Origin of the sequence: Laceyella putida (assembly GCF_042665195.1) — a bacterium.
Taxonomy (GTDB): Bacteria; Bacillota; Bacilli; order Thermoactinomycetales; family Thermoactinomycetaceae; genus Laceyella; species Laceyella putida.
Genome location: NZ_JBHTBW010000006.1, coordinates 1 through 115,343 on the forward strand (window position 1 = coordinate 1; position 115,343 = coordinate 115,343).

The 115,343-nt window shown below is 51.5% G+C and carries 106 protein-coding genes, 2 tRNA genes, 1 rRNA gene, 1 other RNA gene, 1 pseudogene and 1 riboswitch (1 of these 112 running past the window's edge); of the genes and pseudogenes, 23 read left to right on the forward strand and 88 right to left on the reverse strand.

Annotation, left to right across the window (positions count from 1 at the left end):
- Positions 1-112: 112 nt before the first annotated feature.
- Both ACFQNG_RS01715 and ACFQNG_RS01720 read right to left on the reverse strand, forming a co-directional pair.
- A complete protein-coding gene (locus tag ACFQNG_RS01715; protein WP_379863079.1) occupies positions 113-1,075 on the reverse strand; it encodes a hypothetical protein in 963 nt (320 codons plus the stop codon).
- 143 nt (positions 1,076-1,218) lie between these two features.
- The gene (locus ACFQNG_RS01720; protein WP_379863080.1) at positions 1,219-1,842 is read right to left on the reverse strand and encodes an FMN-binding negative transcriptional regulator; all 624 of its coding nucleotides are present in this window, start codon (positions 1,840-1,842) and stop codon (positions 1,219-1,221) included.
- 168 nt (positions 1,843-2,010) lie between these two features.
- Here ACFQNG_RS01720 and ACFQNG_RS01725 point away from each other — a divergent pair, with 168 nt between their 5' ends.
- From ACFQNG_RS01725 to ACFQNG_RS01755, 7 genes are all read left to right on the forward strand, one after another.
- Positions 2,011-2,199, forward strand: a complete 189-nt coding sequence (locus tag ACFQNG_RS01725) for a hypothetical protein (protein WP_379863081.1) — start codon at positions 2,011-2,013, stop codon at positions 2,197-2,199.
- Positions 2,200-2,211: 12 nt separating this feature from the next.
- Positions 2,212-2,508 carry a PH domain-containing protein gene (locus ACFQNG_RS01730; RefSeq protein WP_379863082.1) on the forward strand — a complete coding sequence of 99 codons (297 nt, stop codon included), beginning with the start codon at positions 2,212-2,214 and terminating at the stop codon, positions 2,506-2,508.
- Positions 2,501-3,631 carry a PH domain-containing protein gene (locus ACFQNG_RS01735; RefSeq protein WP_379863083.1) on the forward strand — a complete coding sequence of 377 codons (1,131 nt, stop codon included), beginning with the start codon at positions 2,501-2,503 and terminating at the stop codon, positions 3,629-3,631. Before ACFQNG_RS01730 ends, ACFQNG_RS01735 begins: the two co-directional genes overlap by 8 nt.
- Positions 3,632-3,978: 347 nt before the next feature.
- Complete coding sequence (locus ACFQNG_RS01740; protein WP_379863084.1) at positions 3,979-4,215, forward strand: hypothetical protein; 237 nt, start codon at positions 3,979-3,981, stop codon at positions 4,213-4,215.
- Between the two features lie 128 nt (positions 4,216-4,343).
- A complete protein-coding gene (locus ACFQNG_RS01745; protein ID WP_379863086.1) occupies positions 4,344-5,006 on the forward strand; it encodes a DUF5819 family protein in 663 nt (220 codons plus the stop codon).
- Between the two features lie 13 nt (positions 5,007-5,019).
- Positions 5,020-6,015, forward strand: coding sequence for a hypothetical protein (locus tag ACFQNG_RS01750; protein WP_379863088.1), 996 nt, complete (start codon positions 5,020-5,022; stop codon positions 6,013-6,015).
- Between the two features lie 296 nt (positions 6,016-6,311).
- The gene (locus ACFQNG_RS01755; RefSeq protein WP_379863089.1) at positions 6,312-7,370 is read left to right on the forward strand and encodes a hypothetical protein; all 1,059 of its coding nucleotides are present in this window, start codon (positions 6,312-6,314) and stop codon (positions 7,368-7,370) included.
- A gap of 54 nt (positions 7,371-7,424) precedes the next feature.
- Here the strand turns inward: ACFQNG_RS01755 and hutI are convergent, their stop codons facing one another.
- The 4 genes from hutI to hutH form a co-directional block, all read right to left on the reverse strand.
- Positions 7,425-8,714, reverse strand: a complete 1,290-nt coding sequence (gene hutI, locus ACFQNG_RS01760; RefSeq protein ID WP_379863090.1) for an imidazolonepropionase — start codon at positions 8,712-8,714, stop codon at positions 7,425-7,427.
- A gap of 26 nt (positions 8,715-8,740) precedes the next feature.
- The gene (hutU, locus tag ACFQNG_RS01765; RefSeq protein ID WP_379863091.1) at positions 8,741-10,399 is read right to left on the reverse strand and encodes a urocanate hydratase; all 1,659 of its coding nucleotides are present in this window, start codon (positions 10,397-10,399) and stop codon (positions 8,741-8,743) included.
- A 78-nt stretch (positions 10,400-10,477) separates the two neighbouring features.
- The gene (locus tag ACFQNG_RS01770; protein ID WP_379863092.1) at positions 10,478-11,488 is read right to left on the reverse strand and encodes an agmatinase family protein; all 1,011 of its coding nucleotides are present in this window, start codon (positions 11,486-11,488) and stop codon (positions 10,478-10,480) included.
- 55 nt (positions 11,489-11,543) lie between these two features.
- The gene (gene hutH / locus ACFQNG_RS01775) at positions 11,544-13,106 is read right to left on the reverse strand and encodes a histidine ammonia-lyase (protein WP_379863094.1); all 1,563 of its coding nucleotides are present in this window, start codon (positions 13,104-13,106) and stop codon (positions 11,544-11,546) included.
- Between the two features lie 285 nt (positions 13,107-13,391).
- On the opposite strand from hutH, the gene ACFQNG_RS01780 reads away from it, so the two are divergent.
- The gene (locus ACFQNG_RS01780; protein ID WP_379863095.1) at positions 13,392-13,514 is read left to right on the forward strand and encodes a hypothetical protein; all 123 of its coding nucleotides are present in this window, start codon (positions 13,392-13,394) and stop codon (positions 13,512-13,514) included.
- Positions 13,492-13,851, forward strand: a complete 360-nt coding sequence (locus ACFQNG_RS01785; protein WP_379863096.1) for a hypothetical protein — start codon at positions 13,492-13,494, stop codon at positions 13,849-13,851. The genes ACFQNG_RS01780 and ACFQNG_RS01785 overlap by 23 nt, the downstream gene beginning before the upstream one ends.
- A 95-nt stretch (positions 13,852-13,946) precedes the next feature.
- Here ACFQNG_RS01785 and ACFQNG_RS01790 read toward each other — a convergent pair whose 3' ends face one another.
- From ACFQNG_RS01790 to ACFQNG_RS01815, 6 genes are all read right to left on the reverse strand, one after another.
- The gene (locus ACFQNG_RS01790) at positions 13,947-14,783 is read right to left on the reverse strand and encodes a phosphoenolpyruvate hydrolase family protein (protein WP_379863097.1); all 837 of its coding nucleotides are present in this window, start codon (positions 14,781-14,783) and stop codon (positions 13,947-13,949) included.
- 15 nt (positions 14,784-14,798) lie between these two features.
- Entirely contained in the window at positions 14,799-16,016 is a 1,218-nt protein-coding gene (locus ACFQNG_RS01795) for a Tm-1-like ATP-binding domain-containing protein (protein WP_379863098.1), read from the reverse strand.
- Between the two features lie 224 nt (positions 16,017-16,240).
- On the reverse strand, positions 16,241-17,146 hold the full coding sequence (locus ACFQNG_RS01800) for an ABC transporter substrate-binding protein (protein ID WP_379863099.1): 906 nt from the start codon (positions 17,144-17,146) through the stop codon (positions 16,241-16,243).
- A 59-nt stretch (positions 17,147-17,205) separates the two neighbouring features.
- Positions 17,206-17,817, reverse strand: a complete 612-nt coding sequence (locus ACFQNG_RS01805; RefSeq protein ID WP_379863464.1) for an ABC transporter permease — start codon at positions 17,815-17,817, stop codon at positions 17,206-17,208.
- A gap of 20 nt (positions 17,818-17,837) precedes the next feature.
- A complete protein-coding gene (locus tag ACFQNG_RS01810) occupies positions 17,838-18,977 on the reverse strand; it encodes an ABC transporter ATP-binding protein (protein WP_379863101.1) in 1,140 nt (379 codons plus the stop codon).
- A gap of 140 nt (positions 18,978-19,117) precedes the next feature.
- Positions 19,118-19,282: riboswitch (cyclic di-AMP (ydaO/yuaA leader) on the reverse strand.
- 128 nt (positions 19,283-19,410) lie between these two features.
- Positions 19,411-19,620 carry a hypothetical protein gene (locus ACFQNG_RS01815; protein WP_379863102.1) on the reverse strand — a complete coding sequence of 70 codons (210 nt, stop codon included), beginning with the start codon at positions 19,618-19,620 and terminating at the stop codon, positions 19,411-19,413.
- A gap of 283 nt (positions 19,621-19,903) precedes the next feature.
- On the opposite strand from ACFQNG_RS01815, the gene ACFQNG_RS01820 reads away from it, so the two are divergent.
- Positions 19,904-20,221, forward strand: coding sequence for a YmaF family protein (locus ACFQNG_RS01820; protein WP_379863103.1), 318 nt, complete (start codon positions 19,904-19,906; stop codon positions 20,219-20,221).
- Positions 20,222-20,447: 226 nt separating this feature from the next.
- Here ACFQNG_RS01820 and ACFQNG_RS01825 read toward each other — a convergent pair whose 3' ends face one another.
- Together ACFQNG_RS01825 and ACFQNG_RS01830 are read right to left on the reverse strand one after the other, a co-directional pair.
- The gene (locus ACFQNG_RS01825; protein WP_379863104.1) at positions 20,448-20,600 is read right to left on the reverse strand and encodes a hypothetical protein; all 153 of its coding nucleotides are present in this window, start codon (positions 20,598-20,600) and stop codon (positions 20,448-20,450) included.
- A gap of 38 nt (positions 20,601-20,638) precedes the next feature.
- Positions 20,639-21,752, reverse strand: a pseudogene (locus ACFQNG_RS01830) (DUF3880 domain-containing protein).
- 483 nt (positions 21,753-22,235) lie between these two features.
- On the opposite strand from ACFQNG_RS01830, the gene ACFQNG_RS01835 reads away from it, so the two are divergent.
- Positions 22,236-23,039: a tetratricopeptide repeat protein gene (locus ACFQNG_RS01835; RefSeq protein WP_379863106.1), complete on the forward strand. Its 804-nt coding sequence runs from the start codon at positions 22,236-22,238 to the stop codon at positions 23,037-23,039.
- Between the two features lie 335 nt (positions 23,040-23,374).
- On the opposite strand, the gene ACFQNG_RS01840 is transcribed toward ACFQNG_RS01835, so the two are convergent.
- The 14 genes from ACFQNG_RS01840 to rpoN all read right to left on the reverse strand — a co-directional run bounded on the left by ACFQNG_RS01840 (position 23,375) and on the right by rpoN (position 37,617).
- Positions 23,375-23,450 (reverse strand) — tRNA-Thr (locus ACFQNG_RS01840).
- A gap of 15 nt (positions 23,451-23,465) precedes the next feature.
- Positions 23,466-23,830: a transfer-messenger RNA gene (gene ssrA, locus ACFQNG_RS01845) on the reverse strand.
- 93 nt (positions 23,831-23,923) lie between these two features.
- A complete protein-coding gene (gene smpB, locus ACFQNG_RS01850; protein ID WP_379863107.1) occupies positions 23,924-24,391 on the reverse strand; it encodes an SsrA-binding protein SmpB in 468 nt (155 codons plus the stop codon).
- Between the two features lie 282 nt (positions 24,392-24,673).
- Positions 24,674-26,995 (reverse strand): ribonuclease R, encoded by a 2,322-nt coding sequence (rnr, locus tag ACFQNG_RS01855; protein ID WP_379863109.1) that lies wholly within the window; start codon positions 26,993-26,995, stop codon positions 24,674-24,676.
- Positions 26,996-27,055: 60 nt separating this feature from the next.
- The gene (locus ACFQNG_RS01860; RefSeq protein WP_379863110.1) at positions 27,056-27,802 is read right to left on the reverse strand and encodes an alpha/beta hydrolase; all 747 of its coding nucleotides are present in this window, start codon (positions 27,800-27,802) and stop codon (positions 27,056-27,058) included.
- 451 nt (positions 27,803-28,253) lie between these two features.
- Positions 28,254-28,368: ribosomal RNA gene (gene rrf, locus ACFQNG_RS01865) — 5S ribosomal RNA — on the reverse strand.
- A 106-nt stretch (positions 28,369-28,474) separates the two neighbouring features.
- Entirely contained in the window at positions 28,475-28,708 is a 234-nt protein-coding gene (gene secG, locus ACFQNG_RS01870; protein WP_379863112.1) for a preprotein translocase subunit SecG, read from the reverse strand.
- 193 nt (positions 28,709-28,901) lie between these two features.
- Positions 28,902-30,188, reverse strand: a complete 1,287-nt coding sequence (gene eno / locus ACFQNG_RS01875) for a phosphopyruvate hydratase (protein ID WP_379863113.1) — start codon at positions 30,186-30,188, stop codon at positions 28,902-28,904.
- 154 nt (positions 30,189-30,342) lie between these two features.
- A complete protein-coding gene (gpmI, locus tag ACFQNG_RS01880; RefSeq protein WP_379863114.1) occupies positions 30,343-31,884 on the reverse strand; it encodes a 2,3-bisphosphoglycerate-independent phosphoglycerate mutase in 1,542 nt (513 codons plus the stop codon).
- Between the two features lie 2 nt (positions 31,885-31,886).
- Complete coding sequence (tpiA, locus tag ACFQNG_RS01885; RefSeq protein ID WP_379863116.1) at positions 31,887-32,648, reverse strand: triose-phosphate isomerase; 762 nt, start codon at positions 32,646-32,648, stop codon at positions 31,887-31,889.
- 16 nt (positions 32,649-32,664) lie between these two features.
- Positions 32,665-33,849, reverse strand: coding sequence for a phosphoglycerate kinase (locus ACFQNG_RS01890; RefSeq protein WP_379863117.1), 1,185 nt, complete (start codon positions 33,847-33,849; stop codon positions 32,665-32,667).
- Between the two features lie 161 nt (positions 33,850-34,010).
- A complete protein-coding gene (gene gap, locus ACFQNG_RS01895) occupies positions 34,011-35,021 on the reverse strand; it encodes a type I glyceraldehyde-3-phosphate dehydrogenase (protein ID WP_379863118.1) in 1,011 nt (336 codons plus the stop codon).
- 60 nt (positions 35,022-35,081) lie between these two features.
- A complete protein-coding gene (locus tag ACFQNG_RS01900; protein ID WP_379863119.1) occupies positions 35,082-36,113 on the reverse strand; it encodes a sugar-binding transcriptional regulator in 1,032 nt (343 codons plus the stop codon).
- 148 nt (positions 36,114-36,261) lie between these two features.
- The gene (gene rpoN / locus ACFQNG_RS01905; RefSeq protein ID WP_379863120.1) at positions 36,262-37,617 is read right to left on the reverse strand and encodes an RNA polymerase factor sigma-54; all 1,356 of its coding nucleotides are present in this window, start codon (positions 37,615-37,617) and stop codon (positions 36,262-36,264) included.
- A 347-nt stretch (positions 37,618-37,964) separates the two neighbouring features.
- Between rpoN and ACFQNG_RS01910 the strand changes: the two genes are divergently transcribed.
- The 3 genes from ACFQNG_RS01910 to clpP all read left to right on the forward strand — a co-directional run bounded on the left by ACFQNG_RS01910 (position 37,965) and on the right by clpP (position 41,034).
- Positions 37,965-38,039, forward strand: a tRNA-Arg gene (locus ACFQNG_RS01910).
- A gap of 230 nt (positions 38,040-38,269) precedes the next feature.
- A complete protein-coding gene (locus ACFQNG_RS01915; RefSeq protein ID WP_379863121.1) occupies positions 38,270-39,481 on the forward strand; it encodes a S8 family peptidase in 1,212 nt (403 codons plus the stop codon).
- A gap of 962 nt (positions 39,482-40,443) precedes the next feature.
- Entirely contained in the window at positions 40,444-41,034 is a 591-nt protein-coding gene (gene clpP, locus ACFQNG_RS01920; RefSeq protein ID WP_379863122.1) for an ATP-dependent Clp endopeptidase proteolytic subunit ClpP, read from the forward strand.
- A gap of 356 nt (positions 41,035-41,390) precedes the next feature.
- Here the strand turns inward: clpP and ACFQNG_RS01925 are convergent, their stop codons facing one another.
- From ACFQNG_RS01925 to ACFQNG_RS02015, 19 genes are all read right to left on the reverse strand, one after another.
- On the reverse strand, positions 41,391-41,747 hold the full coding sequence (locus ACFQNG_RS01925) for a hypothetical protein (RefSeq protein WP_379863123.1): 357 nt from the start codon (positions 41,745-41,747) through the stop codon (positions 41,391-41,393).
- Positions 41,748-41,830: 83 nt separating this feature from the next.
- Positions 41,831-42,499, reverse strand: a complete 669-nt coding sequence (locus ACFQNG_RS01930; protein ID WP_379863124.1) for a hypothetical protein — start codon at positions 42,497-42,499, stop codon at positions 41,831-41,833.
- 323 nt (positions 42,500-42,822) lie between these two features.
- The gene (locus ACFQNG_RS01935; protein WP_379863125.1) at positions 42,823-43,080 is read right to left on the reverse strand and encodes an HPr family phosphocarrier protein; all 258 of its coding nucleotides are present in this window, start codon (positions 43,078-43,080) and stop codon (positions 42,823-42,825) included.
- Between the two features lie 22 nt (positions 43,081-43,102).
- Positions 43,103-44,041, reverse strand: coding sequence for a DNA-binding protein WhiA (gene whiA, locus ACFQNG_RS01940; protein WP_379863126.1), 939 nt, complete (start codon positions 44,039-44,041; stop codon positions 43,103-43,105).
- Positions 44,042-44,055: 14 nt separating this feature from the next.
- Positions 44,056-45,060 carry a gluconeogenesis factor YvcK family protein gene (locus ACFQNG_RS01945; RefSeq protein ID WP_379863127.1) on the reverse strand — a complete coding sequence of 335 codons (1,005 nt, stop codon included), beginning with the start codon at positions 45,058-45,060 and terminating at the stop codon, positions 44,056-44,058.
- Between the two features lie 2 nt (positions 45,061-45,062).
- Positions 45,063-45,938, reverse strand: a complete 876-nt coding sequence (rapZ, locus tag ACFQNG_RS01950) for an RNase adapter RapZ (RefSeq protein ID WP_379863128.1) — start codon at positions 45,936-45,938, stop codon at positions 45,063-45,065.
- A gap of 48 nt (positions 45,939-45,986) precedes the next feature.
- Positions 45,987-46,937 carry an ROK family protein gene (locus ACFQNG_RS01955; protein ID WP_379863129.1) on the reverse strand — a complete coding sequence of 317 codons (951 nt, stop codon included), beginning with the start codon at positions 46,935-46,937 and terminating at the stop codon, positions 45,987-45,989.
- 298 nt (positions 46,938-47,235) lie between these two features.
- Positions 47,236-47,565 (reverse strand): thioredoxin family protein, encoded by a 330-nt coding sequence (locus ACFQNG_RS01960; protein ID WP_379863130.1) that lies wholly within the window; start codon positions 47,563-47,565, stop codon positions 47,236-47,238.
- Positions 47,566-47,578: 13 nt separating this feature from the next.
- A complete protein-coding gene (locus ACFQNG_RS01965; RefSeq protein ID WP_379863131.1) occupies positions 47,579-49,210 on the reverse strand; it encodes a tetratricopeptide repeat protein in 1,632 nt (543 codons plus the stop codon).
- A gap of 198 nt (positions 49,211-49,408) precedes the next feature.
- On the reverse strand, positions 49,409-50,002 hold the full coding sequence (locus tag ACFQNG_RS01970) for a hypothetical protein (RefSeq protein ID WP_379863132.1): 594 nt from the start codon (positions 50,000-50,002) through the stop codon (positions 49,409-49,411).
- A gap of 337 nt (positions 50,003-50,339) precedes the next feature.
- Positions 50,340-50,963: a bifunctional phosphoribosyl-AMP cyclohydrolase/phosphoribosyl-ATP diphosphatase HisIE gene (gene hisIE / locus ACFQNG_RS01975; protein ID WP_379863133.1), complete on the reverse strand. Its 624-nt coding sequence runs from the start codon at positions 50,961-50,963 to the stop codon at positions 50,340-50,342.
- Positions 50,957-51,718, reverse strand: a complete 762-nt coding sequence (gene hisF, locus ACFQNG_RS01980; RefSeq protein ID WP_379863134.1) for an imidazole glycerol phosphate synthase subunit HisF — start codon at positions 51,716-51,718, stop codon at positions 50,957-50,959. The genes hisIE and hisF overlap by 7 nt, the downstream gene beginning before the upstream one ends.
- Positions 51,719-51,724: 6 nt before the next feature.
- Positions 51,725-52,459 (reverse strand): 1-(5-phosphoribosyl)-5-[(5-phosphoribosylamino)methylideneamino]imidazole-4-carboxamide isomerase, encoded by a 735-nt coding sequence (gene hisA / locus ACFQNG_RS01985; RefSeq protein WP_379863135.1) that lies wholly within the window; start codon positions 52,457-52,459, stop codon positions 51,725-51,727.
- A gap of 3 nt (positions 52,460-52,462) precedes the next feature.
- Positions 52,463-53,077, reverse strand: a complete 615-nt coding sequence (gene hisH / locus ACFQNG_RS01990) for an imidazole glycerol phosphate synthase subunit HisH (protein ID WP_379863136.1) — start codon at positions 53,075-53,077, stop codon at positions 52,463-52,465.
- A complete protein-coding gene (gene hisB / locus ACFQNG_RS01995) occupies positions 53,077-53,676 on the reverse strand; it encodes an imidazoleglycerol-phosphate dehydratase HisB (protein WP_379863138.1) in 600 nt (199 codons plus the stop codon). Before hisB ends, hisH begins: the two co-directional genes overlap by 1 nt.
- The gene (gene hisD, locus ACFQNG_RS02000; RefSeq protein ID WP_379863465.1) at positions 53,669-54,955 is read right to left on the reverse strand and encodes a histidinol dehydrogenase; all 1,287 of its coding nucleotides are present in this window, start codon (positions 54,953-54,955) and stop codon (positions 53,669-53,671) included. The genes hisB and hisD overlap by 8 nt, the downstream gene beginning before the upstream one ends.
- Positions 54,955-55,608, reverse strand: coding sequence for an ATP phosphoribosyltransferase (gene hisG / locus ACFQNG_RS02005; protein ID WP_379863139.1), 654 nt, complete (start codon positions 55,606-55,608; stop codon positions 54,955-54,957). Before hisG ends, hisD begins: the two co-directional genes overlap by 1 nt.
- Entirely contained in the window at positions 55,565-56,761 is a 1,197-nt protein-coding gene (gene hisZ / locus ACFQNG_RS02010; RefSeq protein ID WP_379863140.1) for an ATP phosphoribosyltransferase regulatory subunit, read from the reverse strand. Before hisZ ends, hisG begins: the two co-directional genes overlap by 44 nt.
- Positions 56,762-56,858: 97 nt before the next feature.
- Positions 56,859-57,422 (reverse strand): non-canonical purine NTP pyrophosphatase, encoded by a 564-nt coding sequence (locus ACFQNG_RS02015; RefSeq protein ID WP_379863142.1) that lies wholly within the window; start codon positions 57,420-57,422, stop codon positions 56,859-56,861.
- A gap of 479 nt (positions 57,423-57,901) precedes the next feature.
- On the opposite strand from ACFQNG_RS02015, the gene ACFQNG_RS02020 reads away from it, so the two are divergent.
- Positions 57,902-58,246 (forward strand): EthD family reductase, encoded by a 345-nt coding sequence (locus tag ACFQNG_RS02020; RefSeq protein ID WP_379863143.1) that lies wholly within the window; start codon positions 57,902-57,904, stop codon positions 58,244-58,246.
- A 121-nt stretch (positions 58,247-58,367) separates the two neighbouring features.
- Positions 58,368-59,453: a quinone-dependent dihydroorotate dehydrogenase gene (locus tag ACFQNG_RS02025; protein ID WP_379863466.1), complete on the forward strand. Its 1,086-nt coding sequence runs from the start codon at positions 58,368-58,370 to the stop codon at positions 59,451-59,453.
- 87 nt (positions 59,454-59,540) lie between these two features.
- Here the strand turns inward: ACFQNG_RS02025 and hfq are convergent, their stop codons facing one another.
- A complete protein-coding gene (gene hfq / locus ACFQNG_RS02030) occupies positions 59,541-59,753 on the reverse strand; it encodes an RNA chaperone Hfq (protein ID WP_379863144.1) in 213 nt (70 codons plus the stop codon).
- Between the two features lie 216 nt (positions 59,754-59,969).
- Between hfq and ACFQNG_RS02035 the strand changes: the two genes are divergently transcribed.
- Positions 59,970-60,710, forward strand: coding sequence for an N-acetylmuramoyl-L-alanine amidase (locus tag ACFQNG_RS02035; RefSeq protein ID WP_379863145.1), 741 nt, complete (start codon positions 59,970-59,972; stop codon positions 60,708-60,710).
- Between the two features lie 317 nt (positions 60,711-61,027).
- The gene (locus ACFQNG_RS02040; RefSeq protein WP_379863146.1) at positions 61,028-61,357 is read left to right on the forward strand and encodes a YolD-like family protein; all 330 of its coding nucleotides are present in this window, start codon (positions 61,028-61,030) and stop codon (positions 61,355-61,357) included.
- Positions 61,358-61,405: 48 nt separating this feature from the next.
- Here ACFQNG_RS02040 and ACFQNG_RS02045 read toward each other — a convergent pair whose 3' ends face one another.
- The 9 genes from ACFQNG_RS02045 to ACFQNG_RS02085 all read right to left on the reverse strand — a co-directional run bounded on the left by ACFQNG_RS02045 (position 61,406) and on the right by ACFQNG_RS02085 (position 73,571).
- Positions 61,406-64,918, reverse strand: a complete 3,513-nt coding sequence (locus ACFQNG_RS02045; protein WP_379863147.1) for an efflux RND transporter permease subunit — start codon at positions 64,916-64,918, stop codon at positions 61,406-61,408.
- 428 nt (positions 64,919-65,346) lie between these two features.
- Entirely contained in the window at positions 65,347-65,850 is a 504-nt protein-coding gene (locus tag ACFQNG_RS02050; protein WP_379863148.1) for an acyltransferase, read from the reverse strand.
- 6 nt (positions 65,851-65,856) lie between these two features.
- Complete coding sequence (ppaX, locus tag ACFQNG_RS02055) at positions 65,857-66,507, reverse strand: pyrophosphatase PpaX (protein ID WP_379863149.1); 651 nt, start codon at positions 66,505-66,507, stop codon at positions 65,857-65,859.
- A gap of 71 nt (positions 66,508-66,578) precedes the next feature.
- Positions 66,579-67,643 carry a prolipoprotein diacylglyceryl transferase gene (lgt, locus tag ACFQNG_RS02060; RefSeq protein WP_379863151.1) on the reverse strand — a complete coding sequence of 355 codons (1,065 nt, stop codon included), beginning with the start codon at positions 67,641-67,643 and terminating at the stop codon, positions 66,579-66,581.
- Between the two features lie 567 nt (positions 67,644-68,210).
- Positions 68,211-69,143, reverse strand: a complete 933-nt coding sequence (hprK, locus tag ACFQNG_RS02065; protein WP_379863152.1) for an HPr(Ser) kinase/phosphatase — start codon at positions 69,141-69,143, stop codon at positions 68,211-68,213.
- Positions 69,144-69,214: 71 nt separating this feature from the next.
- Positions 69,215-70,324 (reverse strand): ABC transporter ATP-binding protein, encoded by a 1,110-nt coding sequence (locus ACFQNG_RS02070; RefSeq protein WP_379863153.1) that lies wholly within the window; start codon positions 70,322-70,324, stop codon positions 69,215-69,217.
- A 102-nt stretch (positions 70,325-70,426) separates the two neighbouring features.
- Positions 70,427-71,419 carry a PucR family transcriptional regulator gene (locus ACFQNG_RS02075; RefSeq protein ID WP_379863155.1) on the reverse strand — a complete coding sequence of 331 codons (993 nt, stop codon included), beginning with the start codon at positions 71,417-71,419 and terminating at the stop codon, positions 70,427-70,429.
- A gap of 264 nt (positions 71,420-71,683) precedes the next feature.
- A complete protein-coding gene (locus tag ACFQNG_RS02080; protein WP_379863156.1) occupies positions 71,684-73,045 on the reverse strand; it encodes a DUF4179 domain-containing protein in 1,362 nt (453 codons plus the stop codon).
- Complete coding sequence (locus tag ACFQNG_RS02085) at positions 73,038-73,571, reverse strand: sigma-70 family RNA polymerase sigma factor (protein WP_379863157.1); 534 nt, start codon at positions 73,569-73,571, stop codon at positions 73,038-73,040. The genes ACFQNG_RS02080 and ACFQNG_RS02085 overlap by 8 nt, the downstream gene beginning before the upstream one ends.
- A gap of 248 nt (positions 73,572-73,819) precedes the next feature.
- Here ACFQNG_RS02085 and ACFQNG_RS02090 point away from each other — a divergent pair, with 248 nt between their 5' ends.
- Entirely contained in the window at positions 73,820-74,461 is a 642-nt protein-coding gene (locus ACFQNG_RS02090; protein ID WP_379863158.1) for a class D sortase, read from the forward strand.
- A 450-nt stretch (positions 74,462-74,911) separates the two neighbouring features.
- Here ACFQNG_RS02090 and ACFQNG_RS02095 read toward each other — a convergent pair whose 3' ends face one another.
- The gene (locus tag ACFQNG_RS02095; protein ID WP_379863159.1) at positions 74,912-75,247 is read right to left on the reverse strand and encodes a phage holin family protein; all 336 of its coding nucleotides are present in this window, start codon (positions 75,245-75,247) and stop codon (positions 74,912-74,914) included.
- A gap of 227 nt (positions 75,248-75,474) precedes the next feature.
- On the opposite strand from ACFQNG_RS02095, the gene gnd reads away from it, so the two are divergent.
- On the forward strand, positions 75,475-76,374 hold the full coding sequence (gene gnd, locus ACFQNG_RS02100) for a phosphogluconate dehydrogenase (NAD(+)-dependent, decarboxylating) (protein WP_379863160.1): 900 nt from the start codon (positions 75,475-75,477) through the stop codon (positions 76,372-76,374).
- 51 nt (positions 76,375-76,425) lie between these two features.
- Here gnd and ACFQNG_RS02105 read toward each other — a convergent pair whose 3' ends face one another.
- The 7 genes from ACFQNG_RS02105 to ACFQNG_RS02135 form a co-directional block, all read right to left on the reverse strand.
- Positions 76,426-77,226 carry a TIGR03943 family putative permease subunit gene (locus ACFQNG_RS02105; protein WP_379863162.1) on the reverse strand — a complete coding sequence of 267 codons (801 nt, stop codon included), beginning with the start codon at positions 77,224-77,226 and terminating at the stop codon, positions 76,426-76,428.
- Between the two features lie 18 nt (positions 77,227-77,244).
- On the reverse strand, positions 77,245-78,324 hold the full coding sequence (locus ACFQNG_RS02110) for a permease (RefSeq protein WP_379863163.1): 1,080 nt from the start codon (positions 78,322-78,324) through the stop codon (positions 77,245-77,247).
- A gap of 188 nt (positions 78,325-78,512) precedes the next feature.
- Positions 78,513-78,923 (reverse strand): DUF302 domain-containing protein, encoded by a 411-nt coding sequence (locus tag ACFQNG_RS02115; RefSeq protein WP_379863165.1) that lies wholly within the window; start codon positions 78,921-78,923, stop codon positions 78,513-78,515.
- Positions 78,924-78,936: 13 nt separating this feature from the next.
- A complete protein-coding gene (locus ACFQNG_RS02120; RefSeq protein WP_379863166.1) occupies positions 78,937-79,902 on the reverse strand; it encodes an ABC transporter ATP-binding protein in 966 nt (321 codons plus the stop codon).
- Between the two features lie 8 nt (positions 79,903-79,910).
- Complete coding sequence (locus ACFQNG_RS02125) at positions 79,911-80,699, reverse strand: ABC transporter permease (protein WP_379863167.1); 789 nt, start codon at positions 80,697-80,699, stop codon at positions 79,911-79,913.
- Positions 80,700-80,702: 3 nt separating this feature from the next.
- Positions 80,703-81,491 (reverse strand): ABC transporter permease, encoded by a 789-nt coding sequence (locus ACFQNG_RS02130; RefSeq protein WP_379863169.1) that lies wholly within the window; start codon positions 81,489-81,491, stop codon positions 80,703-80,705.
- A 335-nt stretch (positions 81,492-81,826) separates the two neighbouring features.
- Positions 81,827-82,189: a hypothetical protein gene (locus ACFQNG_RS02135; protein WP_379863170.1), complete on the reverse strand. Its 363-nt coding sequence runs from the start codon at positions 82,187-82,189 to the stop codon at positions 81,827-81,829.
- Positions 82,190-82,279: 90 nt separating this feature from the next.
- On the opposite strand from ACFQNG_RS02135, the gene ACFQNG_RS02140 reads away from it, so the two are divergent.
- Complete coding sequence (locus tag ACFQNG_RS02140) at positions 82,280-83,200, forward strand: trypsin-like serine peptidase (RefSeq protein ID WP_379863171.1); 921 nt, start codon at positions 82,280-82,282, stop codon at positions 83,198-83,200.
- A gap of 146 nt (positions 83,201-83,346) precedes the next feature.
- On the opposite strand, the gene ACFQNG_RS02145 is transcribed toward ACFQNG_RS02140, so the two are convergent.
- The 13 genes from ACFQNG_RS02145 to ACFQNG_RS02205 all read right to left on the reverse strand — a co-directional run bounded on the left by ACFQNG_RS02145 (position 83,347) and on the right by ACFQNG_RS02205 (position 100,692).
- Entirely contained in the window at positions 83,347-83,550 is a 204-nt protein-coding gene (locus ACFQNG_RS02145) for a small, acid-soluble spore protein, alpha/beta type (protein ID WP_379863172.1), read from the reverse strand.
- 157 nt (positions 83,551-83,707) lie between these two features.
- Positions 83,708-86,593 carry an excinuclease ABC subunit UvrA gene (gene uvrA, locus ACFQNG_RS02150; protein WP_379863173.1) on the reverse strand — a complete coding sequence of 962 codons (2,886 nt, stop codon included), beginning with the start codon at positions 86,591-86,593 and terminating at the stop codon, positions 83,708-83,710.
- 3 nt (positions 86,594-86,596) lie between these two features.
- Positions 86,597-88,576, reverse strand: a complete 1,980-nt coding sequence (gene uvrB, locus ACFQNG_RS02155) for an excinuclease ABC subunit UvrB (protein ID WP_379863174.1) — start codon at positions 88,574-88,576, stop codon at positions 86,597-86,599.
- Positions 88,577-88,740: 164 nt separating this feature from the next.
- Complete coding sequence (locus ACFQNG_RS02160) at positions 88,741-89,898, reverse strand: PDZ domain-containing protein (protein WP_379863175.1); 1,158 nt, start codon at positions 89,896-89,898, stop codon at positions 88,741-88,743.
- Between the two features lie 76 nt (positions 89,899-89,974).
- Entirely contained in the window at positions 89,975-91,438 is a 1,464-nt protein-coding gene (locus tag ACFQNG_RS02165; RefSeq protein ID WP_379863176.1) for a S41 family peptidase, read from the reverse strand.
- Between the two features lie 96 nt (positions 91,439-91,534).
- Positions 91,535-92,620 (reverse strand): murein hydrolase activator EnvC family protein, encoded by a 1,086-nt coding sequence (locus ACFQNG_RS02170; RefSeq protein ID WP_379863177.1) that lies wholly within the window; start codon positions 92,618-92,620, stop codon positions 91,535-91,537.
- Between the two features lie 89 nt (positions 92,621-92,709).
- The gene (locus ACFQNG_RS02175) at positions 92,710-93,795 is read right to left on the reverse strand and encodes a murein hydrolase activator EnvC family protein (RefSeq protein ID WP_379863178.1); all 1,086 of its coding nucleotides are present in this window, start codon (positions 93,793-93,795) and stop codon (positions 92,710-92,712) included.
- Between the two features lie 177 nt (positions 93,796-93,972).
- Positions 93,973-95,028 (reverse strand): murein hydrolase activator EnvC family protein, encoded by a 1,056-nt coding sequence (locus ACFQNG_RS02180; protein WP_379863179.1) that lies wholly within the window; start codon positions 95,026-95,028, stop codon positions 93,973-93,975.
- Between the two features lie 32 nt (positions 95,029-95,060).
- Positions 95,061-96,215 carry a murein hydrolase activator EnvC family protein gene (locus tag ACFQNG_RS02185; protein WP_379863181.1) on the reverse strand — a complete coding sequence of 385 codons (1,155 nt, stop codon included), beginning with the start codon at positions 96,213-96,215 and terminating at the stop codon, positions 95,061-95,063.
- 28 nt (positions 96,216-96,243) lie between these two features.
- Positions 96,244-97,140, reverse strand: coding sequence for a permease-like cell division protein FtsX (ftsX, locus tag ACFQNG_RS02190; protein ID WP_379863183.1), 897 nt, complete (start codon positions 97,138-97,140; stop codon positions 96,244-96,246).
- Positions 97,130-97,816: a cell division ATP-binding protein FtsE gene (gene ftsE / locus ACFQNG_RS02195; protein WP_379863184.1), complete on the reverse strand. Its 687-nt coding sequence runs from the start codon at positions 97,814-97,816 to the stop codon at positions 97,130-97,132. Before ftsE ends, ftsX begins: the two co-directional genes overlap by 11 nt.
- Before the next feature lie 244 nt (positions 97,817-98,060).
- Positions 98,061-99,491: an argininosuccinate lyase gene (gene argH, locus ACFQNG_RS02200; protein WP_379863185.1), complete on the reverse strand. Its 1,431-nt coding sequence runs from the start codon at positions 99,489-99,491 to the stop codon at positions 98,061-98,063.
- Positions 99,427-100,692 carry an argininosuccinate synthase gene (locus ACFQNG_RS02205; RefSeq protein ID WP_379863186.1) on the reverse strand — a complete coding sequence of 422 codons (1,266 nt, stop codon included), beginning with the start codon at positions 100,690-100,692 and terminating at the stop codon, positions 99,427-99,429. The genes argH and ACFQNG_RS02205 overlap by 65 nt, the downstream gene beginning before the upstream one ends.
- A gap of 388 nt (positions 100,693-101,080) precedes the next feature.
- Between ACFQNG_RS02205 and corA the strand changes: the two genes are divergently transcribed.
- A complete protein-coding gene (corA, locus tag ACFQNG_RS02210) occupies positions 101,081-102,040 on the forward strand; it encodes a magnesium/cobalt transporter CorA (protein WP_379863188.1) in 960 nt (319 codons plus the stop codon).
- Positions 102,041-102,049: 9 nt separating this feature from the next.
- Positions 102,050-102,934, forward strand: a complete 885-nt coding sequence (locus ACFQNG_RS02215) for a polysaccharide deacetylase family protein (protein WP_379863189.1) — start codon at positions 102,050-102,052, stop codon at positions 102,932-102,934.
- Between the two features lie 344 nt (positions 102,935-103,278).
- Here the strand turns inward: ACFQNG_RS02215 and ACFQNG_RS02225 are convergent, their stop codons facing one another.
- The 10 genes from ACFQNG_RS02225 to pilM all read right to left on the reverse strand — a co-directional run.
- Positions 103,279-103,614: a DUF350 domain-containing protein gene (locus ACFQNG_RS02225; protein WP_379863191.1), complete on the reverse strand. Its 336-nt coding sequence runs from the start codon at positions 103,612-103,614 to the stop codon at positions 103,279-103,281.
- Complete coding sequence (locus tag ACFQNG_RS02230; protein WP_379863467.1) at positions 103,611-104,876, reverse strand: glutathionylspermidine synthase family protein; 1,266 nt, start codon at positions 104,874-104,876, stop codon at positions 103,611-103,613. The genes ACFQNG_RS02225 and ACFQNG_RS02230 overlap by 4 nt, the downstream gene beginning before the upstream one ends.
- A gap of 1 nt (position 104,877) precedes the next feature.
- Complete coding sequence (locus ACFQNG_RS02235) at positions 104,878-105,162, reverse strand: hypothetical protein (RefSeq protein WP_379863192.1); 285 nt, start codon at positions 105,160-105,162, stop codon at positions 104,878-104,880.
- A gap of 13 nt (positions 105,163-105,175) precedes the next feature.
- Positions 105,176-105,628 (reverse strand): hypothetical protein, encoded by a 453-nt coding sequence (locus ACFQNG_RS02240; protein ID WP_379863193.1) that lies wholly within the window; start codon positions 105,626-105,628, stop codon positions 105,176-105,178.
- 125 nt (positions 105,629-105,753) lie between these two features.
- Positions 105,754-106,422 (reverse strand): TerC family protein, encoded by a 669-nt coding sequence (locus ACFQNG_RS02245; protein ID WP_379863195.1) that lies wholly within the window; start codon positions 106,420-106,422, stop codon positions 105,754-105,756.
- 389 nt (positions 106,423-106,811) lie between these two features.
- Entirely contained in the window at positions 106,812-108,065 is a 1,254-nt protein-coding gene (locus ACFQNG_RS02250; protein WP_379863196.1) for a YeeE/YedE family protein, read from the reverse strand.
- 373 nt (positions 108,066-108,438) lie between these two features.
- Complete coding sequence (locus ACFQNG_RS02255; protein ID WP_379863197.1) at positions 108,439-111,978, reverse strand: efflux RND transporter permease subunit; 3,540 nt, start codon at positions 111,976-111,978, stop codon at positions 108,439-108,441.
- A gap of 1,160 nt (positions 111,979-113,138) precedes the next feature.
- Complete coding sequence (locus ACFQNG_RS02260) at positions 113,139-113,777, reverse strand: hypothetical protein (protein WP_379863198.1); 639 nt, start codon at positions 113,775-113,777, stop codon at positions 113,139-113,141.
- A gap of 20 nt (positions 113,778-113,797) precedes the next feature.
- Positions 113,798-114,439, reverse strand: coding sequence for a hypothetical protein (locus ACFQNG_RS02265; protein WP_379863199.1), 642 nt, complete (start codon positions 114,437-114,439; stop codon positions 113,798-113,800).
- Positions 114,436-115,343 carry the 3' portion of a type IV pilus biogenesis protein PilM gene (pilM, locus tag ACFQNG_RS02270; protein ID WP_379863200.1) on the reverse strand. It continues 91 nt past the right edge of the window, so the window shows 908 of its 999 coding nt (coding positions 92-999); its start codon lies beyond the right edge, outside the window; it ends in the stop codon at positions 114,436-114,438. The genes ACFQNG_RS02265 and pilM overlap by 4 nt, the downstream gene beginning before the upstream one ends.

A 115,343-nucleotide genomic window follows, 5' to 3' on the forward strand; every position in this document is an offset into this window, starting at 1 on the left:
GGCGACTTGGCTCTTACCTCGGTTGGACTTTCACCAACTAGCAATTAACGGCTTGCTGGGCACGCCAAATACAAAGCCCTTGGTTACCCAAGGGCTTCTCTTCTTCCCGCCGCTATCGATTCCGTCGCACCCGCGCCACATACCATCGTGATCCGTGCAATCCCTCCCCCTCTTCCGGTTCGAACAGGGGCGGATCCAGCTCCCTGCGGATGACGGTATAGCTGTCACCGCTCTCTTCCAGTATGCCTTCAATGAAGGGCAGGCCGGGAGCGTAGATGAAGCAGCCTCCCACTTGGAGTGAACGCAGGATCTCCATATATTTTTGCGCATAGGCGGCGTAGTCCCCGTCTTTCCTGATGTGGTGATGCCAGAAGTGGTTGGAGAAGGCCATGTTGGAGATGATCGTGCCCCACTTGTCCGGAACAAAGTGGAAATCGAGCCAGTTGGCCGCATAGATGAAAGGGCGGTCTATCTGTTCCAATCGTTCCAACCCATACGCCTCAATGCCTTGTTCCCTGAGGGCGCGAACCAACATCGCTTGTGCGCCGCAACCGAGATCGAGCACCGGTTCGCGGAGGTCATCCACCTTGATTCGCAACAAATCGAGTTGGAAAGACGCTTCGTATTCGGCACAGGGGACCCGCCGCAACATGAGTTGATGATCGACCAGTTGGAATACCTGCACGCCATTGGTCTCCAGCAACAACCGACTCACCCTTAGCGCATGCTGGTTGAAGAGCTGTTCCAGATCATGGGGGGTGATCTCCCCTTGTTCGTAGAGCTGGGCCAGTTGCGTGAGCAAAGAACGCATCAACCGCTCCAACTGGCGAATGTCCCGTTGGCGAAAGTTGATGTATTGGTTGGTGGTGATAAACGAATCCGCCGAGGATCGGGCAAGGTCGGCGGCGTGATCTTCCAACCGTTCCTCATCGGCGCACAAGGCCTTCAGCTCGGAGCGCATGCGTTCCCGCTCTTCGATCAAAGATTGGATCAGTTCGGGAGACGGGGCCAGGAGAAGGCCTTTGTCGGGAATGAGCGTAAACAAGCCGTGTTGATTCCATATCGATAATAACATGTTTCTACGTTTCCTTTCTCCGTTGACGCATGGGGCCGCTATTCGATTGCCGGTAAATGGCGCCTTATTGGTACAATTATACAGTTGGCGACATCTTGGTTCAATGACTTGAGGCCAAGGGAACAGCCAACACGAAAACTCCGTTACTCCCTCTCATTCACATGCTGTTCCATCAAGCCGGCAATCTCTTTGGCGTCACCCCTTCCCGCTTCCTTGAGGTGCTTGATCGTCTTTTTTTGCCGCTCAACCGGATGGTGCTGGTTCAACTTCCATTTCCCCTGGATGTCGGTGATGGTGATTTTAAAGCCTTTGACCGCCTTCAACTCGGCTTGGTTATGCTTTTGTTTCAGGTCCGTGCTCCAAGGTTGGGGCATCTCCGCCTCATAAAAGCGGATGCTCTCCATCATCATGTTCTCCAATTCCCGCTCATCCTCAATTAAGGCAAAATCGCCATAGACGTGGACAGCGACATAGTTCCACGTGGGCACCGTTTTCTCTTCTTCATACCAAGTGGGCGAGATGTAAGCATGAGGGCCGGGAAACACCACCAACACTTCCCGCCCGATCTCTTTCCAGTGGGGGTTGGCCAAGGCCATATGCCCGTATAGCACCCCAAGTTCCTCCTCATTCTCTTTCAGCAGAAGCGGAAGGTGACTGGCGGTGGCCACCCCGTTCTCCTTGGAAAACACGATGCCAAAGCTGTGCTGATGGATGAATTGGATCAGGGTGTCCCGGTCATCCACCTTAAACGGTTTGGGAATATACATGTTCTCTCTTCCCCCTCTTCTCATGCTGATTGAAAAAACGCGTCCTTTTCGTTTCTGACTTGATGAACAAAATAACGAAAACCATTAATCTGAATATACCTAAGAAAATTTTTAAAATAAACAATTCCATTCGTTTTTAACCATGACAGAGCGGGAAAGAATAAGCGAATGTCAACGAAGGGTGCGGTGATTCCCATAAGCAAGCAACATGTACATCCCAGGGCCATGCGTGTTTGGGCCATCACGGAGGCGCTTATCTTTCTGCTTTTGATTCTCGCCTATGCAGGGGCGCTTCTGCTCTTTGACCTGTTCACAGCCTATCCCCTGCTCTCTTGGGGCGGCTTCATCGCCTTATGACTGGCGGGGGGATTGAGCGCCTTCCTATATCCCCGACCGCGCTGGCGTTATTTGGTCTACGAAGTGACGGAAAAAGAACTCTTTATCGGCAAAGGATTTTTCTTCACCAAAGAAACCTTCATCCCCATGTCGCGTATCCAACATGTCCAATCCAAACAAGGACCGCTCTTGAGAAGCTGTCAACTGTCCAATGTGGAAGTCTTTACCGCAGGCGGCGATTCCTTTGTGATCCCCGCAATCGATCAGGGGGAAGCCGAACGGCTCAGAAAAAAAATCATCGAATGGGTAAGGGTGGAAGAGCATGAATAACCCCCGACGCCTCCATCCCTTGGCCATATTACGCTTATTGGCCAAAGCGCTTCAATGGGCGGTTCCGGCGGCCATTGCGTTGCTTTGGCAAGGTAGCCTCTCTTGGGCAGCGAAAGGCGGTATCATCGTATTGTTTTTGTTGGGCGCAATGGGAGTTGGAACCTTTCAGTGGTTAAGAAAAGTTTATTATGTCGAAGAGAACGAATTTCACCTTAAACAAGGGGGCTGGTTTAAGAAACATGTTTCGATCCCCTTGGAGCAAATTCAGGCGGTGGAGTCGGAACAACCGCTGCTCCATCGCCTGGTTGGACTGTACATGGTCCGCATTGAAACGGCGAGTGGCAAGCAAACGGAAGCCGTATTGGAAATAGTTACGGAAGAGCAAGCTTCGGCTCTGAAAGAAGCGTTAATGGGCGGCGAGAGCGCGGCGGGGAAGCGCACCGCCGCGCAGGACGAGCCACCCTGCTACCGTTTATCCGGCAAATGGCTTCTCTATGCGGGCATGACGTCAGAAAAGATATGGGTCACCCTCTTTTTTCCGATCATCTTTCTCTTGAAATATCTCGATCAAGTGCGGCTCTTCTTTACTGACGAAGAAATCCGGTCGTTTAGCGAGCACTTTCTGCAACTGGAAATGCTCACCTCCTTGCTCTGGTTCATCCCCGTCATCTTACTCGCCGCTTGGGCCATATCCATCGCCTGGATGGGTGTGCTCTACTATCGCTTTCAGATCAAGCGGGAAGGGGATCACATCTATATTGAATATGGATTGCTTCACACAAGAAAATTCACCGTCCCAGTCAAGCGGATTCAATTATTGCGATTGGAAGAGAATTGGGTGCGGCAATGGTTGGGCTGGTACACCCTGCAGATGGAGGTGGCCGGGCTTGAAGAGAAAGAGAACAAAGGGAAAAAACAACTTATCTTCTTTCCTCTCTTGCCCAAACGGAAGCTTCCGGCAACACTCTTGCCGGAATACACGCCCTACCTTACCGTTTCACTCCAGTCGCCCACCAGAAAGACGCTGTCCTATCATGGAATCCTTCTCTTCCTTGGTGCCGTGATTCCAGGAAGCTGGGATTGGCCTGTTTCACCAGCCGCGTTGCTTCCGGCAGCCGTGTGAAAACGGATTTTATCAGCCATGAACAAGTGAGTGAAATCATCAAGTGGACGGATGCCACACGCAACCCTTCTTCCCAACCAGATGAATAACCCAAGCCCTCGATATCATGCCGAGGGCTTCTTTGCATGTGACACCCCCCCGCATATTGACAAATGCCCACTAGCAACCCTTCCGCATCAATCCATTTCTAACACATTTGAATAAATTTCATAAAAACAGTCATATTTTCCGATTAACAAAATATTTTTGGGTGTGACAAATAAATCAATCACGACCTTCGATGCAAACCTTTTCCCACTGCCAAAACGTTGATTTTTCACATGACCTTAAAGAAAGGGTGTTGTTCAATGAAGAAGTATGCAAAAGCGCTTTTGTTAGCGGTCGGTGTCATGGTGTTGATGATGGGGATGGTATTCATCTCCGCAAGCGCGGAGCCGCTCTACGCGGAGCAATCCCAGCCATTGGCCCCGCAAAAGGCAGGAGCGATGAATCAAGCCGAGCAGATGATCGATTTGGCTGATTTGGGGTTAGACGCCGGATTGGATGCGGACGCGGGCGCCGGCGGGGTTATTTTCAATCAATAACGCTTTTAAATAAAGACGCAAGCCCGGTTTTGCACCCCTTGGGGATTCTCCCTCTTTCGCTTGGTGAACCCCCTTTTTCCCAACTGCCAAGAAGCGAGATTTCACATTATTCTTAAGGAGAAATCAGGATGAACCGATGGTGCAAAAAAATGATTTTCTTCTCTTTGCCTGTCCTGTTGAGTTTCGCTTTGATTGTTCATTTCACCCTGATCATCTTGCAAGTCATGCCGTTAAACCCGCTCAGCCTTTCGCTGGGAAATGCGGTCAAATCCTACACAACCCCTTTGTTCAAACAAAACTGGCACCTTTTCGCGCCCAACCCGATTTCCAGCAACCGCCTCATATACATAAAGTTGCGCACGAAAACAAAGCAAGAGTCGGGTTGGATCGATATCACGACCCCTCTCATCCAAGCCAAGTTCACCCATTACATCACACCAATGAACAAAATCTCCCACATTCCCAGCAAGATCTTTTCCCAGATATACCAGTCGAATGAACGATCGGTCAAATTAAAGCTGAAATCCAGGAATCAGGAGAAAAGTCGGGTCCATATGGCCATTGACCAGGTTCAAGACATTAAAGGGGAACGGACAAAAGAACTCATCTATCGGTTTGCCTTTGCCGCCGCCACCAAGATCCTCCCGCCCCAACAGATCGATGCCATCAACATACGGCTGGTGAACGAAAAGGCCGTTCCCTATGCGGAAAGAAACAATCCCCATGCATCAACAGAACGGAAATACCATGAACTGGGTTGGCGACCTTATGCGGCGGTCAAAGCTTGGTAAGGGAGGAAGGAAAATGCCCGGAAAAATGAATCGATCTGGCTGGTTTTATGATTTTTTCTATAAAGAAAGGTTTCTCATCGGGGCCAGTTTGGCGCGGATCGGCTTTGCTTTGGTGATGCTGTACTATTATCTCATCCATTATCATCAGCGTTATTTTTTGTGGACGAAAGAAGGGATGCTAGGCGATCAGCTGTCGGGGTTTAAATGGTCCCTCTATGCCCTTTCAACCTCCACGCTCTATTTTGACATCATCTATCATCTAAGCATCCTCATCGCTCTCTTCACCTTGATCGGCTATAAAACGCGGACCGTCTCAGTCCTGTTTTATGTCACCACCTTCTCGATTCTGAACCTGAACACGTTCATCGCGGACGGCGGTGACGACCTGTTGGCCGATATTTTGTTTTTCTTGATGTTCGCCAATACTTCCGCCCACTTTTCCGTTGATGCGCTGGACAGAAGGCTCCTGCGCCGGCAACCGGAAGGAGCGTGGCTTCCGCCGGTATCGGCTCTATTCCACAACATGAGCATCCTGGCATGCATCATCCAGTTATGCATCCTGTATTTTACGGCGGGATTCTACCAAGTCATGGGGGAGTTGTGGAACAGCGGAGTCGCCGTCTACTATATCGCGCAAGTGGATATGTTTTCAGCCCCGTTTCAGCAAAAGCTCATTCTTCACAACGACGTCCTGATCGTTCTGTTCACTTACGCTTCGATCATCATCAAGCTGGGTTTCCCTTTCATGCTGTTCAACCGGGGCACCAAGATCATTGCCGTCATCGGCATGATCCTGTTGCATCTGGGCATATTGGCGGGAATGGGACTGGTCAGCTTTTCGCTGATCATGATCATCGCGAATCTTCTGGTCATCGGGGATGAAGGGTACGGTAAACTGTTGCGAACCTTCGCCCACCTCCGCCACATAGCAAGCCAAACATGGCGGAATGGTTGGGCCTGGATCAGCCAAAAGCCCCTTATGCAAAGGCTGCGGCACGTTAACAAATGATTTGTCCGGGATCAGGCATCCTCAAGCGGGGTGCTTTTTTTTACGCTCATTTGTGTTAAAAAAAACGTGACTTTCCCTCATTTTTCATTTCAGATCTATCTTAATTTTATATAAAATGGTATATGACATCATACATATTGATGGATAGGAGAGCAACTGACCAGTATCATGTGAAAAATCGCCGCAAAGCGGAACGGTCCATTCCGCCACTTTCGTTGATTCTTGCGCAAATATGCCAATCAACGGGTGGATTCGGTTCATTGACCGGGGGTTGGACCGTCAAGGAGGCATGAGTGATGAAAGAACAATTCGATCAGTTGATGAGGCAGGCCGCTTCCTTACCCTATGGCGCGACCAAAGTCGCCCTCTTGGAACAAGCCGTCCGCTTGGCGGATACGCACCAGGACGTGAAACGGGGTTTTGAGGGACGCTTGGAGTTGACACGCGCGGCCAATTTTTCGGGTAAAACGGAAAAGGCCATTCTCGCGTTTGGCTGGTGTTTGGCCCAGTATGACAAGCAACCGGAGGCCTATGACAGCCGCACGGTCATGTGGATGTACAAATGGATTGTGGGGAGTTTGGATGACTTTCCCGAAATCAGCCGGGAACAAATCGAAGCGATGCTGGAAGATCTGCGCAAACGCTATGCGGAACTGGGCTACAGCCAACGCGTCTACCATAAAATCAAACATGCCATGGCCCGGGACGAAGGAGACCTTGAGGCGGCCGAACGGGAGTATGAGCTTTGGCAAAACGAAGGGCGGGATGAGATCTCGGATTGTCTCGCATGCGAACGGAATGGCCAAGTTTCCTATTATCTGGACGAAAAAAACGAGTTTGCGGAGGCTTATCGCTTGGCGCGGCCGATCTTGGACGGGCAGATGCGTTGCCGATACGTTCCCCACAACACTTATGCCAGCTTCCTGTTGCCTCTCTTGCGCGAAGGGCGGGCGGCGGAGGCGGCCGAATTCCATGAACGGGGCTATCGGCTTATCCATAATGAAAGCGGCCACCTCTGGTCCAAAGCGAAGCACCTGACCTATTTGGCCGTCGTGAACCCGAAGCGCGCCATGGCCCTGTTGGAAAAGCATTTGCCGGAAGCCTTGGACTCTTATGTGCCCGGAGCCAAATTCAGCCTCTTTTTGGCCGCGTCGGTCCTATTCACCCAACTGAGCGAACAGGAAAAACAGCTCCTTCACCTTCCCGCCCACGTGACGGAAGCATGGATCAACGCGGAGTTGCGGGAGTTGGCCCGGCGGTTTGACTCGCGGAATGGCACGGACAGCTTTTCACGGAGAATCGGGAGGAGACATGCCGAAGTGGCGGAGTTGATCAATCACATGAGGCGAAGTTGATGGAATGAAGCTTGGATGCCGACTCTCCACCCGTCCGAGGCATTTTCTCCATGCTTATCCGCTTTCCGCCAACCGCCCTTCGGAGACGACGACTCTCCCTTTCTTGATCACGGCATTCACATGATTCACCCCAAAATGATAAGGCAGATAAGCCAAGTTGGGAGCGTCAAAAATCACCAGATCGGCTTGCTTGCCCACCTCCAGACTGCCGATCGTGTCCGCTCTGCCAATGGCGTGGGCCGCATTGATGGTCATCGCCGTCATCACTTCTTCCGGAGTCATCCCCAAATTCAAGCAACCCAGGGTCATGACCAATTGCAAGGATTCGGTCGGGGAACTGCCCGGATTATAATCCGTGGACAAAGCGACGGGCACCCCCATCTCGATCATCGTTCGGGCGCGGGCATGCGTTTTCAGGCCTAAGTTAAACGAGGTGGCGGGCAGACATACAGCGACCACCCCCGCCCGCCGCATGGCGGAGAGCCCTTCGTCTGTCGCCGCCAACAAGTGTTCCGCCGAGATGCAGCCCAACTCGCCGGCCAACTGCGCCCCGCCCATTGGTTCAATCTCATCGGCGTGGAGTTTGAGGCCGAATCCCCATTCCCGGGCGGCCGTCAAGATGCTGCGGGATTCCTCCACCGAAAAGACGCCATGTTCGCAAAAGACGTCACAGAATTCGGCCAAGCCTTGCCGCTTCACTTCCGGAAGCATTTCACGAATCACCAGTTCCACATACTCCGCCGAACGCCCTCTGTATTCCTCAGGGACGGCATGGGCCCCCATAAATGTGGGCACAAGATCAACCGGATGGCATTGGTCCAGCTTTTTCACCACCCGCAGTTGCTTCAATTCCTCCTCCACGCTCAGCCCATACCCACTTTTGGCCTCCACCGTCGTGGCACCAAAGAGAAGCATCCGATCCAAGCTTTTTTTCGCTTTTGTGAACAGTTCCTGTTCCGTTGCGGCGCGGGTGGCGCGAACGGTGCTTAAGATCCCGCCCCCTTGGGCCAAAATCTCCAGATACGGCACCCCTTTTAATTTCAAGGACAGTTCATGCTCACGGGAACCGCCGTGGACCAAATGGGTGTGGGGATCGATCAAACCGGGGGTGACCAGTCGGCCGTTGGCATCCCATTCCTGTTTCACCGTCATGCCCGCAATCTGGGCGCGGACATCCCCTTCCCGGCCAACGGCGAAGATGTTTCCGTCCCGGATGGCGACCGCCCCCATTGGAATGGCACCCACCTCGGACATGTCACGCCCCGTGCGCGGTTCCGCCTTCCCCCGCATCGTCACCAACAGGCCGATATGATGGATCAGTAAGTCGATGGTCTTGTTTTCCATACGCTTCCTCCTCCGTTGGAACCACCTTAAATCCCCAGCATGGGTACACGGATTCCGCGTTTTTTGGCTGTTTGAATCGCCAGTTCATAGCCGGCATCGGCATGACGAATCACACCCATCCCCGGGTCTGTATTCAGGACGCGGGAAAGACGTTCTTCCGCTTCGTTGGACCCATCGGCCACGACGACCATCCCCGCGTGCAAAGAATACCCCATGCCCACACCGCCACCATGATGCACAGAGACCCAACTCGCGCCGGAAGCCGTGTTGACGAGGGCGTTCAGGATCGCCCAATCGGCCACCGCATCACTCCCATCTTTCATCCCTTCGGTTTCGCGGTTGGGTGAAGCGACTGAACCGCAATCCAAATGGTCGCGACCGATGACGATCGGCGCCGAAATTTCCCCCTTACGCACCAATTCATTGATGGCCAATCCCATTTTGACTCGTTCCCCGTATCCCAACCAGCAAATGCGCGCCGGCAACCCTTGGAAAGCCACTTTTTCCTTGGCCAGTGAAATCCAGCGGCACAGGTGTTCATTGTCATGGACCAGCTTCAACACCAACTCGTCTGTTTTGTAAATATCCTCCGGATCGCCGGACAACGCGGCCCAGCGAAACGGCCCTTTCCCCTCACAGAAAAGGGGGCGGATATAGGCGGGGACAAAGCCCGGGAAGTTGAAGGCGTCTTTCACCCCTTCATCAAAGGCCACCTGGCGGATGTTGTTGCCGTAATCGAAGACGACCGCCCCCCTGTTTTGCAGGTCAAGCATCGCCTGAACATGAACCGCCATGGACTGTTTGGCCCGTTTCACATAAGCGGCGGGGTCATTTTTGCGCAGATCGGCCGCGGCGTCAAGCGAACAGCCGATGGGGACATAGCCGTTCAATGGGTCATGCGCGGAAGTTTGGTCGGTGACAAAATCAGGAACCACGCCACGCCGCACAAAAGCCGGGAATACCTCCGCCGCATTGCCGACCAGTCCGATGGAAAGGGGTTTGCCTTCTTCTTTGGCCCTTTGCGCCAACGTTAGCGCCTCATCCAGATCATGAACCATCACGTCACAATACCGGGTGTCGATCCGACGCTGGATGCGTTCCGGGTCCACATCCACCCCGATCACAACCCCACCATTCATCGTGACGGCCAAAGGTTGCGCACCACCCATCCCCCCGAGTCCCGCCGTTAAGGTGAGGGTCCCTTTGAGCGTCCCGCCCGCATGCTGTCGTGCGGCTTCGGCAAACGTTTCATACGTTCCCTGCAAAATCCCTTGCGTCCCGATGTAAATCCAGCTTCCGGCCGTCATCTGCCCGTACATCATCAGCCCTTTTTTGTCCAGCTCATGGAACGTGTCCCAATTGGCATAAGCGGGAACCAGCACCGAATTGGAGAGAAGGACGCGCGGCGCCAGTGGATGGGTTCTGAAAATGCCCACCGGTTTGCCCGATTGGATCAGCAAGGTTTCATCCGCTTCCAAGTCCGTCAAACATTCGACGATTTTATCAAAACAGTCCCAGTTTCTCGCCGCTTTGCCGATTCCCCCGTATACGACCAGATCTTCAGGGCGCTCGGCCACTTCCGGGTCCAGGTTGTTCATCAACATCCGCAACGCCGCCTCTTGTTGCCATCCTTTGGCGTTCAACTTCGAACCACGGGGCGCGCGAACGGTCCGTGTGTTGGCCATCTGTCATCTCTCCCATCGTTTTTTTGGGTGTGGGGATCAAACAAACTTACTGCCATCAAGTGTGTTGGTTTACCAGAATTAATAAGTCGTTGATGGAGGCGGATTTTGAGTCTGCGTTCCTTCTCTCCGTTTCATATATCCCGCGAGGAAGGTCAAGATCGCATGCAAGGTCATGCGAACGGTGGTCCGGCGGGGATCCTGCACCGGATCGACGCAAACGATATCAAATCCCTGCACTCGGGGATGTTGCCCCAACAAGAACACCGCCTCCAACAACTGCCAAGAGGTCATGCCCGCCGCCACCATCGCGGGCACCCCCGGGGCAAACGCCTGATCCAGGACGTCCATGTCCACGGTGACATAAATGGCATCCGTGCCGTTGCCCGCCACCGCGAGCGCTTGTTCCACCAGCGGTTTTATGCCTTCCCGGGCCACTTGGCCCGCGGTGAACTGCGTGATTCCTTGAGACAAGGCATACTCCCGATAAGGCTTAGAGTTGGCGAAGCTGTGCAGCCCGATTTGGGCGATATGGCGCCCCTCCACTGTTCCCGATTCAATCAGTCCGCGAATCGGAGTTCCGTTGGATGGGCCCCCGTCTTCCAGATTCCTTACATCCATATGGGAATCAAGCTGGACCATGCCCACTTTGCCGGAAAATTTTTTCTTAAAAGCCTTCACCGACGGGCAGGTGATGGAATGGTCCCCACCCGCGATAATGGGAAACAGATGGGGCATCGCTTCGTAAATCTCGGTCAATCCCTGTTCGATATTGCGATGGCAACGCGGCAAATCGGTCACATGCATCTGGACGTCGCCCAAGTCGCGCGCCTTTAATTCCTGCAAATCCACATCATGATCCATGTCATACGTCGTCATGCCGACAAACCATTCCCTAAGTGCGTTGGGGGTCATGGAAGCCCCGGACACACTGATTGACGTTTTGGACAGGGGAACCCCAATAAAGCCGACTTCCACGTCTTCTTGGCCGTCCCATGGGGTTAACCAGTGGGCAACTTTGGTCTCATAACGGTCACGCCAGTTGGTGCGGCGGACAATTTCCGGCGGGTTCAGCCATGTGAATGGTTTCATTCGACTCCCCCTCTTCCTGTTGTGTTATTGAAATGGCGGCTAGGGCAGACACGCCCTAAAATAGCGGACCCGAAACGGCTTCAACGGCTGCCAACCATTCGCCATCCAAGAGCGCCGACGCCACGCTCTCAATCTCCCGGCTGGTTGAACGATCCGCCACGACAGGCGGCACGATCGCACGCACCTTCTCATACAAGGCGCGGGTGGCCGGGGCGAGACCATCGGCGCCCACAAAATCAGCGGCTTCCGCGGCGCAGATCAACTCAATCGCCAACACTTTGGCCACATTGTCAACCACCTGGGCCGCATGCCGGGCGGCGGTGGTCCCCATCGACACATGATCTTCCTGATTGGCGGAAGAGGGAATCGAATCCACACTGGCGGGATGGGCAAGGACTTTGTTTTCCGACACGAGGGAAGCGCTTACATATTGCAAAATCATCAGGCCCGACGCCATTCCGGGTTGACGGCTTAAAAAGGCGGGCAATCCCCCGGACAGGGTCGGATTGACCAATCGCTCGGTGCGGCGCTCGGAGATATTGGCCAATTCGCTCATGCCCATTTTCAAGAAATCCATCGCCAAGGCGATCGGCTGTCCATGGAAGTTTCCGCCGGAGATCACCTTATCCTCGTCCGCAAACAACAAAGGATTGTCTGTGGCCGCATTGATTTCAACCGCGATCTTTTCTTTCACATAGCCGAGCACTTGCCGCGTCGCCCCGTGCACCTGAGGCAGGCAACGCAATGAGTAAGCGTCTTGCACGCGAATCTCGCCTTGGCGGGTGATCAATTCGCTGCCTTTGAGCAAAGCGCGCAAATTGCCGGCCACCCCAACTTGTTCCGGATAAGGACGCGCGCGTTGCACCTCATCCGCAAACGCCTCAGGGATTCCCCGCAAACACTCCAGCGTAAGCGAAGCGATCACATCGGCGATTTTGGCCAACCTCTCCGCTTTCACCACCGCCAAGGTGCCGGTCGAGGTCATCGCCTGTGTGCCATTGATCAAGGCCAGACCTTCCTTCTCTTTGAGAGAAACCGGCTTCAGCCCCGCCTTGGCGAGCGCTTTCGCTCCAGGCAAACGCTTCCCCTGAAAAAACGCTTCCCCCTCCCCCATCAACACCAAAGCCAGGTGCGACAGCGGCGCCAAGTCGCCACTCGCCCCCAACGACCCCTGTTCAGGAATGACCGGGTGCACGCCATGATTGAGGCAATCGACCAACAATTGCAAGGTCTTCAGCCGAATTCCCGAATGTCCTTTGGCCAGCGCATTGGCCCGCAGCATCATCAAGGCCCTTACCGTCGGCTCCGGAAGCGGTTGACCCACCGCGCAAGCATGGCTGCGAATCAAATTGGCCTGCAATTCCACCGCATCTTCCGATGAGATGTGCACATCGCTGAACTTTCCGAAACCGGTGGTCACCCCATAAACCACTTTTCCGGTTCGGACCAGCTCCTCCACCATCCGTCGGCAAGCAACCACCCGCTTGACCGCCTCATCGCCCAAAAAGACGGAAACGTTGTTGAACGCCACCGCCGCCACATCTTCCGGCGTGATGCGGCTCCCATCCAGCACAATCCTCGACATCCGCCTAACCGGCTCTGTTTGTTTCGCAAACATCATTTCCCACCCCTTTCTCCTTTCTTCGCTTTACCAAACTAAAAGGGACTGCGCAGAAGTGACTCACTTCCACACAGTCCCTTTTTTAAAGAGGGTTATATGCGATTGTTTTGTCGGCGTTTGCCTGGCCTTCATCGCAACCACTCGCTTTGGTTTCAGATTATTTCACAGCTTTATATTATTCTCACATGCGGAGGAATCATTTGTCAAGAACCTGATATCATCCCCATCTGCTCAGGCGTTACTCCACCTGCATTACTTTATGAAAAACAGGATGCGATCATCGTGGATGGTGTTCCATACTCCGCGCACAAAGATCCAGGCAAATTTGTTCAAGTGAAAAAACAGGTGAAATACTTCATCGTCGATACCGATGGAACCGTCTATGGATACAATGAAAGAGTATGAAAATGCGCATGCCCGTCATTTCGCGAAAAAGTGGCAAGCCCAAGCAAAAGAAACAGATCTCCATGCCCAAGCTGAAAATTATGTGAGTGAGTTTTTTTACCATGCCAACTTTGGCGGTTATATGTTTGAACTGGGCGTGAATCGGGCTTGGAATCTCCCCCGCGCATACAACGATCAGATCTCTTCCCTCAAAACCGCCCGATACAGCAGCGGAACCGAAGTTTTTTTTCACGCGAACCGGTGCGAACCCTGCAAAACGTTCCCGCCGGGCCACGATATCGGTTATGTGGGCAATGGTTGGAACGACCAGATCTCCCATGTCACTGTTTTCCGATAAAAAAGCAACTCCGGGGCCTCGATCCTGGAGTTGCTTTACATCCAGCAAAAAGCCCCCGCTCTCTAAAGGTGAGCGGGGCTTTCCATCCCATGGCCTCATTGCGTCTTCATCAAAGATTTGAAGTTTTCCACCTGGGAACGAATCCCGACTTCCGTTGGCAAACGCTCCATGCTGGAAGCCCCGAAAAAGCCGTCAATTCCTTGCGTGAGAGAAAATATCGTTTGCACATCGGCCGGTTCGGCGATGGGACCGCCATGGCACAAGACCAAAATGTCAGGATTCACTTCTTTGGCCACATCATGGATACGCTGGATCCGCTCTGCCGACTCCTCCAGCGTCAGTGCGGTTTCCGCCCCTATCGCCCCTTTGGTGGTCAATCCCATATGGGCGACCAACACATCGGCCCCCGCTTTTGCCATGGCCGCCCCCTCTTTTTCATTGAACACATAAGGGCATGTCAACATATCCAACTCGTGGGCCAAGCGGATCATCTCCACTTCAAGATCGAAGCCCATCCCGGTTTCCTCGAGGTTTTGGCGGAAAGTGCCGTCAATCAAGCCGACAGTGGGGAAATTTTGCACACCGTCAAAGCCCATTTCTTTCAACTGTTTCAGGAACACGGGCATCAGCCGAAACGGATCCGTTCCACAGACACCGGCCAACACGGGGGTGTCTTGCACAATGGGCAGCACCTCGCTGGCCATCTCTACCACAATCCCGTTGGCATCCCCATAAGGCATCAGCCCCGCCAATGAACCGCGTCCCGCCATCCGATAACGGCCGGAATTATAAATAATGATGAGATCGGCTCCACCCCGTTCCGCGAATTTGGCGGAAATGCCCGTTCCCGCCCCACACCCGATGATCGGGGAACCCTTGTCCACAGTCTCACGCAAACGACGCAAAGATTCTGTTCGCGGTATAAATGGCATGACCGTTCAGCCCCTTTATTCGTATTCGTGTTGAAGCATGTCTAGAAGTTTGGACGTGACCGCCTGCGCAAACATGGCATCATTGATGTTGCAATCCAGCTCATAAATGGAGATATCTTTGCGGGCATATTGCCTGATGGCGTCAAACAAGGCCTGGTCCGCTTCCGGCCACCAAAATTCCCTGCCGGGGGCATCCAATTCAGACAAGCCTTGCAGAGGGAGGAAAATCGCCACTTCCCCCTTGGAGCGGTTTGCCTTTTCAGCCAACAAGCGACCCAACTTGGCGTTTTCCTCCGGAGTGGTCCGCATCAGGGTGATGTTATCGTTCCAACAGTACAGCAACCGATCTCGATATTTGTCGGGAACGGTGGACATCCCCCAGAAGTTGACCATATCCAGACAACCGGGAGCGATCACTTGGGGCAACGCCCATTTGGCGGCCGCCTCCATGCGGGTGGGCCCCGCCGACAGTACCCCGCCCACCAGCTCATCGGCCAGCTCTGTCGTCGTCACATCCAACACACCCGTGATATAGCCTTGGTCAATCAACGATTCCATCGTTTTGCCGCCCGTCCCCGTCGCATGGAACACGAGCACTTCATAACCGTTCTCTTCCAATTGGGTTGCGCATTGATTGATCAATTTGGTGGTGTTGCCAAACATGGATGCCGTTATCAGCGGCTTGGTTTCAATCGGGGGGACTTCCGATTCCACCATGCCGACAATGATGCCGACCGCATTGGCGTAAATCTTGGCACTGATGCGATTCAATCCCGCCACATCCAAGATGGACGGAACCATGACGATATCGCTGATGCCCACATACGGCTGCGTATCCCCGGAGGCGACGGTGCTGACCATCACCTTGGGCACCCCCACTGGAAGCGCCCGCAGGCCCGATGTCCCAATCATGGTCCCGTTGGACCCTCCCATCGACAAGCCGCCATCGATCAGCCCTTGGTCAAACAACTCCTTCACGACCTTGGCGATCCCTCTGGTCATGACCGACATGGCCAAGGACTTGTCCTTTTCCCGCCGAAGTTCATCCAAAGTCATCCCTCCCGCAAGGGACACCCGTTCCGCGGGCACATCCGGTTCGAACAGCGGTTCACCCAGCACTCCGGTATTGATGGTGAGTGCATAATGGCCGCGTTTTTCTATCTCGCGCTTCACAAACGCGTAATCCGCCCCTTTGGTGTCCAATGCCCCGATCAGCGCAATGGTTTTACCCATCATAACCCCCCTCACTGAAAATAATTAATGAAAACAATTAATTATGTAATCAAAATATATATTTCTGCAATTACGCATCAATCCCTTTCTAAACAGCGAGCGCTTTTGCATCCTACCCGCTTCATTCCCGCAGAAACAAGCTTCCCCATGGCGATTTCTGAAAAAGAAAAAAACACAACCCCGCTTTTCTGCAAGGGTTGTGTCACACTGTCAAGACACTCTCATCACCGGGTGAGAAGACCTTGGTCTTGCATCCATTTTTTGGCGACATCCAAAGATTTCTTGTGTTCGATGTCCACTTGTTTATTTAATTTCTGCATCTCCTCATCAGTGATTTTGTTCGCCAATTGATTGATCACCTTCTCCAACTCCGGATGCTTCTTCAAGACTTCATTCCGGATGATGGGAACGGCATAATACGGCGGGAACAAATGCTTGTCATCCTCCAGCAACACCAGGTCATTGGCCGGGATTTTGCCATCCGTCGAGAAGGCGTCGATCACATCCACATTCCCGTTGGCCATCGCTTTATATTTCAAGCCAATTTCCATCGATTTCACGCTTTTGAACTTGGTTCCGTACAGCTTGTTCATGGCGGGAAGCGTGTCTTCGCGTATCATGAAGTCTTGCTCGGACCCCAGTATGAGATTGGGTGACTGCTTGGCCAAATCGGAAATCGAAGCGATGTTCAACTTCTTCGCTTCTGACCTGCGCATCGCCATGGCATACGTGTTGTTGAAACCGATCGGTTGCAGCCAAGTGACATCATACTTTCCCTTGAATTCATTTTTCACGAGATCATATGCCTGTTGCGGATCGGAGACGGCCTTCTGTTTCAAGATGTTCACCAAGCCCGTTCCCGTATATTCCACATAAATGTCAATGTTGCCGTTTTTCATTGAATTCCATATCACATTGCTGTTCAGCCACGTTTTCTTCTTCACTTTCAGATCCGTGTCCTGTTCGATCAAGAGCGTGATCATGTCCGCCATGATGTCCTGCTCCGTGAAATCTTTGCCGCCCACGACTACGGTATCGGAAGAGGCATTGACATTGCACCCCAACAGACCCACCGTCAGCGCCAGTGTCACCAATATGACCAACGCCGCTTTAAGTGGACGCTTTGGCATCGAGACAGCTCTTTTTTTGCATATCAATCACATCGACTCCTTTTGGCTATTGATCCGATTCATCTCATCCCTTTGGGCGTGAACAGACGGTCCAACCCATGCAATCCATAATCAAAGAGAATGGCAAGCAGGGCCGCCGGTATGGCTCCCACCAAAATGGTCGGTGCATCGATCATGCTGATTCCGCGCATGATGATATCCCCGAGCCCGCCCGCGCCGATGAAAGTGGCCAAAGTGGCTACGCCAATCGTCAACACCGTGGCCGTGCGAACCCCCGCCATGATGACTTGCCTGGCAAGCGGAAGCTCCACCATCCATAAAATCTGTCGTTTCGTCATCCCCATCCCGATGGCAGATTCAATCAATGCCTGATCCACATTTTTGATGCCCGTATACGTGTTCCGCATGATGGGAAGCAGCGCGTACAGCGTCAGCGCCACAATCGCGGGAACGGTGCCGATCCCAAAAATGGGGATCAAGAAACCGAGCAAAGCCAAACTGGGAATGGTCTGGATGACGGAAGCGATCATCAGGGCGACCTTGGCCAACCGCTCATGTCTCGTAATGACCACGCCGACGGGGATGGCGACCATGCAACCGATGATGATGGCAATCAGCGACAAGTAGATGTGTTCCCCTAATGCGGCAAGAAGGTCCTCCCAATTATTCATCAACGATTCAATGAACAAATTCAAGCCCCCTCAGCCTCCTCCATCAGGGTATCCGCAAGGACATTGAGAACACTCGCCCTCGTGACGACACCCACCAGCTTGCCGGTTTGGTCGGTAACCGGTATGAAGCCCCGCTCCCGTCCGTTCAACAGGGGCAACACGTCCTGCATGGGGGTTTCGGAATGGATGGGTTCCACATCCTTGGACATGACATCTTTCGCTTTCAGCCCTTCATTGTTGTAATGGGCATAAATCTCATTCGCGCCGATCACGCCCAAATAACGCCCTTGCTGATCGGTCACGATCAAGCCATTGACCTGGTGGCGCCTCATGAGTTGAATGCATTCCGCAAGTCCGCGCATCGGCGAGACGGTGATCGCCTTGGTGAGCGCATCCTTTGCCTTGGACAACAGCGAGGAATGAATAAAGCGCTTTTCCCCGACAAACTCCCTGACAAATTCGTTCTTCGGGTGGCGAAGGATTTGGTCCGGCACATCCCGCTGGACAATCACCCCCTCTTTCATCAGCACGATTTCGTCGGCGATCTTTAAGGCTTCATCCATGTCATGCGTGACAAACACAATCGTTTTGTGCAACGTGTTTTGCAACTTGACCAGCTCATCTTGAAGCTGTTCCCGGCTGATGGGGTCCAATGCGCTGAACGGCTCATCCATCAAGATGATGGATGGGTCCGCCGCCAGGGCCCGGGCCACACCGATGCGCTGTTGCTGCCCGCCCGACAGCTCGCGGGGATACCTTGAGCGGAACCGGGCCGGATCCATCCCCACCAAGTCGAGGAGTTCCTCCACCCTCTTTCTGAAAGTGGTAGAGTCCTCTTTTTTGAGCTTTGGCACCAGGGTAATGTTCTCTTCAATCGTCATGTGCGGAAACAAGCCGATTTGTTGAATGACGTAACCGATCTGACGCCGCAATTCCACCGCATTCACCCGGTTGATATCCTCACCGTTTACGGTGATGCGTCCGGTTGTGGGCTCAATGAGCCGATTGATCATCTTCAACGTGGTTGTCTTCCCGCAACCCGACGGCCCGATCAACGTCACCAGCTTGCCTTTGGGAATCTGGAGGTTAAGGTTTCTCACAATCGGATTTTTTTCATATGATTTGGACACTTCAATAAATTGAATCGCTGTATTTGTCATTTGCTCTCCTTTCTATTTTTTCTCGCCCCCGAGACAATCGAAGGTAAAACCGAGCTCAACACTCGGAAATAAGGGAATGATAGCTCCCTCATACTTTGCGATATGATCCACTGCGCTTTGGGGAAAAGGAAAAGTGCATAACAATCATATTGATTCGCCTACGAAGTTAGCTGTCGGATTCGGCGGGTTCCCATTTTCCCCGCCTAAGCCGTGTTGCTGGCACAACACAAGCCATTCACCCCAAACTTTGGTTCCCCCGCTTCCGCAACGCCCCATGGGCTTGCAGAACTCGGCCCTTCCTATGACTGTTATCAAGGGGTAGAGTTGATGAATTTTTAGTATTATAACATAAATCGATGTTATTGCAAAATCGGATAAAGCACTTTCGAAATTGTACATGAACCGAAATCGTTTCATTTATGCGGTGGGAGACTCATGCCCGGTCGGTCTCGGGATTTGGCAAAATGCCGGAAGTGGGCTTCATCCCCCATTGGCTTGTCGCCCGTCCGCATTGGCGATCCACGAAGGTTTCACCCTGCGCTTCCTTTTTCCGGCTTAAGCATGGGAAGCCATAAAAGGAAAGGCATCGGGAGCCTTGGACACAGTTCACCTCCTCGCCAATGTCACCAACCATCGGCCCCATGGATAGCAAGGGGTCATCCAGGAGACAAAGACGGAATCACCGAACCCGGAGAATGCGCATGCGATAGAATTGCCGGCGGCCCCCACCATAGCCCCCCATCCCGTCCCCGCTCCTTCCACCGTCGCTGTCTACTTGTACGTCTTGATTTTTTCTGGTCAAACTTGCCAATGGTCCGATAGGCAGATACACAAAAATCCCACGTACAAGAACAGATATAACGTCGCATCCATATACTGTCATCAATCATGGAACAAATTCAAAAAAAATGATACGGAGGTAAATGATGAGTCGACAACAAAGACATACTCATGAATTTTTAGGCAGCACAAAACTAGCCGAACAAGGTCAAGACAGACACAATCACCGATTTGCCGGAGTTACCAGTGAAGCGATCCCATTAAAAGGGGGAAATCACATTCACACTATAACGGTGAATACGGACTTTCTTGACCATCATCACAAACTCGTTATAAAAACAGGCCCGGCCATACCTGTCGGCAAGGGAAAACACGTACATTTAGTAAGGGGAGTCACTACAGTCGATGACGGTCATGTTCACAGATTCGTGTTTACTACGCTTATTGACCGCCCCCTTGTATAGTTGGAACGATTATGGCGATGAAAGAACACTCTGTGCTTTCAAACATTCTATTTGCATCTCTCTTCCATACCTAATATGAAATTGCCAGATATCCAAAGACCTTGGGGGATCCTCATGGTCTTTAATCTTTTTCTCCTTCTGAGATGCGAATGCATCCACATCACGCTCACCATTGGGATTTACGTTCGGATGATGCCAAGCTGCCGCGTGACGTGGTGCCATCGTTTCAGGACAGCTTCCGAATGGGTGAGCCGGCCAGACGCGCTCCTGCGGCATCGGCCCTCTCTTGGGTCAAATTCGGGCTCCATGCGACGACCTCCATCCCAAACGCGGCCCCAATGCGCGCCATCCGACAACCGGTTGACTTTTTATAGTTCATAAGCAGTGAAAGTATCACAGTCACAATGAATAAATCTGTTATTTTTCTCCAATTTTTATCATTTGTCCCGTATAAATGCGACCTGTTTGCAAGTTGTTGAGTTTCATGATTCGTTTCATTGGAACGTCATATTTTTGAGAAATACTCCATAGTGTATCCCCTTGTTTCACCACGTGGATCGTGAATTTCTCTTTGATAAAATCCGTATAATGGATCATTTTCCCTCTCCGGGGTGATCTGTGCATTTTCACTAAAATGCCTTCCTTTCTCAACACCCTCAACATTTGTTCCGCTCTATGCCGATAGGTGTCGCTTTTTACCGCTTCTTTGCCAAATCTCTTCATTTGCTCTCTCTTATTGGTTGAAATTTATTACGAACAGCGGGGGTGTCTGATGTCAGCAAGAATCCTCCTGAACCGAGAATTTCATAAGTCCGCTGTGTCAATTGATCTGTGCAGTTTTGCAGGCCAATGACGATTTTGGCTGAGCTATAGATTTTGTTTGCTTCTGTATAATCCACATATCCGTGCATCCATTTACGGGGGATTTGTTTCCCAATAAACTCCCTCATATATTCCCAATTGGCTCCCCAAAAATCAATGCGGATGTTATTGCGTATGAGAGGGGAAATGAGCGTTTGCAATGAAGATACGCGGAACACATCCGGTTTTTTTCTTAGAAATGCAGGATATGCATTTGCCACAACCGCTATATCACAGCGATATTTATCCACCGGTTTAACTTGGTGATGGACACGCTTATGGTATGCAAAATCTAAATGTGCCGCTTTGACACCTTGTTTCCTGTAGAATTTGCACATAGACGGCGTAACCGTGAACACAAAGTCCGGCTTCATTCGTTTAATTAATGGGAGGGAAAATTTTTCTGTATGCAGCGGATCTTCCGTTGCCCAAAGACTAGTGGTATTTTTGATTTTTCGGCAGCGTGATGAATCCATAATTGCTTTTCCTTCGTATGTTCATGTGTCCATCCCATGGAGACCAAAAGATCCGGTTGGAATTCATCGATCATATCTAAAATACTGTTTCTTTGAAGGGGTCCGGAAACGATAGCCGTATGCCCCGCATCCTTAAAACCGTTTGGCAAACCGTAGATCCAGATCGGGTGACTCTCCAGAAAGAGAATGTTCAACTCTTTTCACTTCCTCTCTTTATATCAGTCTTAAACCATAGTATGAACAGGGAAACTTTTGTGTCGCGGTACCAGTCCCTTACAAAGCTCATTGAAAATCCAAGATGGAAATAGATAAAATGCTGGTGCAAAAATAAATGTTGGGTATTAGTAAAAACAATCCCCCCAAACCAAAGGAAGCGCCAGATTCATCAATCTAAATCAACAAATTTAAAATATACGATTTTTCCCACAAAATTAACGAAAAGTGTATACTTTTATTAAAATTCATATTATAATATACATACAGACCGGTCTGTATGTATATGCGCAAGTTGTGTTGGTCAAATCATTTACAAGCGAACTGATTGGTATTAAATAGTAGATGTTATGTTGTTTTTATATTGAGGGCGTATTTTTCATTGTGACGAGAAAAACCCGAAAATAGAATGTGAAAATAAAAATAGCCCTCTTTACGGACAACACAGATGAGGGGGAAGAAAAGTGAAAAGCAAGAGAAAGGTGATGATAACCACAACTTCTGTGTTCATTTGTCAGATTCTAATTATCGGAATATTCGTGTTGCCGTACAACCAAGATTTGAATCCCATCTTGCACAATAAAGACGACGGATATCTTTCCAATGTCATTGCTTATATGAATTATTTCCTGACATTGCTGGCCACACTCGGAACGATCAGTGGACTGGCCTTTACTATCTTTGGATACTATCAATCCACGAAAGTCCCCCAAATGGTAAAAGAAGAAGTCAAAGTCCACTTCAACAGCATTATCCCCCAACAGGAACAGACCCAACAACAAATTCAAAAACTCCAAGAGACCACTTCCCAAAAGATCAAAGCCCTCCAGTTGATGTTGGAACCCAGCATCTTGGGAAAAAATGACGATCTTGATTACACCGACAGAATCAAGATGATCAATACGGCCCAAAACATATACCCCAACTTATGGCGATCAAATTATTATAAGGCGAAAATCAACTGGAACGAATTTGAAGCTCACCATAAAATACGGAACAGGGAAGCCGCAATGGATTTAATGAACCGACATATAGCCAAATACCCGGAACACTCTGACGCTTGGGTTGAGTTGATCAACTGGCTGATGAAGTCAGAACAGCAAACACGGGCGCTCACGAACTTTGAAAAGATGATGGAGTATCATCCCGAACTTGTAACATCAATAGAAACACTGATTGATTGGAGCAACTTGAGCACTGAAGATCAACATCATTACAAAGAGGAAATCAAGAAAAAAGTGATCATGCATAATGCCATAAAATCATGACCAACACCACTGCCAAAGTCGCTTCAAATGGGTACACCAAGAAGCATAGATGCGGCTTCCGAAAAAACTGGAACCGAGTTCACTTGAGATTTATGGTGCACATAGACAACGGCTCCATCAATACAAATCACTCACCGTTCATCCTTCTCCTCACGGTTTCGATGCCGTTCCCCAGTTCAGTTCCAACGCCCCCAAAAGACAGCTCCTCAATTGGAAAATTCAGATCAAAAAACACTTTAGCAGACTAACGTTAGAAATTCATTAGAAGATCGCTTTCTAATGGCCTATATCCATTTTTTACACACGAAAAAAGCCCGGAATCTCGGGCTTTTGTTTGGTGCTGATGACAGGATTCGAACCTGCGACCCCTTCATTACGAGTGAAGTGCTCTACCAGCTGAGCTACATCAGCATATTGATTTGATTCTGGTGGAGGCGAGCGGAGTCGAACCGCTGTCCGAAGACATCGCCACGCCAGCTTCTCCGAGCGCAGTCACTGTACTGAGTGTTCGCCCCTGTGACTGCCCAGTGACAGGCGTTCATAGAGACTAGCCACTAAGGATTCGCCTTCCGACCAGTGGCCGATCAGTCAGCTAGCCCACTAAGTTATGAGACCCGGCAGCTCCACATGGGCGATGGAGAAGCGGATCCTGGTCGCTTAATTAAGCAGCCAGAGCAAGGTTTTCGTTTTTGCCAGTTACATTTTGGCATTTGCGTGTTTAACGAGAGACGCAACCCCTCGGCTCGCTACTGACGCTCGAACTATCCCCGTCGAATCCCAAGAACGCCCCCGAGATTCAACCGTTTGTCGAGCGAAATTCATCGATCACAGTTTTAAATTATAGCAGGGTATAGAAAGATTAGCAAGAGTTTTTTTCAATTTTTTTATCGCATGTTTTGTTCTTTCAACCGGCGTTGAATCATGCGATCGGCTTCGCGCTTGGCTTCGGTTGCCCGTTTGTCATGCAGCTTCTTCCCGCGGGCCAGGCCGAGTTGGATCTTGGCGAATCCGTTTTTCAGATGCACGTCGAGCGGTACCAGGGTCAAGCCTTTCACCTTGGTGGTGCCCAACAGCTTGTCGATCTCACGCTTGTGCATCAACAACTTACGGGTGCGGGTGGGGTCCACGTTAAACCGGTTTCCTTTTTCGAAGGGGCTGATGTGCATCCCGACGATGAAGATTTCCCCCTTGTCGATGCGGGCGTAGCTGTCCTTGAGTTGCACCTTGCCCTGGCGGATCGACTTGATCTCCGTTCCGGTGAGAACGATGCCAGCTTCAAACGTTTCTTCTATATGATAATCATGATACGCTTTTTTATTCTTGGCGATAATTTTGGATGCTTTGCTTCCCATCGTTTTCACCTCAACCCGTAAAAATCGTGCATTGTACATTTTATCACAGAATCTGGCAAGTAGTCAACGCCCCCGCTTTTAAGCAAAGCAAAAGCAAAGGATAAAGGGCAAAGGATTCCCTGCGGCTCCTCTGCCCCATTTTCAGAGCTTGCTGACAAGTGGCTCTGGGGTCAATTTTTGAGTCTGCGTTCCTTGGTCGCTTTATCGGGAAGTGGCTCCGCTTTCAAAAATCTCCCTCCTCAAGGGTTTGTACTTATCCTAAGAACCCCACATCGGCAGGGTTCATTTCTTTTTGCTTTTATTGCGATAGGTCTTCTTCTTTTTCTTCTTCGCCTTCTTCTTGTCGTCGCTTTTCTTGGCGAAGTCTTCCCGTTTCACTTCATGGAGCTTGCCTTTTTTGCCTTTGGCGGCGTCAGCGTCCCGGTTGCGTTTGAATTTCTTCTTCTTCCCTTTAACGGGACGTTCAAAGCGCTCATCCGAGAAATGCTCCAACAGTTCAAAGTCGACTTTGCGCTCATCGATGTTGACGCCGCTGACCCGGATGCGCACGCGATCCCCAATGCGGAAGATGCGTCCCGTCCGTTCTCCGATGAGGCAGTAATGGGATTCATCGTAGCGATAATAATCGTCCGTCAGGAAGCTGACATGGATCAACCCTTCAATCGTGTTTTCCAGCTCGACGAAGATGCCGAATGAGGTGACGCTGGAGATGATGCCCTCATACTCCTCCCCCACCTTATCCATCATGAACTCAGCCGCTTTGAGGTCGTTGGTCTCCCGCTCGGCATCGACCGCGATCCGTTCACGGATGGACGATTGTTGGGCCGCATCCGGCAAGTAGGCATTCAGCTGGTCGATCCGCTCAACGGATAAGCTCCCTTGCTCCAACACTTCGCGGATGATGCGATGGATCAGCAAGTCGGGATACCGGCGGATCGGCGAGGTGAAGTGCGAATAGAACGGCGCCGCCAAGCCGAAATGCCCCAAATTGTCCGCCGAATACTTGGCCTGCTTCATCGACCGCAACAAAACGGTGCTGATCACATGCTCTTCCGGTTTGCCGGAGATTTTCTCCAGCAAGCTTTGCAAAGCATGCGGACGGACTTGATCCGGTTTCCCCTTCACCGAGTAGCCGAAGCTGGTGATGAACTCATAGAAGTTCTTCAGTTTCTCGGCATCCGGATTTTCGTGAATCCGATAGACAAACGGCACTTGCAGGTTGCAGAAATGCTCAGCCACCGTTTCGTTGGCCTTCAGCATGAACTCTTCAATCAGTTGCTCGGCAATGGTGCGGGGCCGTTTGACCACATCCACCGGTTTCCCTTTCTCATCGACGATGATTTTGGCCTCGGTGAAGTTGAAATCGATCGCCCCCCGTCTGAGGCGCCGCTTCCGCAACGTCATCGCCAAGTCGGCCATCAAACGGAAGTCATCGACGAGCGGCTTGTATCGCTCGATCAACTCCGGGTCTTCATCGACGACAATCTTCTTCACATTGGAATAGGTCATCCGTTCCTTGGTTTTGATCACGCTGGGGTAGATATCGTAAGCCACCACTTCCCCGGCGGGATCGATTTCCATGTCACAGGTCATGGTGAGCCGATCCACTTGCGGATTCAAGCTGCAGATGCCGTTGGACAAACGCTTGGGAAGCATCGGGATGACGCGGTCGACGAGGTACACGCTGCATCCCCGCTCATACGCTTCCCGGTCCAGGGCGGAACCTTCCCTGACATAATAACTGACATCGGCGATATGCACACCCAAGCGCACATTGCCATTGGGCAGGCGTTCAACGGACACCGCATCGTCCAGGTCTTTGGCATCTTCGCCGTCGATCGTGACCATGGGACGATCGCGCAAATCCCGCCGCCCTTTCAGATCTTCTTCGCTGATGGTTTCCGGAATGGCTTCCGCCTCGGCGATCACGGCCTCGGGGAACGCCTCGGGCAACCCGTGTTTCCGAATGATGGACAAAATATCGACACCGGGATCATTGCGATGGCCAAGAATCTCAATGATTTCCCCTTCAGCTGAGTGGCGTCCGGTGATTTGGTGCAATTTCACCACGACTTTCTGGCCGTCGCGGGCATCCATCTGCAATTCGGGTGCGATAAAGATGTCTGCGGCGATGCGTTTATCGTCAGGGATGACGAATCCAAAATGAGAAGACAATCGGGCAAACGTACCGACGATCTTATCCCGTTTCCGCTTCAAGACGCGGACGATTTCCCCTTCCGGACGGCGATTCTCCGTCTTGCTTTTGTGAATCCGCGCCAAAACCAAATCGCCGTCCATGGCGCCGTTCATGTCATTGAGATGAATGTAGATATCCGGTTTGCCGGGCGTATCCGGGATGACGAACCCAAATCCTTTGGAACTCCCTTGCAATGTTCCCCGCACCAAGTTGAACCGTTCCGGCACCCCATACCGTTTGGTGCGCGTCTGGACGATTTTCCCGTCCGCTTCCATCTCGTTCAAGAGCTGGGCAAACGCCTCCCGCTCCGCTTCCGCCACCTGAAATTCATCAATCAATTCAGTTAGGGTGAGCGGTTTATAGGCTTGCTCCAACATAAACTGCCAAATCTGTTGTTCTGTCAACATCGCTTCACCTGCCTCCAGGAACCTTGCCTCCTAAAGAGCAGACTGCCACCTCACTTTCGTCTAGGACGATCGTTCCCTGATAAATTGCTCTATTTCTTTAAATAACTCTTTGCGCTCGCGGTCCACCGTGATGATGTGGGTCGATTTCTCATACCAAGACACCTTCTTATCGGTTGACGAGATGTTTTCATAGATGTAATCGGCGCTTTTCTCCAGAATCAATTCATCTTTGCCCGCTTGGATAATCAGCGCAGGCACCTTCACTTCCGCCAACAACCCTTTGACATGGCGAATCAGCCGCGTCAATTCGGCCACGCATTTGATCGGTGTCCGATCATACGGGCACAAATAAGCTTCAATCTCCGGGTCGCGATGGGTCGTTCTCTTTTTATAGCGAATAAAGAGGGACAACACATTGGCCAACAAGGCCCGCCGGTCACGGATATAAATGGGCGCGCACATCGGGATCACACCATCCACCGGCCTTTGCGCCGCCAACGCCAGGGAGAGGCACCCCCCCATCGATAATCCCGCCACGTACAACCTCTCCAGTTTCTCCGCCCGCAGCTTATCATATGCATCCAGAACACTTTGCCACCAGTCACGCCAGGTTGTTTGCTCCATCTCCTCAGGGCTGGTGCCATGTCCCGCCAATAAGGGCGCAAAGACGGTATAGCCCTGATCCTTGAAATATTGCCCCATCGGCCTTAACTCAGAAGGTGTCCCAGTAAAACCGTGTAAGAGTAGAATGCCCGTTTTTCCCCCCGGATAAAAAAAAGGTTCTGGAGATCTTTGTACAGTCTTCATTTGACGTTCCCCACCCGTCCATTTGCAAGTATATTTCCAGATCATTTTAACGATAGCACACCGTCAACAATTTGCAACACTTGCCTGAATCGCACGCCGATATCGAAACTCTTTCCATTATAGAAATTACCCATTTCCCTTTAGAAATTAATGCCTAATCCTGGTTGCGCAGGGAGAGGCAAAAATTTTTTTGGCAAGGGTCGTGGTGCCGACGGAAGAACGGATGGGCAGCATGATTGTCGCTTTGGCCCAGCACTACCAACCATCGGACCTGAAAGATTCGGCCGGTTAACCGAACATCCTCGCCTAGTCAAACAATCCTTGGGCCATGGCAGTTGACCCGACGACTGAAAAAACGCTTCAGAGCGGAACTTCTCCGTTCTTGAAGCGTTTTCGCGTTTAACAAAAATGATATAAAAAAAGAGCCACCCTCACGAGTGACTCTTCTTTGGCCTGGCAACGACCTACTCTCCCAGGGCTTAGGCCCAAGTACCATCGGCGCTGGAGGGCTTAACTTCCGTGTTCGGTATGGGAACGGGTGGATCCCCTCCGCCATCATCACCAGACATCTTACGTTTATTATAATAGCAGGCATGAGAGAAAAACGCAAGAGGTTTTTTAAAATTTTTCTCCCTAAAACAAACAGCCGACCAGAAACATCGGCTGCACGCTTTATTTTACGAAATATCCAACCACGAGTGCCATCACCATGAACAGGAATGCCAGCACAGCCGTTGCTTTACCCAGAAAAGCATCAAATCCGCGCGCTTTTGCTTTTCCCATCATATGTTCCGCTCCACCAGCAATGGTACCGGACAAGCCTGCGCTCTTACCGGATTGAAGCAATACCGCAACGATGAGAATCAAGCTGATGACAGCAAGGACAATTTTTGATGCGAGTTCCACAAATGTCCCCTCCTTGCTTCTATTCCACTGCATTGACTGTAACACATTTAACCGTCGTTTTCAATGGAGAAAAAGGGGGATGTCTTATCCCCGTTCTTCTTCCATTCCTTCACCCAGTTTGAGCTTCTTTGCACGGCACACCCATGGTAAAGAAAAAAGGCCCCATACGGAGCCTTTTCGTTTATGTTCCAACTTACCCGCGCAGGTTGTAGAAAGCGGTGCGGCCCGGGTATTGGGCGGTGTGTCCCAATTGGTCTTCGATGCGGATCAATTGGTTGTATTTGGCCACACGGTCGGTGCGGGATGGCGCGCCGGTTTTGATTTGGCCGGCGCCAGTCGCCACAGCGATGTCAGCGATGGTGGTGTCTTCCGACTCTCCGGAGCGGTGGGAGATCACGGCAGTGTATCCGGCACGCTTCGCCATTTCAATCGCATCGAAGGTCTCGGTCAGGGTGCCGATTTGGTTCACTTTCACCAAGATCGAGTTACCCACGCCTTTTTCGATCCCTTGGGCGAGGCGTTCGGTGTTGGTCACGAACAGGTCATCGCCGACGAGTTGGACTTTTTTGCCCAGACGCTCGGTCAATTGCTTCCAACCTTCCCAGTCATCTTCAGCCAAACCGTCTTCGATGGAGATGATTGGGTATTTGCTGGTCAGTTCTTCGTAGAAGTTGATCATTTCAGCGGAAGTGCGGGTAATGCCTTCGCCTTCGAAGTGGTATTTGCCGTCTTTGTACATTTCGGTGGAAGCCACGTCCAGAGCCAGCATGACATCAACGCCCGGTTTGTAACCCGCTTTTTCAATCGCTTCCACGATGGTAGAGAGGGCTTCTTCGTTGGATTTCAGGTTTGGTGCGAAACCGCCTTCGTCACCCACACCCGTGGCATATCCTTTGGATTTCAATACCGATTTCAGGTTGTGGAAGATCTCCGAGCCCATGCGGATCGCTTCGCGCATATTTTCCGCGCCGACGGGCATGACCATGAATTCTTGGATATCCACGTTGTTGTCCGCATGAGCGCCGCCGTTTAAGATGTTCATCATCGGAACCGGCATGGCCTTCGCATTGAATCCGCCCAAGTAGAGGTAGAGCGGCAAGCCCAGCGCGTCCGCAGCCGCATGCGCCACCGCCATGGAAACACCCAGAATCGCGTTGGCGCCCAAGTTGCCTTTGTTCGGTGTGCCGTCAAGTTCGATCAACGCATGGTCGATCGCCACTTGATCCAGCGCATCCATGCCTTCGATATGGGGCGCGATCACGTCGTTTACGTTTTGCACCGCTTTGAGCACGCCTTTGCCAAGGTAACGCTCTTTGTCGCCGTCACGCAATTCCACCGCTTCATAAGCACCGGTGGAAGCGCCGGATGGAACAATCGCACGGCCAACGGAACCGGATTCAAGCACCACTTCTACTTCTACAGTCGGATTCCCACGGGAGTCCAGCACTTCGCGTGCATACACATCGATAATGGTCGTCATGGCATTTCCCTCTTTTCTCAAGATGTGATTAGTGGTAACTCCGCTATCGCGGAGTACAGTCGTTCTAAGCTCGCAAAAGACGCTCGCTAAGAACAAATCATGGTAACTCCACTGCCGCGGAGTACAGTCGTTCTAAGCTCGCAAAAGACGCTCGCTAAGAACGACTTAGTAACGTTTTCCCGGTCATCTCTTTGGGTTGTTCCACGCCGAGGAGGTCGAGCAAGGTTGGCGCGATGTCCGCCAAGATGCCGCCTTCCCGCAAAGTGACGCCTTTTTGGGTCACGATGAGCGGAACAGGGAAGGTGGTATGGGCCGTATGTGGACGTCCGTTCTCATCGATCACCATGTCCGCATTGCCGTGGTCGGCGGTAATCACGGCCACGCCGCCTTTGGCCAAAACGAGGTCAACGATTTTGCCCAAGCACTCGTCCACCGTTTCCACCGCTTTAATGGTCGGCTCCAGCTTGCCGGAGTGGCCGACCATATCCGGATTGGCGAAGTTGAGGATGATGGTGTCATGCTTTTCCGCTTCGATCTCTTTGATGAGCGCTTCCGTCACTTCGTACGCGCTCATCTCCGGTTTCAGATCGTAAGTGGCCACTTTGGGTGAGCTGATCAAGATGCGCTCTTCACCTGGGAATTCCTCCTCACGGCCGCCGCTGAAGAAGAAAGTGACGTGGGGGTATTTTTCCGTCTCGGCGATGCGCAATTGTTTCAGCCCATGTTGCGACACCACTTCACCATAGGTGTTGTCCAAGTCGGATGGCTTATAGGCCACAAAGCCGTCCACCGACTCGCTGAATTTGGTCAAGCAGACATAATAGAGGTTCTTCGGGCGTTTGGGCCCGCGGTCGAAGCCACGGAAATCCTCATTGGTGAACGCGAGCGAAATCTGAATCGCCCGGTCGGGACGGAAGTTATAGAAAATGACGGAATCGTGGTCTTTGATCGTGCCCACTGGCTGATTGTGCTCATCCACAATCACTGTCGGCATGACAAACTCGTCAAAGATTGATTTCTCATAAGACTCTTTTACTGCTTGGATCGGGTCGCGATATGTAGGCCCTTCCCCATATACCATCGCCCGGTAAGACTTCTCCGTGCGCTCCCAGCGCTTATCGCGGTCCATCGCATAGTAACGCCCTTGGACGGTTGCGATTTGCCCCACGCCAACCTCGGCGATCTTCCGCTCCAGTTGCTCAATGTAGGATATCGCGCTGTCTGGAGCTACATCACGACCATCCAAAAAGGCATGGATATAGACGCGCTCCACCTTTTCTTTCGCCGCCAAGTCGAGCAGGGCGAACAGATGGCGGATATGGCTGTGCACCCCACCGTCGGACAAGAGCCCATAGAGATGCAACGCCGAGCCATGCTCTTTGACATTCTTAATCGCGTTCAAGAAAGTTTCGTTCTGATAGAACTCCCCTTCTTCGATCGATTTGGTCACACGGGTAAGGTCTTGATACACAATCCGGCCCGCCCCGATATTGAGATGGCCCACTTCAGAGTTACCCATTTGCCCTTCCGGCAGACCCACCGCATTGCCGCTCGCGGTCAGCGTGGTATGGGGATACTCCTTCCAATAGCGATCAAAGTTGGGCTTGTTTGCTTGGGCCACGGCATTCCCTTCCGTTTCCCGGCGCAAAGCGAACCCATCCAAGATGCATAAGAGAACTGGTTTTGGTCTCGTCATGCTTATTCACCTGCACTTGCCGCTTGTACTAGCTGAATGAAGGAGTCGGCTTTCAGGGCAGCTCCGCCCACCAACGCACCATCAATATTGGGCTCTGCCATGAATGACCGGATATTCTCAGGCTTCACGCTGCCTCCATATTGGATGCGCACTTCATTCGCCACTTGCTGGTCATATAAATCTGCCACGGTTTTGCGGATAAAGCTGCACACTTCTTCGGCGTCTGCCGCTGTCGAGGCTTTGCCCGTACCAATCGCCCAAACCGGTTCGTAGGCGATGATCGTCTTCTTCATCTCATCAGACGAAAGCCCTTCACATGCCGCTTTCACTTGCGTTTGCACAACTTCTTTCGTTTTGCCGGCTTCACGCTCGGAGAGCACCTCTCCCACACAAACGATCGGAGTCAACCCGCCGGCATGCGCGGCGCGCGTTTTTTTGTTCACCGTTTCATCCGTTTCGGCAAAGTAGGTGCGACGCTCAGAGTGACCGATAATCACATATTCGACGCCAGCCGCCTTTAACATCGGCACACTCACTTCACCTGTGTAGGCGCCTTGCTCTTCCCAATGTACGTTTTGCGCCCCGATGCCAACAGATGTTCCTTGGGTCGCTTCCACCATGGCCGGGAGGGCGAGGAACGGGGCACACAGCACCGCTTCGACATCGACTGGCAGCGTTGCCCGCTTCACTTCGTTGACAAAGGAAACGGCTTCCTCCGCAGTCTTGTGCATTTTCCAGTTACCCGCAATCACAGGAGTACGCATACGGTTTCCCCCTTATCTATTTGTCATCCAATGCCGCGACACCTGGCAGCACTTTTCCTTCCAGGAACTCGAGCGAAGCGCCGCCCCCAGTGGAGATGTGGTCCACACTTTCGGCCAAGCCCGCTTTTTCGATCGCTGCCGCGGAATCCCCGCCACCGATGATGGTGAACGCCGCGGAATCGGCCAACGCTTGCGCGACCGCATTGGTTCCTTTGGCGAATTGGTCAAACTCAAACACACCCATCGGCCCGTTCCAGATGACCAAACGCGACGCTTTGACCACATCGGCGAACAGCTCTCTCGTTTTCGGACCGATATCCACCGCTTCAAGGTCTGCCGGAATTTGATCGATCTCAACGGTTTTCACGATGTCTGGGTTGGGACCAAACTCATCGATCACCACCGCGTCCACCGGCAAATAGAGGCGCACCCCTTTTTCTTCCGCCTGCCGAATGAACTTCTTCGCCAACTCTACTTTGTCCGCTTCAAACAGCGATTTGCCGATGCCGTATCCTTTTGCATAGACGAAGGTATATGACAAACCGCCACCGATGATCAGGTTGTCCACTTTATCGAGCAGATTTTCGATCACGCCGATTTTGTCTTTCACTTTCGCCCCACCGATGATGGCGGTAAACGGACGTTTTGGATTCTCGAGCGCCGTCCCGAGCGCATCCAACTCTTTTTGCAGCAACAAGCCGGCAACCGCTGGCAGATGATCGGCGATGCCGGCGGTGGAAGCATGCGCGCGATGGGCGGCACCAAACGCGTCATTCACATACAGATCGGCCAATTTGGCAAACGCTTTGGCCAACTCGGGGTCGTTTTTCTCCTCGCCCGAATAGAAACGAACGTTTTCCAACAACAACACATCGCCATCGCGGAGCGCATTTACGCGAGCTTCCACTTCTGTCCCGATCGCTTCGTCCACTTTCGCCACCGGTTTGCCCAGCAGTTCGGACAGGCGAGCCGCCACGGGCGTGAGACGCAACTCTTCCACCACTTGCCCTTTCGGACGGCCCAAGTGGCTGGCCAAGATGACTTTGGCCCCTTGATCCACCAAGGTTTGAATCGTTGGCAGAGCCGCGCGAATCCGAGTGTCGTCGGTGATGTGGCCATTTTCCATGGGCACGTTGAAATCGACTCGGCAAAATACGCGCTTACCACGAACGTCAACATCTCTGACCGACTTTTTATTCATGGCCCTTCCTCCTTATGTTCCGCCCCTACCCCTCGTCCCTTGCGCAAAAAGAGTAGGGTACTAGGAAATGTATGAGCATGAGAAAGAGGAGAACAGTTCTCCTCTTTCTCATCTCATGGTTATCCGATCATTAGGATAACACATTTCCTATTAGTATAACATTATAGACCTTTGCTTGCGATATAGCTTGCGAGGTCAACGACACGGTTGGAGTAACCCCATTCATTGTCGTACCAGGATACGACTTTCACCATGTTGCCTTCCATCACCATGGTGGAGAGGGCGTCAATGGTGGAGGAATGCGGATCTCCGTTGTAGTCGATGGATACGAGTGGCTCTTCCGTATAGTTAAGGATGCCTTTCAGCTCACCTTCAGCCGCCGCTCTCAGCGCATCGTTCACTTCTTCTACCGTCACTTCTTTTTTCAATTCAGCCACCAAGTCGACAACCGATACGTTTTTGGTTGGCACGCGCATGGCAAAACCGTTCAGTTTGCCTTTCAATTCTGGCAGAACCAAGGATACCGCTTTAGCCGCACCGGTGGTGGTTGGGATGATGGACTCACCCGCGGCACGCGCGCGGCGCAAGTCTTTGTGCGGCAAATCAAGGATTTGTTGGTCGTTGGTATATGCGTGAACCGTCGTCATCAAACCGCGCACGATGCCAAATTTCTCGTGCAACACTTTGGCGAACGGAGCCAAGCAGTTGGTGGTGCAAGACGCGTTGGAAATCACGTGATGGCTGGCCGCGTCGTATTTGTCATGGTTAACGCCCATGACGATGGTGATATCTTCGTCGGAGGCGGGTGCGGAGATGATCACTTTTTTGGCGCCCCCGTTCATATGTTTCGCCGCATCGGCACGTTTGGTGAAACGACCGGTCGATTCAACCACGATTTCCACGCCATAGTCGGCCCATTTGATTTGCGCAGGGTCGCGCTCAGCCAATACTTTCACTTCACGACCGTTTACCGAGAAACCATCGCCCGCCACTTTCACTTCCGCATCTAATTTGCCATGGACAGAGTCGTATTTTAACAGATGCGCGAGCGTTTTGGAGTCAGTCAAGTCGTTGACTGCGACCACTTCCAATTCTGGATGGTTTAACATTGCACGAAATACGTTGCGGCCAATACGACCAAAACCGTTAATACCCACTTTCACTTTTGCCATGATCGAAATCCTCCTCTTGATCTCTTCTGTATTATCACCGATCGGATGCGTCAATCATTCCTAAAAAGCGATCGCATTTTTTAAGATGGCCCTCGCCGCACCTTCATCGGTAATCAACGTGTCTTGGGAAACAAGAGAACAGACAGCCACAATGGCTTCCGCCTTGCTTGCCCCACCGGCGACGGCGACCTTCTTCTCTACGAGCTCCAGCCCATCCAAGTCCAACCCCAGCGTTCGGACACGATGAACAATCTTTCCGTCCCGGTTAAAATAGTAGCCGAAAGATTCCCCAACGGCTTTCCCCTTCTCCAGCTCGTCAATCACCTGGGGAGACGATTTCCTGCGGATCGCCATCGTCTTGGCGTCACCGATTCCATGCACCACCATGCGCGCCAACTTGAGTGAGTCCAGCACTTCTTGGATATGCGGTTCCTTTTGCAAAGTCTGATAGGCTTCATCGCTTAACTGGTCAGGAATGTGCAACATGCGATACTTCCCGCCAGTCCGCTTCGCCATCAGCGAGGCGATGTAGTTGGCCTCCAACTCCACCGCTTCCCCCACGCCGCCGCGCGTTGGCACAAACGTAGTCTGCTTAAACGCAGGTGTCGGCATCATCATTTCCGCTACCGCCAACATGGTACTTCCGCCTGATACTGCGACGATTTGATCTGGAACGGCCAGCTGTTTCAAGTATCGGGCCCCTGCTCTTCCCATCTCCACTTTCACCCAATCGGAGACATCCGCATCCCCTGGAACGATGATCACATGATTCACACCCAGGAATGCCTTCAACTCTGCTTCCAACCGATACAAACCAAACAGCTCTTTCATGAGCGGTTCCATCTCCGCCAGCAATTCATTGCCGCTCTCAGTCAATTTCATTCCGGCGGAGTCGACGGAAAGAAGACCTTGTGCCCGCAGAAAATCCACTTCCGCGCGCAATACCCGTTCTGTTGTCTTCAGCTCTGTTGTGAGACTTCGTCGACCTACCGGTTGCATCAATTGGATATGACGTAGGATGTCATATCTTTTCTGCATGGTCTGGAGAAGATCAGGCAATAATTGCTTTTGCAAGTTCAAGATTTTTTCCATCGGATCCTCCAATACTGGACACGATATGTCCCGCATAAGACAAAAGTGTCCCGACCCGTTCAAAAAAAATCCCCGCATCGGGATCACTTTCATTTTAGCCTAAATAAAGTTTCTTTGACAAGTTAGTCATGACTACTTTATTGAAAATTCATAGAAAACGCTTTCGTCCAGTTGAGGATGCGATCCCCAGTTCCTCGCGATATTTCGCTATGGTTCTTCTGGAGATGCGAATCCCTTCCATTCTTAACATATCCGCTATTTTTTGGTCGGAAAGCGGTCGTTCTTTATCTTCCCCATCCACCAACAACTTAATCTTTTTCTGTACTGTTTTTTGTGACAAATCCTCACCGGAATGAGTGGAAAGTCCCGACGGAAAGAAGAAGCGAAATGGATACAGCCCCCGTGGCGTCTGCATGTATTTGTGTTGTGTCGCGCGGCTGACCGTTGATTCGTGCAATCCCACTTCCTCGGCGATTTGTCTCAACGTCAGGGGACGGAGGTAATCGATTCCTTTATCAAAAAACTCTTTTTGCTTCAGCACGATCGCTTCCGTCACCCGAACAATCGTATCACGTCGCTGTTCAATCCCTTTGATCAACCACATCGCCGATTGCATCCAGTTTTTCAGGTATTGCGCCACATCTTCCCCCACTCGCTCCCGCTGTTTGATCAATTGCTGATATGCTGAGTTGATCGTTAAGCGGGGCGTTTCCCCTTCTTCCAGCAGAACCACGTACTCATCATTTACCTTTTCCACGATCACATCGGGAACCACATACCGTGGCTGTTCAGATGCGTATGCCGCACCCGGGCGAGGATGGCAAGTTTTGATTTCATCCACCGCGCGCTGTACTTCAATCACATCGACACCCAGAGCCTGTGCGATTTTGCGCCATTTGCCATCAGCCACATCCTCCAAATGGTGATGGGCGATTTGAATCGCCAATTCATTGGGTTCGGCCCGATGGCGCAATTGGATCTCCAGACATTCTCCCAGGTTTCTCGCTCCAACGCCGAGGGGGTCCATCTCCTGGATGATGGACAAACACTTTTCCGCCAGTTCTTCCTTAATATGAAAGCGCTTACATATCTCTACTAACTCTAGATCTAAATAGCCTCGTTCGTCCAAGCTGTAGATGATAAATTCACAGATGCTCCGTTCCTTCCTGGATAGGCGTAGTTCACGCAGTTGCATGAAGAGTTCGTCCGTCAACGATCCCGAGGCCGCTTGCGCATAATCCCGGGCATCCGCCCGCTCTTCACGCCGATAACCCGTTCGCCGTGGCCCAGCATCCTCCGCCATGGCTTTCAACCATTTCTCCAATTCCGCGAAAGTGTCATCCGCCAATTCAAGGACGGGGTTGTCCGTGAACTGCTCTTCCAAGTACTGTTGTAAGTCTGCTGCGGAGTACTGTAGCAGCTGAATGACTTGACGCAGTTCTGGCGTCATCACCAATTTCATCCGTTGTTCTTGCACCAAGCCAAAACCCATTTGCAAAGCCATTCCCCCACCTCCGCTTTCATGTAAGATCTGGACTCTTGTTTCATTCGCTGCGCCGTTTCGGTTAATATCATTTTAACATAATCCCCGTGAGAGCTTTTCATTCTTTTTTTTCCAACAACTTCAGCCGATATGAGAACATTTCCCCTTGCTATACGATCAAGGGATCTTGGAATTCAGTCAAGTCGAAGGAACATCCTCAATTTACTGGAAAGTGGCCCTTCCACCCCGTTGATAGCCATCCACCCGGCGCGGGCGAATCAATCCCATTGATCGCCCGCATTTTTTTGCTTGCATCCTTATCTTGCTCATGTTATAATCTTCTTTGTCAGATTGTCACATCATCATATGCGCCTATAGCTCAGGGGATAGAGCGCTGGTCTCCGGAACCAGGTGCCCAGGTTCGAATCCTGGTAGGCGCACCAAAATAGGAAAACCGTCTCTCTTATGAGAGGCGGTTTTTTGTTATGCCTATTTCAGAAAGTAAAAGGCCTGGGACGGCAGACACCGCAATATTTTCGCTTAATTGCCATGTTCGAACCGGCTTTTTTATACATTTAAAATATATAATTATTTAGTATCGATATACATCCTCTGATATTTATAGTCCATTCTGATTGGACTCAGCTGACTACATAGCATCAGGAGGTACCGCATGAAACCCATTTTAGGCCTCGTTACCACCCTGTCTCTTGCGTTGTCTATGGTCCCGCTGTCCTCGGTTGCCAGCGCGACGCCAGCCATCCCCTCCCCTCACAATAAACCGGGGGAGATCATTGTCAAATTCAAACCTCACGTCTCCAAGAAAAGAATGGAAGCCCTTCACTCCAAGACAGGCTCCCATGTCGAAGAAACATCCAAGCTGGGGTTTCAGGTATTAAAAGTGAAAAACAGTTCATTGAAGGCGCTCTTGCAAAAATACAAACAAAATCCTGATGTGGAATACGCGGAACCAAACTACATTTACCATGCCAGCCTCCTTCCCACCAACCGGTATCCCCAATCATGGCAAACCCGGTTTAACATCACTCCCAACGATCCCGGGTTCTGGACCAAACAATGGGGCCCGAAACGCGTTCAGGCCCATCTCGCTTGGAACGCCACCCAAAGCAACGGCACTGTAAAGATCGCGGTCGTCGATACGGGAGTCCAATCCACCCATCCCGATCTGCGCGGCAAAGTGCTGAACGGGTGGGATTTTGTGGAAAATGACAACTCCCCGCAAGACGCCAACGGGCATGGTACCCATTGCGCGGGCATCATCGCGGCGGCGACCAATAACCGAGTCGGGATTGCCGGAATGGCCCCCAACGCCAAATTGCTTCCCGTTCGTGTATTGAACGGGGCGGGAGAAGGCACGGTCACTGATGTGGCGGACGGAATCAAGTATGCCGCGGACCAAGGGGCGAAGGTGATCAATCTGAGCCTGGGTGGACCAGAGAGCAGCTCGACCATCAAAAGCGCGGTGGACTACGCATGGAGCAAAGGGGCCGTTGTTGTCGCTGCCGCCGGGAACGAAAGCACCAGTCAGCCCAGCTATCCCGCCTATTACAGCAATGCGATTGCCGTCGCTTCCACCAATCCCGATGATACGCGCTCCTCGTTTTCCAATTATGGAACCTGGGTGGATGTCGCCGCACCAGGCGCGAACATCTATTCCACGATAAACGGAAGTGCATATGCATACGAAAGCGGCACTTCGATGGCGGCACCGCATGTGGCGGGCATCGCCGGTTTGTTGGCAAGTCAAGGGCGTACAAATGTTCAAATCCGTGCCGCGATTGAAAACACCGCGGACAAAGTGCCGGGCACCGGCACCAACTGGACGCACGGACGCGTCAATGCGTATAAGGCCGTATCATATTAGCAACAACCGCATGCTGACCTCCTGCCACACACGGCAAAGTCAGCATTTTTCATCGAAAAACATAACCATTACCCGGGGGAACACCGGAACACATCTTCAACTCGCCCCAAGAAGAGCGAACCCAGCAGTTTCTAAGCCAAGTATACAAATAGGCGAGAAAGACTGTAAGCCATCTGCTGAGCCACTCGCATGTGGGTTACAGGCTTTTTCCAAAAGTTCCTTATCCCGATGGAAATGAAGCCCCCTACAGCCCTTTCCCGCGATGGTGTTGTTCCCCTTTCTCCTTATGTTTGCCCCAAACCGTCAGGAGAACATCCCCGAACCGCCAATGAACCCAGCAAGATGACCGTCGTTGTCTTCCACTCTTTGAACAGCAGCACACCCGTTAACGTGATTGCCACCCCATTGCATGCCTGTCGAAAGGGAGAGACAATCGATGGAAGTGGTCTCTCACTGTATCCATTCACAAATCTTCCGCATAATCGAGCAATCGTTTTCAAAAATAATAAGCGCGGTTGTGGTAGAATATATCGGTATATTTAAAATAAAATCACCTTCTTAGGAGAGAACCAATCATGGCAAAGTGGATGAAAAAGCTCAGTTTGGTCTGTTTGGCTTTTCTCTTACTCATTCCCATCGGCGTTTCAATGGAATGGTTCCTTCTCTCTTTCTTCCTGCCTTAATCAATAATTCATACCTTTTTACCGTTAGATAGATATTTTCATGCTTACAAGCGGATTTGGCGCCGAACCGACCGAGTAAGAGCCGTTCACGCGAAACAACTCCCAACTACCGTACAACCAACCTGTTGAACTGGTCCCTTCCCTTAAGGATGATCAGTTCTTTTTCTTTTTGACTTTATTTGACCTTTCTTGACCAATAGAGTATGATTAAGTTAGATTCCAATATGCGAAAGAAAGAAAGGGGGAAGGGGGCTGTCTTAAAGCAGCCACCCAACACACATGAACTTAGTCCCAATCGTTGTCGAACAATCGAACCGTGGTGAACGTTCATATGATATTTACTCCCGTTTGCTCAAAGACCGAATCATCCTGCTCGGTAGCCCCGTCACCGACGACGTGGCCAACTTGATTGTCGCCCAACTCCTCTTTTTGGCCGCGGAAGATCCAGACAAAGACATTTCCTTGTACATCAACTCTCCAGGGGGTTCCATTACGGCAGGAATGGCGATTTTTGACACCATGCAATTAATTAAGCCAGACGTATCGACCATCTGTGTGGGCATGGCCGCTTCCATGGGCGCTTTCCTGCTGGCAGCCGGCGCCAAAGGCAAACGGTTTGCTTTGCCAAACAGTGAGGTGATGATCCACCAACCCCTTGGCGGTGCGGAAGGGCAAGCCTCGGATATCGAGATCCGCGCCAAGCGCATCATCCGCATGCGTGACCACCTCAATCGCCAATTGGCTGAGTTTACGGGCCAGCCATTGGAACGAATTGAACGCGATACCGACCGCGATCACTTCATGAGCGCGCAAGAAGCCTTGGAGTACGGCTTGGTCGATAAAATTTTGACTTCCACCAAAAAACAGTGAAAAGTGCCTTTGGGGGGTTCCTCCCAAAGGCATTTTATATTCGTTTATGATATGAGTAGCGTTCATCAAAAAAGGATCAGAAAGGTTGATAACCGATGCAAAACCGTCATGATCGCGCCTTGTTCTGGTTATGCATGTTCATTGCCGCCATCATGGGCCTTTCCCTTATCAGCAAGTTTTTCCGCTAATCTCGCGCGCAAGGCGTTTGCCGGAGGTGTCTGCCGTCCTCTTGACACTGACCAGGATGGCAGACACCGCCATGCCTTGATGTCCATTAACGGCCATGGCTAGACTGAATCACCCATCCTATACAAAAACACCTGACTCCCTAGATGAGATCAGGTGCCAAATCCTTGTCAGGGACCTTGTAACCAATCTTCCGGCGCGATCACCCGCACATGAACTGGATTGAGTGGAGAGGCCCGATTCACTTTCTGGTAAACCCGGTTTGCCAATTCGCGGTATTGGTCAGGTCGCCACTCTTCGTCCGGCAAAACCATCAACATGATTTTTCTTCCGTTATACTCCATCCGCACATCACGAACACCTGGGACATTCATCGCGACTTGCTTCACTTTGGTTTCGGGATAACTGACATAACTGTAAGAGTGACTGTCTTTATCAAGTCCGGTTCGCTCGGTCGGCCTTTCAAACCGCTGACATCCCGCCAGAATCAGAGCCGTTATGCACAGAAGTATCCATCGTTTCGCCATGGATGCTCACCTCCATGCCTTAGTGTTTGATCTGGTGGGCGGTTTATGCAAAAAAAGCCGCAGCCTCTCGCCACGACTTCCCCTTATCCTCGGTTGATTGGGCCAAAATCCTCCGGCAATAGCATTTGTTCCGTTAGTACGAGCGTCCACATGAAAATAAACACGGACACCGCTGACAGGGCTGATTGATCGAGCAATAACGAGCCGATTCCCCCGATGATGACGATAAAAAGCCCCATCAGCAAAATGGGCCAGCGCAATTTTCGCCACACAAATATTCCGGAGATCAGCAAAGGCAACAAAACCAATGCACTCGCATATGGAAAATGGGCTTGCACAGGCACATAACGCATCAGGCCATGCACAGATACGGGCTCCATATCAACCCACAGGATTTCCATAAAAATGCCCATCACGGTCACCACAAAGGTATATAAGTGATAAAACACTTGCACACTTAAGCTCTCCGTCCACTCCATCCGCAGGCGACGCATGATATCTAACGCAACAAACACAAATGTTGGTGTAAGCAGTACTTGAAACAAGGAGCGCACCAAACTGAGCCCTTCCAACATTTCGCCTTTCCCAATCCAATTGCCGAGCGACAAAATGGCATGGTCGTAAATCAGCGCCAAGGTGATAAACATCAGCCAATAGGTTCCCCAGTAGGCTGACTCGCGAATAAAACGAAAACTCCAAATAAAAAGTGCAATATATGAAACCGTAAGGATCGGATACAAAAAAACGTCCATAATTTCCTCCAATGGAACGTACATTCTCAAATTGTACTTTTTTCCTCTTCTGTTACTTCCATATTATAAAAAAAGGATTGGCCGTGAATGCATCAAATGTGACATGATTTATACGGTTTCGCAAGCAAGCAAGATCCAACAGAACAACCAGGGCATGGCTGGCAAATCAAGTTGATCGATGGGAGGCGGGGAAAAACCTTTTCCCGATGCGCCGAAGGAGAAGTGAAGCGAATGGGAAAACGGTTTTTGAGCCGCCGACATATTTATCAGACACGCCCTAAATAAGCCGAAATCGGAAGAAAAGAGCCAACGATTGGCTCTTTTTACTCTGATTTGCTCACCATTTCCGCCAGTACATTCACGGCTTCTTCCGCATCGGGGCCATCGGCGATGATCGTGATCTCAGCCCCGCGGGATACGGCTAAGCTCATGATTCCCATAATGCTTTTCGCGTTCACTTTCTTCGTTCCTTTTACCACAAACACCTCGGAGGCAAACTTATTTGCTTCTTGCACAAACAACGCTGCCGGACGAGCATGTAATCCTGTTTCCAATTGCACAACCACTTTTTTCTCTACCATGTCATCTTCCTCCTATATGTCCTTATTCCGCTTCGCGCAATTTGTTGGCCAGTTCATCCAATTTGCGCAAACGGTGATTGATAGCTGATTTGCTCACTTTTCCGCTCGGAAGCAGTTGTCCCAGTTCCGCCAAGTTCACTTCTGGATACTTTAATCTCGTTTCAGCCACTTCCTTCAAACGGTCTGGCAAATGGTCCAATCCCAGCTTTTCATCGATGAGGTGAATATTTTCGATTTGGCGCATGGCCGCTTGGATTGTCTTGTTCAGATTGGCCGTTTCACAATTGACCAGGCGATTGACGGAATTCCGCATATCCTTCATGATCCGCACATCTTCAAAGTGCAACAGCGACGGGTGCGCCCCAATGATATTGAGGAATTCCCCGATCTTATCCCCTTCTTTGATATAGACCACAAACCCTTTTTTCCGTTCAATGGTTTTTGCATGCAAGAAAAATTCATTCATCAACTGGCATAAGGCTTCACTATGATCAAAATAAGTGGACACAATTTCCAAGTGATAAGAAGCACTGTCCGGATTATTGACTGATCCGGCAGCCAAAAAGGCTCCCCGCAAATAAGCGCGTTTGCAGCAGCTATCCGTGAACAGCTCCTTCGATATGCCCGTCACCCGCTCCCATGACCCTTTCTTAAAGATGCAGAGGTCAGACAAGATCTCTTCCGTTCGGGTCGATAAACGAATCAGGTAGACATTATTCTTCTTCAAGCGCACTTTTTTGCGAACCAACACTTCCGGCTGCATTTGATATAACTTTTTGATCAAAGAAAAGACATATCTCGCCGTCGACGGGTTCTCCGTCATGATATCGAGAACCAACGACTTTTGCTTCACATGCACGGAGCCATTCATCCGCACCAAGGCTGACAACTCGGCACGCTTGCAGCAATCATCCGACTCCAGTTGAGTCAATTCCTTTTTGGTTGTAGAAGTAAACGACATACAGCATCCCTTCTTTATCCGCTTTGCCGCTGAGCCATGCGTTCGCGAATCAAACGAAGGATATGGGCACTGATTCGATCTGCATCATGACGCAAAACAGACTGATATAAAAGTAAATTATCTGCAACCGCATGGCAACCCAATTTATTGATGCGTTCAATATCAGGAATCACCATACGTTGCTGTTTTTTCGCATACTGCCGTTGAATCGTGAGAGGAGGCACCTCATTATTGATAATCGCGATATCAAACAAACGCTCGCCCACATGATCATAAATGGCCCGCAAGTGATCACTTGCCGTAAAGGAGTCTGTTTCCCCCGGCTGTGTCATGACGTTGCACACGTAAATTTTGCACGCTTGGGAAGCGCGAATTGCCTCACTCATATCTTTCACCAACAGGTTGGGTAAAATGCTGGTATATAAACTGCCCGGACCCGCAATGATGCCATCCGCCTCTTCAATTGCCCGCAACACACCGTCAGAAGGCTTGGGATCATGTGGATTCAAAAACACGCGACGAATGCGTTTACCCGTTTTGGGTATTTGCGATTCGCCTTCCACAATCGTTCCATCGGTCATCTCCGCCATCAACACAACATCCTGCTCGCTGGCCGGCAATACTTGTCCACGCACCGCCAGCACGCGACTCATCGCGTTGACTGCCTTGGTAAAGTCACCGGTGATCTCCGTCATCGCCGCAATCATCAGGTTGCCCAATGTATGTCCCTTCAGCCCTTCCCCATTCTCAAACCGATATTGCAATACGCTTTCCAACAAGGGCTCGGTCTGAGCCAGAGCGATGAGCACGTTTCGAATGTCTCCGGGTGGGGGCATCTGCAAATCATTGCGCAAACGCCCTGAACTCCCTCCATCATCGGCAACCGTCACAATGGCCGTGATGTCGATGGGCAATTTCTTCAAGCCTCGTAAGATGACAGAAAGTCCCGTTCCGCCCCCGATGCATACCACTTTGGGGCGGCGGAACAATTCTCCATTGAATTTCTGATTGCTCGCCACGCTTATCCGCCTTTCTCGATGTCTCGATGTGCTACACGGCAATGAAATTGCTCTTGGAATTTGCTGTGAAAGGTTTCGGCCAACGCCACCGATCGATGCTTCCCACCGGTGCAACCGATTCCGACGACGAGTTGTTGCTTGCCTTCACGATGATACTGCGGAATCAAAAACTGAAATAAGTCTATCATCTTCTCGACAAATTGTTTGGTATCCGCCCACTTCATGACGTATTCGGCCACATCCGCATCTTTGCCGGTCTGCGGGCGCAACGAGTCCACATAATGGGGGTTGGGAAGGAAACGCACATCAAACACCAAATCGGCGTCAATCGGAATCCCATGCTTAAACCCGAAAGACATAAACGTTACCGTCATTCTGTTCGGTTCCACATGCACAAAGCGATTGACGATCTTTTCCTTCAACTCGGCGGGTTTGAGCCGACTGGTATCAATGATTTGATGCGCCCTGCCCTTGAGTTCTTCCAATAACTTGCGTTCTTGCAGGATGCCGTCAAGCGGTGTGCCATCGGGCGATAATGGGTGACGGCGCCGCGTTTCCTTGTACCGTCTCACCAGTGTCTGGTCATCCGCATCCAAAAACAGGATTTGGTGTTGGATGCCATGCCATTCTTCAAGCTGATCCAGTGTTTCAAATAAAGAAGAGAAAAACTCCCTTCCCCTTAAGTCAATCACCAAGGCAACGCGATTCAAATTCCCTTGGGACTGCTCCAATAACTCTGCAAACTTGGGCAATAAGACAGGCGGCAAATTATCAACACAGAAAAACCCGTTATCCTCCAAACTTTGCATCGCCACTGATTTACCGGCGCCAGACATTCCGGTGATGACAACCAGATTCCCTTTTTTGCTTTTATCCATAGCCATCACCCCTAGTTCCATGTCAACTTGTTATTTCTCTATTATACCTTATTTTTTCCCTCGTGCTAAAAGTCCAGCCGCTCCAATATAACCAGCCCGATTCCCCAGTTGGGCCAAGACGATTTCCACTCCTTGCCGCGCATTGCGTTGCGTGCGTTTGGCATAGGCTTCCCGCAGTGGCTGGATGAGCGCATCCCCGGCGTGGGACACCCCGCCGCCAATGATGAAACGGGCAGGATTCAACAGCACAGACAAGGTTGACATCGCTTGCGCCAACGCATCAATGGCTTTCTCCTTCACATGGAGCGCCACCTCGTCTTGCGCCGCGGCCGCAGCGAAGATCTCTTTGGTGTTGATTGATGGAACGTCGGCCAACACGGTTTTTCTACCCGAGGCAATCGCTTCTTTGGCCAGGCGCACCATCCCCGTGGCAGAAGAGATGGTCTCCAAGCAACCCCGCATGCCACAATTGCAGGGATGGCCTTGGGGATCAATGGTCATATGCCCCACTTCACCGGCGAAACCATACTGCCCGTGAATCAATTGGCCATCGAAGATCAAGCCGCCCCCCACGCCCGTGCCCAAGGTGATGCAAACCACGTCATCCACGCCCACGCCTGCGCCGCACCAAGCTTCACCCAGCGCCGCCACATTGGCATCATTATCAATTTTCACCGGGATTCCCCATGCCTCTTCCAAACGGGCGCGAATCGGCACTTCGTCATTCCAACCGAGGTTGGTCATATGTTTTACGACACCATTCTTAATATCCAAAAAACCGGGCAAGCCAACACCCACTCCCGCCACATCTTCCCAACGGGTTTCCGTCGCTTCCGCCAGCTCGCGTGCATGGGAAATGATTCGACCAATGACGCTATCCGCCCCTTCTTCGGCAAGCGTTGGTTTTTCCATTTCCATCAATGTTTTTCCCTTATGATCGACCATTCCTAGTTTCATACTTGTTCCGCCCAGGTCTATTCCAATCCAACGTTTCCCCATTGCACTCACACCTCTATTGAATGAAAATAATATATATTTACATAAATTAAAACCATGTTATGCTAGAATTAGTTCCCGAATGTTGAATCCGTTTACATCTCTTAACGTTAAGAATAACATAAAATGCCCGGGGTTGCACCAACCTGGATTTCCCCAGGCATGAAAAAAGCCACTGACCTCGCCCAAGTCAGTAGCTCGCTGTGGTTGATCCCTACCACTTATATTAAAAGGGGGCCTTTTGCTCTTTTATTTTATCGCATAACCATGTGCCTACCATGTTCATTTATTTAATGATTGGTTAAATTTTTTCCGTACTCACATGTTCTTGCAGAAACGCTTCGATTTGGTCTTTGGTTTTGGCAAATCGGCTTGGCAACCGTCCGATTTCTTTTCCGTTCTCAAACACGACAAAAGTCGGAATTCCTTTAACCCCGTATTGCTCCGCAACCGTACGAGCTTCATCCACATCGATTTCCGCAAAGACAAACTGGTCGGCAAACTTTTGCGCCAGCTCGGGCATATCCGGAGCGACACGCTTGCAATCCACACACCAATCCGCACTGAATTCGACCACTTTTTTCCCTTCGGTAATAAAATCCGCAAAGCTATCTTGATTTATCTTTTGCATCCCTTATTCCTCCTTAAGTAAAGCAACGCTTCGCCGTCGGACCAAGCAACTTGACATATCGTGAAACGGAAGATAAAGAGATTTGATATTTCTCGGCCACTTCTTTTTGTGTAAGCTGGACACCCAAATGCTTGGCCACCAAATACTCCAACGCGGCCGCCCATCCCTCAATCTTGCGCACCTGTTGCAGTTGCTCGGCAAGCTCTTCCTTCACCAAGACCCACAATCGCTCGGCCGCTCGCTTCATCTCAGGGGTCGGCTCTGTCATATGGTCCAAGCAACAAATCAAGATTTGCTCGCCATTCTCCGGTGATGGAGACAAGTCCACGCCCAATTGCAACAAAATCCCCTGCGCCAATTCTTTCAGTTCCGGCTCCAGTCCTTCTTGCCGAATAAACTGTTGCAACAACCGGGCGACTTCATCATCAGCGATCCAAGCGAGCAGTTTCAACACCTGGCGTTTGGTTTCCAAATCGCCGCGGCTGAGAGCCCAGAAGAAGGAGGAGCGAATCAGCGGATTGCCTTTCCATTGCTCCAACAACTCCTGGTCAGACGCCAAGTCTTGCAAACGCAAATACTGTTCCTCAAACGGAAGCTGATAATGGTAATGGAGCTTGGGCAACGGCTCCTCTTGGGCAAGCTCTTTGGCGTTGATGAGATAGAAGACGGGCACTTCTGCCTCCGGGTCTATTTTGGCCGCACGGCGCCAATATCCCAAGGCGCGCTCCGGAAATCCGGAGTTCCAAGCCGCGACAGCCGCATAATGGTAGAGGCTGACCGTCTGGGAATCGTCATACTTCACCAAGCGGGAAAACAATTCATAAGCAACCACATGTTCCCCCAAGATCCCCAGCGTGGTCGCCAATTTGCAAGCATGTTCTTGGTTCAGGGGAATCAGCTTCTTCAGCATGCCGATGATCTGATTGCTCTTCTTCACTTCCCCCATGTGATAGGACAACACGGCCAAATTGCATAGGGCGTGCAGATTGTTCGGATCAATTTCAAGCACGTCGGTGATGCAGGACATCGCCCGTTCCATATCACCGACATAGTAGTAAGCGAGGGCCAGGTTGTTGCGGGCCGCCAAGAATTCCGGATACTCTTCCATCATCGCTTCCAACATCTGAATCGCCTGCAAAAAGCGGCCTTGCTCCAGATGGTGACGAGCCTCTTCATGTTGTTGAACATGAAGAGGCTGATGAGGAGGCAATGGTTCGCGGGGAGGTCGTCCCAATTCTTGCGCCAACATCACCAACATCTCTTCGGCTTCCTCCGCAAACTCACCTTCGGGGTCTTGTTGCAGGTACTCCAACAGGTAATCCTCCGCCAACTCCAAATCGCCCATGTTGGCTGCATTATTCGCCATATAGAACAGGCATTCATATAAGTCAGGCGCCACTTGGTCAATCACTTGCTCCAACACTTCATTTGACTCTTCAAAGCGTCCCAACTCAGATAAGATCCCTGCTAAATTACAGTGGTTAATCGGATTGTCCGGTTCTTTCTCCATCGCCAAGCGGAAATACTTCACCGCTTTGTCGTAACGATGGCGATCCAATGACCGAACCGCCCGCTCGAAAAAGAAACCTGCGTCCATCTTCAAACGAACGACTTTTTTATTTATGCCAACTTGTGTTTTTTTCATATCTTCCCTCCAACCAGCACTTTTACCAAGCTGGTGGTCTGGCACTTGAGCCAGTATATCACAATTTTGCGCGAAAGACCTGCACGGATCAGGCAATATTTTGGGTTCTTAAACCATTATAACCCAAGTCGGCCGCAAATACGACGAAAACGTTTCCCCGTTCGCGGGAAACGAAAGAAAGCCGATGCTTAGACCGACCTATGACCTCATTTCCTCTTTGATCACTTTAATGACATTATCAGCATTTTCCGCTTTGTATCCTTTGATCCGCCCCACCTGCTCCCACACTCTCATCCCCACATACTCCCCGTCGTCAAACCATTGCCCCAACAGATTCAACGTGTAAGGGGTGTACAAAGAGTCGCGGAAAATCACCCGCAAGTAAAAGCCGCTTTTGTCAGTTAATCCATAATCTTTGATCATCAAGACCAAATCGGTGAGCGAGATTTTGCAAATGAGAAAGTTGCCTGGCGGCAAGGATTGAGGAATGTCACTTTCAATGAAAGACTGCGGCAACGGCATGCGAATAGAACCATGTTCATTTTCGTAAATGATTAAGCTATGTACATTCATGACATAGATGGAGATCGGTTTCTGATTGACCGCCCGCACAACCAGATACTCCTTATCCTCTTCGATCAAGGTCCAGACCAACTCCAGTGAAGGTCTTATCGCTTCACGCGCCTCTCTGGTTTGCTTCAACGCCACCCAAACAGCAGCCACGGTGGCAATCGCTCCTGCCCATTGCCCAATCGCTCCCCACATATTCCAATTGAGGTACCACGGCTCCAATCGCTCCGCCCCCCTACATTTCATCTTCACATTATAAAAAAAACATTTTTCATAAAATTATTTTATCATAACCAACCTCTCCCTTCGCCCTTTGCCACACTCTGTTCACATAATGTCTGCCGTTTCGCGCACATATCCGTGTGAAGACGGCCAAATAACCCCTCCCCCAAGGTGCGGATAAAAAAACAAAGCGATGGCTATATCTTTCAAGGGAGGCGATTCTCACCCGGCAGCATCAGAAGGAGGGCAACATGAAAAACGCTGTCCCATGCAGGCAGAACCCCGCTTGGGACAGCGAAATGAGCGGCAACGAGGCCGCTTGTTCACAGGGCGTAGCTCACTTGGCGTGGCGCCCTCGCAACTCTTCCAACACCGCGCTGAGCGGCAATTCTTTTTCACGCAACAAGACGAGCAGGTGATAAAGCAAGTCGGCAACTTCATATCGCAATTCCGCATGCCCTTCATTTTTGGCGGCGATGATCACTTCCGCCGTCTCCTCGCCAACTTTTTTCAGGATTTTATCGATTCCTTTATCAAACAAATAAGTTGTATAAGAACCTTCCGGCCGTTCCAGATGGCGTTCCGCAATCAGCGCTTCCAACTGGCTGAGAATGGAAGCGGGCCGCTGTTCGCCCGCTTCATGTTCACGAAAACAACTGACGCTGCCCAAATGACATGCGGGCCCATTAGGCACCACTTGCACCAACACCGCATCCTTGTCGCAATCCGCAGTGAGCGCCACCACCTTTTGCGTATGGCCGGAGGTGGCGCCTTTGTGCCAAAGCTCTTGCCGCGACCGGCTAAAAAACCATGTTTCCCCCGATTCGATCGTCCTTGTCAGCGATTCCCGGTTCATATAAGCCAAGGTGAGGACCCGCTTCGTATGCCAATCCTGCACAATCGCCGGAATCAATCCATCGGCGCCAAACTTCAACTCTTCCGGAGCAAAGGCTACTAACACCGCACCTCCACCCCCCTTTCCGAAAGCACTCGCTTCACTTCGCCAATGGAAATTTCTTGGAAATGGAAGATGGAGGCGGCCAGCGCCGCAGCCGCTTTCGTTTCCAAGAAAACATCCACAAAGTGCCCAGCTTCACCCGCGCCGCCGGAAGCGATCACAGGAACGTTGACTGCGGTGGTTACTTGATCCAACAGCGGCAAATCAAATCCGTTTTTATGCCCGTCCCGGTCCATGCTCGTTAGCAGAATTTCACCCGCTCCTCGTTCCACCGCCTCTTTGGCCCAATCCAATGCGCGGATGTCCGTTTTTTTGCGCCCGCCGTGCGTATACACGTACCAATCCTTTGACTCTTGATCGTATTTCGCATCAATCGCCACGACAATGCACTGGCTGCCGAACCGGCGCGCTCCTTCATCAATCAATTCAGGTCGCAAGACAGCCGCCGTATTGACGGACACTTTATCCGCCCCGGCACGCAATAACGCCGTCATCTCCTCCACGCTTCCGATGCCGCCCCCGACGGTGAACGGGATGGTCAGTTCCGCCGCCGCCCGTTCAACCACGTGCACCATCGTCTTGCGGCCTTCGACCGACGCCGAAATGTCGAGAAACACCAGCTCGTCCGCTTGCTCCCGATCATACTGCGCGGCCAGTTCAACCGGATCCCCCGCATCGCGCAACTGGACAAAGGAAACCCCTTTGACTACCCGACCATCTTTGACATCCAGACAAGGAATGATCCGCTTCGTTACCATCTTCGTTTATCCTCCTTGTGTCCGACTGAGCGCTTCTTCCAATCGAATCGCCCCTGTATAGATCGCCTTTCCAATGATAGCTCCGGCGATCCCTTCCCCTTGATAGCCAGCCAACTCATCAAGCTCGGCCAGCGAGCTGACTCCGCCGGAAGCGATCACCGCTTTGCCTGTCGCCCGGGCCAAGTCGCGCACCGCTCTTATATTGGTTCCTGTCAGCATGCCATCCCGTTCAATATCGGTAAAGATAAACGTCTCTGCTCCATGTTCCGCCATCTCTTGCGCCAATTCCGCCGCGGTCACCGTCTGTGTCCGCAACCAACCATGCGTTGCGATCATGCCGCCACGCGCATCCAACCCGATGGCCAGCTTGGAACCGACTCGCTTGAGGGCCGCTTTGACAAACGCGGGTTGCTCAATCGCCGCCGACCCGATCACAACCCGAGCGGCCCCCGCATTGAGCAGCCGTTCCAGACTGGTTTCATCACGCACGCCGCCCCCCACCTGAATGGGAACGGGGGATTCCTTGATCAGCTCACAAATCAACGGAAAGTTGGTCATCTCGCCCGTACGGGCCGCATCGAGATCGACCACGTGCACCCACTCGGCGCCGGCGCCCACAAAGCGCCTCAGGACATCTAGCGGTTGATTCCCATAGACCGTTTCTTGACCATAGTCTCCCTGAATCAAACGGACGCATTTCCCTCCCCGGATATCGATGGCAGGGTATAAGGTAAAGGCCATTTATCATCTCACCTCTTGTTTTGCGATGTTGGCAAATTGGTCCAATAACTTCAGCCCGAGCGAACCGCTTTTCTCCGGGTGGAATTGCATCCCATAAATGTGGTTGCGGTTGATGATTGCCGTGACGGGCTGATAATAATCGGTGGTGGCAATCACATCTTCCGTATTGGCCGCTTTGACGTGAAAGGAATGCACAAAGTAAACATAGCCTTCTTCCAGCTTGTGAAAGAGGGGATGGGGAAACTGAAACGATAACCAGTTCCACCCCATATGGGGAATCGGATAATCCCCTTCAAATTTGACCACATGGCCCGGCAAAAGGTTTAAGCCTTGATGAAACCCGTGTTCGTCACTGCTGGTGAACAAGAGCTGCATACCCAAGCAAATCCCGAGTAAGGGCTTGCCTTGTGACGCCGCCGCTTTGATCGTCCCGACGAGATTGCGTTCTTCCAGTTCACGCATCGCATCGCCAAAAGCGCCGACACCCGGCAAAATCAATCCCGACGCATAGCTGATTTCTTCCGGGTCGGCCGTGATGATGCTGGTATGGCCCAACCGCTCCAACGCTTTGGATACGCTATGCAAGTTTCCCATCCCATAATCAATGATGGCAATCATCATAAGACCCCTTTCGTCGATGGTACCCCTTGGACGCGCGGATCATGAAGTGTCGCCTCATCCAATGCCCGGCCACACGCCTTGAAGCAAGCTTCAATCATATGATGCGTATTCATGCCGTAATGCACAATCACATGCAAGGTCATCCGCGCTTCCAATGCCAGTTTCCAGAAAAACTCGTGTACCAATTCCGTATCAAATTCGCCGACTCGCGCCTGCGGAAACTGCCCCCGGAATTCAAAGTGCGGACGGTTGGACAAATCCAGCACCACTTGTGCCAGCGCTTCATCCATTGGCACGTACGCCTGGCCGTAGCGCTTAATCCCCCGCTTGTCCCCAATCGCTTCCCTGATGGCTTGCCCCAAGCAAATGCCAATGTCTTCCACCGTATGGTGAGCATCGATTTCCAAGTCCCCACGCGCCTTCACTTCCAAATCCATTTGCCCGTGTTTGGCGAATAAGGTCAACATATGCTCCAAAAACGGTACGCCGGTATCCAAGTCAACTTTTCCCCGGCCATCCATGTTGCAAGTCAGCACAATGTCCGTTTCCGCCGTTTTCCGTTTGATTGTCGCCACTCGCGCCTGCTGTTCAATCATCCGCACAAGCCTCCTCCCGGTCTAATCGCACTTGAATCGCCGCCGCATGCGCTCCCAACCCCTCTGATTCAGCCAATGTGATCACCTTTGGCCCATCGCGCAAAAACGCTTCTTTGCTGTAATAAATCAAGCTGGATTTTTTGACGAAGTGATCCACCCCAAGCGGGGAAAAGAAGCGCGCCGTGCCCGCCGTCGGCAACACATGATTGGGTCCCGCCACATAATCGCCGATCGGTTCGGAGCTGTAGGCGCCAAGGAAAATGGCTCCTGCATGCCGGATATGGCCCAAGAGTTGCCACGGATCAGCCACCATCAGTTCCAGATGTTCGGGAGCTAACCGATTGCTCACCTCCGCCGCTTCCCGCAAATGGTCAACCACAGTGATCGCCCCATATTGCGCCAATGCGGCCCGGGCGATCTCGCGCCGTTCCAAGCGCCCGCACTGGCGCTCCACCTCCGCCTGCACCTCCCTCGCCAAATCGGCTGATGTGGTGATCAGGATGGATGATGAATCATCCCCATGCTCCGCCTGGGATAACAGATCGGCCGCCACAAATGCGGGATCGGCCGTTTCATCCGCAATCACGACGATTTCACTTGGACCGGCAATGCTGTCAATATCCACTTCGCCAAACACCAACTGTTTGGCCAAAGCGACAAAGCGGTTGCCAGGACCCACGATTTTATCCACCTTGGGGACGGACTCCGTGCCATAAGCCAACGCGGCTACCGCTTGAGCGCCGCCCACTTTCACTATCTTATTCACCCCAGCGACAAGAGCCGCCACTAAGGTGGGGGCCGGAACCGAACCATCGGCTCGCGGCGGAGTCACCATGACCACTTCCTCTACCCCGGCAACTACGGCCGGGATGACATTCATCAGGACCGTGGATGGATAAACCGCCCGTCCGCCGGGAACATAGACACCAACGCGCTCAAGGGGTTGAACCCGTTGCCCCAAAATAGTGCCATCCGCTTCTTCGCTAATCCATGATTGGGTGCGCTGTTTTTCATGGTAACGGCGAATGCGTTCCGCCGCTTGACGGAGCGCTTCCAGCAACTTCGGATCAACTTCCCGCTCTGCTTGCGCAAGCTCTGCCTCACTCACCAGAAGGGCAGAAAGCTCAGCTCGGTCAAATTGCTTCGTCAGCGCCAACAACGCTTGATCCCGCTCTTCTTTCACACGCGCGATAATACCGCGTACCGTCTCCATCTCCTCACTACTGAATCCCACTCGTTCACGTTTTCGCACAAGGGTTTCTTTCCCCACAATGTCAATCACACGGACACTCCCCTTTCCACCGCCTGCCGCAACTGTTCAGTTAAGGACTGAATGCTATTCCGCTTCAGGCGATAGCTTACCTGGTTGGCAATCAGCCGTGCCGTCACCGTTGTAATCTGCTCCAGCTCCACCAGCCCATTCTCCGCCAGCGTCCTTCCCGTCGATACAATATCCACAATGCGCTCGGCCAAGCCCGTCAGCGGGGCCAACTCGACCGAACCGTTGAGGAAGATGACTTCCACCTGTTGCCCCCGCTCTTTAAAGTAGCGCTCGGCAATCCGGGGATATTTCGTGGCCACACGCGGATAGAGCGCAGGCTCAACACCGGGCTTGCCCGCCACGGACAAGCGGCACGGACTGATTTTCAAGTCAAGGAGTTCGTACACCTCCCGGCCCGCCTCCAGCAGGACATCCTTGCCCACGATCCCCACATCGGCCACCCCATACTCCACATAGGTGGGTACATCCATCGGTTTAGCCAGAAAAAAGGTAAAGCCTTGTTCCGGCAAGGTGAAAACAAGCTTGCGTGAAGATGTGAACAGATCATGGGAAAAAGGATAGCCCGCTTTCGCAAACAAGGGCATCAACTCTTCCAACACGCGCCCTTTAGGTAGAGCAACTGTCAACACGCCGCACTTCCCCTTTCTCATCCAACATCAGGATTCGTTCCGTTTTCATCCGCATCTGTTCCACATCGTTCTCACTCCGCCATAACTGCATAATCACCCGGTTTCCCTGATTGCGCATCTCTTCTGCCAACATGACGGCCCGGCGCATCGCCACGGGAGGATACAAAATCCCCACACGCTCCACTTCCGCCACTTTTAGTTTGCCACTGATCATCAAGCGATCCATCATAATGGCAAATCCGGTGGCTGGAATCGGATCGGCGAACCTTTCGTACAACCGGTCGTACCGTCCGCCGCTGAACAGGGGGAATGCTTGCCCGATCCCCATCCCCTCAAAATAGATGCCGGTATAGTAACCCAGTCTGCCGACCAAACATGGGTCAAACGCCAAATACTCGCCAAAGCCGTAAGCTTCCAAACAAGCGCAGCACGCTTCGAGGTAAGCGATCGCTTGCAAAACCGCTTCACTTCGGGTCATCTCCGTCAAGGCCTTCATGCCCGCCGGCCCCTTATCCAGTTGGAGCAGGAAAAGAATCTCCCGCTGTGCCTGACTTGGGATCGGGCTCTTCCATACCGCTTCTTGAAACCCGACCAAATCCCGCTCACCCAACTTTTCCTTCAATTGCCTTAATACGAGATCATCAGAAATACGCTCACGCAAAAATCCATCCAACAGCGCCGTATGGCCAAACGTCAATTGGAAATCTTCCACTTCACAGGCCCGCAAACAGTCCAAAGCCAACGCCATCACCTCCGCGTCAGCTGCGGGACCCTCCGATCCGACCAGTTCCACCCCGGATTGGAACCATTCCGCTTGCCGGCCCGCTTCGACCTCTTGCGCCCGAAATACGCGGGAATGGTAACACAACCGCAGAGGCAGTGGCTCATCCCTGAGCAAGCTTGTTACCATCCGCGCGATGGGGGCAGTCTGGTCGGGACTGAGCACCAAGGCGTTGCCTTCCCGATCCAAACACTTGAACATCCGCGATTCCGCAATCGCGCTCGCCCGACCCACGGTTTCAAAAAACTCCAGCGTTGGCGTGCATACTTCTTCATATCCCCAAGCGGAAAAGCGTGCGTGCACCCGTTCTTCAAACCGGCGTTTCCGCATGGCCAACGCAGGTGGCAAATCACGGAATCCCATTGGTTTTTCAAACACTCGTGGTTTTTCCATCGACTTCTCCTTCGCTCGCTTTAGTTTATTATCACATTAACTAACTAAAGTATCTTGGGTTATTATAACATGTAGAAGAGGACCTGACCATCGTTTTTTATCCCATTTTTTTCAACCAATCCGCCAGTTTTTCCAACGCTTTTCGCCGATAGGAATAGTGGAGGCGCTCCGGTTGGGGCATGGCTTGCAACACCCGTGTATCGCCTTCGGGAATAAAGATGGGGTCAAAGGGAATTCCCGGTTCAGGCGTCATCCGATCGTCAATCTGCTCACTGATTCGGCCATGCGTCTTTCCGGTGAACGTTGCCACCCGCCCCCGCCAAGCCACCGCCACCGCGCCTTCAAACCAAGCTTCCCGCACTTCCCCTTCCAAGAGTTTGCGAATTCCCTTATAACCGATACGATCAAAGATGCGTTTGGTCAGCACCCCCGGGAACCGATCATACGCGGCAAAATAGATGCCCGCATCATCGACCATCACCGTGTCATATCCTTGTTCCATCGCTTGTTCCAACTTGATCTTCGCCACTTCCCCCACCGTTCCCGCATCAGGCTCGTATAAAGGAAGGGGCAGGTTTTCCACTTCGATCCCCAGTGGGGTTAACACGTCGCTTGCTTCTTTTAATTTGGCTTTGTTCTGTGTTGCGAATAAAATTTTCAAAACTTTTCCCTCCAGGCACTTACTTATAAAGGATCCTTGTTAAGATTTGATTAATTGATATTCTATATCAACCCAACCGCACTAGATAGGGTACAATTCAGGTGAATGGGCCAACCCTTTGGCCTTTTTTCGCACAAACATTTCCCCTGGCTGCATGATTATTCATCGCCCGATCGAATCCGACCCGCAGCGGCAGCCTTCATCCGGCCCATAAACTTTCACGCTTGTTTATGGAGCCGGATTGATTGAGTTTATCTATTGGAACCCATTTTCCGCGATGCGCAAACCCTTTGCACAGGAGGGATTTTCCGCGTTGAAACGTTTTCAAAAATTGGACAACCTCATGAAATCTATTTGACAGTTTACACTTTTCACCCACAAATATATACTGGATGATAAAATAAAATTATACATATTTACTCAGGACTTATTTCCGTCATTTTAATCTACTTCTCCAACAACGAAAGAGGGGTCCCATCATGTATAAAACCGTCGGTTTATACAAGCGAATGGATAATGAAGAAGAGTTTTATGATTACTACACCAACGTGGTTGTTCCCCAGTTGCTCAATATCCCTGGCGTCTTGAAAGTGGAAGTGACCCGGTTGCATTCAACCCAAATCAGCGGCGATGACACTTATTTCTTGATGGGCGAAACATATTTTGCCAACTATGAAGCTTTCCAACGCGTCTTATCCAGCCCTGAAGGCCAAGCAGCGATAACAGCCATGTTAAATAAGGCGGAGGATTTTATGACCGCCTATGTCGGTCAAGAAGAATCTTTCAAAACCAATATTTTCACCACCCCGCATTACATCGGATAACACTGACGCCGGCTACATGGATAGCCGGCTTTCTTTTTGGGGGAAAATTGCTATAATGGTGTGTTGGTTAGTGAAAACTCGTCCTATTGCTGCGGATATCGGAAAGGAAGTTATCGGTATGATCTACGCTACTCTTCGCCGGATGCTATTTAACATGGACCCCGAAGCGGCCCATGAAATGACGATCAAAGGCTTGCAGCTGTTGCAAACCCTGCCTCCCCTCAGCCGACTGTACCAGAAAAGCATGGCGGTCGTTGATCCCCGTCTCCAAACGACCCATCTCGGCTTAACCTTCCCCAATCCGGTCGGACTGGCTGCCGGTTTTGACAAACATGCCACCGTCTACCCAGGCCTCGCCGCACTTGGCTTTGGATTTGTCGAAGTGGGCACCCTCACCCCCCGGCCACAAAGCGGCAATCCCAAACCCCGCCTGTTTCGCCTTCCGGAAGATGAAGCCGTCATCAATCGCATGGGCTTTAACAACCATGGGATGGAACAAGCCAAACACGCATTTGATGCCTTGCCGCGCCCCGCTATCCCCATCGGCATCAATTTGGGCAAAAATAAAGACACCCCCAACGAAGAGGCGGCCCTTGATTACCAAAAAGGGTTGGAAACCCTCTATGCTTATGGCGACTACTTTGTGATCAATATCAGCTCCCCAAACACTGTGGGCTTGCGTGACCTGCAACAGGCGGCCGCACTGAAAGAACTGTTGACCGCCGTGCTCGGCAAACGGGATCAACTGGCCGCAGCACAAGGAATGACCCGACCCGTGCTATTGAAGGTCGCCCCTGATCTGACAAGGGAACAAGTGGAGGACATCATCATTGCCGCACTTGAACTCGGCATCGATGGGATCATCGCGACCAACACCACGTTGGCCCGCGACGGACTCACCTCCAGCCGCCAAGTGGAAACGGGCGGTCTCAGCGGTCGTCCGCTCACGGCACGCTCCACTGAGTTCATTCACCATGTCTACCAATTGACCAAAGGGCGGGTACCCATTATCGGGGTGGGGGGCGTTTTCAACGGGCAAGATGCCTTCGATAAAATCAAAGCGGGAGCCAATCTGGTGCAAGTCTATACGGGAATGATTTATCGCGGTCCCTCCATCGCAAAATGGATCAACCAAGAACTGCTGCGGTTGCTGGAACAAGAACAGTTGAGCAGCATAGAGGAAGCCGTTGGCTTGGCGCACCGGTGATTAATAAAGTTGCGGAATACAGTCCTTCTAACCTCGCTAATCGCTCGCTAAGAAGGACTAGTAAGCGGAGCCCCTGAGGACTCCGCTTTACCATTCTAAGCGCAAAGGCTCCGCCGTCTGCACCGTACTGATCATCTTTTTGAATATCAAAAACTGACTGCCTTCCACCTCGATCGATACCGTAAATTTGTCAAACCGGCGAATTTGCCCTTGATACTGGAACCCATTGATCAAAAATAGGGTCACTGCCATCTGATTGTCTAGCAACTCTTGCAAAAAGAGATCCTGCACATTGTTCATGGACTCACCTCATTTTCGCTTCCGGCCTCTCTTTCTTTCCCATTTCCCTCTTTTTTACCCAAATTCCTTCTCTTCTCTCTCTTTTAAGTCATTTTCCCCATTTTCATGTAAAAAGCGGTCTCCCACCCAGAAACGAGCATGTATCATTCCCTTTATCGCACTGCCGTTCATATACATAATATCATCCGTGGTCTTGCAACATCAGGAGGGATCACTATGACTAAAAAGATCATCCTCGGTTTCTCCCTGCTCTGTCTCTTGGACTCACTCATCCTGCCAGTGCCACTTCTCTTCGCTCATGCCCCCGCTTCCCTGGAATCCCCTTCACTGTACCCAGCCTTTATGCAGGCCTCGCGGGGCGAATATGAAGGGGTGGAAGACCCTTGCGCCGAAACGACCCCCGATTACCCCCGGGCCCATTGGATTCCCGCCGCCAACTCCAATTACACCGAAGCCGACCGAGAACGGGATGGGAATAAGATCCAGTATATTATCATTCATACGACCCAAGGCTCTTACAACGGGACAATCAATTGGTTCCAAAACTCCTCCGCCAAAGTCAGCTCCCACTATATCGTGCGCTCCCGTGACGGTGAGATCACCCAAATGGTTCAGAACAAGGACATCGCTTGGCACGCGGGAAATAGGGACTACAATGTGCATTCGATCGGGATTGAGCATGAAGGGTATGTCAGTGACCCAGATTGGTATACTGATGCCATGTACCGCGCGTCCGCCAAGTTAACGCGTTGGCTGTGCGATCGGTATGGCATCCCCAAAACGCGCAAGCATATTATCGGCCACGATCAAGTTCCCAGCTCCGACCATACCGACCCCGGCAAACATTGGGATTGGAAAACCTATATGCGCCTCGTCAATCAGGAATCCGAGATCACCATGATCGCCAATGAACCCCCAGGGCGGGTGGCAAGCAGTGGCCATTGCAAAAGCAACTAAATCAAAGCGACTATGGGTTTGCAAAGCCGATAACGGTCAGTGACAGTTTGGCATCAAGCCGATTCCAGTGAATGGCGGCATGGCTTTCCCTCGGCACCTTTTCCCCAAGGCCGGCGACGCGCCTGTCGTCGGCGTTTCTCGTTGGACAAGCGGCGCGGGATATGTGATTGCCGATGGCGTAAAATCGTGCGTGGGTACCAATCGCAAGCTAGAAAGAACACGTTGCTCTTGGCTTTTTCTGTTCGGCGCCAAATTCCTGCTTGATAATCGAACATATATTCGTATATGATCAAAATCAAAGGACGGTGAGAACAACCATGAGTGCAATCCATTTTCATCGGTGGTATGAATACCATCGGACCCTGTCCGCCTTTTCCGAGCCGGTTAAACAGACTGCTAAAGTACACCCATCATACCACCCTCCCCTCATCGACGAGGAACAGCGCGAGTATATGGGTTTCCTGTTAGAAGAAGCGCATGAATTGGAACGGCCGGTACTGGTCACATACGCGGGGCGCTTTTCGCCCTTGCAGTTTTACGGGCGCATCGTAAAAGTCCAGCCTTACGAAGGGTGGTTTGTCATCGCCAACGGGGAATGGAAAAAGCGGATCGCCCATCCCCAATTGATCGATGTCGATTGGCTGTAACGGCGGAGAAGCCCCTGATAGCGGTTAGGCTACCGGGGCTTCTCCACATTAAGCCGTTTTTCCTTTTCTGCCACTCAACCGGTCTTGCAGGCGTACAAACAATTGATATACAATCGGCACGATAAACAGGGTCAACAACGTGGACGAGAGAAGCCCGCCAATCACCACAACCGCCAACCCTTGCGACAACAAGGTTCCTTCGCCATAGCCCAAACCAAGCGGCAAGAGGGCGAATACCGTCGCAAGCGCGGTCATCAAGATCGGTCTCAAACGCGTCTCCCCCGCTTCCAGCAAGGCCTCCCGCGTACTCAAACCTTCTTTCCGCTTTTGCATGACGCGATCGATCAAGACGATGGCGTTGGTCACCACGATCCCGATCAGCATCAAGGCCCCGATCATCGCCGAGACACTGATCGGCTGACCGGCCACATAGAGGCCGACCAAACCGCCGATCACCGCAAATGGCAGGGAGAAGAGGATGGTGAATGGCGCCGTCGCTTCGCCAAAGGCGATCAGCATGACGAGGTAGACGGCAAAGACGGCCACAATCATCGCAATTCCCAACTGGGCGAAGCTTTTATTCATCTCTTCGGTATCGCCGCCCACTTTGGCGGTGACGCCCGATGGCATCTTCATCTTGGAGAGAATGGCCAAGATTTCACGGGAAACGGCTCCCGTATCTTTGACGGTCACATCCCCCGAGACGGATGCGTATAGATGGGTATCTTCTTTTTGGATGCTGACCGGCCCTTTACCCTGCTTAATGGTGGCAATCTCATCCAGGCGGACCAGATCTCCCGTTTGCGACAGGATCTCCACTTTTTTCAATCGATCAATCGAATGGAGCCCATCTTCTTCCAAACCCAACTTCACTTCTTGCGATTCGTTGCCTTGTTCAATCTCCATCACTTTGTCCGCTTGAAGCAAACCGCGCACCGACATCGCCACTTGTTGGGCCATTAACCCTTTTTTCGCCGCTTTGGCGTCATCCACATGGATGGTGACAATATCCTTTTGCGCGCTTAAGTTATTGGACACGTTGGTTAAGCCGTGGACCGTTTTCAACTTCTCGGTCAGCTCATCCGTCACTTTTTTGATGTCTTCCAGCTTTTGGCCGCGAATGCTTATACTGATCGCGCTGTTGGAAACGCCCATGCTGCTCATTTCGGCCACATTGATTTCCGCCTTGTTTTCTTCCGCGATCGGCTTCACTTGGTTGCGCACATCCGCCAAGAGTGTGTCCATTTCGGTGTTCTCAGCCAAAGACACGAACATTGACGCACGGTTGGAGCTGCCTATGCTGCCATCGTTACCCAATTGGCCAGCCAGGTTGCCTACCGAGGTGGAAATGATCTTCACTTCTTTATGCTTGCGAAGCAACGCTTCAATTTGGTTGCTTACCTTATCCGTTTGCCGCAAATCCGTTCCCGATGGCAATTCCACCGTCACGCGCATCGTCTTTTCCTTCTCCGCCGGCAAGAACGTTGTGCCCACCAGGGGAATCAAGAACAGGCTGGCGATCAGCATCACGGTGGAGAGGCCCATCACGATCGCCTTATGGTCCAAAGCCCAAGCAAGCGACTTCCGATACAACCGGGCCAATCGGCTCTCCGAACGCTCTTGGCGCATCGGGGTGCCTTTGAGCAGCATCAGTTTGGCCAGCACCGGGACGATGGTGACCGCCACCACCAACGAACACAACAGCGAAAAGGCCACGGTTAAGGCAAAGGGATAAAAGACTTCACCGACTATCCCGGTCACAAATCCGAGCGGGATAAACACGGCCACTGTCGTCAATGTTGACGAGGTGATGGCGGCAGCCACTTCTTTGGTGGCCAGCTGTATGAGGTTGACGCTACGGTCAGGGTTTTGCATCAGATGGCGGTGGATATTTTCAATCACGACGATGCTGTCATCCACAACCCGGCCAATGGCCACAGCCAGTCCACCCAAGGTCATGATATTGAGCGTGATATCCGCTTGTTGCAGCAAGATCAAGGTCGCCAAGATCGAGACGGGAATCGACACGATGGAGATCAAGGTCATGCGGAATTCGCGCAAGAAGATCAAGATGATGGCCGACGCGAACAAGGCTCCCAACAATCCTTCCCGCACCATCGAGTGGATGGACGCTTTAACCCCTTTGGATTGGTCATACATCGTGGTGATCTTCAGCTCCGGATGGGATTTTTTCAGTTGCGCCAGTTTGGCGTTGATCCCATCCGCCACGTCCACGATGTTGGCGTCTTGATCTTTGATCACATCAATGTTAACCGACGGTTTGCCATTGGTGCGGGTAATCAAGGAGTGGTCTTCCGCCGACTCGGTAATCGAGGCAATGTCGGACAACTTCACCGTCTTGATCTCCGCTTCCTCCATCTTCGGCTTGCCCGTTGCCCCAGCGGCAGTCTTGCCTTTCGGCATCTTCATGCTCGGCATGTCGCCGCCGGCCAATTTCCCGCCGGATGGGGCTTTCGCTTTGGACAGTTGGGCGGAAAGCTGGTTTAACGCATTTTTGATCCCATTGATGGCACCGTACAAATTTCCCACTTTCTGCATGTCTGGCTCAGGCTTGCTCATCTCTTCATTCAGCGCAATCTGCAAGCCGATCAACTTGGCCACCAAGTCAGCTTGTGTCGCTTGCGCCTTGGATAATCCGGCGACACCTTGGCCAATGCCATTGACGGCTTGGCCGATTCCGTTGACCGCTTGCCCCAGGCCTCCGACGGCTTGGCCGAGCGCGCCCATCTGTTGCCCCATCGTCTGAAAGCCTTGTCCGATCTGGTCAAACGCTTGTTGCATTCCTTCCATCTGGTTGGGTGGCACGGTAAGCTCATAGTTGCGCAAATCATCCACGCTGGTGATTTTTTGGTCGATCCGCACCGGCATGTCGACTTGACCTGTGCTCAAATCCCCCAACGGCAGGGACATGTTTGCGCTTTGCAATGCTTGTTGCACCGATTGGGCAGACAGGTTATATATTTTTAATTTATCTGGTTTGAGGCGGATATAGACCGCTTTGGGCCCTTCCCCCTTCACCTGGATCTCTCCCACCCCGTTCACCCCGTCAAGGGCGGGTTTCACCTCATCGTTGATCAAACGCTCCAGCTCAGCAGTCGATTTGCTCTCGCTCGTGACGGATAAGCTGACCAGCGGCGTGCTGTTGAAGCCAAAGCGATTGAAAGTGGTCTCCATCGCGTCTTCCGGCAATGGCACCTTGCTGATGAGGTCTTCCATCTCCTGCTGCGCCTTATCCAAGTCTGCATCAAAATCAAATTGGGCGACAATGACCGAGGTGTTGTCAGCGGTGACGGAAGTCAGCTTTTGCATTCCTTCCACTCCTTGCACCGCCTTTTCGATCGGCTCAGTCACCTTCTTTGATATATCCTCCGGTGAAGCGCCCGGATATGGCGTAATCGCCACCACAACCGGGAAATTAATGTCCGGCATCGATTCCATCTTCAGTTGGGTCGCTGTATAGAGCCCCCCTCCGGAAATGAGGAGCACCAATATCAAGATGGCTGCAACATTTCGGACAGAGAAACGTGTCAACCAGTTCACCAAGATCCCCCTTTGCATGAATCGTCCATGTTATCATTCAACCATGCTGTTTGCACACGATTGAAGATGGTTGAAACAATGAATTCCTTCCCTTTTCAAATCACCCCAATATTACCGAACAGTATATAATGAGTCAATTTCCGATTTGTGAATATTCATTGAGGATATGGGCGTCGGCGACACATTTCGTCACAGGAAGAAACCTGGTCAATGCACTTGTTCCAGAACGGAGAATCGCCTTTGTCCCTCACTTTAAAAGTGGTCAATCCCTATTGTCCGCCATCTATTGGCGATTCACTCCTTTTTGTTTTTATCCTGCGCCGGGTTGGAACCCTTATCCCCTGGAAACAGGGGGTTCCTTCCACCGCTTCGTTCCCATGTGGGCCGACCCCACCGTGGATGCAAAAAAAAGGTACCTGATGCCATGATCAGATACCTTTCGATTCCAACTTGCGTTCCCGCACCACCCGCGCCGGATTGCCCGCCACCAACGCATAAGGGGGCACATCTTTGGTCACCACCGAACCCGCCCCCACCATCGCATGATCACCAATGGTCACTCCGGGCAAAATAGTCGTGTTGGCGCCAATCATCACATGATCGCCAATCACCACTTCACCCAGCCGGTATTCATCGATTAAATACTCGTGCGTCAAGATGGTCGTGTTATAACCGATGATGGTGTTTTTGCCGATCCGAATCTTTTCCGGATACAGCAAATCCAGCATGACCATGAAAGCCACGGCCGTCTTTTCCCCGATTTCCATCCGCAAACAGGTGCGGTATAACCATCGCTTCATCGATAAAAAAGGCAGATAACGGGCGATCAGGATAACTACCGTATTCCAAAACACTTTTGCGAACGGGATGGTTTGATAGAGTTGCCACAATGCGTTGCTTCCCTGTACGGGAAAGCGATCCGTTTTTCTCATCGTCCGTCATCCCCCGGTTGATTCAATCTCCACAATGTCTAGCAATTGGCGCATATCTTCGAGGAAATGCTCGGGCTCATACTGTTTCAACTCATCCGCATGCAAGCTCCAACCGACTCCCACCGCGGCCACGTGCGCTTTTTTCGCCGCCATGAGATCATAACGACTGTCACCCACCATTAACGCCTGCTCCGTTGTTGCTCCCAACTTTTCCAAAGCGAGAATGATCATGTCCGGTTCAGGCTTGCCCCGCTCCACATCGTCCACGGTGACGACGGCAGACATCAATGAATCGAGTCCAAACAACTTCAATCCCATGTCCACAACCAAGCGCCGCTTGTTGGATACCACCGCCAAGACGACACCGGCTTCGTGCAAACGGGTCAACACTTCCCGCACATGGGGAAATTCCTTCACCAGCTCATCATGCTTCGTCTCATTGTAGGTATGGTAAGTTTTCACCATTGCCTCCGCTTGCGTCGCATCAAACCGACGCATCTGGTCAAATAAAGGCTCCCCCATGCAAGCCAAGACATCCTGCTCCGTGTATTTTCCCGGGCAATGGGATTCCAGAGTGTGCATAAAAGAAGAGAGAATCAATTCATTGGTATCAATCAATGTTCCATCCAAATCAAACAATACAACCGAGTACTTCACTTTGTCACCTCATTGTTTGCTGGTACATAAAAGAAGGAGATGAGGGGACTCACCTCCTTATGTTCCCTAATTCACGCTTCCGATTTGCCTTCCTTCTTCCCATCTTCGCCTGCCGTTTCCTCACTCTCCGTTGCTTCCGCTGCGGATTCCTCTTGTCCGTCCGCTGTCTTGTCCACGGTCTCTTCCGCTTTCTCTTCCGGTCCTTCCACCACATCCGCCTGCTGGGGAATTTCCGTTGCCTCGGTTACGACTTCACCCCGGTAGGAAACCGTCGCTTTGCCCGTCGCCCGACGCCATATGATGAAAAAGACGCCGATCAAGGCCAGAATTAAGCTCATCAGCTGGGCAATACGCACATTTCCTTCATCCATCAGACCCGGGTCAAACAAGAACAACATCGGTGACCATAATCCTTCCATCACCTGTGCCAGCCAGTCCGGCCCCGTAAACGTTAAGCTGTCTGTCCGCAAGCCTTCGATGAAGAACCGACCGAGCGAATACCAGATCATATAACTGAACAACACTTCACCGCGGCGGGGGTTTCGGCTTCGGATGAACAAAAGCAAGCCAAACCCGACCAGGTTCCACAGGGATTCATAGAGGAAAGTCGGATGGTAATAGACTCCCTGAATATTCATCTGGTCAATGATCCAGTTGGGCAGATGAAGTCCCTCCAAGAAACTGCGGCTCACTTCACCGCCATGGGCCTCCTGGTTGATGAAGTTCCCCCACCGTCCAATCGCTTGCCCCAAAATCACACTGGGTATCAAAATATCGGCGATTTGCAGAAAAGGGATGTTTCTTTTCTTCACAAATATGTATCCAACGAGAAAGGCTACGATCAAGCCCCCGTGAATCGCCAGTCCGCCTTTCCATACGGCCACGATATCCTCGGGGTGCATAGCGTAGTATTCCCATTCAAATAAAACGTAATATAGACGTGCCCCGATAATGGCGGAAGGAAGAATCCAAAGCATCATGTCAAGAATCGTTTCACTATCCAAGCCACGCCTTTCGCCTTCCCGAACAGCCAAGATCAATCCCAAAAATGCGGCTGTGCCCATAATCACGCCATACCAATGCACATTGAGCGGACCTAGCGTAAAAGCAATCGGATCAATCACTGCTTGCCACATGGTTTACACGCTCCTTTCTTTCTTCTGCACTTGTTATCTCTTGTATTTTATCGTAAAAAATTTGAATAGGAAAAGGTGAAAAACAGAATCGGGCAATTTCCCGGCCCGATCCCACAATTTCCCTTTTTCACCATTTTTTCTAACTCGTCTATGGACACGAAATGTCTGATTTATTAAAATAGGATACACAATTGCCGGAGGTATTCATTTTGCATCCCACATATTTTTCTGATAAAAGCACAAACAAACACTACGATTGTCTGGAATGCAGGAAAAAAGCAAGCGTGGTCGTGGTGGATGGAAAAGGGACTTGTTTCACACCCGGATGCCTGTTGGACACACCAGTCCAGTTTGTTTTTTTTCCGCACTGGCCCAAACCCAAAGTCTGTCGCCAAGGTCGTCCACTCTTCCCGTTCCCGAAGGAATCCGAACCGTAAAACCTCGCTAAACGCGGAGTGTCAGATTCAGGAACGTTTCCCCCATGGCGGAAGTCAAGCATGCGCTCGCAAAGAAGGAAACCAAACAGGGCTCTTTCCCCATGGAAAGAGCCCTGCTTGCCGGCCTTAATCAATAATCGTCCCCTTCATCGATCACTTCGCCCAACTTTTGCACAAATTGTTGCGCTGCGTGGTATCCCAACCGTTTCAAGCGGAAATTCATCGCCGCCACTTCAATGATGACCGCCAAGTTTCGCCCCGGGCGCACGGGGACAATCAGTCTGGGAAGCTCGGTGTCAATGATGCGAATTTTCTCTTCATCCAGTCCCAACCGGTCATATTGGCGTTTTTCTTGCCAAGCTTCCAGGTGAATCGATAAGGAAATCCGCTTTTTATCCCTAACCGCACCCGCACCGAATAAAGTCATGACGTTAATGATGCCCAATCCGCGGATTTCCAAAAGGTAACGGATCAAATCGGGTGCGTGCCCAACCAAGCTGCCTTCTTCCGTCTGGGTGATCTCGACCGCATCATCGGCCACCAACCGATGCCCCCGCTTCACCAGTTCCAAGGCGGTTTCGCTTTTTCCGATGCCGCTGGAACCGGTAATGAGCACCCCGATGCCGTAGATGTCAACCAATACGCCATGCATCGTGGTGGTGGGCGCCAGCAACTTTTCCAGATAGTTGGTCAATTTGCTGGCAAAGCGAGTCGTCCCCATCTCGGTCCGCAAGATGGGCACTTTTTTCTCTTTCGCGGCATGAACCAGTTCAGGCGGCACATCGTAGTTCCGGGTCACGATAAAGCAAGGGATCTCCGGATGGCATAAGCGGCCAAACCGTTCTTGCCGCTCCGCTTCCGTCAACCCTTCAATAAAGGACAGTTCCGTTTTCCCCAATAACTGCAACCGTTCAACCGGATGGAAGGTGAAAAAGCCCGCCAATTCCAAACCGGGGCGGTACAAATCGGCAACGGTGACATGGCGCGTGTCCAACTGTTCCCAACCGCAGATCACTTCCAAATCAAATTGTTGAACGATGCTTTTAATCGTCACTTTGCTCATCTTGTACTCTCCTAATCTACATACGCGGAAAGCGACTGGTGCACCCAGTCGCCCTCCTCATCGGCTTATTATTACAGTACCGTTTTTTCCGTTTCTTTGTCAAAGATATGCGCTTTGTTCATGTCAAGCGCCAGGGAAACTTGCGCTCCCGGACCGTAGTGGGTGCGGGCGTTGACGCGGGCGGTCAGCCATTTGTCACCAAAACCGCTCACATAGAGGTACATTTCCGAACCCATGTTTTCCGCCACTTCCACTTTGGCGGTAAAGCTGCTTTCCGGGGAAGCTTCAATGAAGACTGGCTCATCATGCACGGCTTCTGGGCGGATCCCGAAGATCACTTCTTTGCCCACATAGCCTTGCTCACGCAATCCATGCACACGGCCCGCGGGGATTTTCACTTTGGCGCCTTGGGTTTGGAAGTAGACTTCGCCACCTTCTTCCACCAACGAACCATCGATGAAGTTCATCGCCGGGGATCCGATGAAGCCCGCCACAAACAAGTTCGCGGGGTTATTGTAAATCTCGGTTGGCGTATCCACTTGTTGGATCACGCCATCTTTCATCACGACGATGCGGTCACCCATGGTCATCGCTTCGGTTTGGTCATGGGTTACGTAGATGACAGTGGTTTCCAAGCGTTGGTGCAGTTTGCTGATCTCGGTGCGCATCTGCACACGCAATTTGGCATCCAAGTTGGACAGCGGCTCGTCCATCAAGAATACTTGCGGTTCGCGAACGATGGCGCGTCCGAGTGCGACGCGTTGGCGCTGACCGCCGGAGAGCTGTTTGGGTTTGCGATCCAGAAGGTGCTCGATATCGAGGATCTTCGCCGCTTCACGCACGCGTTTCTCGATCTCGTCTTTTTTGAACTTGCGCAGTTTCAAACCGAACGCCATGTTCTCATAAACGGACATATGTGGATAAAGCGCGTAGCTTTGGAATACCATCGCAATGTCGCGATCTTTTGGCGGAACATCGTTCACCAGTCGATCGCCAATATACAATTCACCTTCAGAGATTTCCTCCAATCCGGCAATCATGCGCAGGGTGGTTGATTTTCCGCAACCGGATGGACCAACTAATACCAAGAACTCTTTATCTTGAATATCAAGATGAAAGTCTTTCACTACTAAATTGTCCCCGTATTTTTTCACGATATGGTTTAAACGCACTTGAGCCATCGTTGCATTCCCCCTGAAAGCGTTTTCTGACTGATAGGATTATTCTAGTACAGTTTGTTGGTATGAGCACTGTACAAATCCTACAAAAAGCTCTGTGCGATTTCATCTTCTTGTCTCATGGTGCTTCAACATCAGCAAGATCACTTTGATCAGCATGGCATCGGCAAAGCGGCGCACATCCAGTCCCGTCTCTTGCTTCACCCGGTCAAACCGATAGAGAAGCGTATTCCGATGCAAAAACAGATGGCGTGCCGTTTCACTGACATTGAGGTCCAACCGCAAAAACATGTCAATCGTCTTTTGCATCTCCGCCTCTTTCAATATGGTCAAACCCGGTATCTCCTCCAAAAACGCCGTGATGGCCTTTCTGTCCAGCTGCATCAACAACCGTTCCAGCCGCGGTTTCCACGTAACCCAAATGGCTTGTTCCGTGCGGAAGGAACAAACCACTTCCCGCACTTGCACCAGCCGTTTCCACATGCCGGGGAGCTGTTCCCATGAAGAGATCGGTGTCGTCAAGACCATGTTCGTCTTCAGCCCAAATTCATCCGCCAAGGCCCCTTGCAACCCATTGGCGGCTTGCAGCAACAGCTCTTCCGCTTCAAAGGTGAACACATCTGCGCCAATCCACTCCCGAAGCGGGGCAAACACCAGCCATTCCCGCTCGTTCAGCTCGATCAGCCAAGGTTTCTGCTCTGAAAAATAAGTGTCGAATAACGCAGACAAATCCTCTTTCACAAAAAAAGACGACCCTTGCTCAAACAGCAATAACGCAGGAATCCGGTCACTGGGATGGAGATGGCTGAAATGCTCCGACAGCGGAAGCGGATTCTCTCCTTCCAGCACCGCTTTGATCCAATCCTGTAGCGTTTTGCCCCGCTTCACCGCATGCGCCGCTTCCCCCCTCAGCAAACATTGCACCAATGCATGCTCCCGCTCAGACAATACCACGTCGAAAGTGATTTTCTTGCCTGAAGGGAGCTGAAAGACCGGCCCATCCGGTTCCCGTTGTGACGGCTCCACTCGTTTAGCTTTGGCTCCAATGATTCGCTCGACCTGTTTGACTCGTTCCTGTTCCCGGTTCCATGGATTCATCTGCGTCACCTCATTGTCCGTCCTTGTGCCCTATACCTTTAGCATAGCGCTTTTTATGTTGATGTAAAAGGCAAAAACCCCTAAAATGGAGGGGTCGAGCTTGCTGACAAAGTGGACCCGGAGTCGATTTTTGAGTCTGCGTTCCTTGGTCGCCTTATCGGGAAGTAGCTCCGTTGCCAAACTCCGTTCCTGAATCCCTCAAATGAAGGGGTCTTTTATTTCATGGCGTGAGATGGTCGCTATGAGGAATGAAGGCTGGGCCCTTTATTTTTTCCCCGACAGCTCCACTTTGAATTTGAGCGTTTTGATTTGTGGATCAAAGGTGACTTGAGGTGCCACAAAGGATTGGATCTGCTCTTTTTTCATCGGCTTCAGTTCCATCAAAAATAAATAAGTATCCGCATCTTCCACTCGCGGGAAGTTTTTGTCATGATATTTTCTTCCGTTTTTATCTTTCAGTTCAAGCACATGCATATAGTCAAAGGGATTGTGCCAAGGTTTATTCATTTTCACTTGGTAATGCACTTTTGTTTTATCTGGCAAAAACTCGATTTGGTTTACCATGATTGTTCCCGCTTCCCCCAGTGGGACACGGATCGGCTGATCGGGGGTGGGGAGATGCGTCACTTTGAATTCGCCGAGAGGTGAAGGCTTGCCATACAAGTCAGGCTTCATTTCTTTATAGACGATTTCAAAGTGAGTAGGATTCTGCTTCACCGGGGCAAACGTCCATCGATCAAATAACACCCCCCTATTCCCGGATCCCCTTCGATCAAGGCGCTGCAACACGATGCCGCGAGAATCAATCAATGTATAATCAACTCGTGGTTGTTCGAGAAAATCATCGGGCAGATGTTTATGCGTCCGTTCCACCACCAGCTCGGTGGAGCTTGGCCCCAAGCTGATCTCTTTCACCTTCAGAGTGGTATCACCCAATTTCTCGATATGATTTAGGGAGTGTTTATCAACTTTGCTGTTCGCCTTTTTCACGGGGATGTCCAATTGGGCCAAGACTTTTTGCCGTTTACCAACTTGGGGTTTATCGTGAACGAGGAAATTGAGGGTAAACGAATCACTCAAGGTCTGATGCACGTCAATGTCCAATATCCCATTGAACGTATGGTCATCTTTCATTCCACCCTTTAACGCAAACCCGCCCCCATATTCTCTGCCGTTCACTTTATAGCCAAAGTCAGGGAGCTCTTTTATCTTTTGGTGTGCCTTCCACACGAATCCGACCGTTAGCCGTTCTCCATCATACAAAATTTCCTTCACTTCCACCGAATCTTTCCCCACTTGAACCTTTTTGCCGACCGTCGCCGTCAGCCCTTGTTGCGATGATTGCTTTAACCCTGTATCCCCAAAGTCCTCAAACACCGAACCAATCAAAGGAAGTTTGCTTAACGCCTCCGCCATCGTCGGCGAAACAAAACCAGAGCCGATCGCAAGCCCCATCAGTACAGTAGCCGCGACCGTGCCGTGGAGAGCCCAGCGTTTCCGCTTCAGCACTCGCTTTTCCGGCAAAGCGGCGAGGGTCTCATCGATTCGCTTTTGCACCGCGTCTGGAATGGCACCTTGTCGCTCCTGTCGCACCAACTCACCCATCACTTGATCCAGCTTATTCACCATTGATCGCCCCTTCCTGTGGATAAAGAGCCGCTTGGAGATCCTGCCTGGCCCGATAGAGGCGGGACTTCACTGTCCCTTCCGGTATCTCCATCACTTCCGCGATTTCCTTCACCGTCAATTCTTCAAAGTAATGTAACATGACCACTAACCGGTACGGTTCCTCCAACTTGTCCACCGCTTCCCGCAGCGTCAACGCCTCCCAATTGGGCTCTTGGCTCAATGTCGATGCTTGACGCGACACCAGGGGAAAAACCTTTTTCCGGTTGCGCAACATCCGCTGGCATTCATGGATCAGGATGCGAATCATCCACGTCTTTATATACTGAGGCTCTTTTACTTTCTCGATCGATTGGTAAGCCCGCAATATCGTTTCTTGGATCACATCTGCGCAGTCTTCATCTTTCTTCACGATCGCCTTGGCCACGCGGTAAAAGCTGCGCTCAAACTGGCGAATCAAGCGGACAAACGCCTCTCGATCGCCTTGCTGCGCCAAGCGGGCTTCTTTTGCGATATCCACCGTCATACCTCCTCGCCCTATTCCAATAAATGGTTTAAAAGATTAACTTGTTTGAATCCATTACTAATGATTAGATCAAATTGGACGGAAATCGGTTCACGGATGATAAGAAAAAAATGAAACCCTGATCAAACATGACAAGCCATGGACACAAAATCTCTTCTATATGCGAATGAATATAGTGAAGGATTTAGGTTGACCGAAACGGAAATATAAAAATAATCGGGTATGCACGGCACGAAGGAGTGATGCGCGTGGCCAGAAAAGTAGCTTGGCTCTTTATGATCGCCGGGGCACTCATATTAGGATACAACGCATTCAATTGGTGGAACGAAATCAGCATCGCGGTGGTCGATCCCAAGTTGGCCATGTCCTTTTCGGACGACTGGAACGACACCAGCAAGCAACCCGCCCTGTTGCGCGGACAGAAGGATACGAGCGCCCAAGTTCCCAACGGCACCAAAGTGGGGGAACTGGTCATTCCCAAAATGGGAGCCATCTTGCCGATCGTGCAAGGAACGGATGAGGAATCCCTCAAAAAAGGGGTGGGCCTCTATGAAGGATATGGCACCGTCAATCCTGGCGAAACCGGGCATGTGGTCTTGTCCGGGCACCGCGACACCGTCTTTCGCGGATTGGGTGACCTCAAAGCGGGGGATAAGCTTTTAGTTCGGTACAATGGCAACATCTTCACTTACCAATTCCGCAAATATTGGATCACCAAAGCTTCCGACCGGACCGTCATCGTGCCCATCCCCCGCCCCGTGTTGACCTTGACCACTTGCTATCCCTTTGATTATATTGGGGATGCCCCCGACCGTTATATCATCCGCGCTGAATTGATCGACATCAAGAAGGATCCAAAGAACCAGCCGTTTACAGAAGTTGCCGACTGAAAGCCCAACTCTTTCAAGGATGGGATGAAAGTCGGCGTTGCTCGGTAATCCCTTTATGGGATTGTTAACAGCAACAATTTTCAGTATAATCCAACGCATGAGCGATGCTCATCCCACTGGTAGTGGGTTTTGTTCCTCTGTACGTCATGATATGGTGTTCCAGTGGCGAACCAATCTCTCCCACTGGGTAAAATCATGAGAGTGAGTAAAACGGAACTAGAACGCTGGTAATAGGCGTTCCGCCCATGTGGGTATATGCAACATGAGTTGTAGAACTGCATGGGACGGGCTGATGGGACAGCCCTGAACTTGGGAGTTGCATGAAGCAGAAATGGATTGAGTGCGCTAACTACCCAAGAATCCCACGGCTTCAGCCGTGTGGAGTCTCAAGTAAAAAAGAAGCACTTCCGCGAGAGGGCGGGAAGTGCTTCTTTTTGTTCCCATGCATACCTAATCCACAAATTTGTCCGCGATCCAAGTAACCACCGCCACGAGCAAGGCCCCCAAAAAGGCCGGCACAAAGCCATCCACATTAAATCCATCCACCAACGCGCCGGTTAACCAGAACAGGATCGCGTTAATCACCAATGAGAACAAGCCCAGTGTTAACAAGTTGATGGGCAACGTCAACAGCATCACCAATGGACGCACAATCAAGTTGATCAGTCCCAATACCAAAGCCGCCATAAATGCGGTTCCCCAACTGCTCACTTCTATTCCCGGAATCCAATTGGCCGCGATGACAACCGCAATCGCACTGGCCAGAAACCGTACCAATAAACCCATATGTGCCTTCCCCCTGTCTCTTTTTTCAATCCATAGCCCCAATAATTACATGTTCTGCGCTCCATTTGCACACCCTTTTTATTAGCTACCACGCAGGCAACTTCTCAAACCTGTTTCTGCTTGGGTATGCGAATCCCATATGAACTTTTTTTCTCTTTGTAGTATACTGTTGAATTTGGAATGACGATTATCGTTGATCGTTTGATTAACTGTTGGGAGTGTATGAGATGAGACTTGGCATGATTGGACTCGGCAAAATGGGCATGAATTTGGCCCTCAATCTGTTGGACCACGGGCATGAGGTGGTCGCCTATGATGTGAACCCCGAACCGGCGCAAGAGCTGGCGACCAAAGGAGCCGTGGCGGCTTCCTCGTTGACGGATGTCGTCAGCCAACTCACGGGCCCGCGCATCATCTGGATGATGGTGCCAGCGGGGGAGCCGGTCGACCATGTCATCCATGAATTTGTTCCGCACTTGGCTGCGGGGGATATCGTGATCGACGGGGGCAACTCCCATTACAAAGATTCCTTGCGACGCGGCCAAGCGTTGGCGGAGCGCGGCATTCACTTCATGGATGTGGGCACGTCCGGAGGGATGGCCGGAGCGCGTCAAGGCGGATGTTTTATGATTGGCGGCAACAAAGAAGCCTTCCAAATCATTGAGCCGATTTTCCGTGACCTCGCTGTCGAAAACGGCTATCTCTATACCGGGGAGGGCGGGAGCGGCCATTTCCTCAAGATGGTGCATAACGGCATCGAGTACGGCATGATGCAAGCCATTGGCGAAGGTTTCGAAGTGTTGGACAAAAGCCAGTTCGACTATGACTACGAAGACGTCGCCCGCGTGTGGGCCCATGGTTCGGTCATTCGCGGTTGGCTGATGGACCTGACGCAAAACGCGTTCTCCAAAGACCCCCAACTGGAAGAGATCCGCGGCGTGATGCACGCATCCGGCGAAGGGCAATGGACGGTGGAAACCGCGTTGGAGTTGAAAGCGTCCGCCCCGGTGATCGCCATGTCCCTCTTCATGCGCTATCGATCGCTGGAAGATGACACGTTCCATGGCAAAGTGGTTGCCGCCCTGCGCAACGAATTTGGCGGACATGCCGTTGTGACGAAAGAATAAGGTCAAGTGAAAGGGCGATTCCTCCGCATGAAGGAATCGCCCTTGATTTCATTAATACACAAAGTAGACATACGGATCTTTCAATGGTGTGACTTTCTCCACCGACTCCAGCTTGATCACCGGCATATCAACGCCGTCATACCTCCCCACATCCAGCGTCCCGGTCACTTCCACCCAGTCGTTCACCTTGAGTGAAGCGGTCTCTTTCCCCTCCGTCAAAAAGCCAACCACAATCGCATCCGCCGTGCAACAGGTAACGGAGAACCGTCCCACCACAAGTTGGTCTTTCTTCATCGTCTCATCGCGGTAGATGAAACCCTTCACCTTGATCTTTTTCCCTTTGAACTCTTGGGGATAAAAATTGAGCGTATTGTAGTAATCCGCATATTTTTCCTGAGTCAGGGCAATGACGGACTCTTGTTGAAGTTGTGGAATAAACTTTTTGTACGGGTCTTCCGGCACAGTGAGATCCGCCGTCGGGTTGGCATCCGGCTTGGACTTGGATGGCTGTAACGCTTTCGCTTGTTGTTGCTGGTTGACGCTCTTGGCCGACAGGTAAGTCACCCCTTTTTTGGCCGCAATCGACGCATCCAGCGCTTTTGGGGGGATCAGCAAATACAACGCAATCGGCACAAACAACATGAAGTAGCCCCAAGCCCCGATCCGATGCATCTCCTGCCCTTTCATGTTCCACAATTGCACCAATCCCAGCAACACCAAGATCAGGACACTGACGATGATCAACCAGGTAAAGCGGGGATTGACAAACAACGGCAATTCGCCCGTCAAAATCAGTTGCACCAACAGAATCGCCAATCCCAAACAAATGCCCACACGCAACCATGCTTTCACAGTCGTACCCCCATTCAGCTAAAAGAAAATCCATATCGTCAAGAGCGTGACCAATGTGGTTCCACCGACGAAAAAGAGAACCACCGAGCGCTTGAAACCACCCGCCATCATCAACACATTCTTCATATCCACCATCGGCCCATATACGAGGAAGCCCAAAAGCGTTCCTTGTCCCAGCACCGAACGAAAGGAGGCGGCCAAAAACGCGTCGGCCGATGAACAGATCGACAGGCAAAACGCCAACGCCATCATCAGGATTAAAGCAATCCCTTCATATTGGGCAAATTGCTTGATCGCGGCCACACCGACAAAGGTTTGGAATCCCGCCGAGATAAACGCACCCAGACAGAAGTATTTGCCCATATCGATGAACTCGAACACGGAGTGGGACAAGGCATGCATCATTCGGCTCTCTTCCCCATGCGAGTGGTGGGTGCAAGTCCCTCCGTGTTCATGCCCATGGTCATGATCGTGATCATGGGAACCATCACAACAAGCGGTCTCCCGCTTCGCCTCCGTTTCCTCTTTTAACACCGGCTTGTCCCTGAAAAACAGGTAAAACAGGATCCCCATGACCATGGCAATTCCCGCCCCAACGCCGGTGCGCATCCAGACCATCTCCCACGAATCGCCAAACGCCATATAAGTGGAAGCGATGGTGATCGGATTCACAATCGGCACGGCCAGCAAGAAGGTGAAAGCGATGTAGCTGGGCAGCCCTTTTTGCACCAACCGCCGGGCCACAGGCACAATCCCGCATTCGCAAATGGGCAGGATCAAACCGAAACAAGCCGCCAGCGGGATCGCCAGCACCGGATGCTTGGGCAAAAAGCGCCACAAGGTATCTTCCTTCACATAGACATGCACGAAGCTGGACAACAAGGTGCCAAACAGGATAAACGGCAATCCTTCGATAAACAGGCTGAGGAAAATCGTGGTGAAGTTATGTAAGTCACTCGATAGGTTGTCGCTCCAACCGCGCGTGATATCCGTTAAGGGAGCAAGCAGGGGAACCCCTGAGGTCACAAAATAAAAAATGAGCCCCAAGACAAGAATCCCTGTCAATTCAGGAACATAGTTTTTGAGAATCCGGCCCATCATCATCCTCCTAAAAAATGTTATTCCAAGCTTTCGCTTCGATCACTTTTTGTCCTACTCTATGCAATCAAATAAGAATCATTCCTATTTTGATACTAGCATTGTATGGTTTAATTCTATGCACTGTCAATCGATCCTTTCTTAAGATTTAGCGACAAAAAAAGAAGCGAGTTTTTTCTCGCTTCTCCTTAAGCCGACGCCTGCCACTGTTCCTCGCAGCGCTTCATGACGCGGACCAGTTTATCCTCCATCTCTTCCACCAGTTGCCGCGCCGCATCATCGCCCTCCAAGGAAGCCAGCATGCTGGCCCTGACCAGCTTCACTTCGACCAATTCCTTTGCCGGGTGGCGTGTAACGGTTAATTTCAGCGGCAGCAAGTAAGCGGCATGGGGATAAAGGGATAATAATTTTTTGGTCAAGTCTGGCTGGGAAACCTCCAAAATCACCGTTTCTTGTTCCAAATGAATCCCTTGCTCAAGCAGTTTGGTCGCCACATCATACTTCCACAACAAGATGCACTTCTCTTCCGGCAAATGGCGTTCCACCAAGCGAATCGCTTGTTCCACCGTGCCCGCCATCTCCAGGCGAATGCTTTCCATCATCACGCCTCCCTTAACGGTAAATCCGTTTGATCATCTCTTCAATTTCCGGTTCGGCCATCTCCACATCGATCCAATCCCCCCATGCGGACACTCGGTTCAAGATCGTGGGAGGTGACACCTTCTGCCGGTCGTAATAAATGGTCACCTTCGCTCCATCGGTTTCCACTTTTTCCGCTTCGGCAAGCGGCTGGACGTTGGGAATCCCCTGAAAAAGAATGCGTATCACACTGGGCAATCCGATCCGCGACCGCAATGTTTCCATTGACCCGTCCAACACCAGTTTACCATGATTGATCACCAGAACTCGATGACATAGATATGCGATGTCATCCATATCATGCGTCGTCAATAGGATCGTTTTCCCCTGTTCCTGGGACAACTCTTTCAAAAACCGGCGAATACGCTCTTTGGCCACGACATCAAGGCCAATCGTCGGTTCATCGAGAAAGAGGAGCGGCGGATCATGAATGAGCGCGGCGGCCAGGTCGGCCCGCATCCGTTGTCCCAGTGAAAGTTTGCGGACCGGTGTGTCGAGAAACTGGCCGATCTCCAGCAAATGGTCAACCTTCTCCAAAAATTGCCGATACCTCCGCTCATCCAAATGATACATATGCCGCAAAATCTCATAAGAGTCCCGAAGTGGCAAGTCCCACCATAATTGCGTGCGCTGTCCGAACACCACCCCCATCTGGTAAGCCAGTTGTTTCCGTTCCCGTCCCGGGTGGTAGCCAAGCACGGATATGTCCCCGCTGGTGGGATGCAAAATGCCCGCCAACATTTTGATCGTGGTGGATTTGCCCGCTCCATTCGGACCCAGATACCCCACACACTCCCCCGTCTCAATGGCAAACGAGATATGGTCCACCGCCACTTTCCGCACCGCTTCCCGTGAAAAAAGGGACCGAAACGCTCCCATCACGCCCGCTCCCGTCGTCGCCGTCGCAAATTCTTTGGTTAACTCATGTACTTGTATCATCGCGTTCTTCAACTCCCCGTGCCATGATAATGCCTTAATCCAAATCGCCAGAATCCGAGCGCCCCCGCCAAAAAGACGCAGGCAAAGAACGGGGAAATGAACAGGGTGAGCGGATGTCCCCCTTTGCCAAGCAGCGTCGCGATCGGCAAATAGTTCATGAATCCCACCGGCAAGATCGACAGGAACAAGCCTTTGAGCCAGTCCGGGTAGATGGATAGCGGGAAGTTGGCGGCATTGTACGGGGCGTACAGGGTAAACGACTGAAAATCGCGAATGCGTTCCGTCCAGAAGCCCACGGTTGCCGTCACAATGCTCAAGGCAAAAGAGATGAGGAGTCCGCTGAGGAGGGTGATGGGGAGATAGAGGAGCAACTCCCAAACCACCTTGAGGCTCGTCCCCAGGTGTGTAAAGGAGTATCCCAATACCAAGACGCCTTGCACCACCCCGCCGATGCGCCCCAAATCCAGTTTCCGCGCCAACAGCAAGAAAAGCGGTGACACGGGACGAATCAACAATTGGTCAAATTCCCCTTGGATCATGTATTTTTCAAACTCGTGCAACTCGGGGGCCAACAGGCGGTACAGCGACATCGTTATCGTGGAGATGCCATACAAAAGCCCCACTTCGGCCAACGACCAGCCGACGATATCGTCAAACTTCAACAAAATCGCCGCCAACAAAACAAAATCGGTGACCATGATGATGCCATGGGACAGCGCGGACAACAAAAAGTCCGTTTTGTACTGCATGCTTGCGCGCAAGCTCGCCCGGACCAACACACCATACAGCTTCAGCATCCCTTACCCTCCTTGAATCTCCAATTTGCGCCTGGCCCGTTCCGTCAACCACCGATTGATGAGTGACAACACCAAGCCCCATGCACTTTGCAGCAGGAAGATTTCCTCCCATCCCGTTGTCACTTTCTCCAGATAGAGAACCGTCGGATAATAGATGATGCTGGCAAAAGGAAGATACGGAGTCAGGTCCGCCAAAAAACCCGGCATATATTCCACGGGCACCAATTGTCCGCCCAACCCAAACAGCAAAGTGGTGTAAGTCAAGTGAGCCCAACGGACCTCATACGTCCAGCAGGCGCTGATGCCAATCAAGTAACTGCAATTCAACGCAATCCAAACGGCCAGTCCCAGCGATACCAGGGCCACAAGCAAATGCCCAACATGTTTGGGCACGTAAAACCCGGCAAACAGATAAAAAGCCAAGGCCAACATGCCCGTGCGAAAGAGGGTGCTGTATGCGATCTTGCCCGTCTCTTGGCTGAGGTAAGCCAAATAAAAAGAAGCGGGCCGAACCATCTCGAGGCTGATCACCCCTGTTCGCACGCTGGTTTGAATGTCCAATCCCGGTGTCAGAAAGGCCGTCACCCATAAGATGCACTGCGTAAAACCCATGTAGTGGATCATTTCCTGAATGGAGTATGCGCTCGCATGTTCTTTGCCGGAGAGCACCCCGATCCAAATCGCCATAAAGACAAACCCAAACAAGCAACTGGCCACGTTGTTGATCACATGTGACAACCGATACTGCCATTCACGCCGAAAACCTTTTTTGATCAGTTCCCAGTAAACCACACCATCCCTCCCAACTCAAAAAGTCAGCAATTCAATATTTTATATAATATAAATAGTTTTGTAAATATTGTTTCAACGACACATGAAAAAATGCGGGGGATATTATTCCCCTTCAAAATGACTCTAGAGCTTGTACTCTGCCAAACATCCAATTGATGATGAAACTGAGAGACATGTCCCACAAGAAAGATGCTATTTTATGAAGTGAGAACCTTCGTGGATGGATGCAGGTTATTCCGCCAGATGAAGCGAAGAAGCTCAGCCACTTTAGTGGCGAGTAGATCACCAACAAACAAGGACACCCATCATAAATCGGTGTCGGTTGTTTGTTCTTTTCAAGACTTTTTACCATCTTTAATTACTATCTTCACTGAAAAGCTCTTATCTGGCACCTTGATTTGCTTTATAACAGTTAAAACCCTTATCTTATATTTTTTCCCCACGACCACTTGTTTCTCAACTTTCCCTTTCGCATCGGTCAATAATGCTTGCGGTATGACACTTTGATTATCTTTTTCCGTTTCACCTACAGGAATAATCTCCACAGCGTGATCAGGAAGCACTTCTTGGTTTTCATTCGTCACTTGAACTGTCACTTTGGAAACCTGTATCGGTTGCGGTTGTTTTGATTTTGTCTCCCCTAATGAACAACCTGCGAGAATCAATGAATTTAATATCATGATTAATAAAAAACGCAATCTAACCACCTCAACTTCAGTTTATTTATCAAAATGATAAATCAATATTGAAAATAAATGAAACAATATTATAATATTATAATATTATAATTGAATGAAAAGAATGGAGGTTCGAAAAATGATAAGAAAGTCGATTCCTATTATTGTTTTAACCCTAAACTTGTTAAAACCAAGAAAACAAATAAACCCACTAAAAACTTAACAAAAGAACAACTCAACATACTACAAGAGCAAAGCCCTTATACCACCATAAGTTCTTCTGGTACTATTGGAAACACAAAAAAACAAATGGGTACAATGCAAGAAAGTTCAAGCGACGAAATAACTCAATCAAACGACGTTTCAACTTTGGCAACCGATAATCGAAGATTAATCAGTCCCACAACGAATTATCCTTATAACGCAATCGCTCAACTTGAAGTCCAAGGTGATGGCGGTTGGTATGTTTGCTCGGGATGGTTCATTGACAAAAATACAGTTGTAACTGCTGCCCATTGTGTTTATGACACGTATACCAACACATGGAAAACAGGGGCTTTTGTCAACCCCGCCAGAAACGGAGAAAACACTTATCCCTATGGGTATTCCTTTTCTACTGATTTTACCATTTGGAGCGGTTGGGTCAATGCATCCCCACCTGATCCAGATCATACGAATTATAACGATGTTCAATATGATATCGCTGTCATTAACTTACATGAAAGCTATAACAACTGGTTTAACATTCGCGACACTGATCATGATGAGGGAGAAGGTTTGAATTCAACTGGTTATCCAGGTGATAAGGGTTATTATTGGATGTACAGCAGTCTAGGTACGGACCTCGATACCTCGAATGATGTAATCACTCATAATTGTTATGTCACAGGGGGCATGAGTGGAGGGTCCGTTTTCAACAGTAAAAACGGTGTATTAGCTGCTGTAGGATTAAACAGCACAACCGTTTGGTCCCCTGAACTCACCACAAGCCATAAGAACGCTTTATTAGATTGGGCCAACGACAACGGTTAATCTTATACTACAAAAAGGAAGCTGGATTGATGATTATTCCAGCCTTTATTATTATTTCCCTATGATCAGCGTTCCTTTGAATGAATCATGGGATTGCCAACAAGCTCTGCATTCCATCTATCGGTCTCAACAAAAAAAGCGGGGGATCATTCCCCCACTTTTTTTCGCTTCATCATCTGCGAAGCCATCGAGACAAGACGTTTGGTCATTTCACCGCCTACAGAACCGTTCGCGCGGGCGCTTGCATCCGCACCCAGTTCCACACCAAACTCGTTGGCAATCTCTCGCTTCATCTGATTCAACGGAGCTCGCGCTCCGGGAACCACAAGTTTGTTGTTTCTTCTGGCCATGCCCTTCACTCCCTTTTCTGTAGGTTATGAAAGACGTCTTGCTATATGTTAGCTTGCCTTTTTTCCATCTGGTCCATCATGGAAAATATAGGAAAATCGGCATTCGCCGTTAGCGGCATAAAACATCGTCACATGGAACATCCTTGCCATTCACCCGTCACTTCGCTTCCATCGGCTCCGCTTGCTGTTCCAGACCGGCGAAATGCTTGGCCATGCGCTTTCTGTCCCGTTCCATCACGGGAGCCAAAAATTGGCCCGTGTAGGAACCGGCCACTTGGGCCACCTCTTCCGGCGTGCCCGTCGCCACAATCGTTCCACCGCCGTTGCCGCCTTCGGGACCCAAGTCGATCAGGTAATCAGCCGTTTTAATCACATCGAGGTTATGTTCGATGACCACAATCGTATCCCCATTTTCCGCCAAACGTTGCAACACTTTCAACAGGCGGGCGATGTCATCGATATGAAGCCCGGTCGTTGGTTCATCCAGAATGTATAACGTGCGTCCCGTGCTCCGTTTATACAGCTCCGACGCCAACTTCACCCGTTGCGCCTCCCCGCCGGACAAGGTGGTCGCGGGTTGGCCCAGCTTCATATAACCGAGTCCCACGTCATATAGCGTTTGGATTTTGCGTTTGATGCGCGGGATGTTTTGGAAGAAATCGACCGCTTCTTCCACCGTCATCTCCAAAACATCGGAAATGTTTTTCCCTTTGTACTTGATCTCCAAGGTATCCCGGTTATACCGTTTGCCTTTGCACTCTTCACACGGCACGTACACATCGGGCAAGAAGTGCATTTCAATCTTGATGATGCCATCCCCGCGGCAAGCTTCGCAACGTCCGCCCTTCACATTGAAGCTAAAGCGCCCCTTCTGATAACCTCGCACTTTGGCTTCTTGGGTGGAAGCGAACACTTCGCGGATATCATCAAACACGCCCGTATAAGTTGCCGGATTGCTGCGCGGTGTCCGACCGATCGGGGACTGGTCGATGTTGATGACCTTGTCAACATGCTCGATTCCTTCTATTTTCCGGTGTTTGCCTGGCACCGCCTTGGCCTTGTTCACCTCGCGGGCCACGGCTTTCAGCAAAATCTCATTGACCAACGTGCTTTTCCCCGAGCCGGATACCCCCGTCACGCAGGTAAAGATCCCGAGCGGCACTTTCACATCAATGTTTTTCAGGTTATTTTCCTTGGCTCCCTTAATGGTGATCCACTTGCCATTCGGTTGGCGTCGCTCCTCCGGTACAGGTATGAACTTGCGCCCGCTCAGGTACTGCCCCGTCAACGAGTTTTCATCTGCCATCACTTCAGCGGGTGTTCCCGCCGACACCACACGCCCCCCATGGGCTCCCGCGCCCGGTCCGATATCGATGATATAATCGCAAGCGAGCATCGTATCTTCATCATGCTCCACCACAATCAGCGTATTGCCCAGATCCCGCATCTTCTCCAAGGTGGCGATCAGACGGTTATTGTCCCGCTGGTGCAAGCCAATGCTCGGCTCGTCCAAGATATAAAGGACACCCATCAAGCTGGAGCCGATTTGGGTCGCCAAGCGAATCCGTTGCGCTTCCCCACCGGAAAGGGTGCCCGCCGACCGGCTCAATGTCAGGTAATCGAGACCGACATTGACAAGGAAGCCCAGCCGTTCCTTAATCTCTTTCAGCACTTGGCGGGCGATCTGCGTCTCTTTCTCGGATAACTGCAACCCATCAAAGAACTCATATGCTTCCTTGATCGACAGCCGGGTCACATAATCAATGTTTTTGCCGCCGACCGTCACATGCAGCATCTCTTTTTTGAGCCGCGCGCCTTTGCATGTGGGACACGCTTTGTTGCTCATGTAGCTTTCCAAGTGTTCGCGCATCAATTCGGAACCGGTTTCCCGGTAACGGCGATTCAGATGATGGACGATTCCCTCAAACAGCGTTTGCGACTCCCGGGTAAAGCCGTTTTCATTCGTATATTTGAAAGGGAAGCGCTCCTTCGATCCATAAAGAATAATCTCTTTCTGCTTCTTGTCCAACTCTTCAAACGGCTTCTTCATATCAATGCCGAAATGCCGGCAAGCCGTTTCCAACAACTGCGGATAATAAGTGCTCGTTGTGGAGGCCCATGGCTCAATCGCCCCTTCCGCAAGCGACAGCTTGGGATTGGGAATGACCAAGTCGGGGTCAATCTCCATCCGGCTCCCCAACCCGTCACAAGTCGGACAAGCGCCAAACGGGCTGTTAAAAGAAAACATCCGTGGCGACAGCTCGTCGATGCTGAAACCGCACTCAGGGCAAGCGAGGTTTTGGCTGAACAACAGCTCTTCCCCGTCGATCACATCGATCAGCACCTCGCCTCCGCTTAAAGAGAGCGCCGTTTCCAATGAATCGGACAATCTTGTCTCCACGCCTTCTTTCACAACCACCCGGTCAATGACCACTTCAATCGTATGCTTTTTGTTTTTCTCCAACTGAATCTCATCGGACAAATCCCTGATCTCGCCGTCCACCCGCACCCGCACGTAGCCTTGGCGGGCAATGTCTTCAAGCAACTTGACATGTTCCCCTTTGCGTCCTTTCACCAGCGGCGCCATGATCTGGATCCGCGTCCGCTCAGGCAGCGCCATGATGCGGTCCACCATCTGCGGCACCGTTTGCGAGGTGATGCGGGTGCCGTGCTCAGGGCAATGCGCATGACCAACCCGGGCAAACATCAAGCGCAAGTAGTCATAAATCTCCGTCACCGTGCCGACGGTCGAACGCGGATTGCGGCTCGTCGTTTTCTGGTCAATCGAAATGGCTGGGGACAACCCTTCGATGGCATCCACATCCGGTTTGTCCATCTGTCCCAAAAATTGCCGCGCATACGCGGACAGCGACTCCACATAACGCCGCTGCCCTTCGGCATAGATCGTATCAAAGGCGAGCGAAGATTTGCCCGAGCCGCTCAGTCCCGTCACGACCACAAATTTGTCCCGCGGGATGGTGACATCGATATTTTTCAGATTGTGAACCCGCGCTCCACGAATCACAATATTCTCTTGAGCCATACCTTAACCCTCCGCTTTAAGTTCCAAGATGAGGTCACGCAATTCGGCTGCACGTTCGAAGTTGAGTTCTTTGGCCGCTTGCTTCATCTCTTTTTCCATCTGTTCGATCAGCTTGAGCCGCTCCCCTTTGGACAACTTCTTCGTTTGTGTTTCCACTTGGTACTCCGCTTTGTCTTCCGCCACTTTCGTCGCTTCAATCACGTCGCGCACTTTCTTCTTGATCGTCTGCGGCGTGATGCCATGCTTCTGGTTATAAGCGATTTGAATCTCACGCCGACGCTCGGTTTCCTCCATCGCGCGCCGCATCGAGTCGGTGATCGTATCCGCGTACATGATCACTTGACCATTGGCATTCCTCGCCGCGCGGCCAATCGTCTGGATCAAGGAGCGCTCCGACCGCAAGAACCCTTCTTTGTCCGCATCAAGAATCGCCACCAACGAGACTTCCGGCAAATCCAATCCTTCTCTTAACAGGTTGATCCCAATCAAGACATCGAATTCACCCAAACGCAAATCACGCAGAATCTGCATCCGTTCAATCGTCTTGATATCCGAGTGCAGATAACGCACTTTGATGCCGATCTCTTTCAGGTAATCGGTCAAATCCTCCGCCATCTTCTTGGTCAAGGTGGTCACCAACACCCGTTCATCACGGGCGATCCGTTGATTGATCTCCCCGATCAAATGGTCGATCTGTCCCTTGATCGGATGAATGTGGATCACCGGATCGATGAGACCGGTCGGACGAATGATCTGTTCCACCACATCCGGAGCCTTCTCCAACTCATAGGGCCCCGGCGTCGCCGAGACAAAAACAATCTGGTTGATCTTCTCTTCAAACTCGCTGAATTTGAGCGGACGGTTATCCTTCGCCGACGGCAAGCGGAACCCGTGCTCCACCAACATGTTTTTGCGAGCTTGGTCCCCGTTGTACATCCCATTGATCTGCGGGATGGTCACATGGGACTCATCCACGATGATCAAGTAATCATCAGGGAAGTAATCCAACAAAGTGTAAGGGGCTTCCCCCGGATTTTTCCCCACCAGATGGCGCGAGTAGTTTTCAATCCCAGAGCAAAAGCCCACTTCCCGCATCATTTCCATATCGTAGCGTGTCCGCTGTTCAAGCCGTTGGGCTTCCAGCAGTTTGCCCGCCTCCCGCAACTCCTTCAGCCGTTCTTCCAGCTCTTGCCCGATCGATTTGAGAGCCCGCTCCAGTTGGGCCTGCCGTGTCACATAGTGGGACGCCGGAAAAATGGCCACATGCTCACGATCCCCCAATATTTCTCCCGTCAACACATCAATCTCACGTATCCGTTCAATCTCATCCCCAAAAAATTCGACCCGTACCGCTTGTTCACTGCGAGAGACAGGGAAGATCTCCACCACATCGCCCCGCACGCGGAACGTTCCGCGCGTAAAGTTGATGTCATTCCGCTCATATTGGATATCAACCAGCTTCCGCAACACTTCGTTCCGCTCTTTTTCCATCCCCACCCTGAGCGATAACAGCATTTCCTTATACTCTGTCGGCGAACCCAATCCGTAGATGCAGGAAACACTCGACACGATAATCACGTCAGACCGTTCAAATAACGCACTGGTGGCAGAATGGCGCAATTTGTCAATCTCATCGTTGATGGATGCATCTTTTTCAATATAAGTGTCGGTGGCGGGAATGTACGCCTCCGGTTGATAGTAATCATAATAGCTCACAAAGTATTCGACGGCATTGTTGGGGAAAAACTCCTTTAACTCCCCGCACAACTGCGCGGCCAATGTTTTATTGTGCGCGATCACCAAAGTGGGCTTGTTCACCTGATTGATGGTTTGCGCGATGGTAAACGTCTTGCCCGTTCCCGTGGCCCCCAACAAGGTTTGGTAGCGTTCTCCCCGTTCAATTCCTTGCACCAACTTTTGTATCGCTTGTGGTTGATCTCCTTGCGGTTCAAACTCAGAAACCAACTGGAATCTCTTCTCCATCCTCGCTTTCACCTCTTTTCTCACTTAAAGGATATTATAACATAAACCATTTCAACCGGAGAACATCCGTTCCTTTTCCGCTTTTTGTCACTTTTGTGTATCTCCAGCTTTGCCCTTTAAAGGCAAAAAAAGAACCCCTGTCAAAGGGGCCTCATCAACAACCGCTATTGCGACGTGGTCGCTCCTGACCGGATCACCGGAACCCGCTGGATGGCGGTACCAAAGCAAGAAGCCCCGATAATGCCCAGATGGCGCGGATCATCCTCATACAGAGCCTTTTGCATGATATGCCGATCCTCATGCTCATCCAAGACTTCCACCTTGCAAAAAGCCGCTTTCTCCGTCACTTGCAACAACGCGGCCATGGTGGGCACGCTTTTGCCATTGACGCGGTGAATCACATCGCCTGGCTTGATCCCCATGCTCGCCGCCGGGCTGTGGGGTATCACGGCAATCACTTTAATGCCATGACCATCCGATACGTAATAAGGGCTTAACTTTTTCACGCGCAGGTGATTCCAAACCGCGATCGCCTCATGTCCGGCAATGGCAAACCCCGCCGCCACCCATATCCCGCCCGTCCAGAATTCCGCCAAACTGGTTAACCCGGCCAAGGCCAATGCATAAAGCAAAGTCATGGTCGAAGCGAGCCGCTGTTCCTGTTCCAGCGGTTTCGCGTAATTGAGGCATCCAAAGCCCAGGCACAAGGGGACGGGCATGAACCCGAGCACCAACGGAAACGGCCAGACCTTGTGAAACCGAAGCGCCGGGGTCACTTGGCTTGTTTCTCCTTTCACGCGAACCGGATAGGCCCCTTGGCTTCCGTCCAAACGAATCAACAGCCACTCGCCCAGATGCGCGTTGGCCACGATCCACAGCCAATCGACCGCTTGCACCTCGCTCAAGCTTTGTACATATGGTTGCAATGATAGCGGAAAGCCCGTCATCGGCACCAAGGTCAAGCAACCCTGGAGCAAGATGACCAAGCCGGCCGAATAGGCGATGCACGCCCACCTTGCCCGAACAAGCGCCAAGATGCACGTGCAAGCCCAGATCCACCCCAGATCCGCCGTTCGAATCTGCCACTCTCCCCACAGCAGGCAAATCGACAACCCGACACCCAAGACTCCCCCCAGCATCCACGTTCGCACCGCCAGAGGGACGGGGGGCGTTAACCGGGTCGCAAACCACTTTCGTTCATACCGGGACAGCCCCATCACCTGCATCAGCAAAAGGGCCAAAGCCAGCCAACTCCCCGGATGAATCCCTAACCAAACCCAAGCCTTGATCCATAACCAAACCGACAACCAACCTACTTCCACACGCATTCCTCCAAAATGAAAAGTAACCCCAAACAGCAAGATTTGGGGTTACTTCTACAATTTTGCGGTAAATCCTTTATTTCGCTTTTTTCTTGAGCAGTTCGACAGCCACTTGCAGCTGCACATCGTTCTTCGGATCACGCACGAAATCGATAAAAGCGGTTTGCAACACTTCCGCCGACTTCTGATCCAGCTGGCCCGTTTGCGGCAAACTTTTGGTCTTCTGGAACGCTTTAACCGCTTGCTCCGTCCGTTCATCAAAATATCCATCTTGGCGACCCGGATTATAGCCCAGCGCATCAAGGATGGTTTGCATATGTTTGATTTCTGTCGAGTTTTGGTCACGAACGAGCGGTTTTTCCGCTTGTGGCGGAATGGCGTGCATATAGGATGGCAGAGGCACTTTCACATCCGGTTTGATGCCTTTGGTGCCGCCTTGTTGATGAACCCAATTCCCTTTTGGCGTCAACCACTTCGCCATGGTCAGCTTGATGTTGCTGCCATCATCGAACTCTTCGGTCGTCTGCACGGTTCCTTTGCCGAAGGAGGTTTCGCCCACCAACGGATAACCCGCCGATTCCCGCAATGCGGCGGCGAGAATTTCGGAAGCGCTCGCACTCCCTTTATCGATCAAGACCGTCACAGGATAAGGTTTCGCTTGATCCAGCTTGGAGGTGTACGTCTTGCGGTTGCCTTCTTTATCTTCCATGATCATCACGGCTTTCTTGCCCGGCACCAACTGATCGCACATCTCCAGCACAACGGGCAACAAGCCACCCGGGTTCCCGCGCACATCGATGACGAGGCCCTTCATGCCTTCACCCTCCAGCTTCTTCAAGCCGCCGGCGAAGTCCTTCGCCGTATTCTCGGAGAACTGGGTCACGGTGATGCGGCCGATCTTGTCGGGCAACATCGTCGCTTCCACCGTGTGCAAGGAGATTTCGTCCCTAACAATGGTGATGTGAAGCGGTTCCCTCACACCTGGACGGATGATTTCCAAATTGGCTTTGCTTCCTTTGGGACCACGGATTTTGCCTACGGCCGTATTCACATCCAAGCCCTCTAAGCTTTGTCCGTTTACCTTCAGCACTTGATCATCCGGACGAACGCCCGCTTTCTCCGCGGGAGATCCTTTGATCGGGGAAATGATGGTCAAGCGGCCGTTTTTGATGGTCACTTCTGCCCCGATCCCTGTGAATGATGACTGTAAATCTTCTTTGAATTGATTGGCCTGCTTGGGCGTCATATAAGCCGAATATGGATCGCCCAGCGCGCTGACCATCCCTTGAATCGCGCCATCGATCAACTTCTGATCGCTAACCTCGTGAACATAGCTCCCTTTGATCACCGCATACGCTTGACGCAACTTATCGGCGTGCTCTTCAAACGACGCATCTTGTGAGGGGTCACCGGAGAGTAACGTTCCCGCTTCCCACTGGTCGATAAGGCCTCCCTTACCCACTATCAGAGCTGTACCGAGACTGCTGAATACAATCGCGACGATCGCGATAACCGCTACGGTTCTTCCTTTAAATACCACGGATACACCACCTTTTGGCCACTCGCCCGAAGGAGAAACTTGTACACTCTCCAATCTATGATACACGTTATCAAATTAGTCGTCCAATCCAGGACATCAGTAACGGATATAATTCAATGGATTCTTGGCAGGTGGACGTTCGCCATACCCGATGCGCACCTCAAAGTGCAAGTGCGCCCCTGAACCAAGCCCGTTGTCCCCGATCGAGGTGATCTGCTCCCCCCGATGCACCTCTTGGCCCAGCTCCACTTTCACTTGACTCGGGTAACTGTGCGCATATTGGGTGAAAAAGGGTTTCCCCTGATATTGGCCGTGATATATGGTAATCAACCAACCATAACCGTTGGAGGGGCGACTGGACACAACCACCCCGTCAGCCGCCGCATAGACCGGCTTGCCGTACCCGCCGCCAAAGTCAGTCCCTTCGTGCATCCGGTAATAGCCGAGAACCGGATGCAAGCGCATGCCATAGTCGGACGTTTTCGGCCCTCTGGTCGGCTTGGAGAGGGGACCCGTGTACGGGAAGCGCAATGTGCCGTTCTGCCAGTCTTCCAGGTTGATCTCCAGGATTTCGTCTTCGTTGGCTTCTTCCCAGTTTTGGATCGCCTGCAAATTGCCTTCGATCTTTTTCATCGCTTCATCCAGTTTTTTGCGCTGGGCACTTAGTTCCTCTTGCTTCTTTTCAATTTGATTCACCAGGGTGAAGTATTCTTTACTTTCCTCTTTCGCTTTTTTCAAGACATCTTGGTATTTCACCACTTTCGCGAAATCGGCTTTGACCAAAATGCGCACCAACTCAAAGCGATGCAGGAAATCATTGAACGACTTCGCGGACATCAACATGGCCATATACTTGTTCTCGCCGCGCTCATACATGTGGCGAACCAATTTGTTATATTCTTTTTGCTGCCGTTCGAGGTCATCTTTGGCTTTTTTATAAGCTTTTTGTTGCGGTGCGAACTTTTTTCCCAACTGATCGACTTGCGCTTCCAGTTCGTCAATCTCTTGCTGGTATTGCCGCATTTCATCGGTGTACTTGCTCTTGTCTTGCAGCAGTTGCCCTTTTTTCTCCCGTTGTTGTTGCACTTCCTCACGCGTCACCTCTGCCCCCGCTTGTTGTAGGGGCATGCCTGTCACCAATAAAGCGGCCAAAAGAAACACCGTTAGTCGCTTGGTATTCATCTAATGTCCTCCCCTGATGTTTCAACCGTTTGTCTTCAGAAACGGGGCAGCAGACCGGCCAAGAACGGAATCGATTCAATGTATCTCTTTTAATACTTAATATAATTATCCGGATTGTATGCGGGTGGACGCTCCCCGTTGCCGATACGCACCTCAAAATGCAAGTGGGGTCCGGTGGAACGGCCATTGTTCCCAACCGAGGTGATCTGCTCACCGCGATGCACTTCTTGTCCCAATTCCACCTTCACTTGTCCCGGAAAACTGTGGGCATATTGGGTGAAAAAGGGTAGGCCCTTATACTGTCCGTGGTAAATGGTAATCAACCAGCCATAACCGGAAGAAGGCCGGCTCGCCACCACCACCCCATCGGCCGCCGCCTTCACGGGCGTGCCCAATGGACCGGCAAAGTCGATCCCTTCGTGCTTCTTGTATGTTCCCAGCACCGGATGGTACCGTCCGCCGAAGCCCGAGGTTTTCCTTGTATTGGTGGGTTTGGAGAGCGGACCGGTGTACGGGAACCGCAACTTCCCATTCCGCCAATCTTCCAGGTTGATCTGCAAGATCTCATCTTCATTGGCTTCTTCCCAGTTCTGGATCGCTTCCAGGTTGCCATCGATCTTTTTCATTTCCGCAACTAACTTCTGATGCTTGGCGTTCAATTCTTGCTGCTTCGCATCGATCTTGGAGACCAGCTCATAATACTTTTTGTTTTCCTTCTTGGCCAATTCTACCTTTTCTCTAAAGGCTTTCACTTTGGCAAAATCAGATTTGGCCATGATGCGCACGACCTCAAAGCGGTGCAGGAAATCGTTGAACGAGTTGGCTGACAACAACATGGCCATGTATTTGTTTTCACCGCGTTGGTACATATGACGAATCAGTTTGTTATACTCTTCTTGTTGTTTAGCCAACGCATCTTTCGCCTGTTTCAACTTTTTCTGTTGTGGAGCGAACTCCTTATTTAACTCCTCGATTTCCGCTTCCAGCTTGTTGATCTCCCGTTCGTATTGCTTCATTTCCTCGGTATATTTGCTCTTGCTCTGCAACAACTCGCCCTTCTTCTCGCGCTGCTGCTGCACCTGTTCCCGCGTCACTTCTGCCCCCGCTTGCTGTTGTGGCATGCCCATCGCGATGAGAGAAGCCATGAGTGCCACTGCGACTAGCTTTTTCTTCATCTGCTTGATGCCCCCCCACACATCTCTTCTCTAGATTTGGTTTACCCCGTCAAGATTTGGACAAAATCGCTCCATAAATGGGAAGTCGACCTAACCATTCCCCCTGGGGAACCATTAGATCGACCATTCATCCCTCTATCTTTATCCACATCGCGCCATCAGACCCTGCACGTCCCATCAATAATACTGCATCGGATTGACCGGTGTGCCGTTTTTGTGCGTCTCAAAATGCAAATGCGGTCCGGTGGAACGACCATTGTTCCCCACTGATGCGATCCGCTGCCCTTTCCGCACCCGCTCGCCCACACTGACGGTCACGGTGCTGGAATACATGTGGGCATATAAGGTTTTCAAGCCATTCCCATGATCGATCACCACATAATACCCATATCCGTCCGGATCCGATTTGGTCAGCACGACCACACCGTCATCGGCCGCGAGGATCGGGGAACCGATGTCATTGCCGATATCGATGCCCTCATGCATGCGTCCGTTCCGCCAACCGTATGGGGAAGTGACCGTTCCTCCCGGTTGCGGCCACGCCAATTCACCCGTTCCGTAATTGGCACCTGACGCATTTGCCGCCCGAACCGCGCGGTTTTTGCGCTCAATCGCCTCTTTGGTTACCGCTTCTTCATGCTTCAATTTTTTCAATTGCGAAGCATGCTGATTGTACACTTTGGTGTAGTTGGCCAGTTCAGTCTGGGCCTCTTTCAAGTAAGGCTCTTTTTCTTTTTTCTTTTGTTCAATCGCTTGAATCTGTTTTTCTATATCCTGCTGCGTTTTCTTATATTCATCCAACACGTTTTTTTCGCGTTTCAGGATCATGCGGACCATCTCAAAGCGAGCCAAGAAATCATCAAAGCTGTCGGCGCTCAGCACAAATGACAGATAGTGAGCTTGCCCTTTCTGGTACATGCGCGTGATGACCGCATGGAAGTTCTCTTGCTTCTTGTTCAATTCCTTTTGACTCGCTTGCAGCTTTAACGTTTGCTCCGTAATCTGATCCTCAATTTGTCCGATTTCCTTTTCAATCTGGTCCACTTTCGCCTTGGCCTCATTCAATTCAGCCTGAGCGGCATCCACCTTTTTTTCCGCTTGTTTCTTATCTTCTTGAATCTGTTTCAACTTGCTGCTGTCAGACGTGTTACCTTCAGCCCAAGCCCCAGGGGTCCAAGTCATTTGGCAGATCAGGGTTGCCGCCAGGAGACCGATACTCCAAGATCGTATCACGCCAGATGCTCCCTTCCTTTGTCGCTCTCCCTTTAGCGGAAGTACTTCATCGGATCGACAGGTTTACTATCTTCGTGCACCTCAAAATGCAAGTGCGGACCGGTGGCCCAACCGTTGCTCCCCACCGCCGCAATCTCTTGCCCCTGTTTCACCTGATCGCCCACCCGCACTTTGACCGTGTTGGCATACATATGAGCGTACAAGGTGGACAATCCGTTCCCGTGATAAACCACCACAATGTAACCATACCCGGAAGATGGACGTGCTTCGATCACTTCACCGGACGCGGCGGCCATGATCGGTGTCCCCATCGGGGCACCGATATCGATGCCTTCATGCATTCTATATGTATGATGAACAGGATGATAACGTGAGCCGAAGGAGGAGGTGAGCACCCCGCCACGAACGGGCCACAGCCATTCCCCGTCGGCACCGTTGCCGGCCGCCGCCGTATACTGTTGCCGCTCGCGCTCTTTGGCCTGGCGTTCCGCTTCGGCCACCATGCGGTTCAGCTCTTTTTTGGCCGCTTCGTTTTTCTCTTCCAACTCTTGCAGGCTGGAGTCGATGGAAGCGACCAGTTCCTTGTGCTCATCCATTTTGGCTTGCAGCTCATCATACGATTGTTTGGCCACTCGCTTTTGTTCTTCCAACCGCCTGTGTTCCTCTTGTAACTTCACCTGCGTCTGATGCCACAGTTGTTGCTCTTGTCGATACTGATTCAGCAGTTGGCGATCGGAGCGGTTGATCATCGTGATCAGGTCGATCCGCTCGAGGAAATCGCCAAACGTGTCAGACTTCAACAGCATCTCCAAATAAAACACATTCCCTTGTAAATAAACGGTTCGCAGACGATTGTAATAAGTTTGTTTCTTTTCCTTTAACAACTGTTCAATCTCCGCCAACGTCCGCTTGCCCTGCTCAACCCGTTGTTCGGTTTCATACACATTCCGTTCCAACTGGTTCAGTTCCTTTTCTTTGGCTTCGATTTCACCCAAAATCACCTGTTCATCTTGCTCGGCCAGCTTTTTCTTTTTCTCTAGTTGCTGAATCTCCTTGTCATTCTGCTTGATGTCTTCTCTGCGTTGTTCAATGCCAGAGGAGTTGGGATATGCCAAGCTGATTCCTTGGGGCATTAAAGAAAAAACTAGTGTCATGAGCAACATTCCGACTAGGTTTTTCCGTTTCACGTTCCTCCTCCTTATGCCCGGTCCGTGATTAGACCCGCAAGAAACGACGAACCGAAATCAAGCTTCCCGTTGTTCCAATCGCCGCTCCCAACGCAAAAATGCTCAATGCCACATATGTGCCCAACGACAAGAGCGGCATCATTTTCAAGACTGAAGAGGCTTCTCCCGCTCCCAAGGTGGTATAAGCCACTTGATAAAGGGTCAATACGATCACCGTAGGCACAATCGCGCCGACTACCCCGATAAACGCCCCTTCAATGAAGAACGGCCAACGGATAAACCAGTTGCTCGCTCCCACCAAGCGCTGAATCTCGATTTCCCGTTTCCGGGCGATGATCGTCAACTTAATCGTATTGGAAATCAAGAACGCGGCCAACACCGCCAAGCCCAGACCAAACACCAAAACAATGTTGCGGGTGAAGCTGGACAAATCAACCAATTTGTCCGTTACCTGGTCACCCGAATCAGCGGCGGCAACCCCCCTAAACCCTTCCACCTTCTCTTCCACTTGCTTGATGGCTTTCGGGTCTTGCGGTTCGATTTCGATGACGTCCGGCAACGGGTTGTCCTTGTCCAAGCCTTCGAACAACTCCTTGCCATCTTCACCCCAGTCCGCCTGCATCCGTTTGATCCCCACTTCTTTCGGCACCAACTTCGCCGATTTCACGCCGCTCACGCCTTGAATCTGCTTCAACAGTTCGCCTTGTTGTTGATCGGTGATCGATTCTTCCAGCGAAGCCCGGATCACCAACTGCTTGTTCAACTCAGCCACCATGTAGCGCACGTTAAACGCGAAGATCAAGAAGATACCGAAGATGAACAGCGTCACCGCCACGGCGCTGATCGCGGCGAAGCTCATCCAGGTATTCCGTCTAACCCCCCTGTACGCTTCCCGAAAGTGGCGCAAAAAGGTCTCAATCCTCATAACCGTATTCGCCTCCCAACTCGTCGCGCACGATGACGCCCTGTTCGATTGCAATGACGCGCTGTCTCATTGTGTTCACGATCTCCTTGTTGTGGGTCGCCATCACAATGGTCGTGCCACGCTGGTTGATCTCCTCAAGGAGATACATGATATCCCAAGAGTTTTCCGGGTCCAAGTTACCGGTAGGCTCGTCCGCGATGATGAAACTTGGGTTGTTGACAATGGCGCGGGCAATCGCCACCCGTTGCTGCTCACCACCGGACAATTGGGATGGCAAGGCATGCATCCGGTCGGACAAACCCACCAATTCCAGCACTTCATGGACACGTGGCTTGATCTTGCGGCGCGGCGTCTCGATTGCTTCCATCGCAAAGGCGACATTTTCAAATGCCGTCATATGCGGCAGCAGCTTAAAATCTTGGAAAACGACGCCGATTTTGCGGCGGACGTGGGGAATCTTCCAGTCGCGCACCCGCTTGACGTTCACGCCATTGATCAATACGACACCATGCGTCGGTTTCTCTTCCCTGTACATCAGCTTGATGAAGCTACTTTTCCCCGCTCCACTCGGCCCGACAATATAGACAAACTCACCATGGTCAATGCGCACATCAATGCCGCGGAGAGCTTCTACACCATTGGGATACACCTTCCACACATCATGCATTTCAATCACGAAACTCACCCCAGGAACACGTATTTTTCTCTTATTATTAGTCTCTCAATCTATTAATCTCCTACATTACTTAATAGTACCAGAAAATGAGAGCACCTTCATCCCGCATCCAAGAAGCCTAGAAAAGCGCTGTATTTCCCCAGTCAAACTCTTTCCTATTATAACATCATCTTTTCACAAGGCCAGGTTAATATTTTTTAAAATCAATTTTTATTCAAAAAGACAAAAAACCCCAATGCAAGCTTCATGGGGTTTTCGTTGCATATAATTGGCAAATATCGTCAAGCCAATACCTTATTTTGGCAGCCTTATCCTTTTTCTTGCTCAAACTGGATAAAACTTGGGCTTTGGCCGTGCCACCCGCACTTTGGCGGGCTTCCACCACTTGTTCACAGGATAGGCGGTCATAGATATCTTCTTCAATCAATCCCGAGAACGATTGGTACTCCGCCAGTGTACAATCCAGCAAGCCTTTCCGCTCCTGGATACAGTGCAGCACCAGGCGTCCCACCACTTCATGCGCCTGTCGGAAGGGAAGCCCCTTATCCACCAGATAATCGGCCAAGTCCGTAGCATTGGCAAAGCCTTGCTCGGCGCTTTGCCGCATCTGCTTTTGATTCACTTTCATCGTTTCCAGCATTGGCGCCATCAACTTGAGACAGCCGGTTAAAGTGGCAATGGTGTCAAAGACGCCTTCTTTGTCCTCTTGCAGATCCTTGTTATAAGTGAGCGGCAACGCTTTAAGGGTGGTTAAGAGTCCGACCAAATGGCCAAACACCCGGCCCGTCTTTCCGCGAATCAACTCCGGAATATCGGGATTCTTCTTCTGCGGCATCATACTGCTGCCAGTGCAGAAGGCGTCGTCCAATTCCACAAAGTTAAATTCGTCACTGCACCACAAAATCAGCTCCTCCGCCAACCGTGACAGGTGAACCATGATAATGGAGGCCATCGAGAGGAATTCCAGCAAGTAATCGCGGTCGCTCACGGCATCCATGCTGTTGTCATAAATATCGGCAAAGCCCAATTGCGCCGCGACCCACTCCCGGTCGATCGGGAAGGTGGTGCCCGCAATCGCCCCCGCCCCCAACGGACAGAGGTTCACGCGCTTGTAACTGTCCATCAGCCGCTCCATGTCACGTTCAAACATGGATACGTAAGCGAGGAGATGGTGGCTGAGCCGTACCGGTTGGGCCCGCTGAAGATGCGTATACCCCGGCAGGATGGTGTCAATCTGCCGTTCCGCTTGCATGAGCAACACTTGGTTCAGCTCATAGAGCAGGCGCACCATCTCCACCGTCTGCATGCGGATATACAGATGCATATCCAACGCGACTTGGTCATTGCGGCTCCGCCCGGTGTGCAACTTCCCCCCCACCGGACCGATCTCATCCGTCAACATCTTTTCGATGTTCATGTGGATGTCTTCTTGTTCAACGGAAAAGGTGCAGGTTCCCGCCTGCACACGCGCCAAGATCCGTTCCAGTCCCCGCCGGATCTGGCTCACTTCCTCCGGAGCCAGGATCCCGCATTTCCCCAACATGGCCACATGGGCCAAGCTTCCTTGGATATCGACTTCCGCCAATACTTGATCGAAAGCGATGGAGGCGTTAAATTCCTCCACCCACCGGTGCGTTGACTTGGTGAATCTCCCGCTCCACAGTTTGCTGCCCATGCCCCTTCTCCTCCTTGTGCACATTTGCATAAATATGCGTCGGCAAGCCCCATAATTTGATGAAGCCCACTGCCGCCGTGTGATCAAACATATCCTCTTTGGAGTAAGTCGCCAGCTTCTCATCATACAACGAACTTGGCGAGGTGCGTCCCAGCACCGTCACATGGCCTTTGAAGAGGGAGAGGCGCACTTTCCCGGTCACATGCTGTTGCGTCTCTTCAATAAACGCATCGAGCGCTTGCTTGAGCGGAGAAAACCACAGCCCGTCATAAGTCAGCTCCGACCACTTCTGCTCCACCACCGGCTTAAAGCGGGTGATGTCACGGGTATGGGTGAGGAATTCCAGCTCCTTATGGGCGGTCAACAGGGTGATCGTCGCCGGGCATTCATACACTTCCCGGGACTTGATTCCCACCAGGCGATTTTCCACATGGTCGATCCGCCCCACTCCATGCGCACCAGCCAATTGGTTTAACTGGGCGATCATCTCATGGAAAGGCATCGCAACGCCATTCAGCTCGGTCGCCACCCCTTTTTCAAAGGTGAGTTCTATGATCGCGGGCTCATCCGGCGTGTCCGCAAGCGCCTTCGTCCACTCAAATGCCGCTTCGGGCGGGGCGTTCCATGGGTTTTCCAACACGCCGCACTCACAGCTGCGGCCCCACAGGTTCTGATCCACGCTGAAGGGGTTATTCAAGTTGGCGGATACCGGGATGTTGTGCAATTTCGCGTATTCGATTTCCTCATCGCGGGACATGCCCCACTCCCGCACCGGCGCCACCACTCGCAAGGTTGGATTCAATGCGGCCACGGTCACATCGAAACGCACTTGGTCGTTTCCTTTGCCCGTGCATCCATGCGCCACCGCCACCGCGCCTTCCGCTTCCGCCACTTCAACGAGCTTCTCCGCGATCAATGGGCGGGACAACGCCGTTGCGAGCGGGTATTTCCCTTCGTACATCGCATTGGCTTTGAGGGCCGGCTTTAAGAAACGGTTGGCAAACTCTTCCCGCACATCCAACACGATCGACTTAACAGCCCCGACCTTGAGGGCTTTCTGTTGAACAAACGCCAAGTCTTTGCCTTCCCCCAGATCCAGCGCCACCGTGATCACATCATAACCGTACTTTTCCCCCAGCCATTTGATGGCCACCGATGTATCTAAACCGCCTGAATAGGCTAATACCACTTTTGGTCTCATCCGTGCTCTCTCCCTTAATAAAAATTCATCGTTATGTATTATTATACATCCTATACAAAAAAAGTCCACCCACATTTTTATTCACATGTGGGTGGACTTTTCACCGCCTCCCGACCTTCCCATTCCACTCCATCCAACTGATCATTCCGATCACAGTCACACAGCCCAACCATTTGAATCCCGCATGAACAAGTTGATTCCGTTATCTAAATATTTTTATTATATATACCTTCCATCCATCCTGTAAATGATATAACCATCACTTCGCCAAATTTATTTACAGAATAATAACAAACAAACCGTTATAATAGAAATAATTGCCCATAATCATGTCGCACTCATTACTTGTCCAACGATTCTCACCCATATCCAACAGGAGGGAACCAGCATGATTCGCACATTGGCGTATACCCAAGACGGCCGCATGATCGAAAACCTGCCGATCGCGGAAGTGCTTGAACTGAATCCAACCTGGTATTGGATTGATTTCCAAGCCCCGACCATGGAAGAAGCCGCCTATTTGGAGAAGCTGGGCTTTCATCGCCTGGCAATCAAAGATTGTTTGCATTATCTGCAACGCCCAAAGTTTGATTACTACGACGACTATACTTTTTATGTATTGCAGGTGTTAAACAAAGACACCTGGAAACCGGAAGAAATCGATCTCTTTGCCGGTCGCGACTATATCGTCACGTTTCACTATCAAGCGCATGAGGAAATCGATGAAGCTTGGGAACGGATTAAGGTCGACACCAGTGTCCAACCCAAAGGGGCCCCCTTCATCACTTTGAAAATCATCGACAAGATCGTCGATTATTATTTCCCGATTGCGCAAGGGTTGGAAGACCACATCACGATGTTGGAAGAAAAGACGCGGAAGCCGCATGCCAAACTACATACGCTGATGAGAGAAGTGTTTAAAATCCGGGGTCAGCTCCTGGCGATGCGCCATACCATTTGGCCGATGCGCGACCTTCTTTACCGCATCCTCAATTCGGAACGTTTGCATCTCACACAGGAGGAGCGACGCCAATATAAGAACATCCACGACCATTTGGAACGGCTCAGCCAAATGGTCGAATCGAGCCGAGACATGACCTCCGACATCCGCGACAACTATCTGTCGCTCAATTCCTATCGGATGAACTCGGCGATGATGACGCTCACCGTCATCACGGTCATTTTTATGCCACTGACTTTCATTGCCGGAATCTATGGGATGAACTTTGAACACATGCCCGAACTGAAATGGGAGTACGGGTACTTTATCACTCTGGGGCTGATGGGCTTTATCGGCACCACGATGTATCTCTGGTTCCGCAAGAAAGGCTGGTTCGAAAAGGAGTAGTCGATTGCCATGCAACAAGTGATCAAAACGCTGATATGGGGAATGGCCCTCTGTTTGACTTTGACCGCCTGCGCGGAGGTGAAAGTCACCACGCAGCAACCGCATCCGCGCCCTTCCGCCGCACCGGCCGACAAGCAGAAGGCAAAACCGCACACGACCGCCACCCATGCCAAGCTTCCAACCATGGCGGAGGTAAAACAAAAATTGCAACTAAAATACGAAGGCAAGCAACCGAGCAAGTGGGGAGAACACCTTCCCGGCGTCATCGACCGCCTTCCGACCAAAGAGAAAGTGATTGCCCTGACTTTTGACGCCTGTGGCGGACAGCACGGCAGCGGGTATGATGCGGCGTTGATCCAATACCTGGAACGGGAACGGATTCCCGCCACCCTGTTCATCAACAGCCGATGGATTGAACGCAATAAACCAACCTTTATGCGGTTGGCGCAACATCCGCTGTTTGAAATCGAGAATCACGGCACCGCCCACCGCCCGCTCTCTGTCAATGGACGAGCCATCTACGGCATCCGAGGCACCGGGAGCGTGAATGAAGCGATGGATGAGGTATTGGGCAATGACCGCAAAATCCTGGAACTGACCGGTAGAAAACCAAAGTTCTTCCGCTCGGGCACCGCGTATTATGATGATGTCGCCGTCAACATCGTTCATGATATCGGCGAACGGCCCGTCAACTTTGATGTGGTGGGGGATGCGGGCGCCACCTTTTCCGCCAAACAAGTGAAACAAGCCTTGCTACAGGCCAAGCCCGGCTCCATCGTGATCTTGCATTTCAACCGTCCCGCAGGAGACACCGCCGAAGGGTTGAAGCAAGCGATTCCCCTGCTGCGGCAAAAAGGCTATCGCTTTGTGAAGCTGGAAGACATGTTGAAATGACAAAGGCATGGATCATGAAAGATCCATGCCTTTGTGCCGTTTAACATATTTGCGCAAGAATTCCCCCACTTCTAAGGATGAATGGCGCTTCGTTCTGTATCCCCTGATGGGGATGCTTTGAACAACGTTTTTTCTAGGCGGGAAGCTTGCGATCTTTTGATTGAGTGAGTCATGCAAACCATCACCCACGCAGAAGCACTGTTGCTCCTGATTAAGAAACCCCCACCTCTTCAGGCGGCGGGAGGATCAGTAGCTGATCAGCGCGGCCATCACCAACCCCACCCCGATGCTTAACCGGGACGCGAAGATGGCGACGGACACATTTCCCTTGGGAATCTCTTTTATCACGCTGAAGGGAGCAACAAGTTAAACAGGTAAAACACCACAATCTGGAACACAATCCCCACCGAACCCCAAATCAACAGGTCCACCACGCTGACGGAGTTGAAAATCGCGGAAGCCACCACCACCATCAAGCCAAGCACCTTGCCGCTCAAATCGTGGGCCGCCGCAGTCGCCGCGTTCTTTTTGACGGGATCATCCGTATCCGCCCCTTGCCGAATCAATTCCACTTCCCTATAAGGCGTCGCCCACAAAAAGACAATAAAGCCAACAATGATCAGCGGAATCGTTACCGCCAAGTACAGCGCAAAGCTTTGAAATGCTTCCAATTGGGTCATCTTTTCTCCCTCTCTCCCATCAGTCCGACTGGCAAAAAATAAGAGGAGTCGCCCGTGATTTTCTTATCCACCCGCGCGACAATCGCGGAGGCTTGGCCGCCGATGAGAAACGAACTCCATAACAGTTCGCCTTCAAACCGGCCTTCACACGTCTCCACTTCCACCTTCTCCATCTCCGCCAGCTCTTGATAAATCATCATCTGTTCCCAATACAACTCCTCGTGATCGCGGGCGATCGTTGCACCCGTCTGATCATATAAGGTGACGGCCCCACCCTCGCGGCCAAAGATCGGCTTCGTGACATAAGCCCGCTTGCCATGAAACGGATTGTCCACATACGTTGGCAACATGTATCGATGAATGCATTCTCTTTCTTCTGCGGTATAAAACACTTGCGAATCACTCAAATTCCAAATCAGCGCTTGCAGGGCTTTGGTTTGCGAAAGGATTGCCCCGGGCGGGTTGATCAGGGCCAAGCGTTTGTCGGCGACCAGCTTCAAAAGATGCTTGCCCGTCGGATACCCTTGTTCATCCTGATCATCGGCCAAGATTTCCAATGCGTGCAAGCGATACAGCACATCGACCGGGCTGGCGGTTTCCCCTGCCAGCACATAGAGTCGATCTCCCTTGACCGCGAGCGAAGACAAGGGGGCAAAAACGGCCTCCAACCCTGATTGCTGGAGCAAATACTTGGTCGTACCCGCATCTTCCACATGCCAATCCAGCGCGCTGAACACAATCCGTTCGGTGCTGTATCCCCACTGCCGATAGCCTTCCAACAGCTCCTGGAAAGCCTGGCGCAAGCGGTGGTGTTCCCCTTGGTTGGGATCGGCGTAACCGAGCGCTTCACACACCAGGCCATTCACATGAAAAGCTTCCACGACGCAAGTGGGAGTATCACTGTTAAACTCCAACATTTTCAACCCTTGCGGGGTGTGGGCAAAATCAAAGCGGCCGATCAATGTGGGCATGGACGGCATGATGGGATGGCGAACCGCCCGCCAAGCCGCATCAGGGATGCCCAATTCCCTTAAAAGCGCATCCGAGCCCTCCTGTATGATGCGGACCGTTTTCGCAAAGATCTGGCCCAAGCGCTCCGTCGCAAACGCCAGCTCCCGGCGGAACGATTCACTGATGGGATGGACGGTGGCGAGTGCATACTCGGTCCCATCATGGTGATCGCGATCCCAAGTGAAGACGCCGGCTTCTTTGATGGGGGTGTAGAGGTGGGATCGACGTTGCCGATACTCGCTTTGTCCCATCTTATCCGCCAAATCCTTTCGACTTCCCGCCGATCCCTTTTTTGAAATCAATGTCATTCTCGGTGACCAAGCGGCTGTCACTTTTGATGTAGGCGAACCGCTTTCCTTTTTTCACCACATAGTTGTTGGGATCATAGTAGCTTCCATCATCATCGCAACGCCCATCCCTATTATCATCAAAACACAACTCAACATCATCCTCCCCGCACCCCGCCAAGGGCACGGTGATCATCGCAGCAACAAACAACTGCACCAACCGTTTGCTTTTCCCTTGCTGCTCTCCCATCGGCGCTCCCTCTCTATTCTGAAGTAGGTTTGGCGTAAATCACGTATACTTTGCGGTTCTCATCCACTTCCGCTGACGTTTTCTCCCATTCACGATCCGCGATGTACAAAAAATCGCTCAATAAGTACAACAACGCTTCTTGCGATTCATAAAAGCGGAGGCGGCGCACGAGGGGATACTCTTCAGCGTGCTCATGATATTGGCGCACCTCCACGCAAATCCCCTCCCATTCCGGCGCGAACACCAGACCGGGAGGTGGCGTTTCTTCTTCCTGGCTTTCTTTGATGTAGATCACATAGGTTTCCGCTTCAACCGCGGCGGACGTCTTCTCATACACGCGGTTGCCCTTCACCAGATAATCGCAGGCGAACCGCATCAACACTTCTTCTTTCGATACGGCGGAATAACCAAAGAGAGCGGGAAACCCCTGTTCTTCATCACACAAACGGTATTCCAATCTAACCATTTCGTTCCCCCATCATTTTCTCTCTGCAAAGCTTACTGTTCTATTCTACAGGCATCGGCCATTCTCATCCTTCACCTTAACCACGTGCGAAAATATCATCCTTTTTTGTTTGACCTTGTTCAACTTCAGCTTTGCGAGCTCGCCGTTTTGCTCTGCTTCTGCTTGACCCAACGTCCCAGCAGAAGCACCGCGGCCACCACCACCACAATAAATCCGTATTTGATCAAGGGTTCTGCGAAGAAGGCCTTGACCAACTTCTCATCAACGATCATTTTGGACGCGGTGAATGCGAGTACACCCGAACCGATATAGATGATCCACGGAAACTGATCCATCAGCTTAAGGAACAACGTGCTTCCCCAGACAACAATCGGCACACTGATGAGCAGCCCCAACACGACGAGCAGAAAGTCGCCATGGGCCGCACCCGCTACCGCGAGGACGTTATCCAAGCCCATCACCGCATCCGCGATAATGATGGTGCGAATCGCCGCCCACATGCTATCCGCCGCTTCCACCTCATGATTCTTCTCCTCGATCAAGAGCTTAAAGGCGATCCAGACCAGAATCAACCCGCCGACCAAGAGCAGGCCGGGAATTTTCAACAACCAGACCACCGCCAGTGTGGCCGCCGCCCGAATCACGACAGCCCCAACCGTTCCCCAGACAATCACTTGCTTCTGTTTATCCTTGGGCAGGTTCCGCGCCGCCAAGCCGATCACAATCGCGTTATCCCCCGCCAGCACCAGATCAATGATCACAATCGACAGCAACGCCGTCAAAAATTCAACCATCTTTGATCACGCACCTCCATTGGTTAGTTTGCTCCAAAATGGCAAAACACACAAAAAGACCTTTACTTTTCCAAGCCGCAAAAGCATGTTTGGAAAAGTAAAGGTCTTGCTAACAACGGTCGCGTTGCCAACAAAGCCGGGGCGATGCCCGTAATGACGACTTTGCTGTATTAGCTACTCCCCTTTAACAGAGAAAAGAATGTATTCCATTAATCAATCACCTTCTATGATAGACAATGAACCCACTTTTCGTCAATGGACAGAGTTAACAAAGATGGGTGAACGGTCACGGCGTTCCGTCCATCACCGCCTCTTTCGCAAACGAAGAAAACGCCGCTCATCATAGCATACGTGCCCGGCCAACGGAATATGATGAGGCCGTCTTTTCATCAGCAAACAGAATCCGTCGGTTTGGGATTTTTCAAGCCGAACAAGGGGCGCAGCTTGATCCCCACATCACTGCCGATCAAGGCGAATACGGCCCAGACATAACCGTGCAAGCTAAAAGAGGCGATGCCGCCAAAGTATGCGCCGATATTGCAGCCGTAGGCGAGACGGGCGCCATACCCCATCAAAATGCCGCCGATGAGAGAGGCAAGGATGACTTTGACCGAGATCTTGCTTAGTTTGAAGGAGCCTCCCATCGTTGCCGCAAAAAACGCCCCCAGCATAATGCCAAAATTCATGAGCGAGGTGGTGTCGCTTAAAACCGACTCATATAGCGGTTTTGCCCGCTCCCCTGCCCAATAGCCCCAAGAGGTGACATCCACGCCGAACGCCATCGCCGCTTTTGAACCCCAGAGGGCAAAAGCGGAGGTGACTCCCCAAGGCCGGCCCGCCAGCAGCAGGGTCAAGGCATTCAAACCCGCCAAAACCAGCGCGCCCACCCAGAGGGGCCAAGCGCCGCGGATGATCCGTTTCCAGCCTTGGTGCGTCGGCACCGGTTTCCGCATCGGCGGATTTTTCTTTTTGGCGATCCATACGGCCAAGAGATAGATCAGACCAAGGATGAGCAGTTGCACGATGAGCGCGATGCCGTATCCCCATCCCGTCGTTTTCGCCAGCGATATGGCCGGCAAAGACGGCAGGTCATTCAGCCAAAAATCCCAATGCCAAGCCCCGAAGACCGAACCGATGACAAATCCGGCCAACGCCAAGACGGCTGAAGACTGCCCCCCGCCGATATGGTATAAGGTTCCTGACGCGCAACCTCCACCGAGTTGCATCCCCACACCAAACAGAAAAGCACCCGCCACAAGGCTGACGCCGATCGGGTTGACACTGGCTTTGGGAACCTCACCCGTCACGGTCGCACCCACGGTGAAAATGACAGCGAAGAGAATGCTTGCCACCGCCAGCATCAAGAGATGGGCGCGCAACCCTTCCGTTTGCCCAACGGAAAGAAGTTGGCGAAAAGCGGAAGTAAAGCCAAAGCGGGCATGATAAAGCGCCACACCGCACAAAAAACCGATCACATATAATAGCCCTTTGTTCCAACCTTGTCCCGTATATATCAATGCTCCAAGAGCAATAAAAGCCCACACCGCTCCCCAAGCCAGGGTTGTTTGGGGGGAGGGCGACAGATCCCGACGGATCGTGGAACCCGCCTGATTAAGCGTTGAATGAGATGCGGCCATCACCATCACACCCTTTCCCGATTTATTTAGTTGGAATTTGTTTTTTTACTCATTTTAACATAAATGTGATTGGTCGAGGAAATTTGTTTTTATCAAAAAGGTGATATCCCTTGCCGCACCCGTTTTCCTACATAAAAAAACACCCGCGTAGGCGAATGTCTCTATGTCCACGTTTCCCTTTTCTTGGCGTATGGATTGGCTTCAGATGACCCCCTAAATAAGCAGAATGGATGTTCCTTATTTATACGGCATGCGCTCTCTTTTTCAGTCAAGCGAAGGGGAGATGGAGGCAAAGTATCCGTTGGACAAATAGTGCGCGTTCCAAAAAGGCCCCGGAAAATCCAGGGCCCTTTTGGTGCTTGATCCCCATTTCAACCCATTACCGCTCGTCTGGGGATGCGGGAATCGCCTTTGTGCGCAACAGACTTTGCGGGAGCGGTTGCGTCTGTTTCCGTGCGGGACGGGTCCGCTTGCGCCAACCGCGCAGGCTGATGCCTGAGAGCAAGAGATACATGACGGGAACAATGAACAAAGTGAGCAAGGTGGAGGAAATGAGTCCGCCGATGACAACGACGGCCAGCCCTTGAGTGATCGCGTTTCCCTCACCTATACCCAATCCGGCCGGAAGCAGGGCGAAAACGGTCGCGCATGCCGTCATCAGGATGGGTCGCAAGCGGGTTCCGGCGGCCGTAAGCAGCGCCGTTTCCATGTCCAGTCCATTGGCGGCCTGTTGGCGCACCCGGTCGAGCAGAACGATGGCATTGGTGACAACGATCCCGACCAGCATCAAGGCACCGATCAATGCGGCGACACTGATGGGCAGTCCCGAAATCCACAATCCAACCAATCCCCCGATCACCGCAAACGGAAGGGAGAAAAGAATGGTGAACGGCGTGGTCGCTTCTTTAAAAGTGAGCAGCATCACCGCATAGACAAGAAAGGTTGCGACGGCGATGGCCATTCCGATCTGACGGAAGCTCTCGCTCATTTGTTGGGTGTCGCCGCCCAGGGTCACTTCGGTGCCCGGGGGCAGTTTCAGCCCGTCGATGATCCGGCCCACTTCTTGCGAAAGCGCCCCCGTGTCTTGGGAAATGGCGTCGCCGGAAACGGTGGCGAATTCCTGCCCGTTTTCTTTTTGGATTTTGACGGGTCCTTTCACTTCTTCGATTGTCGCAATGCTCCCCAGTTTGACCAGGCGGCCTGAAGGACTCAGCAACTGCAGTTCTTTCAATTTCTGCACCAAGTCGATTTCCGGTTTTTCCAAACCCAACCGGATCTCCATCGATTGGTTGCCGCGTTTGAGTTCATTCACTTTGTCGGCTTGCAACAATCCCCGCACGGACATCGCCACCTGACTGGTGGTTAACCCTTCACTGGAAGCTTTTTGCTGATCGATATCCACATTCAGCAATTCTTTTTGCTCACTCAGGTTGTTGGTGACATTGGTCAACCCCTTCACTTGCTTCATACGCCGGGTCAGTTCGTTGGCCACGGCCCGGATGTCTTCGATTCGCTCCCCTTTCACCACGCCGATGATCTGGTTCGCGGTGGGACCGATGCTTTTCTGCTCCAGCACTTGAAGTTCGGCGTTTTCTTTGCGCTCTTGAAGATCATGCCGAATCTGTTGCAAAAAAACCTTCATGTCCGTAGTGGGGGTCAGGTTGACAAACATGGAAATCTTATTGGTGTCCCCCGTCAACGGACTGTTCAGATTGCCGACCGAAGTGGCGATCTCTTGTATCTCCGGGTATGATCTCAGCCTGGTCTCCATCTCTTTCGCTTTTTTGTTGGTCGCATCGAGCGGAGTGCCTGAAGGCAATTCCAAATTCACTTGCAGTGCCCGGTTTTGGTCTGACGGGATGAAGCTGGTTCCCACGGATGGAATCAGGCACAAACTGGCGGCAAAAAGCGCGGTGGACGAGGCGATGACCGTCGCCTTATGCCGGAAGGCCCAGCCAAGACCCCGTTGGTACAGGGAAACCAAACGGCTTTTTTCATGGTGTTGTCGCGGTTGTTTCCCGTTGGCCATGACGAGCTTCGCCAACAGGGGAACCACCGTGATGGAAACCACCAACGAACAGAGAAGCGAAAACACAATGGTCAAGGCAAAAGGAATGAACAACTTGCCAACAATGCCGTCGATGAACCCGAGCGGAATGAAAACCACAATGGTGGTGAGCGTCGATGAGGTGATGGCCGAAGCCACTTCGGTCGTCGCGAGTTGAATGAGGGAGGCGTTCCGCTCCTCCGCATGCACAAGACGGCGATAGATGTTCTCGATGACCACCAGGCTGTCATCCACAATCCGGCCGATAGCGACAGCCAACCCGCCCAACGTCATCACATTCAAGCTGAGGTCAGCCTGTTTCAAAAAGATCAACGTCGCCAAAATGGAGAGCGGAATGGAGACCATCGAAATCACCACGGCGCGGATGTTGCGCAAAAACAACAAGATGACAACCACGGCAAACAAGGCCCCCAGCAATCCTTCACGAATGATCGTGTGGATCGAGAGTTTCACCATCTTGGATTGGTCGAGCAATACGGAGATGTTCAGACCGGGATGCTGTTTTTTGAGGTCTTCCACTTTTTCCGTAACGGCATGGGCCGCATCGACAATGTTTCCGTCGGGATTTTTGATCAGCTCGATGTTCACGGAGGGTTTTCCGTTCACGCGTGTGATCAGGGGAGCGTCTTCGACTGATTCGGTCACGCTGGCGATTTGCGAAAGCTTGACTGTTTTAAGGCTGCCCGATGGGGTGTTGTCGCCGGTCAAGTTCCCTTGGCGGGGCAGGGATTTGCCCGCGGGGGATTCTTTGGGGCGCGGCATGCGGTTTTGCAGTTGTTTCAGCTTCTCATTCAGCTGTTTTAACGCTTTTGTCTCCGCATCGACCTTCGGTTTCAGGGTGGCCACGGTGGCGGCCGCTTTTTCGTCATCGGGGTTTTGTTTCAGCCACATTTGGGCGGCGTTCAACGCCAATTGATCGGCCAATAATTTGCCTTGCAATTGTTGCGCGGACTGCATGAGTTGGACTTGGGCCTGAAGCAGTCCCAGCCCTTGGCCCACCTGTCCCAGGCCTTGCCCCAATTGCCCGACGGATTGGCCCAATCCTTGAAACCCTTGGTTGATTTGGCTCATCGACTTCTGCATGCTTTCTTGGGGATTGGGATAGATGGGAATCCGCAGGTTTTTGAGTTGCTCGACGGAAGTGATTTTCTGGTCGATCTGCACGGGGCGGACGACATCATCCACACGGACATCACCGACCGGGATGGTCACGTTGTTCCCCTGCAATGCTTGTTGCACTTGCTGGACGGACAAGTTGTGCTTTTTCAGCTGATCTTGCTTCAACCGGACATAGACCGCTTTGGAGCTTTGCCCCTGGATCTGCACTTTGCCGACTTCCTTGATGTTTTTCAGAGTCGGCGCCAACCTTTGTTTGACCCATTGTTCCAACTCAGGGATGGGTTTCGTTTGGCTTGTCACACTTAAGACCATAAAGGGCTTCGTGTTGAATCCATACCGATTGAAACTGGTTTGACCGGCCTCTTTGGGCAGAACCGCCTGTTCAATGGCGCCCTTCATCTCTTGTTGCGCCTGGTTCAGGTCGGTGTGGAAACCAAATTCGACCACGACGATGGACAAACTGTCGGCGGAGACGGAAGTGACTTTTTTGGCGCCCGCCATTTCCTGCAACGCTTGCTCAACCGGTTTGGTCACTTTTTCATCCACCTCATTCGGCGAAGCGCCGGGATAAGGGGTGACGGCGGCAATGACGGGAATGTCGATATCAGGCATCGATTCCATTTTCAACTGGACGGCAGTGTAAATCCCACCGGCAGTGATGAGAACCACCAGCAAAAAAATCACGGTGGCATTTCGCAATGAGAAACGTGTCAGTCCATCCACAATACGCACATCATTCTCTCCTTTAAATATGAAAGGCCAAACGTCCTTCACGTTGCGTTTAAACGGGGGATATGTACCAAAACACAGGTTGGGAGGAGTGTTCACTTTTTAACCATCGGCGCAACACAGGCAAGGGGTCCCATGGCCATGCCTTCTCCGTATGTTGGGAAGGTACCATTTTTCCAAAAATTTGGCCTTGACGCCGAAAGAAGACAAGTCCACACTTTGTTACCACCTGTGGAGTTGGTTAAAACCAATTTTTATATAGACTTTAAATTAAACCTAATTTTTTCCGAATAATAAAGATATGGGCAAAGGATGCTTCGGAAGGAAGGTCTGATCATGAGGGCATTTCTTTCGCCTCCTCCAGATTAACAGGAGAAAGAAAGAGAAACGATCGTTTAACATTACAAGCTGCTTTCAATTTTTATAAGCTTCGAGGCGGTCACGGCGGTTTTCCACCGCTTCACTCCGTAGATCTTGAGCGCGCCCCGCCACCAGCAAAGCCATCCCCCGTAATCACCGATGAAAACGGCAACATCAATGATCTATAGCAGGAACCCGATGAACTTTTTCAAGTATTTGCCCTCTGTTACGTTTCTGATTTAAGCATACAAAAGCGTCCCTTTTTCCAGCAGGAACCCCGGTTCCATTTTGCGCTACGACTCTGGTCGCAGACCGCTTACGACTCACCGCATAAAAGGAAGAATCCCCATCGCGCCCTGCACATAAAAAATACCTACCTCCATGTCTAGCGGATTGGCTTTTCTGAAGGAACAGACATGAAAAAATTAAGCAAGGTGGCCTGATGTAGACTGATTATTTGATTCGTTTGCATCTATGTTCAGTCAAGGAAGAGATTTATTATGAGTATTGGAACCGGACTGCTGTTAAAGGGAGGTATCACCGTAACTGATTCGGCGGGAGCATGAGGAGGGTAAAGAATGACTGGTCTGCTTGACAGACCCACTAGGGCATGTCTGGCAAATCAAGTTGATCGATAGGAGGCGGCGGCATTTATCAGACACGCCCTAAAAAACAATGTAAAATCATATGAGGGAACCTTTTTCTTGCTGAATATTGCTGCTCTACCTTTTGACTATGGCACACATTCCTTCGTTTCTTTTCCACACTGAAATCCCCCATCGCTTCCATGATGAGGGATTCGGCTACTTCACATTCTTCTTCACTTGTTCATCCTGATACATGTACAAGGCCAGATAGACCACACCCGGTTCAGCCTTGGTTTCGTCGGTCCATTGGTAGTCCCAGCCGACGACGGTGACGAGGCGTTCCCCTTGTTGCAATTGGTTGAGCAGGTTGGGGAACTGGCTCTTGGTCGCTTTCACCTCAAGCTTGACCCAGATGGGCTTCAAGGCTTCGGATGGGACAATGCCCAGTTGCTTGGCCACATCGCTGGCGTCGGGCGGAATGACTCCGTTCTCTTTCGGCTGGGTGGCGGATGCGGTAGTCGTTTCCTCCGCCGTGTTGGTGGAGGCGGTTTTGGCCGCAAGGACTTGGGCGATGTCATCGAGCAATTCCATCTTCACCCACGTCGCGCCGGACGTTTTGACGGCTTGTTCCAGTTGGACCACGTATTCGGGCCGGTTCTGGACAATGGGGATCTTCTTCTCCAACCCGGTCAATTCCGCTTGCGACGGTTCGATCGGCAACTGATAGGTGGAAGCGGTGTATTTCTCATATCGCTTCATGTTGCCGGCCAAGTTTTTTCCTTCTTGCTTCAATTGCTGGTATTCCAGATAATCCGGTTGCAACAGATGGTAGGCCAAGCCAACCAAGCCGACCAAGCCGATGCACCAGAGGATGTTTAACGTTTTCCCTGATTTCCAGCGTTTGGGAGGAATGGGTTGTCGGATGGTTGCTCACCTCCTTGCGATGGCGGGGGGCTCTCGCTCGTCTTTTGCAAGACAAAGTGGAAGCGCACGATGACGTGATTTTTGTCGGCATCCTTTTTCACGTCGATAGTGGTGCACTGATCTCCCACACAATCGATCCAACCTTCGCTGAAATAATCTTTCTTCTCCGTTGCCAGCTTGCTTACGAAGTTCGAAGCTTCCTGCATGGATGGAAACAGGGCCCACCCATCCAGTCTCGCGCCAAGGCCTTGCCAATGGAACAGCTTCGCTCCCGCGGGCATAGCGGAGGAGATGGCTTCCGCCGCTTCCTTCCACGCTTTGCGTTCACTCTCCACCCGGTCGATCGTGTCGCGGTAGGTGAAAAACGACTGATACTTTTGGTTGAATTCCCGTTCCTCTTCTTCTTTCATCGTCGCTTCGCTGGCCACGCGACGCTGCTCAATCACTTCAGCCTCCAAGCGGTCCACTTTCCGCTCCAGCTGTCGGTCGGTGTACAGGATGGCCCCGACCCCCGACCCCACGATCAGCAGGATCAATCCAACCCACCAGAAGAAGAAGCGGCGCGCCCGTGATTGGGGTGGCAAAAAGTTCATCGGTCCATCCCTTCCTTCTCTCCGACCATCAAGCCAAGGGGAACGGACAGGGAGGTTCCCACCCAGCGCGAGGCTTTATCCTTCAATTCGCTGGACATGACCAATTCCGCCAGTGGGGCTACGGTGACCTTGGCCAATTGATTCTGCGACAACCAGTTCTCCAACAAATAAATGTCCAACCCTTCGCCCGCCAAGATCCATTCGGCTTGGGGGCAGGCGAACATCCGCTTTTTCTTCTCATCCATCAGCCCATGCAGTTTGGCCAACAGGGCTTCCCCATACCGGTTGATCTCTTCTTCCATCTCCAGCAGGGGATACAGCGGGTCGGGATGGGGACGGTCTTCCCCCGACATATGGGCCGCCAGCGGCAAGGAAAACGTTTGGGTGTCAATCAATTGGCCATCGCTGAAATAACTCGCTTCCACACCGGTTTTGGAGATTTGCAGAATCAGCGCCTGCGGTGAACCGATCCCGCGATAGGCGTTCGCCCAGCGATACAGACTAAAAGGAGCGATGTCAATCTGCACCGGGTCCAAGCCGCAGAAACGAAAGCACCGCACCAACGCATCCATGTAGGAGCGAGGCATCAAGGCCAACAATACCTCCTGGAGGTCTCCGTCCGCCCATACGTGATTGATCAGTTGAAAGTCAAACACCGGATCGGGAAACGGAAGCTCCAGCAGGGGAATCAGCTGTTCCTTGAGGTATCGGCGGTATTGGCGTTTCCTCATTTCAGGCACCATGACGCGCTTGAAGACCACTTCCCGGCAATTGATTCCCACATGAACGCGCTCCGTATGCAACCGCCGCCCCAGCAATGCTTCCTGTATCGTTTGAATCAATTCCTCGCGTTCCAAGAAAAAAGGTTCTTTCGCCCAGACACTGGGCAAGGGATGAACCACCA

Bases quoted from the DNA above. Each gene is read 5' to 3' on its own strand.
- ACFQNG_RS01715 (WP_379863079.1), bottom strand. From the start codon at position 1,075: ATGTTATTATCGATATGGAATCAACACGGCTTGTTTACGCTCATTCCC.
- ACFQNG_RS01720 (WP_379863080.1), bottom strand. From the start codon at position 1,842: ATGTATATTCCCAAACCGTTTAAGGTGGATGACCGGGACACCCTGATC.
- ACFQNG_RS01725 (WP_379863081.1), top strand. From the start codon at position 2,011: ATGTCAACGAAGGGTGCGGTGATTCCCATAAGCAAGCAACATGTACAT.
- ACFQNG_RS01735 (WP_379863083.1), top strand. From the start codon at position 2,501: ATGAATAACCCCCGACGCCTCCATCCCTTGGCCATATTACGCTTATTG.
- ACFQNG_RS01740 (WP_379863084.1), top strand. From the start codon at position 3,979: ATGAAGAAGTATGCAAAAGCGCTTTTGTTAGCGGTCGGTGTCATGGTG.
- ACFQNG_RS01745 (WP_379863086.1), top strand. From the start codon at position 4,344: ATGAACCGATGGTGCAAAAAAATGATTTTCTTCTCTTTGCCTGTCCTG.
- ACFQNG_RS01750 (WP_379863088.1), top strand. From the start codon at position 5,020: ATGCCCGGAAAAATGAATCGATCTGGCTGGTTTTATGATTTTTTCTAT.
- ACFQNG_RS01755 (WP_379863089.1), top strand. From the start codon at position 6,312: ATGAAAGAACAATTCGATCAGTTGATGAGGCAGGCCGCTTCCTTACCC.
- hutI (WP_379863090.1), bottom strand. From the start codon at position 8,714: ATGGAAAACAAGACCATCGACTTACTGATCCATCATATCGGCCTGTTG.
- hutU (WP_379863091.1), bottom strand. From the start codon at position 10,399: ATGGCCAACACACGGACCGTTCGCGCGCCCCGTGGTTCGAAGTTGAAC.
- ACFQNG_RS01770 (WP_379863092.1), bottom strand. From the start codon at position 11,488: ATGAAACCATTCACATGGCTGAACCCGCCGGAAATTGTCCGCCGCACC.
- hutH (WP_379863094.1), bottom strand. From the start codon at position 13,106: ATGTTTGCGAAACAAACAGAGCCGGTTAGGCGGATGTCGAGGATTGTG.
- ACFQNG_RS01785 (WP_379863096.1), top strand. From the start codon at position 13,492: ATGGATACAATGAAAGAGTATGAAAATGCGCATGCCCGTCATTTCGCG.
- ACFQNG_RS01790 (WP_379863097.1), bottom strand. From the start codon at position 14,783: ATGCCATTTATACCGCGAACAGAATCTTTGCGTCGTTTGCGTGAGACT.
- ACFQNG_RS01795 (WP_379863098.1), bottom strand. From the start codon at position 16,016: ATGGGTAAAACCATTGCGCTGATCGGGGCATTGGACACCAAAGGGGCG.
- ACFQNG_RS01800 (WP_379863099.1), bottom strand. From the start codon at position 17,146: ATGCCAAAGCGTCCACTTAAAGCGGCGTTGGTCATATTGGTGACACTG.
- ACFQNG_RS01805 (WP_379863464.1), bottom strand. From the start codon at position 17,817: ATGAATAATTGGGAGGACCTTCTTGCCGCATTAGGGGAACACATCTAC.
- ACFQNG_RS01810 (WP_379863101.1), bottom strand. From the start codon at position 18,977: ATGACAAATACAGCGATTCAATTTATTGAAGTGTCCAAATCATATGAA.
- ACFQNG_RS01815 (WP_379863102.1), bottom strand. From the start codon at position 19,620: ATGGGGCCGATGGTTGGTGACATTGGCGAGGAGGTGAACTGTGTCCAA.
- ACFQNG_RS01820 (WP_379863103.1), top strand. From the start codon at position 19,904: ATGAGTCGACAACAAAGACATACTCATGAATTTTTAGGCAGCACAAAA.
- ACFQNG_RS01825 (WP_379863104.1), bottom strand. From the start codon at position 20,600: ATGAACTATAAAAAGTCAACCGGTTGTCGGATGGCGCGCATTGGGGCC.
- smpB (WP_379863107.1), bottom strand. From the start codon at position 24,391: ATGGGAAGCAAAGCATCCAAAATTATCGCCAAGAATAAAAAAGCGTAT.
- rnr (WP_379863109.1), bottom strand. From the start codon at position 26,995: ATGTTGACAGAACAACAGATTTGGCAGTTTATGTTGGAGCAAGCCTAT.
- ACFQNG_RS01860 (WP_379863110.1), bottom strand. From the start codon at position 27,802: ATGAAGACTGTACAAAGATCTCCAGAACCTTTTTTTTATCCGGGGGGA.
- eno (WP_379863113.1), bottom strand. From the start codon at position 30,188: ATGACGACCATTATCGATGTGTATGCACGCGAAGTGCTGGACTCCCGT.
- gpmI (WP_379863114.1), bottom strand. From the start codon at position 31,884: ATGACGAGACCAAAACCAGTTCTCTTATGCATCTTGGATGGGTTCGCT.
- tpiA (WP_379863116.1), bottom strand. From the start codon at position 32,648: ATGCGTACTCCTGTGATTGCGGGTAACTGGAAAATGCACAAGACTGCG.
- ACFQNG_RS01890 (WP_379863117.1), bottom strand. From the start codon at position 33,849: ATGAATAAAAAGTCGGTCAGAGATGTTGACGTTCGTGGTAAGCGCGTA.
- gap (WP_379863118.1), bottom strand. From the start codon at position 35,021: ATGGCAAAAGTGAAAGTGGGTATTAACGGTTTTGGTCGTATTGGCCGC.
- ACFQNG_RS01900 (WP_379863119.1), bottom strand. From the start codon at position 36,113: ATGGAAAAAATCTTGAACTTGCAAAAGCAATTATTGCCTGATCTTCTC.
- rpoN (WP_379863120.1), bottom strand. From the start codon at position 37,617: ATGGCTTTGCAAATGGGTTTTGGCTTGGTGCAAGAACAACGGATGAAA.
- ACFQNG_RS01915 (WP_379863121.1), top strand. From the start codon at position 38,270: ATGAAACCCATTTTAGGCCTCGTTACCACCCTGTCTCTTGCGTTGTCT.
- clpP (WP_379863122.1), top strand. From the start codon at position 40,444: ATGAACTTAGTCCCAATCGTTGTCGAACAATCGAACCGTGGTGAACGT.
- ACFQNG_RS01925 (WP_379863123.1), bottom strand. From the start codon at position 41,747: ATGGCGAAACGATGGATACTTCTGTGCATAACGGCTCTGATTCTGGCG.
- ACFQNG_RS01930 (WP_379863124.1), bottom strand. From the start codon at position 42,499: ATGGACGTTTTTTTGTATCCGATCCTTACGGTTTCATATATTGCACTT.
- ACFQNG_RS01935 (WP_379863125.1), bottom strand. From the start codon at position 43,080: ATGGTAGAGAAAAAAGTGGTTGTGCAATTGGAAACAGGATTACATGCT.
- whiA (WP_379863126.1), bottom strand. From the start codon at position 44,041: ATGTCGTTTACTTCTACAACCAAAAAGGAATTGACTCAACTGGAGTCG.
- rapZ (WP_379863128.1), bottom strand. From the start codon at position 45,938: ATGGATAAAAGCAAAAAAGGGAATCTGGTTGTCATCACCGGAATGTCT.
- ACFQNG_RS01955 (WP_379863129.1), bottom strand. From the start codon at position 46,937: ATGGGGAAACGTTGGATTGGAATAGACCTGGGCGGAACAAGTATGAAA.
- ACFQNG_RS01960 (WP_379863130.1), bottom strand. From the start codon at position 47,565: ATGCAAAAGATAAATCAAGATAGCTTTGCGGATTTTATTACCGAAGGG.
- ACFQNG_RS01965 (WP_379863131.1), bottom strand. From the start codon at position 49,210: ATGAAAAAAACACAAGTTGGCATAAATAAAAAAGTCGTTCGTTTGAAG.
- hisF (WP_379863134.1), bottom strand. From the start codon at position 51,718: ATGGTAACGAAGCGGATCATTCCTTGTCTGGATGTCAAAGATGGTCGG.
- hisA (WP_379863135.1), bottom strand. From the start codon at position 52,459: ATGGCCTTTACCTTATACCCTGCCATCGATATCCGGGGAGGGAAATGC.
- hisH (WP_379863136.1), bottom strand. From the start codon at position 53,077: ATGATTGCCATCATTGATTATGGGATGGGAAACTTGCATAGCGTATCC.
- hisB (WP_379863138.1), bottom strand. From the start codon at position 53,676: ATGATTGAACAGCAGGCGCGAGTGGCGACAATCAAACGGAAAACGGCG.
- hisG (WP_379863139.1), bottom strand. From the start codon at position 55,608: ATGAGAAAGGGGAAGTGCGGCGTGTTGACAGTTGCTCTACCTAAAGGG.
- hisZ (WP_379863140.1), bottom strand. From the start codon at position 56,761: ATGGAAAAACCACGAGTGTTTGAAAAACCAATGGGATTCCGTGATTTG.
- ACFQNG_RS02020 (WP_379863143.1), top strand. From the start codon at position 57,902: ATGTATAAAACCGTCGGTTTATACAAGCGAATGGATAATGAAGAAGAG.
- hfq (WP_379863144.1), bottom strand. From the start codon at position 59,753: ATGAACAATGTGCAGGATCTCTTTTTGCAAGAGTTGCTAGACAATCAG.
- ACFQNG_RS02035 (WP_379863145.1), top strand. From the start codon at position 59,970: ATGACTAAAAAGATCATCCTCGGTTTCTCCCTGCTCTGTCTCTTGGAC.
- ACFQNG_RS02040 (WP_379863146.1), top strand. From the start codon at position 61,028: ATGAGTGCAATCCATTTTCATCGGTGGTATGAATACCATCGGACCCTG.
- ACFQNG_RS02050 (WP_379863148.1), bottom strand. From the start codon at position 65,850: ATGAGAAAAACGGATCGCTTTCCCGTACAGGGAAGCAACGCATTGTGG.
- lgt (WP_379863151.1), bottom strand. From the start codon at position 67,643: ATGTGGCAAGCAGTGATTGATCCGATTGCTTTTACGCTAGGTCCGCTC.
- hprK (WP_379863152.1), bottom strand. From the start codon at position 69,143: ATGAGCAAAGTGACGATTAAAAGCATCGTTCAACAATTTGATTTGGAA.
- ACFQNG_RS02070 (WP_379863153.1), bottom strand. From the start codon at position 70,324: ATGGCTCAAGTGCGTTTAAACCATATCGTGAAAAAATACGGGGACAAT.
- ACFQNG_RS02075 (WP_379863155.1), bottom strand. From the start codon at position 71,419: ATGAATCCATGGAACCGGGAACAGGAACGAGTCAAACAGGTCGAGCGA.
- ACFQNG_RS02085 (WP_379863157.1), bottom strand. From the start codon at position 73,571: ATGACGGTGGATATCGCAAAAGAAGCCCGCTTGGCGCAGCAAGGCGAT.
- ACFQNG_RS02095 (WP_379863159.1), bottom strand. From the start codon at position 75,247: ATGGGTTTATTGGTACGGTTTCTGGCCAGTGCGATTGCGGTTGTCATC.
- gnd (WP_379863160.1), top strand. From the start codon at position 75,475: ATGAGACTTGGCATGATTGGACTCGGCAAAATGGGCATGAATTTGGCC.
- ACFQNG_RS02110 (WP_379863163.1), bottom strand. From the start codon at position 78,324: ATGGGCCGGATTCTCAAAAACTATGTTCCTGAATTGACAGGGATTCTT.
- ACFQNG_RS02115 (WP_379863165.1), bottom strand. From the start codon at position 78,923: ATGGAAAGCATTCGCCTGGAGATGGCGGGCACGGTGGAACAAGCGATT.
- ACFQNG_RS02120 (WP_379863166.1), bottom strand. From the start codon at position 79,902: ATGATACAAGTACATGAGTTAACCAAAGAATTTGCGACGGCGACGACG.
- ACFQNG_RS02125 (WP_379863167.1), bottom strand. From the start codon at position 80,699: ATGCTGAAGCTGTATGGTGTGTTGGTCCGGGCGAGCTTGCGCGCAAGC.
- ACFQNG_RS02145 (WP_379863172.1), bottom strand. From the start codon at position 83,550: ATGGCCAGAAGAAACAACAAACTTGTGGTTCCCGGAGCGCGAGCTCCG.
- uvrA (WP_379863173.1), bottom strand. From the start codon at position 86,593: ATGGCTCAAGAGAATATTGTGATTCGTGGAGCGCGGGTTCACAATCTG.
- uvrB (WP_379863174.1), bottom strand. From the start codon at position 88,576: ATGGAGAAGAGATTCCAGTTGGTTTCTGAGTTTGAACCGCAAGGAGAT.
- ACFQNG_RS02170 (WP_379863177.1), bottom strand. From the start codon at position 92,620: ATGAATACCAAGCGACTAACGGTGTTTCTTTTGGCCGCTTTATTGGTG.
- ACFQNG_RS02175 (WP_379863178.1), bottom strand. From the start codon at position 93,795: ATGAAGAAAAAGCTAGTCGCAGTGGCACTCATGGCTTCTCTCATCGCG.
- ftsX (WP_379863183.1), bottom strand. From the start codon at position 97,140: ATGAGGATTGAGACCTTTTTGCGCCACTTTCGGGAAGCGTACAGGGGG.
- argH (WP_379863185.1), bottom strand. From the start codon at position 99,491: ATGGGCAGCAAACTGTGGAGCGGGAGATTCACCAAGTCAACGCACCGG.
- ACFQNG_RS02205 (WP_379863186.1), bottom strand. From the start codon at position 100,692: ATGAGACCAAAAGTGGTATTAGCCTATTCAGGCGGTTTAGATACATCG.
- corA (WP_379863188.1), top strand. From the start codon at position 101,081: ATGATTCGCACATTGGCGTATACCCAAGACGGCCGCATGATCGAAAAC.
- ACFQNG_RS02215 (WP_379863189.1), top strand. From the start codon at position 102,050: ATGCAACAAGTGATCAAAACGCTGATATGGGGAATGGCCCTCTGTTTG.
- ACFQNG_RS02225 (WP_379863191.1), bottom strand. From the start codon at position 103,614: ATGACCCAATTGGAAGCATTTCAAAGCTTTGCGCTGTACTTGGCGGTA.
- ACFQNG_RS02230 (WP_379863467.1), bottom strand. From the start codon at position 104,876: ATGGGACAAAGCGAGTATCGGCAACGTCGATCCCACCTCTACACCCCC.
- ACFQNG_RS02235 (WP_379863192.1), bottom strand. From the start codon at position 105,162: ATGGGAGAGCAGCAAGGGAAAAGCAAACGGTTGGTGCAGTTGTTTGTT.
- ACFQNG_RS02240 (WP_379863193.1), bottom strand. From the start codon at position 105,628: ATGGTTAGATTGGAATACCGTTTGTGTGATGAAGAACAGGGGTTTCCC.
- ACFQNG_RS02245 (WP_379863195.1), bottom strand. From the start codon at position 106,422: ATGGTTGAATTTTTGACGGCGTTGCTGTCGATTGTGATCATTGATCTG.
- ACFQNG_RS02250 (WP_379863196.1), bottom strand. From the start codon at position 108,065: ATGGTGATGGCCGCATCTCATTCAACGCTTAATCAGGCGGGTTCCACG.
- ACFQNG_RS02265 (WP_379863199.1), bottom strand. From the start codon at position 114,439: ATGAACTTTTTGCCACCCCAATCACGGGCGCGCCGCTTCTTCTTCTGG.